Annotated in this window: 110 protein-coding genes, 1 tRNA gene and 1 pseudogene (1 of these 112 only partly in view); 32 read left to right on the top strand and 80 right to left on the bottom strand. The window is 59.8% G+C overall.

All coding sequences use genetic code 11. From position 1 onward, the window contains the following. The 3 genes in view from yidC to rpmH are tightly spaced (at most 32 nt apart) and all read right to left on the bottom strand, a layout consistent with a single transcriptional unit that may run on beyond the window. A protein-coding gene (gene yidC, locus FS819_RS00560) for a membrane protein insertase YidC (RefSeq protein WP_156549284.1) crosses the window boundary here: on the bottom strand, window positions 1-1,017 show its 5' portion. It extends 843 nt beyond the left edge of the window; only the first 1,017 of its 1,860 coding nucleotides appear in the window; its start codon is at window positions 1,015-1,017; its stop codon lies off the left edge, out of view. Continuing rightward, complete coding sequence (gene rnpA, locus FS819_RS00555) at window positions 1,017-1,406, bottom strand: ribonuclease P protein component (RefSeq protein WP_156531337.1); 390 nt, start codon at window positions 1,404-1,406, stop codon at window positions 1,017-1,019. Before rnpA ends, yidC begins: the two co-directional genes overlap by 1 nt. Window positions 1,407-1,438: 32 nt before the next feature. Continuing rightward, window positions 1,439-1,573, bottom strand: coding sequence for a 50S ribosomal protein L34 (gene rpmH / locus FS819_RS00550; protein ID WP_080516945.1), 135 nt, complete (start codon window positions 1,571-1,573; stop codon window positions 1,439-1,441). Between the two features lie 438 nt (window positions 1,574-2,011). Between rpmH and FS819_RS00545 the strand changes: the two genes are divergently transcribed. Both FS819_RS00545 and FS819_RS00540 read left to right on the top strand, forming a co-directional pair. Next, window positions 2,012-3,484, top strand: a complete 1,473-nt coding sequence (locus FS819_RS00545; RefSeq protein ID WP_409050032.1) for an ATP-binding protein — start codon at window positions 2,012-2,014, stop codon at window positions 3,482-3,484. A 157-nt stretch (window positions 3,485-3,641) separates the two neighbouring features. Further along, window positions 3,642-3,718: transfer RNA gene (locus FS819_RS00540), tRNA-Arg, on the top strand. Here the strand turns inward: FS819_RS00540 and FS819_RS00535 are convergent. From FS819_RS00535 to FS819_RS00520, 4 genes are read right to left on the bottom strand one after another with little or no spacing between them, the layout of a single operon-like run. Next, window positions 3,689-5,347: a recombinase family protein gene (locus tag FS819_RS00535; protein WP_498724180.1), complete on the bottom strand. Its 1,659-nt coding sequence runs from the start codon at window positions 5,345-5,347 to the stop codon at window positions 3,689-3,691. The genes FS819_RS00540 and FS819_RS00535 overlap by 30 nt on opposite strands. Then, a complete protein-coding gene (locus tag FS819_RS00530) occupies window positions 5,344-5,733 on the bottom strand; it encodes an HVO_A0114 family putative DNA-binding protein (protein WP_234625072.1) in 390 nt (129 codons plus the stop codon). The genes FS819_RS00535 and FS819_RS00530 overlap by 4 nt, the downstream gene beginning before the upstream one ends. After that, window positions 5,730-6,083 (bottom strand): toxin-antitoxin system TumE family protein, encoded by a 354-nt coding sequence (locus FS819_RS00525; protein WP_234625073.1) that lies wholly within the window; start codon window positions 6,081-6,083, stop codon window positions 5,730-5,732. Before FS819_RS00525 ends, FS819_RS00530 begins: the two co-directional genes overlap by 4 nt. Beyond that, window positions 6,080-6,406 (bottom strand): hypothetical protein, encoded by a 327-nt coding sequence (locus tag FS819_RS00520; protein WP_234625074.1) that lies wholly within the window; start codon window positions 6,404-6,406, stop codon window positions 6,080-6,082. Before FS819_RS00520 ends, FS819_RS00525 begins: the two co-directional genes overlap by 4 nt. Window positions 6,407-6,578: 172 nt before the next feature. Between FS819_RS00520 and FS819_RS00515 the strand changes: the two genes are divergently transcribed. Further along, entirely contained in the window at window positions 6,579-6,728 is a 150-nt protein-coding gene (locus FS819_RS00515; protein ID WP_234625075.1) for a hypothetical protein, read from the top strand. A gap of 13 nt (window positions 6,729-6,741) precedes the next feature. Here FS819_RS00515 and FS819_RS00510 read toward each other — a convergent pair whose 3' ends face one another. Beyond that, window positions 6,742-7,578 carry an AraC family transcriptional regulator gene (locus FS819_RS00510; protein ID WP_234625076.1) on the bottom strand — a complete coding sequence of 279 codons (837 nt, stop codon included), beginning with the start codon at window positions 7,576-7,578 and terminating at the stop codon, window positions 6,742-6,744. Window positions 7,579-8,045: 467 nt separating this feature from the next. Between FS819_RS00510 and fhuE the strand changes: the two genes are divergently transcribed. Genes fhuE through FS819_RS00485 form a run of 5 tightly spaced genes read left to right on the top strand, consistent with a single transcriptional unit; the run spans window position 8,046 to window position 13,943 of the window. After that, window positions 8,046-10,298 carry a ferric-rhodotorulic acid/ferric-coprogen receptor FhuE gene (gene fhuE / locus FS819_RS00505; RefSeq protein WP_234625077.1) on the top strand — a complete coding sequence of 751 codons (2,253 nt, stop codon included), beginning with the start codon at window positions 8,046-8,048 and terminating at the stop codon, window positions 10,296-10,298. 3 nt (window positions 10,299-10,301) lie between these two features. After that, the gene (locus FS819_RS00500; protein ID WP_234625078.1) at window positions 10,302-11,255 is read left to right on the top strand and encodes an ABC transporter permease; all 954 of its coding nucleotides are present in this window, start codon (window positions 10,302-10,304) and stop codon (window positions 11,253-11,255) included. After that, window positions 11,252-12,205, top strand: a complete 954-nt coding sequence (locus FS819_RS00495) for an iron chelate uptake ABC transporter family permease subunit (RefSeq protein WP_272492754.1) — start codon at window positions 11,252-11,254, stop codon at window positions 12,203-12,205. Before FS819_RS00500 ends, FS819_RS00495 begins: the two co-directional genes overlap by 4 nt. Then, window positions 12,202-12,978, top strand: coding sequence for an iron ABC transporter ATP-binding protein (locus tag FS819_RS00490; RefSeq protein WP_234625079.1), 777 nt, complete (start codon window positions 12,202-12,204; stop codon window positions 12,976-12,978). Before FS819_RS00495 ends, FS819_RS00490 begins: the two co-directional genes overlap by 4 nt. A 41-nt stretch (window positions 12,979-13,019) precedes the next feature. Then, window positions 13,020-13,943 carry a siderophore ABC transporter substrate-binding protein gene (locus tag FS819_RS00485; protein ID WP_498723957.1) on the top strand — a complete coding sequence of 308 codons (924 nt, stop codon included), beginning with the start codon at window positions 13,020-13,022 and terminating at the stop codon, window positions 13,941-13,943. A gap of 49 nt (window positions 13,944-13,992) precedes the next feature. On the opposite strand, the gene FS819_RS00480 is transcribed toward FS819_RS00485, so the two are convergent. The 26 genes and pseudogenes from FS819_RS00480 to FS819_RS00355 all read right to left on the bottom strand — a co-directional run bounded on the left by FS819_RS00480 (window position 13,993) and on the right by FS819_RS00355 (window position 39,806). Beyond that, entirely contained in the window at window positions 13,993-14,229 is a 237-nt protein-coding gene (locus FS819_RS00480; RefSeq protein ID WP_234625081.1) for a DUF2274 domain-containing protein, read from the bottom strand. A 2-nt stretch (window positions 14,230-14,231) separates the two neighbouring features. Further along, window positions 14,232-15,374 carry a TraB/TrbI/VirB10 family type IV secretion system protein gene (locus FS819_RS00475; RefSeq protein WP_234625082.1) on the bottom strand — a complete coding sequence of 381 codons (1,143 nt, stop codon included), beginning with the start codon at window positions 15,372-15,374 and terminating at the stop codon, window positions 14,232-14,234. After that, entirely contained in the window at window positions 15,371-16,330 is a 960-nt protein-coding gene (trbG, locus tag FS819_RS00470; RefSeq protein WP_234625083.1) for a P-type conjugative transfer protein TrbG, read from the bottom strand. The genes FS819_RS00475 and trbG overlap by 4 nt, the downstream gene beginning before the upstream one ends. After that, a complete protein-coding gene (gene trbF / locus FS819_RS00465; RefSeq protein ID WP_234625084.1) occupies window positions 16,327-17,016 on the bottom strand; it encodes a conjugal transfer protein TrbF in 690 nt (229 codons plus the stop codon). The genes trbG and trbF overlap by 4 nt, the downstream gene beginning before the upstream one ends. Next, window positions 17,013-18,359, bottom strand: coding sequence for a P-type conjugative transfer protein TrbL (gene trbL / locus FS819_RS00460; protein ID WP_234625085.1), 1,347 nt, complete (start codon window positions 18,357-18,359; stop codon window positions 17,013-17,015). Before trbL ends, trbF begins: the two co-directional genes overlap by 4 nt. A 3-nt stretch (window positions 18,360-18,362) precedes the next feature. Further along, the gene (trbK-alt, locus tag FS819_RS00455; RefSeq protein WP_234625086.1) at window positions 18,363-18,641 is read right to left on the bottom strand and encodes a putative entry exclusion protein TrbK-alt; all 279 of its coding nucleotides are present in this window, start codon (window positions 18,639-18,641) and stop codon (window positions 18,363-18,365) included. Between the two features lie 21 nt (window positions 18,642-18,662). Then, window positions 18,663-19,427 carry a P-type conjugative transfer protein TrbJ gene (gene trbJ, locus FS819_RS00450; RefSeq protein WP_234625087.1) on the bottom strand — a complete coding sequence of 255 codons (765 nt, stop codon included), beginning with the start codon at window positions 19,425-19,427 and terminating at the stop codon, window positions 18,663-18,665. Beyond that, window positions 19,424-21,880 (bottom strand): conjugal transfer protein TrbE, encoded by a 2,457-nt coding sequence (gene trbE, locus FS819_RS00445; RefSeq protein WP_234625088.1) that lies wholly within the window; start codon window positions 21,878-21,880, stop codon window positions 19,424-19,426. Before trbE ends, trbJ begins: the two co-directional genes overlap by 4 nt. An 11-nt stretch (window positions 21,881-21,891) precedes the next feature. Beyond that, a complete protein-coding gene (locus FS819_RS00440) occupies window positions 21,892-22,170 on the bottom strand; it encodes a VirB3 family type IV secretion system protein (protein ID WP_234625089.1) in 279 nt (92 codons plus the stop codon). Then, window positions 22,170-22,502, bottom strand: a complete 333-nt coding sequence (locus tag FS819_RS00435; protein WP_234625090.1) for a TrbC/VirB2 family type IV secretion system protein — start codon at window positions 22,500-22,502, stop codon at window positions 22,170-22,172. The genes FS819_RS00440 and FS819_RS00435 overlap by 1 nt, the downstream gene beginning before the upstream one ends. Further along, window positions 22,499-23,479, bottom strand: a complete 981-nt coding sequence (gene trbB / locus FS819_RS00430) for a P-type conjugative transfer ATPase TrbB (RefSeq protein WP_234625091.1) — start codon at window positions 23,477-23,479, stop codon at window positions 22,499-22,501. Before trbB ends, FS819_RS00435 begins: the two co-directional genes overlap by 4 nt. A gap of 144 nt (window positions 23,480-23,623) precedes the next feature. Next, a complete protein-coding gene (locus tag FS819_RS00425) occupies window positions 23,624-24,085 on the bottom strand; it encodes a ribbon-helix-helix domain-containing protein (protein ID WP_234625092.1) in 462 nt (153 codons plus the stop codon). A gap of 10 nt (window positions 24,086-24,095) precedes the next feature. Further along, window positions 24,096-26,087, bottom strand: a complete 1,992-nt coding sequence (locus FS819_RS00420; RefSeq protein WP_234625093.1) for a conjugal transfer protein TraG — start codon at window positions 26,085-26,087, stop codon at window positions 24,096-24,098. 256 nt (window positions 26,088-26,343) lie between these two features. Continuing rightward, window positions 26,344-27,279, bottom strand: coding sequence for a LysR family transcriptional regulator (locus FS819_RS00415; protein ID WP_234625094.1), 936 nt, complete (start codon window positions 27,277-27,279; stop codon window positions 26,344-26,346). Window positions 27,280-27,587: 308 nt separating this feature from the next. Beyond that, window positions 27,588-28,565: pseudogene (locus tag FS819_RS00410) on the bottom strand (MFS transporter); the annotation flags it as partial. An 82-nt stretch (window positions 28,566-28,647) separates the two neighbouring features. Next, window positions 28,648-30,393, bottom strand: a complete 1,746-nt coding sequence (locus FS819_RS00405; protein ID WP_234625096.1) for an ABC transporter ATP-binding protein — start codon at window positions 30,391-30,393, stop codon at window positions 28,648-28,650. Beyond that, the gene (locus tag FS819_RS00400) at window positions 30,387-32,195 is read right to left on the bottom strand and encodes an ABC transporter ATP-binding protein (RefSeq protein ID WP_234625097.1); all 1,809 of its coding nucleotides are present in this window, start codon (window positions 32,193-32,195) and stop codon (window positions 30,387-30,389) included. Before FS819_RS00400 ends, FS819_RS00405 begins: the two co-directional genes overlap by 7 nt. Beyond that, window positions 32,182-33,024: an AraC family transcriptional regulator gene (locus FS819_RS00395; RefSeq protein ID WP_234625098.1), complete on the bottom strand. Its 843-nt coding sequence runs from the start codon at window positions 33,022-33,024 to the stop codon at window positions 32,182-32,184. The genes FS819_RS00400 and FS819_RS00395 overlap by 14 nt, the downstream gene beginning before the upstream one ends. 23 nt (window positions 33,025-33,047) lie before the next feature. Then, entirely contained in the window at window positions 33,048-33,428 is a 381-nt protein-coding gene (locus tag FS819_RS00390) for a hypothetical protein (RefSeq protein WP_234625099.1), read from the bottom strand. Window positions 33,429-33,664: 236 nt separating this feature from the next. Further along, complete coding sequence (locus FS819_RS00385) at window positions 33,665-34,786, bottom strand: DUF3363 domain-containing protein (RefSeq protein WP_234625125.1); 1,122 nt, start codon at window positions 34,784-34,786, stop codon at window positions 33,665-33,667. A gap of 1,255 nt (window positions 34,787-36,041) precedes the next feature. Continuing rightward, window positions 36,042-36,965, bottom strand: coding sequence for a lytic transglycosylase domain-containing protein (locus FS819_RS00380; protein ID WP_234625100.1), 924 nt, complete (start codon window positions 36,963-36,965; stop codon window positions 36,042-36,044). Between the two features lie 4 nt (window positions 36,966-36,969). Next, window positions 36,970-37,305: a DUF736 domain-containing protein gene (locus FS819_RS00375; RefSeq protein WP_234625101.1), complete on the bottom strand. Its 336-nt coding sequence runs from the start codon at window positions 37,303-37,305 to the stop codon at window positions 36,970-36,972. A gap of 37 nt (window positions 37,306-37,342) precedes the next feature. Continuing rightward, window positions 37,343-37,888, bottom strand: coding sequence for a S26 family signal peptidase (locus tag FS819_RS00370; protein ID WP_234625102.1), 546 nt, complete (start codon window positions 37,886-37,888; stop codon window positions 37,343-37,345). Beyond that, entirely contained in the window at window positions 37,885-38,403 is a 519-nt protein-coding gene (locus FS819_RS00365) for a DUF2840 domain-containing protein (protein WP_234625103.1), read from the bottom strand. Before FS819_RS00365 ends, FS819_RS00370 begins: the two co-directional genes overlap by 4 nt. Beyond that, window positions 38,400-39,533: a replication initiator protein A gene (locus FS819_RS00360; RefSeq protein WP_234625104.1), complete on the bottom strand. Its 1,134-nt coding sequence runs from the start codon at window positions 39,531-39,533 to the stop codon at window positions 38,400-38,402. Before FS819_RS00360 ends, FS819_RS00365 begins: the two co-directional genes overlap by 4 nt. Further along, entirely contained in the window at window positions 39,534-39,806 is a 273-nt protein-coding gene (locus FS819_RS00355; RefSeq protein ID WP_234625105.1) for a helix-turn-helix transcriptional regulator, read from the bottom strand. 467 nt (window positions 39,807-40,273) lie between these two features. Between FS819_RS00355 and FS819_RS00350 the strand changes: the two genes are divergently transcribed. Continuing rightward, a complete protein-coding gene (locus FS819_RS00350; protein WP_234625106.1) occupies window positions 40,274-40,579 on the top strand; it encodes a DNA -binding domain-containing protein in 306 nt (101 codons plus the stop codon). A 22-nt stretch (window positions 40,580-40,601) separates the two neighbouring features. On the opposite strand, the gene FS819_RS00345 is transcribed toward FS819_RS00350, so the two are convergent. From FS819_RS00345 to FS819_RS00335, 3 genes are all read right to left on the bottom strand, one after another. Continuing rightward, entirely contained in the window at window positions 40,602-41,123 is a 522-nt protein-coding gene (locus tag FS819_RS00345) for a DUF2285 domain-containing protein (protein ID WP_234625126.1), read from the bottom strand. Between the two features lie 58 nt (window positions 41,124-41,181). Next, on the bottom strand, window positions 41,182-41,385 hold the full coding sequence (locus FS819_RS00340; protein ID WP_234625107.1) for a transcriptional regulator domain-containing protein: 204 nt from the start codon (window positions 41,383-41,385) through the stop codon (window positions 41,182-41,184). Window positions 41,386-41,700: 315 nt separating this feature from the next. Then, window positions 41,701-42,543, bottom strand: coding sequence for a DUF932 domain-containing protein (locus FS819_RS00335; protein ID WP_234625108.1), 843 nt, complete (start codon window positions 42,541-42,543; stop codon window positions 41,701-41,703). 271 nt (window positions 42,544-42,814) lie between these two features. Here FS819_RS00335 and FS819_RS00330 point away from each other — a divergent pair, with 271 nt between their 5' ends. Further along, a complete protein-coding gene (locus tag FS819_RS00330; RefSeq protein WP_234625109.1) occupies window positions 42,815-43,468 on the top strand; it encodes an abortive infection system antitoxin AbiGi family protein in 654 nt (217 codons plus the stop codon). A gap of 69 nt (window positions 43,469-43,537) precedes the next feature. Here FS819_RS00330 and FS819_RS00325 read toward each other — a convergent pair whose 3' ends face one another. After that, window positions 43,538-43,855, bottom strand: coding sequence for a DUF736 domain-containing protein (locus tag FS819_RS00325; protein ID WP_020011524.1), 318 nt, complete (start codon window positions 43,853-43,855; stop codon window positions 43,538-43,540). 699 nt (window positions 43,856-44,554) lie between these two features. On the opposite strand from FS819_RS00325, the gene FS819_RS00320 reads away from it, so the two are divergent. Beyond that, window positions 44,555-45,235 carry a hypothetical protein gene (locus tag FS819_RS00320; RefSeq protein ID WP_234625110.1) on the top strand — a complete coding sequence of 227 codons (681 nt, stop codon included), beginning with the start codon at window positions 44,555-44,557 and terminating at the stop codon, window positions 45,233-45,235. 13 nt (window positions 45,236-45,248) lie between these two features. On the opposite strand, the gene FS819_RS00315 is transcribed toward FS819_RS00320, so the two are convergent. Continuing rightward, window positions 45,249-45,677, bottom strand: a complete 429-nt coding sequence (locus FS819_RS00315; protein ID WP_234625111.1) for a hypothetical protein — start codon at window positions 45,675-45,677, stop codon at window positions 45,249-45,251. 210 nt (window positions 45,678-45,887) lie between these two features. Beyond that, complete coding sequence (locus FS819_RS00310) at window positions 45,888-47,954, bottom strand: ParB/RepB/Spo0J family partition protein (RefSeq protein WP_234625112.1); 2,067 nt, start codon at window positions 47,952-47,954, stop codon at window positions 45,888-45,890. A 370-nt stretch (window positions 47,955-48,324) separates the two neighbouring features. On the opposite strand from FS819_RS00310, the gene FS819_RS00305 reads away from it, so the two are divergent. After that, window positions 48,325-48,552, top strand: coding sequence for a hypothetical protein (locus FS819_RS00305; RefSeq protein ID WP_234625113.1), 228 nt, complete (start codon window positions 48,325-48,327; stop codon window positions 48,550-48,552). Then, window positions 48,552-51,050 (top strand): ATP-binding protein, encoded by a 2,499-nt coding sequence (locus FS819_RS00300; protein WP_234625114.1) that lies wholly within the window; start codon window positions 48,552-48,554, stop codon window positions 51,048-51,050. Before FS819_RS00305 ends, FS819_RS00300 begins: the two co-directional genes overlap by 1 nt. 85 nt (window positions 51,051-51,135) lie before the next feature. Here FS819_RS00300 and FS819_RS00295 read toward each other — a convergent pair whose 3' ends face one another. The 6 genes from FS819_RS00295 to FS819_RS00270 are packed head-to-tail and all read right to left on the bottom strand — an operon-like array spanning window position 51,136 to window position 58,831. Next, window positions 51,136-51,702, bottom strand: coding sequence for a gamma-glutamylcyclotransferase (locus tag FS819_RS00295; RefSeq protein WP_234625127.1), 567 nt, complete (start codon window positions 51,700-51,702; stop codon window positions 51,136-51,138). Window positions 51,703-51,754: 52 nt separating this feature from the next. Further along, entirely contained in the window at window positions 51,755-52,963 is a 1,209-nt protein-coding gene (locus FS819_RS00290) for a GIY-YIG nuclease family protein (protein ID WP_234625115.1), read from the bottom strand. Beyond that, window positions 52,956-55,037, bottom strand: coding sequence for a pseudomurein-binding repeat-containing protein (locus tag FS819_RS00285; RefSeq protein WP_234625116.1), 2,082 nt, complete (start codon window positions 55,035-55,037; stop codon window positions 52,956-52,958). The genes FS819_RS00290 and FS819_RS00285 overlap by 8 nt, the downstream gene beginning before the upstream one ends. Next, window positions 55,034-55,816 (bottom strand): hypothetical protein, encoded by a 783-nt coding sequence (locus FS819_RS00280; RefSeq protein WP_234625117.1) that lies wholly within the window; start codon window positions 55,814-55,816, stop codon window positions 55,034-55,036. Before FS819_RS00280 ends, FS819_RS00285 begins: the two co-directional genes overlap by 4 nt. Continuing rightward, on the bottom strand, window positions 55,813-58,590 hold the full coding sequence (locus tag FS819_RS00275; protein ID WP_234625118.1) for a class I SAM-dependent DNA methyltransferase: 2,778 nt from the start codon (window positions 58,588-58,590) through the stop codon (window positions 55,813-55,815). The genes FS819_RS00280 and FS819_RS00275 overlap by 4 nt, the downstream gene beginning before the upstream one ends. Beyond that, entirely contained in the window at window positions 58,571-58,831 is a 261-nt protein-coding gene (locus FS819_RS00270) for a HigA family addiction module antitoxin (RefSeq protein WP_234625119.1), read from the bottom strand. Before FS819_RS00270 ends, FS819_RS00275 begins: the two co-directional genes overlap by 20 nt. Before the next feature lie 375 nt (window positions 58,832-59,206). Here FS819_RS00270 and FS819_RS00265 point away from each other — a divergent pair, with 375 nt between their 5' ends. The 5 genes from FS819_RS00265 (at window position 59,207) to FS819_RS00245 (ending at window position 65,393) form a co-directional block, all read left to right on the top strand. After that, a complete protein-coding gene (locus FS819_RS00265) occupies window positions 59,207-59,782 on the top strand; it encodes a hypothetical protein (protein WP_234625120.1) in 576 nt (191 codons plus the stop codon). Next, window positions 59,779-61,164: a 7-cyano-7-deazaguanine synthase gene (locus FS819_RS00260; protein WP_234625121.1), complete on the top strand. Its 1,386-nt coding sequence runs from the start codon at window positions 59,779-59,781 to the stop codon at window positions 61,162-61,164. Before FS819_RS00265 ends, FS819_RS00260 begins: the two co-directional genes overlap by 4 nt. After that, window positions 61,148-62,338: an XRE family transcriptional regulator gene (locus tag FS819_RS00255; RefSeq protein ID WP_234625122.1), complete on the top strand. Its 1,191-nt coding sequence runs from the start codon at window positions 61,148-61,150 to the stop codon at window positions 62,336-62,338. Before FS819_RS00260 ends, FS819_RS00255 begins: the two co-directional genes overlap by 17 nt. Beyond that, window positions 62,313-62,963, top strand: coding sequence for a PIN domain-containing protein (locus FS819_RS00250; protein WP_234625123.1), 651 nt, complete (start codon window positions 62,313-62,315; stop codon window positions 62,961-62,963). The genes FS819_RS00255 and FS819_RS00250 overlap by 26 nt, the downstream gene beginning before the upstream one ends. Before the next feature lie 561 nt (window positions 62,964-63,524). Further along, a complete protein-coding gene (locus tag FS819_RS00245; protein WP_234624713.1) occupies window positions 63,525-65,393 on the top strand; it encodes a HAMP domain-containing methyl-accepting chemotaxis protein in 1,869 nt (622 codons plus the stop codon). A gap of 161 nt (window positions 65,394-65,554) precedes the next feature. On the opposite strand, the gene FS819_RS00240 is transcribed toward FS819_RS00245, so the two are convergent. The 3 genes from FS819_RS00240 to FS819_RS00230 form a co-directional block, all read right to left on the bottom strand. Then, window positions 65,555-66,358, bottom strand: a complete 804-nt coding sequence (locus FS819_RS00240) for an EF-hand domain-containing protein (protein ID WP_156549280.1) — start codon at window positions 66,356-66,358, stop codon at window positions 65,555-65,557. A 247-nt stretch (window positions 66,359-66,605) separates the two neighbouring features. Continuing rightward, window positions 66,606-67,328 (bottom strand): pyrimidine 5'-nucleotidase, encoded by a 723-nt coding sequence (locus FS819_RS00235; RefSeq protein WP_156549278.1) that lies wholly within the window; start codon window positions 67,326-67,328, stop codon window positions 66,606-66,608. An 82-nt stretch (window positions 67,329-67,410) separates the two neighbouring features. Next, entirely contained in the window at window positions 67,411-68,355 is a 945-nt protein-coding gene (locus FS819_RS00230; RefSeq protein ID WP_156549276.1) for a nucleoside hydrolase, read from the bottom strand. A 210-nt stretch (window positions 68,356-68,565) separates the two neighbouring features. On the opposite strand from FS819_RS00230, the gene FS819_RS00225 reads away from it, so the two are divergent. Together FS819_RS00225 and FS819_RS00220 are read left to right on the top strand one after the other, a co-directional pair. Continuing rightward, window positions 68,566-68,994 (top strand): Hsp20 family protein, encoded by a 429-nt coding sequence (locus tag FS819_RS00225; RefSeq protein ID WP_156549274.1) that lies wholly within the window; start codon window positions 68,566-68,568, stop codon window positions 68,992-68,994. 142 nt (window positions 68,995-69,136) lie between these two features. Continuing rightward, entirely contained in the window at window positions 69,137-69,394 is a 258-nt protein-coding gene (locus FS819_RS00220) for a BQ00720 family protein (RefSeq protein WP_156549272.1), read from the top strand. Between the two features lie 127 nt (window positions 69,395-69,521). On the opposite strand, the gene trmB is transcribed toward FS819_RS00220, so the two are convergent. From trmB to FS819_RS00120, 20 genes are all read right to left on the bottom strand, one after another. Further along, window positions 69,522-70,220, bottom strand: a complete 699-nt coding sequence (gene trmB, locus FS819_RS00215; protein ID WP_156549270.1) for a tRNA (guanine(46)-N(7))-methyltransferase TrmB — start codon at window positions 70,218-70,220, stop codon at window positions 69,522-69,524. Between the two features lie 5 nt (window positions 70,221-70,225). Then, on the bottom strand, window positions 70,226-71,464 hold the full coding sequence (gene metK / locus FS819_RS00210) for a methionine adenosyltransferase (protein ID WP_156549268.1): 1,239 nt from the start codon (window positions 71,462-71,464) through the stop codon (window positions 70,226-70,228). Between the two features lie 174 nt (window positions 71,465-71,638). Next, window positions 71,639-72,061 carry a helix-turn-helix domain-containing protein gene (locus tag FS819_RS00205; protein WP_012654839.1) on the bottom strand — a complete coding sequence of 141 codons (423 nt, stop codon included), beginning with the start codon at window positions 72,059-72,061 and terminating at the stop codon, window positions 71,639-71,641. A 146-nt stretch (window positions 72,062-72,207) separates the two neighbouring features. Beyond that, window positions 72,208-73,794 carry an apolipoprotein N-acyltransferase gene (lnt, locus tag FS819_RS00200; RefSeq protein ID WP_156549428.1) on the bottom strand — a complete coding sequence of 529 codons (1,587 nt, stop codon included), beginning with the start codon at window positions 73,792-73,794 and terminating at the stop codon, window positions 72,208-72,210. A 241-nt stretch (window positions 73,795-74,035) separates the two neighbouring features. Further along, window positions 74,036-75,073, bottom strand: coding sequence for a hemolysin family protein (locus FS819_RS00195; protein WP_156549266.1), 1,038 nt, complete (start codon window positions 75,071-75,073; stop codon window positions 74,036-74,038). 12 nt (window positions 75,074-75,085) lie between these two features. After that, window positions 75,086-75,589 carry an rRNA maturation RNase YbeY gene (gene ybeY, locus FS819_RS00190; protein ID WP_156549257.1) on the bottom strand — a complete coding sequence of 168 codons (504 nt, stop codon included), beginning with the start codon at window positions 75,587-75,589 and terminating at the stop codon, window positions 75,086-75,088. Between the two features lie 36 nt (window positions 75,590-75,625). Next, complete coding sequence (locus tag FS819_RS00185; RefSeq protein WP_156549249.1) at window positions 75,626-76,699, bottom strand: PhoH family protein; 1,074 nt, start codon at window positions 76,697-76,699, stop codon at window positions 75,626-75,628. Between the two features lie 41 nt (window positions 76,700-76,740). Continuing rightward, window positions 76,741-78,174 (bottom strand): tRNA (N6-isopentenyl adenosine(37)-C2)-methylthiotransferase MiaB, encoded by a 1,434-nt coding sequence (gene miaB, locus FS819_RS00180; protein ID WP_156549247.1) that lies wholly within the window; start codon window positions 78,172-78,174, stop codon window positions 76,741-76,743. Between the two features lie 104 nt (window positions 78,175-78,278). Continuing rightward, complete coding sequence (olsA, locus tag FS819_RS00175) at window positions 78,279-79,076, bottom strand: lyso-ornithine lipid O-acyltransferase (protein WP_156549426.1); 798 nt, start codon at window positions 79,074-79,076, stop codon at window positions 78,279-78,281. 31 nt (window positions 79,077-79,107) lie between these two features. After that, a complete protein-coding gene (locus FS819_RS00170; RefSeq protein WP_156549245.1) occupies window positions 79,108-79,536 on the bottom strand; it encodes a Fur family transcriptional regulator in 429 nt (142 codons plus the stop codon). A 37-nt stretch (window positions 79,537-79,573) separates the two neighbouring features. Then, the gene (locus FS819_RS00165; protein WP_070163728.1) at window positions 79,574-80,071 is read right to left on the bottom strand and encodes a GNAT family N-acetyltransferase; all 498 of its coding nucleotides are present in this window, start codon (window positions 80,069-80,071) and stop codon (window positions 79,574-79,576) included. A gap of 172 nt (window positions 80,072-80,243) precedes the next feature. Continuing rightward, window positions 80,244-80,933 (bottom strand): tRNA (adenosine(37)-N6)-threonylcarbamoyltransferase complex dimerization subunit type 1 TsaB, encoded by a 690-nt coding sequence (gene tsaB / locus FS819_RS00160; RefSeq protein ID WP_156549243.1) that lies wholly within the window; start codon window positions 80,931-80,933, stop codon window positions 80,244-80,246. A 79-nt stretch (window positions 80,934-81,012) separates the two neighbouring features. Continuing rightward, window positions 81,013-81,573: a NifU family protein gene (locus FS819_RS00155; RefSeq protein ID WP_071202564.1), complete on the bottom strand. Its 561-nt coding sequence runs from the start codon at window positions 81,571-81,573 to the stop codon at window positions 81,013-81,015. Between the two features lie 163 nt (window positions 81,574-81,736). After that, window positions 81,737-82,228: a universal stress protein gene (locus tag FS819_RS00150; protein WP_070151452.1), complete on the bottom strand. Its 492-nt coding sequence runs from the start codon at window positions 82,226-82,228 to the stop codon at window positions 81,737-81,739. An 89-nt stretch (window positions 82,229-82,317) separates the two neighbouring features. Next, window positions 82,318-83,382 carry a tryptophan--tRNA ligase gene (gene trpS, locus FS819_RS00145; protein ID WP_156549241.1) on the bottom strand — a complete coding sequence of 355 codons (1,065 nt, stop codon included), beginning with the start codon at window positions 83,380-83,382 and terminating at the stop codon, window positions 82,318-82,320. 105 nt (window positions 83,383-83,487) lie between these two features. After that, complete coding sequence (locus FS819_RS00140) at window positions 83,488-83,892, bottom strand: VOC family protein (protein ID WP_156549240.1); 405 nt, start codon at window positions 83,890-83,892, stop codon at window positions 83,488-83,490. Next, on the bottom strand, window positions 83,879-85,477 hold the full coding sequence (gene murJ, locus FS819_RS00135) for a murein biosynthesis integral membrane protein MurJ (protein ID WP_156549238.1): 1,599 nt from the start codon (window positions 85,475-85,477) through the stop codon (window positions 83,879-83,881). Before murJ ends, FS819_RS00140 begins: the two co-directional genes overlap by 14 nt. A gap of 1 nt (window position 85,478) precedes the next feature. Further along, complete coding sequence (locus tag FS819_RS00130) at window positions 85,479-88,304, bottom strand: [protein-PII] uridylyltransferase (RefSeq protein ID WP_156549236.1); 2,826 nt, start codon at window positions 88,302-88,304, stop codon at window positions 85,479-85,481. 182 nt (window positions 88,305-88,486) lie between these two features. Continuing rightward, window positions 88,487-91,138, bottom strand: a complete 2,652-nt coding sequence (gene mutS, locus FS819_RS00125) for a DNA mismatch repair protein MutS (protein WP_234624748.1) — start codon at window positions 91,136-91,138, stop codon at window positions 88,487-88,489. 222 nt (window positions 91,139-91,360) lie between these two features. Next, window positions 91,361-92,320: a LysR substrate-binding domain-containing protein gene (locus FS819_RS00120; protein ID WP_156549234.1), complete on the bottom strand. Its 960-nt coding sequence runs from the start codon at window positions 92,318-92,320 to the stop codon at window positions 91,361-91,363. A 142-nt stretch (window positions 92,321-92,462) separates the two neighbouring features. Here FS819_RS00120 and FS819_RS00115 point away from each other — a divergent pair, with 142 nt between their 5' ends. Continuing rightward, the gene (locus FS819_RS00115; protein WP_156549232.1) at window positions 92,463-92,741 is read left to right on the top strand and encodes a hypothetical protein; all 279 of its coding nucleotides are present in this window, start codon (window positions 92,463-92,465) and stop codon (window positions 92,739-92,741) included. On the opposite strand, the gene olsB is transcribed toward FS819_RS00115, so the two are convergent. From olsB to FS819_RS00080, 7 genes are all read right to left on the bottom strand, one after another. After that, window positions 92,738-93,613, bottom strand: a complete 876-nt coding sequence (gene olsB / locus FS819_RS00110) for a l-ornithine N(alpha)-acyltransferase (protein ID WP_156549230.1) — start codon at window positions 93,611-93,613, stop codon at window positions 92,738-92,740. The genes FS819_RS00115 and olsB overlap by 4 nt on opposite strands. Before the next feature lie 153 nt (window positions 93,614-93,766). Then, window positions 93,767-95,401 (bottom strand): hybrid sensor histidine kinase/response regulator, encoded by a 1,635-nt coding sequence (locus FS819_RS00105; protein WP_156549228.1) that lies wholly within the window; start codon window positions 95,399-95,401, stop codon window positions 93,767-93,769. Window positions 95,402-95,826: 425 nt separating this feature from the next. Then, window positions 95,827-96,318: a signal peptidase II gene (gene lspA, locus FS819_RS00100; RefSeq protein WP_070163752.1), complete on the bottom strand. Its 492-nt coding sequence runs from the start codon at window positions 96,316-96,318 to the stop codon at window positions 95,827-95,829. Then, entirely contained in the window at window positions 96,315-97,211 is an 897-nt protein-coding gene (locus tag FS819_RS00095; RefSeq protein ID WP_156531322.1) for a TrmH family RNA methyltransferase, read from the bottom strand. The genes lspA and FS819_RS00095 overlap by 4 nt, the downstream gene beginning before the upstream one ends. Continuing rightward, window positions 97,208-98,266: a class I SAM-dependent methyltransferase gene (locus FS819_RS00090; protein ID WP_409050037.1), complete on the bottom strand. Its 1,059-nt coding sequence runs from the start codon at window positions 98,264-98,266 to the stop codon at window positions 97,208-97,210. The genes FS819_RS00095 and FS819_RS00090 overlap by 4 nt, the downstream gene beginning before the upstream one ends. A 463-nt stretch (window positions 98,267-98,729) precedes the next feature. Continuing rightward, window positions 98,730-99,077, bottom strand: coding sequence for a LapA family protein (locus tag FS819_RS00085; RefSeq protein WP_041697404.1), 348 nt, complete (start codon window positions 99,075-99,077; stop codon window positions 98,730-98,732). A 237-nt stretch (window positions 99,078-99,314) separates the two neighbouring features. Next, the gene (locus FS819_RS00080) at window positions 99,315-99,626 is read right to left on the bottom strand and encodes an integration host factor subunit beta (protein WP_012654814.1); all 312 of its coding nucleotides are present in this window, start codon (window positions 99,624-99,626) and stop codon (window positions 99,315-99,317) included. Between the two features lie 468 nt (window positions 99,627-100,094). Here FS819_RS00080 and lptC point away from each other — a divergent pair, with 468 nt between their 5' ends. The 6 genes from lptC (at window position 100,095) to ptsN (ending at window position 105,390) form a co-directional block, all read left to right on the top strand. Beyond that, the gene (gene lptC / locus FS819_RS00075; RefSeq protein WP_156531321.1) at window positions 100,095-100,760 is read left to right on the top strand and encodes an LPS export ABC transporter periplasmic protein LptC; all 666 of its coding nucleotides are present in this window, start codon (window positions 100,095-100,097) and stop codon (window positions 100,758-100,760) included. A gap of 9 nt (window positions 100,761-100,769) precedes the next feature. Further along, window positions 100,770-101,333 (top strand): LptA/OstA family protein, encoded by a 564-nt coding sequence (locus FS819_RS00070; protein WP_012654812.1) that lies wholly within the window; start codon window positions 100,770-100,772, stop codon window positions 101,331-101,333. Between the two features lie 29 nt (window positions 101,334-101,362). After that, window positions 101,363-102,154 carry an LPS export ABC transporter ATP-binding protein gene (gene lptB / locus FS819_RS00065; RefSeq protein WP_087727208.1) on the top strand — a complete coding sequence of 264 codons (792 nt, stop codon included), beginning with the start codon at window positions 101,363-101,365 and terminating at the stop codon, window positions 102,152-102,154. A gap of 208 nt (window positions 102,155-102,362) precedes the next feature. Then, window positions 102,363-103,952: an RNA polymerase factor sigma-54 gene (rpoN, locus tag FS819_RS00060; protein ID WP_156549226.1), complete on the top strand. Its 1,590-nt coding sequence runs from the start codon at window positions 102,363-102,365 to the stop codon at window positions 103,950-103,952. A 334-nt stretch (window positions 103,953-104,286) separates the two neighbouring features. Next, window positions 104,287-104,853 (top strand): ribosome hibernation-promoting factor, HPF/YfiA family, encoded by a 567-nt coding sequence (gene hpf / locus FS819_RS00055; protein ID WP_012654809.1) that lies wholly within the window; start codon window positions 104,287-104,289, stop codon window positions 104,851-104,853. Window positions 104,854-104,925: 72 nt separating this feature from the next. After that, a complete protein-coding gene (ptsN, locus tag FS819_RS00050) occupies window positions 104,926-105,390 on the top strand; it encodes a PTS IIA-like nitrogen regulatory protein PtsN (RefSeq protein ID WP_012654808.1) in 465 nt (154 codons plus the stop codon). Between the two features lie 305 nt (window positions 105,391-105,695). Here the strand turns inward: ptsN and grpE are convergent, their stop codons facing one another. Then, window positions 105,696-106,310, bottom strand: a complete 615-nt coding sequence (gene grpE, locus FS819_RS00045) for a nucleotide exchange factor GrpE (RefSeq protein ID WP_087727102.1) — start codon at window positions 106,308-106,310, stop codon at window positions 105,696-105,698. A gap of 99 nt (window positions 106,311-106,409) precedes the next feature. Then, window positions 106,410-107,492, bottom strand: a complete 1,083-nt coding sequence (gene hrcA / locus FS819_RS00040; RefSeq protein ID WP_012654806.1) for a heat-inducible transcriptional repressor HrcA — start codon at window positions 107,490-107,492, stop codon at window positions 106,410-106,412. A 287-nt stretch (window positions 107,493-107,779) separates the two neighbouring features. On the opposite strand from hrcA, the gene rph reads away from it, so the two are divergent. Genes rph through FS819_RS00015 form a run of 5 tightly spaced genes read left to right on the top strand, consistent with a single transcriptional unit; the run spans window position 107,780 to window position 111,552 of the window. Beyond that, window positions 107,780-108,499 carry a ribonuclease PH gene (gene rph / locus FS819_RS00035; protein ID WP_060719646.1) on the top strand — a complete coding sequence of 240 codons (720 nt, stop codon included), beginning with the start codon at window positions 107,780-107,782 and terminating at the stop codon, window positions 108,497-108,499. Window positions 108,500-108,512: 13 nt separating this feature from the next. After that, window positions 108,513-108,929, top strand: a complete 417-nt coding sequence (locus tag FS819_RS00030) for a VOC family protein (protein ID WP_156549224.1) — start codon at window positions 108,513-108,515, stop codon at window positions 108,927-108,929. A 9-nt stretch (window positions 108,930-108,938) separates the two neighbouring features. After that, a complete protein-coding gene (gene rdgB, locus FS819_RS00025) occupies window positions 108,939-109,583 on the top strand; it encodes an RdgB/HAM1 family non-canonical purine NTP pyrophosphatase (RefSeq protein ID WP_156549223.1) in 645 nt (214 codons plus the stop codon). Window positions 109,584-109,589: 6 nt separating this feature from the next. After that, window positions 109,590-110,771 (top strand): radical SAM family heme chaperone HemW, encoded by a 1,182-nt coding sequence (gene hemW / locus FS819_RS00020; RefSeq protein WP_156549221.1) that lies wholly within the window; start codon window positions 109,590-109,592, stop codon window positions 110,769-110,771. Window positions 110,772-110,811: 40 nt separating this feature from the next. After that, window positions 110,812-111,552 carry a class I SAM-dependent methyltransferase gene (locus FS819_RS00015; RefSeq protein ID WP_156549219.1) on the top strand — a complete coding sequence of 247 codons (741 nt, stop codon included), beginning with the start codon at window positions 110,812-110,814 and terminating at the stop codon, window positions 111,550-111,552. 10 nt (window positions 111,553-111,562) lie between these two features. Here FS819_RS00015 and FS819_RS00010 read toward each other — a convergent pair whose 3' ends face one another. Beyond that, window positions 111,563-112,480, bottom strand: coding sequence for a DMT family transporter (locus FS819_RS00010; protein WP_234624714.1), 918 nt, complete (start codon window positions 112,478-112,480; stop codon window positions 111,563-111,565). 194 nt (window positions 112,481-112,674) lie between these two features. Next, window positions 112,675-114,249 (bottom strand): chromosomal replication initiator protein DnaA, encoded by a 1,575-nt coding sequence (gene dnaA / locus FS819_RS00005; protein WP_156549217.1) that lies wholly within the window; start codon window positions 114,247-114,249, stop codon window positions 112,675-112,677.

The following is a 114,249-nucleotide window of genomic DNA, read 5'->3' as shown; positions in this document are numbered from 1 at the left end:
CGCATAGCCATCAACAACAGGAACTTCCTTGGCGCCGGCAAACAGCAGCGTCTTCAGCGTGGTCGATTGGCCCGGTGCAATCGTCACCGGATCGTTCTTGTAATCCGCCTGGAAGCGAGCCTGGCCATCGGTAAAATGCGAGAAGCGGGAATCATAGGCCAGCGCCTGCGGTGGCACGAGGGTCGCGGCCCAATATTTATCGGTAATCCCGAGCCAGCCACCGGTTGCCTTGGCATTGGTCTCGTTTTCTTTTTCGATAGCCGCATATTTTGCTTCAACCGAGGCAAACTTCCCGTCGCCCGAGCCCATCACGCCGATGAAGCCTTCATGCAGCACATAGGTGGAGGCAACGGCGGGCTTGTTGTAGCGGGTAACACGGCCATAGGGGGCAAGGCTGACGTCAGCGCCCCCGGCATTGGCAACCGTGTCTTCGATCGTGAACATGTAATGCTTGTCGACCGAAATCTTCCGGCTGAAGGTGAGGCCGGCTTCATTGGTATAGGTCAGCGTTACCGGGGTGGTTTCGGTCAGTGTCTGGCCATCCTTGACCGTCCAGACCGTTGATGGCCCTGGAACGCTGCCGGATTTCTCGCCGCCGATAAAGCCGATTTCGGCGAAATAGCCGTCCTTGGTATCGGCCGGATTGAGCAGGGTAATGATCGGGCTCGTCTTGTCGACGGTCTCGTGATAGCCCTTCAGGCGAAGATCATCGAGCCGTGCACCCGTGAGATTGATGGAGCCGGACAGCGCTTCGGTATTGATTTCAACCCGAGCCGACTTGGCGACAGCGTCTTCGCGGCTTGTCGTGGCGCTGGCCTGGGTCTGACCTGGCAGGGCACCATTGACGGCCGCCCCCGGCGTTGCCTGAGTGGCCGGGGTCTTTGCCTGTTGTGCCTGTTGGGCCTGCTCAGCCTGTCTTTGCGCCTCGATCCGCGGGTTCATGTAGAAGAACTGCCAGCCCAGGACGACCATCACCGACAGTGCAATCGCGATGAGATAATTGCGGTTGTTTTCCATCATACTTTCCTGGAACGGGCCGTATCTTGACGCCGAACATTGGATTTTTCTTGAATACGGCGCTGCAACACGTCCCGAAGCTCGCTAAAAGGAGCCGCAAGCACGTCGCGTCGCGCAACGATCACATAGTCATGTCCGGGCTGCATTGCAAAGCCCACGCCAGTCCGCACAGCTTCTTTTAACCGGCGTCGCATACGATTGCGCTCGACAGCATTGCCATGCTTTTTCGTGACGGTGAAACCGACGCGAGGCGGCGTATCGGGCTCGGCCCGATCCAGCACTTCTAGGAGAATGTAGCGCCCCTTGCGTTTTTCGCCGGCGCGAACAGCAAGAAACTGCGGGCGGCTTTTCAGCCGCCCGACAGTTATGGATGTCTTAAGTGACGTCATAAGCCCGGCGCTTTCATCGGGCCAACCCAGCCTTAAGCCGAAAGACGTGCGCGGCCACGAGCGCGACGAGCACACAGAACCTTGCGGCCACCCTTGGTTGCCATGCGAGCGCGAAAGCCGTGACGACGTGCGCGAACGAGCTTGGACGGTTGATAGGTACGCTTCATTTTTTTAAATACCGCGGTGTGCGGCCCTTCTTGGGTTTGCAACGAATTGCAAGAGCGTTAGGATTACGGCAAGCATTACGGGGCCGCAGAACGGGAAACCTATGCAAGCCGCGCGGCTTATACGGAGGATAGAGGCGAGAGTCAATCTTGCCGGGGCTTTCCGGGGGGCAGAACTCTGGCAAAATCCGCCGGAACCGGGCGTTTTTTGCTTGTCGCCATTCAAGCGAACGACTGCCAGACCCACCATCATGCCTTACTTAAAATGCCAGAGCGAACCTGAATACACCATGTTTGATGGATCGCGCTGGAACCGAAATCTTTGCTGCACCGCATTTTACCGGATGCATGAGGCATGGTATGCTGTGATCTAAATGATGCGGCACAGCTGGCAAACGGTACAGAAAACCAAAGTACCACCCGGCAAAATGAGGCTAGTCGATGGGCAGGCGAAAGGCACAGGACGCAAAGCAGGCGCAGGCAGCGTCGATGCCCAGCCGGTTGCGCGGCCTTTCCGGCAAGCTGCTGGTGTTGACTGTGGTTTTCGTCCTTGCGGCGCAGGTGCTGATTTTTGCGCCGTCGATTGCCACGATGCGCCTCAATTGGCTGAAAAACCATATCAACAAGGCCGCGGCCGCCGCAGTGGTGATCGATGGGCTACAGCCACCTGAACTTCCCAAGGACGTCCAGGCCGACACCCTGCTTGCCACCGGAACCAAGGCGATTGCGCTCACCAAGGATGGTACGACGCGGCTGCTGGCCATGGCGGACATGCCACAGGAAGTGGATGGTCAATATGACATTTCCGATGTGGGGACATTGACGGCCATCAAGGACGCAGTCGACACCCTGCTATTCGGCGGCAATAGGCTGATCAGCGTTTCCGGCCCGATCGGCGATACGTCGATGCGGGTGGAAGTGGTGATGTCCGATGCGCCTCTGCATCGCGGATTATTGGCCTATGCAACGCGCATTGCCGTCGTGTCGTTGATCATTTCGGTGATCACCGGCCTCCTGCTGTTCGTGACGCTGAACCGGATGCTCATCAATCCGATTCGTCGGCTGAGCCGCAATATACAGGGATTTGCCAGCGATCCGGAAAATCCTGACAGGGTCATGGAAGTGGTCAGTGGTCGCGACGAGTTGGCCTTTGTCGCCCGCCATCTGGCCACGATGCAGGAGGACCTGCAAAAGACCCTGAGGCAGCAGAAAAGCCTGGCCGATCTCGGGCTTGCCGTTTCCAAGATCAATCATGACATGCGCAATATCCTTGCCTCTGCCCAGTTGATGTCCGACCGGTTGGTGGATGTCGATGATCCGATGGTGAAGAGCTTTGCGCCTAAACTGGTCCGCACGATCGACCGGGCCGTGGGTTATACGAGTGAAGTTCTGGCCTATGGACAGGCTTCGGAGGCCGAGCCCCGCCGGCGTCGGTTTGTGCTCTCCACGCTCAGTCAGGAAGTGCAGGATATTCTCGCCCTGGATAAGGGCATCGACTTTGTCGATCAGATTGCACCTGACATCGAAATCGATGCCGACAGCGAACAATTGTTTCGTGTCATCCATAATCTCTGCCGCAATGCTGCCCAGGCGCTTTCGTCCGCCATGATCGAAATGACCACCGCAACACCCCGCATCATGCTATCAGCCCACCGCATCGGCAGCGTTGTTGCAATCACCGTTGACGACAACGGACCTGGCCTGCCACGCAAGGCCCGCGAAAACCTGTTCACACCGTTTCGCGGCTCAGCCAGATCGGGCGGCACGGGCCTCGGCCTCGCCATCGCCCGCGAAATCGTGCTGGCGCACGGCGGAACGATCGCGCTGATGGAAAAACCCTCCTCTGGCACACAGTTCCGGATCGAAATTCCCGACAGGCCAGTGGCGCTCGACACCTTCCGGCTTCGAGCATAATGAAGCCGGATTCAAGGATGACGGAGAAAAGCCGAATTTCTTCAGACTATTAGAGACAAACTGGAAATCAAACCGGATTTTTTTATCGATTCCGCTTGCAATCAAACACGTCTCGCTTTAGAGGATCGGCACGCCAACGGAAACGACGGCGTCAGACGCACCCGTAGCTCAGCTGGATAGAGCACCAGACTACGAATCTGGGGGTCAGGAGTTCGAATCTCTTCGGGTGCGCCATTTCAGTACAGAACTATGAACGCCGAATGCCGCCGATTTTACGCTTGAAGCGGCCACGAGCGTTCGAAGCAGTTCCGATTTCGATCCCATGATCCGAATTTCAGTATCAGCGACCTCGACGCGCTGCGCCAGCGCGCGCAGGTGATCCCGCCGATAGCCGCCACCTTCAAGCCGCAATCCGTTGCGGGCCTCAGCGGCCAAGGCGTCGATCATGTCCACCGTGATCGCCTGATTTCCGGCGCTGTCGAGCGTGGCCTGGGTACGGTCGGCGTCGGCTAGCGCCTGATCTCGTATCGCCTTGAGACCCGCCATGCGCTCTTTCAGCACCGAATCGCTCAGATCGGCGAGACCAGCTTCGATCGCGTCGTAGAGTCTGTTGAGCCGCTGGTCGGTCTCCGTGATTCGCCGGTTGAGTTCGGCGAGATGCTCACGACGGCGTTCGGCACGTTCCTCGCGGCGGCCGAGCAGGCTGATGAGGATGGTTACCAGCCGCTTGGGCTGGAGCAAGCGTTCTTCCAGATGGCTCGCGACCAGATCGTCGAGCTTGTCCATCGGGAAGGAGCGACCTTCACAGCCGGTTTTGCCCTGCCGCGCCTTGGTCGAGCAGGTATAGTAGCGATATGTGCCGCCCGCGCTCCCCCTCCCGGTGCGGAGCGTCATCGCCCCTCCGCACTTGGAGCAAAAGCAGATGCCAGTCAGAAGGGTCGGCCCGCTGGTGACGCGAGCCGGCACCAGCATGGGATTGCGGGATTTCAGCTTCGCTTGCACCGATTCGAAGGTTTCGCGGTCAAGCAGCGGTGGGACCGCCATGATCGCGACTTCGCTTTCAGGCTTCTTCTCGCGGTTCTTGTGCAAGCGCGTATTGAACCTGTGCTCGCCGATATAGGTCGTGCGGGTCAGGATCGCATGGATTTGCGCGAGGCCCCAGCGCCCGCCATCACGGGTGAAGATACGACGTTCGTTAAGATAGCAGGTGATCGCCTTGACGCCGAGCGGGCCGGTCTTGCCATCGCCTTCGAGGAACAGCCGGTAGATCAGCCGGACTGTTTCGGCGTGCAGCGGATCGATCTCCAGCTTCTTCTTGGTCTTCGAGCCGCGCTGCTCGGCCGCGACGATGCGATAGCCGATCGGCGGTAGCGCGCCGTTCCAGAAGCCCTGTCGGGCATTCTCGTTCATGGCGCGCAGGACGTGCTTGGCGTTCTCCTTGGACTGATACTCGTCGAACAGCGCCATAATCTGCCGCATCATGACGTGCATGGGATCGTCGCCCATCTCCTGCGTGATGGAGACGAGCTTGACGCCGTTCTTTGCCAGCTTGCGGACGTAGAACTCCAACTCGAAGTGATCGCGGAAGAAGCGCGAGAAGCTGTGAACCACGACGACATCGAACGGCGCGGGCTTTGACGTGCCCGCTTCGATCATGCGCTGGAACTCGGGGCGACGGTCATTGGTGGCTGAAGCACCAGCTTCCACGAAGGTTTCGACGAGCTGATAGCCGCGCGAAGTGCAATAGGTTTCGCCCTGCTTACGCTGGTCGGGGATCGATACGTCATGCTCGGCCTGTCGCGTCGTCGAGACGCGCAGATAGAGCGCCGCGCGCTGCACGACATGCGGACTTTGAATGTTCATGGGCGGCCTCCCTTCGCTTCGCGCCGTTCGAGCAAGGGCAGTTCCAAGGCTACCCGGTCATGCAGCACCTTCGGCACGACCTTTTGACCTTCGCCGGGGTCCATACGGACAAGGCCGTAGCTCGCCATTTTCTTCAGGGTTCGGGACAGGTTAGACTTGGCCCGTCCGGTGATCTGCGACAGCTCCTCCAGCGAACCGGGCGCTTGCTCGTCGATGACACGCAGTAGCTCGCGATTTCCGCTGGAGAGGATTTGCGCGAAAGATTCGGTGGAGGTGAACCACACCTTTGGATCATCCGCCACCGGCTTTTCCTCGCCGCGCGCGATCCGCATGGTGCGGGCCTTCATTTCATCGTAGTCGGCAATCCCGACTTTCAGGGTGGTCATAGCACGCCTCGCTCCTTTAACACCGCGTCCACCACCTGCCAGAAGTCGGCCAGCAACGTGGCCGCATCCTCGTAGGCGTAAGGCTTCGCGGTCTGGAGGCGGTGACGATGGTCCATCGGCTCGCCGCGTTTGCCCCGGCCGACAGGATGGGCGTTGTCAAAGCCGACCAACCGTTCGCCCGAAGGCCCGTGAAGCGTGAGCGAGTAATCGAGGCCATGCGGCTTTTCCGATGACACCGGAATACGAGTGATGACGAACTTCACCCAATGACCGCCCTCGGGGTCGACAACGAGCACCTGACCGTCGAGGTCGAGAAGCGTGTCGAGGCTCGGGTCACGATCCTCGCTCATGGCTTACTGTTATCATCAGAAGATAATTGATGCAAGTCCCCGGAATCAGGAGGAACATCAAGGGGGCCGAACAATCGGTCGAGAACATCGCCGAAATAACGCTCGAAAATATCCACCTCGGCTTCGGTAACAGGAACGCGCTCCGGCCAGTCGTCGATGACCGGCAGCTTCTCGACATCGAAGGTGTCAGGCGACAGATTGCGGCGTCGCGGAGCCGGCGGCGGTGTCGTATCGTCGCCGTAGTCGTAGAGATCATCAGGAAGCGCTTGCGGGACTGGCCGCCGTGGTCGTCCCCTTCGGGCGCGGGAGTGTTGCGCGCACATGGAATCCTCCGTGGTTCGCTGGTGGAGTCCGGGTGTCGGGAAACCCCGGAATTAGGCGAAGCATGGAGGGGGATGGGCGGCGCGTAGCGTGCCGCATTCGCCCTCGCGCGTTGGCGGCACCCCAGAAGGCCGTGATCCGAACGTGACGATGTCGTGGATTGGGAGTAGCTCGATGAAGCTCAGTCCGATGGCCAAGACTGAGGCCATAGCGCTGCAAAAGCCGTTGCGTGGTGAGGATACCGCCTCTCCCATTGCAAGGGCGACGGTCGTGGCCAAAGTCGCGTTTGCAATGCGTAATCTAAAACGCGCGGACATCTGCTAGCAGATGGCAGCCGTCACCCCGTTACAATCCTACGCAAACATGAACGATGGTAAGCGCAGAGCTGTCCTTCCGACAAGTATCGGGCGGGCGGCTTGCCGACAACCTTACGGAACATCGTGATAAAGCCGCTCGCGTTTTCATAGCCGAGATCGAGTGCCACATTCTGCACCAGTTCGCCAGAAATCAGACGCCTCAAGGCGTGAATGACGTGAAGTTGTCGGCGCCAGTGGCTGAAATTCATGCCGGTTTCAGCAAGGAGCAGACGGCTAAGATTCCGTTCGCTCATGCCAATTCGCAACGCCCATTCGCTCAATGTCGTCTTGTCGGAAGGATGCTCGAGCAGCCTTCTCGCCATCCTTTTGATCCGAGCGTCTTGTGGCAGGGGAAGGCAAAAATCTTCGACTGGCGCTACCGAGAGTTGGTCGAGAAGGGTTGCGATCAGCCGTCCTTCACTGCCCTCTTCATCATAGGCTTCCGGCAGCTTGGCTGCTTCGATGATGAGTTCCCTGAGAAGGAGAGTAACCGAGAGCGTGTGGCACTGGGACAGGCCCATGGGGTCTCGACTCGGATCGATAAACAGTGAGTAGCACTCAGCCGCTCCCCAGCCGCGCAGCGAGTGCTCCGCGCCACCCGGAATCCAGATCGCGCAATTGGGTGGTATGACCCACACCGCATTGTCGACTTCGCAGTTCACGATGCCTCGCATCACATAAACAAGCTGCGAGCGCTTGTGGCGATGACGGCGATATTCCCAGTATCTCGCCTCGACGGGAACGCCCATTGCCGTGACTTTTCGGATGCCGGCGTCGACATCGAGATCGATGGGAATGTTGTCGTCTAAAGCAAGCATGAACGCATAGGACCGATATTTCGAAATTGGCAGCTACACGAAACTTATGATCGAAGTTTCTCCTATCGGCAATGCCACACAATTCGAAAAGTGTCCCAGCGTGGAGCAAACGGTCTGATAGCTCGCAATGCTGCCTCTGAACAACAGAACGAACTGATGCCGAAGCGGCGGCCTGGAGGCAGTCAGCAGAGGGCCGACGAATTGGAAGCGTTCTGATCAGGCTAATGAATGGGTCGTGCACGCTGGCGACGCAGACCATCACAGCCTGTCTTACGCCGAAGGGGAGCTTCGCCGTTTCAGACGCGAATCATTGGTCCGAGCGACGATGTGCGCTGCATGTCCGATTCAAACAACATCTTGGCCAAGCTTCGCTATCGGCCAGCACTGATGATCCGATACGCGGTGAGACCGTGTGACTTCTTCTTGGAAGTTCACTCAGCACCGAGTCGGATTTTCAGGGGGCAAGTTTGAATACTCAAATCATTCTAAAGAACGCATCGTCTACAAAGTCAACTGCCGTTGCTTCTCAGAGTACGGGCTCTTGCTCCAGAACGAACGCCCCTTCCAAAAGCGGCCGCCGTACCCGTCATGCATGGCGCTTCGCTCGCCTCCTGGGTCTGGGCACTGCGCTGTCAGGATCGCTGCATGCGTTCGCTGCATTTGCGCAGGAGCCACAGCTCTCCGACTCCAACGTGACAGTGCTTGACCCCATCGTAGTAACTGGCAACGGAGATAGTTCTGACTACACGGTGCAATCGTCATCCACGGCCACCAAGCTCAATCTCGAGCTGAAGGAAACGCCTCAGTCCGTCACGGTCATCACCCAGGAACGCATAAAGGATCAGAATCTCCAGACGATCGGAGACGTCCTGAACAACAGCACTGGGATTTCGCAGAGCACCTACGACAGCGAGCGCACCACGTACTGGTCGCGCGGTTTCCGCGTCGGCAATTTCATGTTCGATGGGATTCCGACGACGATCGACGCCACCGGAACCTACATCGATACAAACCTTGATTCCTCGATATATGAACGGGTGGAAGTCATTCGCGGGGCCAACGGGCTGCTGACCGGCGCTGGCGATCCGTCGGCAGCAGTGAATTTTGTTCGAAAGCACGCGACTAGCGATGTCTTCACCGCAACGATCACCGGCGGCGGCGGAACGTGGAACAATTGGCGAGGCACGGCCGATATCAGTACGCCGCTGACGAAGGACGGCTCTGTCAGGGGGCGGATCGTGACCACCCTACAGGACACGGAGTCGCAGCTAGACAGGTATAGCAACGAGAAAAAGCTGTTTTACGGTGTAATCGATGCGGACCTTGGTCCAAACACACTGTTGAGCTTTGGCTACGATTATCAGGAAGCGCGTCCCAACGGCGTAACCTGGGGTGGCTTCCCTCTCTGGAATTCCGCCGGCCAGCGGCTCGATTGGTCACGCTCCTTCAATCCTGCTCCGGCCTGGTCCTATTGGGACACGACGAACCATCGCGCATTCGCCAGCCTTGAGCACAAGTTCGATAGCGGTTGGACAGCACGAGTGGTCGGCGCTCACGCCGAAACAGAATCGAATGCGAAGCTCGGCGGCATTCAAGGCTGGCCAAACCCGGCCACCGGGGCAGGCACTTTTGGCCTTGCCAACTGGTACATCATGAATCGCAAGGTCGATTCCGTTGACGCCTACGTTAGCGGACCATTCGAGCTATTTGGCCGCCAGCACGAGCTTGTCTTCGGCGCGAGCGCAAGTCGCCAGCAAGAGCACACGAAGGGCACGAATTTCGCAATGTTCGCGATCGATAATGCCTTCACCTTCAACGGTTCCGTGCCAGAGCCGAACTGGGGGCCTTTAAATGACCAGGGTACGAATACGGTCTATCAGAAGGGCCTCTACGCCACCGCCAAGCTGAACATAACGGATCAGTTCAAGGTACTACTCGGCGGCCGTTTCGCAGATTGGCGGACGACGGGCGCGAACAGCGCGGAAGAGCACAAGTTCATCCCCTATCTCGGCGCCGTCTATGACCTGACAGACACTTACTCCATCTACGCCAGCTACACCGGCGTGTTTAATCCACAGACCTACAAGGACAGTAGCGGCGCTTACCTCGCGCCACTGGAAGGGGTAAACTACGAGGCGGGCATCAAAGCTTCCTACCTTGACGGTCGGCTGAACGCCTCTCTGGCGGTGTTCCGGACAGAGCAGGATAATGTTGCTGTGGTGGACGGCTCAAACATGGTGCCCGGAACCACTCAGCAGGCCTATCTCGCCGCTTCGGGGACGGTGAGCACTGGTTTCGAAGTCGAGGTGAACGGCGCCGTCACCGACCGCTGGAACGTCGGCGCAGGATTCGCGCACTATTCTCTGGAAGGCCCAGATGGGACGTCGATCAACACTGATGTTCCACGCTCCACGCTAAAGCTGTTCACCGCCTACACCCCGCCAATCCTCGACGACAAATTGGTAGTCGGTGGCGGCGTGAGATGGCAGAGCAAGACCTATCAGGACGCCACGGGGCCGTTGGGCGTGGAGCGTGTTGGCCAGGATGCTTATGCGCTGGTCGACTTGTTCGCTCGCTACAACATCACGTCCAATCTGCAAGCCCAGGTGAATGTCAGCAATCTCTTCGACGAGAAATACTACAGCCAGATCGGCTTCTACAATCAGGGCTCTTATGGGGCGGGCAGATCCGTATTTGCGTCTCTGAGTTACAAATACTGATCGATGGGAACGAGGTTCGGTGCACACCTTCTAACCCTGTTCGTCTTGCTGAGCGTGGCGTCGCTGTTCATCGGTGCCAAGCAATTGTCCTGGGAACAAATTGCGGGGCGATCAGACGATGCCTTGCTGATGCTCACGGCAAGCCGTCTTCCGCGCTTTGCTGCCCTCGTGACGACAGGGGTCGGCCTGTCGATCTGCGGCGTGATTTTGCAGCATATCGTTCAGAACAAATTCGTCGAACCCGCGACATCCGGCGGGTTGGATGCGGCCAGGCTCGGAATCCTGACTGCGCTGATATTTGCGCCCGGCGCGGGGCCGACAGGCAAGATGCTTTTTGCCCTGGCGTTTTGCTGTGCGGCAAACCTCATCTTTGTCGCGATCATTCGGCGGATCGGCATGAACAATACCGTTCTCGTCCCTGTCGTTGGCCTGATGTACGGCAGCGTGCTGAGCGGCATCGCGGAACTCTATGCCTACAGCAAGAACCTCGTTCAAAGCATGCAGGGGTGGCTGATCGGAGATTTCTCTAAGGTCATCGAGGGAAACTACGAGATTCTCTATCTCATCGTCCCGGTCGTTGCCGTCGCATATCTGCTTGCGCATCGGTTCACGGTTCTGGGGATGGGGGATAGCATCGCCACCAGTCTCGGCCTCGGCTATGCCGCGACGGCAGCCATCGGCCTGATACTGGTCGCCGTCACCGTCTCCGCATCTGTTATTGCTGTGGGCGCCATACCCTTCGTGGGTCTGGTCATCCCCAATCTGGTAGCGCTGCGCTGTGGCGAGAACCTGCGGAACACGCTGCCGCTGATAGCGCTGTCCGGGGCCTGTCTGCTGCTCGCCTGCGATATTGTGGGGCGCCTCCTGATCTACCCGTTTGAGATCCCGATCGGAGTAACAGCCGGTGGCTTTGGCGGCATGCTGTTCCTCGCGCTGATCATCTGGAAGAACCGATGATTATGCGCGCCAGATCTCGGCTTTGGCTGCCGCTCCTTCTCATCGTTTTGGTGGCTGCCTTCCTGCTCTTCAGGTCGGAACTCGATTTCGAATACATCATTCCCAAACGGCTCGACCGTTTGGCGGCGATGATGATCGGCGGCGTCTGCGTGGCCTTCTCCGCGGTGGTATTCCAGATCATCGCGGGCAACCGTATTCTGACGCCAGCGATCATGGGCTACGAGGCAGTTTACCTGCTGTTTCAATCGCTGTTGACGTTGCTGTTGGGCGGGCATCGCTTTGTCGCGCTCAACAGCACGGGATACTTCTTCCTCTCCGTGCTGTTGATGCTGGCCTATTCCTGGGTGCTCCATCAGTGGCTGTTCCGGGATGGCAAGCGCAACGTCTACTTCCTGCTGCTGACGGGTTTGATTCTGACGATGCTGTTCGGGACCTTCGCGCAGTTCATCGCGATCAAATTGAGTCCCAGCGATTTTGCCGTTCTCCAGGGCGCGAGCATCGTTTCGTTCAACAGGGCGCAATCCGTACAGATCGCCTATTCCGTCGTCCTGGTCGTGGCCAGTGTGGCGGTCGTACTCAGGACGCTCTCCTATCTCGACGTGCTATCGCTCGGCCGCGATCAGGCGATTTCTCTCGGGATCAATCACCGACAATACGTGCGCCTCTATCTCGCGCTGATCGCCGCCCTGGTGGCCGTTTCAACCAGCCTGATCGGGCCAACGGCCTTCATGGGTGTCTTCGTGGCTAACATTACCTACTCCATCACGCGTGCGACCCGCCCACACATAACCTTGTCGGCCGCCTGCGCTACGGCGATCTGCGTGTTCATCGTCGCGCAATTCCTCGTCGAGCATGTCTTCAACTACAAGACGACCGTGAGCATCCTCGTCAATCTGGTCTGCGGCATCTACTTCCTGATGCTCATGATCCGGACGCGAGGTGCTGCATGATCAGCGTCCGCAATCTCGACAAAGCCTATAGCTCGAGCCTGGTGCTCTCCGACATAAGCGCGACCTTTCCGTCACGGCGTCTGACATCACTTATCGGACCGAACGGCGCGGGCAAGAGCACGTTGCTGATGCTCATCGCCAGACTGCACCTGCCAACGCGCGGCGAGATCCTGATTGAAGACAAGCCGATTACAGACTTTCGCCTGAGCGATTACGCGCAGAAGATCGCGACGCTGCGACAGTCGCCGATCTTCAATCTTCGACTGACTGTTGAGGAACTCGTCGCTTTCGGGCGCTTCCCCTACAGCAAGGGTGCGCTTAACGACAAGGATCGCGCTCAGATCGAGCAGGCGCTGGAATTCCTCTCGCTCGACCGGCTGCGCAAGTCCTACATCGATGAACTCAGCGGCGGCCAGCGACAGTTGGCGTTCCTCGCCATGACCATCGCGCAGGAAACCGACTACCTGCTTCTCGACGAGCCTCTCAACAATCTCGATATGAAGCACGCCGTCCAGATCATGAGGGCCTTGCGTCGTTTGTGCGATGAACAGGGGCGAACCGCGATCATGGTGGTCCACGACATCAATTTTGCCGCCAACTACTCCGACCACATCGTAGCCATGAAGCACGGTTCGGTGCGGTTCTCTGGGCCGCCGTCAGAGGTTATCACCGAGAAAAATCTACGTGATCTCTACGATCTCGAATTCGAGATCCTGAAAGGCGAGCAGTCCATGCTTTGCAATTATTTCAAGCCATCAGGAGCGATATCATGAGATGGAAGAACAAAATCGGTTTGTGCATGACCGCAGCAGTCTTGACGCTGGCGGCGACATTGTACGGTGTGACGGCTGGCGAACAGGACTCACCGGCAACGGCAATAGCGGAGCCGGTCATCGTACAGCATGAGCTGGGAACCGCCACGCTGGCAAGCCGCCCGAAGCGCGTGGTGTCGTTCGATATGAGCGTGGTCGACTCGCTCGACCAAATGGGGATTTCGGTCATCGGAATGCCGAAGGACTATGTTCCCCGGTTCCTGTCGCAATATGCGGACAACCCGGATATCGCGGATCTTGGCTCGACCATTCAGCCCAATCTGGAGCGTGTTCATCGAGCCAAACCCGATCTGATACTGATTTCGCCGCTGACCGCGCGAAGCTATCAGGAACTGTCGCAGATCGCTCCGACGATCTATTTCGACTTCGATTTCATGAACAAGAGTGGTAACTATATCGAGGTCGTGAAAAAGCAGCTTGGGACATTGGGACGTGTCTTCGGCGTTGAAGCGCGGGCAGAGCAACTGTCAGCGGAAATCGACAGGAAGGTCGAAGAGGCCCGGCAGGTCACAAACGGTCGTCCTGAGAAGGCTCTCGTTATCATGCACAGCAACGGCTCGTTCACGACTTTCGGTGTGAAGTCGCGCTATGGCTTCATCTTCGACACGTTGGGGGTTAAGCCGGCAAGCCTGCATGTCGATCCAGGCCCCTATGGGCAGCCGATCTCCAACGAATTTATCCATGATGCGGACCCCGACATTATCTACGTGGTAGACCGCATGGCTGCGATCGAGCATCGGTCCGCTGATCCTGCTGTCCTGGAGAACCCTTTGCTGCGTGAAACCAAAGCATGGAAAAACGGACGCGTGCTCTTCGTTGATCCGGACTCTTGGTTTCTCACCAGCGCCGGGGCTCAATCGCTGCAGAATTTGATCGGCGACGTGATCAAAAGCTACGAGAAGTGAGCTGCGGAGCCGAGGCGTTTCATGTAGTTAGGGCCAATCGTCGAGCGGCCTAACCCCTTTCGGCTCCGTTAGTTGTGCGACGAGCTTTCGCAAAAGCGCGATCCGTGGCGATAAACCGCTCCAGCATGGGCACGATGAGTTTGACGGGATCGGCGGCGGGCTGACTGCTCTCGCGAGCCAGCACCTCTGCATAGGCGACCAGATTGCGGTGGAGCGGCCCCGGCAGTTCCACCGTTACTTTGACGGGCTTGTCCTCGACGATAGGACCGAGTTTCAGCTTTGCCATGGTCAGTTCCTGTAGGGTTCGAGTACGAGATCGCGCGTGACGATGACCCTGACCGGGAAACCTGGCCGGATGGTCAGCGTCGGCGCGACTTGCAACTGGCGCTGGACTATCTGCTGACCGGCCTGATTGACGGTGTCCTGGGCGCCGTCGCGAACGGCGCGGATCAGACGGTCATTGTCGTCGGTGGCGAGTTCTGCACCAACGCCGAGCAGGGTCGAGAGAGCTGCGGCCTTGGCGAGATCCCACCAGTGGTAATCGACGCCATCCTCCAGACCGGCATAGCCCTGCGTGTCCGCGCCCGGCTGGCGCTCCAGCACCATGGAGCGGCCGTTGGGCAGAATGAGACGGTTCCAGACGAGCAGCACGCGACGCTGTCCGAACTGGACGCTGTTGTCATACTGGCCGACGAGCCGCGTGCCCTGCGGCACCAGCAGAATGCGGCCTGTAGGGCTGTCATAGATATTCTCTGTAACCTGCGCGGTGATCTGGCCGGGCAGATCGGAACGGATGCCGGTGATGAGCGCGGCCGGGATGACTGCTCCGGCTTGCAGCACGAAAGGCGATGGCGGCGGCGTGACGCGATCGGGCGTCACGGTACGCCGGTCTGCCGCTGCATTGAGGAACGCAAGCTGCCGATCCTGCGCGGTCGGCTGACCAGTCTGACCGCCGAGATCGAAACTGGGGAAACCGGGTGTCGTTCCCGTCCCGGTCGTGTTTGCCGATCCCTGCCGCGACTGAAAGAAGACGGTGCTGACGCGGGCGGCTTCTTCCTCGGCGCGGCGGCGTTGCTCGGCCTCGTCGACGCCGGGTGTCGGAACGACGGGCGGGACGACGGGTTGCGCGTTGTTCTGCGCGGAAAGGATCGGCCGTCCGAGATCGCCGGGCAGCGCCGGACCGAGGATCGGGCCGGTATAGTCGCGTGGCAGTCCGGCGAGACCGTCAGCGGTCTGCCGATTGGCGGTGGAGTAGAGTTCTTCCCCGCCATCGCCAGGCGCGCGGGTCTGAAGGGCATAGATCAGCGCCCCGCCGATCCCGACCAGGGCGACGGCCGCGACGCCGGCAAGCATCTTGCGCGACAGGCGGGTGACACGGGGAGCTTCGGCGCGCAGGCGCATCGGGGCGGTGTTGGTTTCGGTCTCGCTCATGATTGCGGCCTCCCGTCGGTGCGAACAATCCTGACGATCTGCTGGCGGTCGCCGCTGCCAAGGCGCAGCTCCGCTGCACCGAACAGGCGATCGACGATCAGGATGTGTTGATAGATGCGGCTGTTGACGATCTGCGCTTCGCCCTCGGGGCCGATGACGAAGATCGGCGGCATCTCGCCCTGCACGATTCCGCGCGGGAACTCGACATAGACGCGGCGGCCGTCGTCATAGACGGTGGTCGGCTTCCAAGGCGGATTGCTGCTGCTGGTCAGGCTGTAACGGTAATTGCGCGCTGTGACGGCCGGAATGATCGGCGTCGCCGGGACGGCCTGCCGCCCGCCGCCTGCCGGTTGCGGATAGGCCCACGCGACAGCGGGCATATAGGGCTTCTCGCCCGCGCGTAGCTCGATCATATAGGTGCGGCGGTCGGTGGTGATGACGAGATTGGTCGTGATGTCGGCGCGCGTCGGCTTCACCAGCACATGCACGCGGCGGGTCGCGCCGGAACCGGATTCCGTGTCGCCGATAATCCAGCGGGCGGTATCGCCGGCGGCTATCGGGCCGGCGCCAGTCAGGCTCTCGCCGGGTTCGAGCGCGATGTTGGTGATCTGGCCGGGGGCGGCATAGACTTGATAGAGCGCGCCTTCCGACCATGGATAGACTTGGATGGCGTTGAAATATCCCTCGCGGTGCGGCTGCACACGCGCAGCCGCATTGGCGTTCTCGACACGGCCCGTCGCCGTGCTGGCCGTCTGGCCACCGCGCGCGACCGTCCAGGCCGGAGGGACATGCAGCGGCCTCGGCCGGTCGTCCGTCACCGATGCGGGAATGGCCGGTAAAGGCGGCACGCTGGCGTCGTAGCTGATCTGCGGCGGCTTGGTGGAGGCGCAGCCGGCGAGCATGGTCGCCGAAAGCAACACGGCGGCGATTGCGGATTTGCGGGGTGCCGGCGTCATTGGCTCATCTCCCGCGACCAGTTGATGGCGTTGACGTAGATTCCGAGCGGATTGGCTTTGAGCCGTTCGGCGTCGTGCGGCGGCTGGACGGCGATGGTCAGGATCGCGGTCCACCGCTGCGTGCCGGAGAGCTGACCGTTCTCGAAATGCCGTTCCGTCCAGGCGACACGGAAGCTGTCGGGCGACGCTCGGATGACACTCGAAACGTCCACGGCGATCTGCTGCTTGCCTACCTTGGCGAATGGGTCGTTGGTGCGGGCATAGTCGTTGAGCGCGCCCGCGCCGCGGTCGGTGGTCCATTCATAGGCGCGAAGCCAGTTCTGCCGGACGATGATCGCGTCCGCCGGGATCGAGCGGACCTGCTCGATGAAACGGGCTAGATGCCATGCGATCTGCGGATCGGTAGGGCGATAATTGGCCGTGGCGGGCGCAACGGTCTGTGCCTGACCGAGATTGTCGACCTGCACCACCCAAGGGACGACGGTGCCGCTCGCAGACTGCCAGACGAGAGCGGTGGCGAAGCCGGCTGAGAGAAAGAGCGAGCCAAACGCCATAAAGCGCCAGTTCCTCGCCTGCACGCGGGCCGAGCCAATGCGCTCGTCCCAGACCTGTGCAGCCTTCTGGTACGGGGTTTCAGGTTGAGGTGTTCTGCCGTAATGCGCAGCGGGTCGCTTGAAGAGGTTCATGAGCGGTCACTTTCAGAGAGGTTGACGGAAGAACCGGAGCTATGGCTGTCACCGGACCGAACGGCATGAGCGGTTGTCTGGACGGCGTGGCCCATGTGGCCGGATCGGCGCATTCGCTGTGCCCAGCCGGGCGTCGCACCGGCGGGCCGAGCCGATGCAGGCGGGGTTTCCGCCGCGCCGCCGACCGTCCCCATGGTCGAGGAGCCGCCGGTCGCGCCGAGGCCGGATTTGACGCCATCGGAGAAGCTGGATTTGACGCTGGCGGCGGCGCGGCGAAGCGGCGACATAGCCGCGCTGCCCGCCGCACGCCCGACGCCGCCCATGCCGGACGCGACACCCGTTGCACCGAATTGGCCGAGTGAACCGAGGCTGTAGGCGGCCGACGCCGCGCCCACTGCGGTCGCGCCGCCACGCACGGCGGCCGCACCCGTCGAGAGCGTGGCTGCGCCGCCTTTGGCGGCGAGGCCGGCAGCGCCAGCGCCGGCCAGCACCATGCCGCCCGCCGCAAGGCCGGTGCCGACGGCTGCGCCGGCGCCGAGCTGGGGACCGCCCGAGACGAGTCCGTTAGCGATGCCGGGGCCGAAGATGCCGAGGCCGAGCAGAGACAAAGCGGCGAGCACGACGGCCATCGCGTCATCGATGCTTGGTGTCTGACCGCCGAAACCTTGCGTGAATTGCGAGAAGAGCGTCGAGCCGATGCCGATGATGACGGCGAGCACCAGAACCTTGATGCCGGATGAGATGACGTTGCCGAGCACACGTTCGGCCATGAAGGCGGTTTTGCCGAACAGGCCGAAGGGGATCAAAACGAAGCCAGCCAACGTCGCCAACTTGAACTCGATCAACGTGACGAAGAGCTGGATCGCCAGAATGAAGAAAGCGAGGATGACCAGCGCCCAGGCGAAAAGCAGGCACGCGATCTGGATGAAGTTCTCGAAGAAGGCCACCCAGCCCATCAGGTCGGAAATGGATTCGAGCAGCGGCCGGGCGGCGTCGAGGCCGGTCTGTGCGACCTTGCCGGGACGCATTAAGTCCGCCGTCGAAAAGCCGGTGCCGCTTGCTTTGAGTCCAAGGCCCGCGAAGCTGTCGAAGACGATCTTCGCGAGGTTGTTCCAGTTGCCGATGAGATAGGCGAAGACACCGACGAAGAGCGTCTTCTTGACGAGCCGCGCCATGATGTCGTCGTCCGCGCCCCAGGACCAGAACAGGGCGGCGAGCGTCACGTCGATGACGATGAGCGTGGTGGCGATGAAACCGACCTCACCGGACAAAAGCCCGAAACCGGAGTCGATGTAGCGGGTGAAGACCCCGAGGAAATTGTCGATGACGCCTGCGCCGCCCACGGTTCACCGTCCTTCCGGCGCAGGCGACGCGGGCGTGCGGCCCAGGAAGCGGTCGCGAGTCTCGGCCCAGACGCGCAGGCAGTCCGTGTCGTTCGCGGCCTGCTGACCGAGATGCTGGCACCGGCGTTGACCTTCGCGCAGCGGGTCGCGGTCGGGTTGGTGAAGGCGCACCGGCGAAGATGCCGGCGCGTCCTCCTTGCGGTTCAGTTCGATCACCGTTGCTGTGATGGCTACGGCGACGAACACGATTGCGCCGAGGCGTGCCAGCATCTTGCTGTCCATGACGTACCCACCCTCTCGCGATCACTTGCCGCTGTTGAACATCTGCGCGTTGCCGGGCGTGTAGCCGCTGCCCGGCGTCAGGAACCGGCGGCGTTGTTCGCGACCCTGTTCAGCGGCAGCGGCGCGCTCGGCCTCGGTGAGTGCGCTCGCCCGGCCATTGGCGGCGAGCAACGCGACCAGATCGGAAAGCTGCTGCGACTGAAGCGCAAGAATCTGGTTGCCGGCTTGAGTCGCCTGAAGCGCGCCGGTCGCGCCCTGGCTCTGGCTGACAAGCGCCGACATCTGTGTGCGGTTGGTGTCGATATTGCCGACGACGCCAGCCTGCACCCGCATCGCGTCCTGCAAGCCCCCCACAGTGTTCTGCCAGCGCGAGCGGGCATTGGCGACGAGCTGCTGATCGGTGGTCGACATCGAGACGTTCCCATATTTTTGCTGGAACATCTGGTCGATCTGCTGGACGTTGAAGGCGATGCCCTGCGCCTGGCTCAAAAGCTGCTGGGTCTTCTGAACGTTCTGCTGAAGCTGCTGGAGTGCGGAGTAAGGCAGGCTCGCCAGATTGCGCGCCTGATTGATGAGCATCTGCGCTTCATTCTGAAGCGACGTAATCTGATGCGTGATCTGCTCCAGCGTGCGCGCCGCCGTGAGGACATTCTGCGCATAGTTCGACGGGTCGAAGACGATGATCGCGTGCGCGGGCGTCGCGACCATTGGCGAGAGCATGATCGGCGCGGCCAGAATGGTCGCGGCCAGAATGGCGGCACGCGAGCGGATTTTACCGGTCTTCATGATTCAGTCTCCTTTTCGGCTTGGGGGATGAGGGACGAGAAAGTCGGGATGAGTTCGGCGGCCCAGCCGACGTCGCGGGCCTGGAGCCACGCCGCGAGAAAGCCTTCGCGGCCGTGTTCGGCGACAAGGCTGGTGATCAGCGACTGGTCGGATTTGGAGGACGCAGCGCAGAGCACGAGGCCGACTTCGGACAGGCCCAGCTCGAACAGGCGATTACCGCGCCGGGACTGGCAGTAGTAGTCGCGCTTGGGCGTCGCCCGCGCGAGGATTTCGATCTGGCGGTCATTGAGCCCGAAGCGGCGATAGATGGCCGTGATCTGCGGCTCGATCGCGCGTTCGTTCGGGAGAAGCAGCCGCGTCAGGCAGCTCTCTATGATGGCCGGGGCGATATTGCTGCCGTCGATGTCGCTGAGCGACTGCGTGGCGAAGATGACGGAAGCGTTTTTCTTGCGCAGCGTCTTCAGCCATTCGCGGAGTTGGCCGGCGAAGCCTTCATCGTCCAGCGCCAACCAGCCTTCGTCGATGATGAGCAGCGTCGGGCGTCCGTCGAGCCGGTCGCCGATGCGATGGAACAGGTAGGACAGGACGGCCGGAGCCGCCCCGGTCCCGACAAGCCCTTCGATCTCGAATGCCTGCACGGCCGCGCGGCCAAGCTGTTCGGCCTCGGCATCGAGCAGCCGGCCATAGGCCCCGCCGACGCAATAAGGCCGGAGCGCCTGCTTCAGATCGTTCGATTGCAGCAGGACGCTGAGGCCGGTGATGGTGCGTTCCTCGGCCGGCGCGGAAGCGAGCGAGGTCAGCGCTGTCCAGATATATTCCTTGGCCTCGGGCGTGATCGTGATGCCCTCGCGCATCAGGATCGCCACGATCCAGTCAGCGGCCCAGGCACGTTCATAGGTGTCGTGGATGCCGGCGAGCGGCTGAAGTGAAACGGAGGTGTCTGAACCTTCGGTGAGGCCGCCGCCGAGATCGTGCCAGTCGCCGCCCATGGCGAGCGCGGCGGCGCGGATTGAACCGCCGAAGTCGAAGGCGAACACTTGGCTTCGTTCATAGCGCCGGAACTGCAAGGCCATGAGCGCGAGCAGCACGGACTTGCCCGCGCCGGTCGGACCGACGACGAGCGTGTGCCCGACGTCGCCGACATGCAGGGATAACCGGAACGGGGTCGAGCCTTCGGTCTTGCCATAGAGCAAGGGGGGCGCACCGAAATGCTCGTCCCGTTCCGGCCCCGCCCACACGGCGCTCAGGGGGATCATGTGGGCGAGATTGAGCGTCGAGACCGGCGGCTGGCGGACGTTGGCGTAGGCATGTCCGGGGAGCGAACCGAGCCAGGCATCGACAGCGTTGACGGTTTCCACCATGGCCGTGAAATCGCGGCCCTGAATGACCTTCTCGACGAGCCGCAACTTCTCGTCAGCGAGACGCGGATCGGCGTCCCAGACCGTGATCGTGGCGGTGACATAGGCCATGCCCGCAATGTCGGCCCCGAGTTCCTGCAAGGCCATGTCGGCGTCGAGCGCCTTGTTCGCGGCGTCGGTGTCCACGAGGGCGGATGCCTCGTTGGTCATCACTTCCTTGAGGATCGCCGCGATGCCCTTGCGCTTGGCGAACCACTGGCGGCGTATCTTCGTCAGCAGTCTCGTCGCGTCGGTCTTGTCGAGCAGGATCGCGCGCGTGCTCCAGCGATACGGGAAGGCCATCCGGTTGAGGTCGTCGAGTAGGCCGGGCGTGGTCGCGGTCGGGAAGCCGATGACGGTGAGGATGCGCAGATGTTCGCCGCCAAGACGCGGTTCCAGCCCGCCGGTCAGCGACTGATCGGCGAGCAGCGCATCGAGATAGAGCGGCGTTTCCGGCACGCGGACGCGATGGCGTTTCGTCGAGACGGTGGAATGTAGATAGGTCAGCGTCTCGCCGTCGTCGAGCCAGGCACATTCGGGCATGAAGCCGTCGAGCAGCGCCAGCACGCGGTCGGTGCGATCGGTGAAGCCGCGCAGGATCTCATGAGGATCAACGCCGGAGCGTTCACGCCCCTCGTAAAGCCATGTCTCGGCGCGTGCGGCTTCCTCGGCCGGGGGCAGATAGAGGAAGGTGAGGAAGTAGCCGGAAACGAAATGCGTGCCCGCTTCCTCGAAGTCGGCCTTGCGTTCGGCATCGACCAACCCGGAAGCCGGATCGGGGAATATGCTGTCGGGATAGGTCGCGGCTTCGGAACGCTGCGCCTCGACGAAGATGCTCCAGCCGGAGCCGAGACGGCGGAAGGCGTTGTTGATGCGGCCGGCGACAGCGACCAGCTCGGCCGCGACGGCGGAATCCAGATCGGGACCGCGAAACCGCGCCGTGCGCTGGAAGCTGCCGTCTTTGTTCAGCACGACACCTTCGGCGACGAGCGCGACCCACGGTAGATAATCAGCTAGTCGGCTGGCGGTGCGGCGATATTCGGCAAGGTTCATCATGACAGTGCCCCTCAGACCGACAGATGACCGGGGATGCGCAGGTGCCTGCGCCCGACCTCGACGAAGAGCGGATCGCGCTTGGCGGCCCATACTGCCGCGAAGTGGCCGACAGCCCAGATGAGGAGGCCGACCAGCCAGAGGCGTAGGCCGAGGCCCACGGCCCCGGCGAGCGTCCCGTTTAGGATCGCGATGGAACGCGGTGCGCCGCCGAGCAGAATATGCTCGGTTAGCGCCCGGTGGACCGGCACAGTGAAGCCCGGCACGTCGAGTTGCTCGAAGGCCATCGCCATCAGACGAGCGCCCCGCCGCCGAAGCTGAAGAAGCTCAGGAAGAACGAGCTGGCCGCGAAGGCAATCGACAGGCCGAAGACGATCTGGATCAGCTTGCGGAAGCCGCCCGACGTGTCGCCGAAGGCCAGTGCCAGACCCGTCGCGATGATGATGATGACGGCGACTATCTTGGCGACCGGCCCCTCGATCGACTGGAGGATTTTCTGAAGCGGCGCTTCCCACGGCATGGACGAGCCGGAGGCATGGGCGGCCGGGACGAGGACGAGATTGACGTAGGTGAAGGTGGCGGCCGTCGCGATCATGCGACGCACGCGGATAGCGGTGCGGATCATGTGGGTTCTCCTGTGGTGGGGGTGGCTTGGGTGATGCGGTAGTCGCAGTCGGAGCCGAGCCCTTCGACGCGGGCGAGTTCGGCGAGCCGGCGCGCGGAGCCGCGGCCGGACAGGACGGCAACGAGGTCGATTGTCTCGGCGATCAGCGCGCGCGGGACGGTGACGACAGCCTCTTGGATGAGCTGTTCGAGGCGGCGCAGTGCGCCGATGCCGGTTCCGGCGTGGATGGTGCCGATGCCGCCGGGGTGTCCGGTGCCCCAGGCTTTGAGAAGATCGAGGGCTTCGGAGCCGCGCACCTCGCCGATGGGAATACGGTCGGGCCGTAAGCGCAGCGACGAACGGACGAGATCGGAGAGCGTGGCGACGCCATCCTTGGTCCGCATGGCGACAAGGTTCGGGGCGGCGCATTGCAGCTCGCGCGTGTCTTCGATAATGACGACGCGATCCTGTGTCTTCGCTACCTCGGCCAGCAGCGCATTGGTCAGCGTGGTCTTGCCGGACGAGGTGCCGCCGGCGACAAGGATGTTGGCGCGGGCTGCCACGGCGGCGCGCAGCGTCGCGGCCTGACCGGCGGTCATGATGCCGGCGGCTACATAGTCGTCGAGCGTGAAGACAGCGACGGCGGGCTTGCGGATGGCGAAGGCTGGCGCGGCGACGACAGGCGGCAACAGCCCCTCGAACCGTTCGCCGCTCTCAGGCAGTTCGGCCGAGACGCGGGGCGCACGGACATGAACTTCCGCGCCGACATGATGGGCGACCAAGCGTACGATACGTTCGCCATCGGCGGCGGACAGCATCTCGCCCGTATCGGCCAGACCTTCCGACAGCCGATCCACCCAGATACGGCCATCCGGGTTCAACATGACTTCGACGACGGCGGGGTCTTCCAGAAACCGGGCGATGGCGGGGCCGAGCGCCGTGCGCAGCATCCGCGCGCCGCGTGCGATGGCTTCCGGTTTGTTATGGCTGGCAGTCATATCGCCCCCGTTTCTTCACGAGGCGCAACAGACAGTCCCCGGATCGGGGTCGATTAAAAGAGCCTGAAATCAGGCCGGTTCAACAAGTATCGGAAGGCGTGCGGGGATCGGCGGCTATCGGCGGCGAATAGGACGGTCGACTATTCAGGCGGGATCGCTGTTCGTCTCGAATTGATCTGCCGCGGGATCGTCGGGGACCGACTCGACATCGCGCGACAGCTCTTTGAGGAACCTGTCTCCCGTCGCCAATCGACGGCCGAGCGTCTGCATGAAACCCTTGAACCGCTCCGCACCTTTTGCCTTGGCGGATGCATGCGCGCCGTCTGGTAGCGGCGGTGTGACCATGAGCCAGAATTGGACAAACAGCGAGACGGCTTCGCCGAGCACGGCGAGATCTTCATCGAGCGTGTCGATCTGGCGGCCGAGCTTATCGAGACGGCGCGACATGGCCGCTTCCAGTTTTTCGCTCGCATCGCCCGACAGGAAGGATGCGACGGCGGCTTCGACGATGGCGGATTTCGACACCTTCCGGCGGTGCGCCAGCGCGTCGATCTGTTTGAGTAGCGCCGGGTCGAAATAGACATTCATGCGGGTGCGAGTCGTCATGGCGCGTTCCTCAAAGCTCGATCCCGTCACCGGGGTCCAATGACGCCTGCCGCGCGACCACGCGCATCTGGGCACGCATCGCGTTGGCCTTGGCCGCGTCCACGTCGGGCTCGTCGTCCAGCAACTCGAACTCCTGTGCCGGCGACGGTGGCGGCGCGACGATTTCCTCATGCTCGGGCAATTCCGGCTCGCGGCGGATGCCGGCATTGGCTGTGTCGCCATCGGCGTGGACCGTAGTGGTCGCGGATGCTCCATCCGCCGCCGAGACAACGCGGGCGGACCAGTCGTCCGATGTGGCCGGATTTGCAGCAGGCACTAGGGCCGCAAGGTCTGGAGGAGTCAGAATGCGCTCCTGCAACCGCGCGTCCTCGAAATAGCGAGCCTTGGTGGCGCGGATCGGCGGCGTTCCTGCCACCATGACGATCTCGTCGGTGGGTGGGAGCTGCATGATCTCGCCGGGCGTCAGCAACGGCCGCGCTGTCTCCTGCCGCGACACCATGAGATGGCCGAGCCAGGGTGAGAGCCGATGGCCCGCATAGTTGGTGGAATCGCGCAGCTCGGTCGCCGTGCCCAAGGCGTCTGAAACGCGCTTGGCGGTGCGTTCGTCATTGGTCGCGAAACTCACCCGCACATGGCAATTGTCGAGGATCGAATTGTTCTGGCCGTAGGCGCGCTCGATCTGATTGAGGCTCTGCGCAATCAGGAAGCCCTTGATGCCGTAGCCGGCCATGAAGGCGAGCGCCGACTCAAAGAAGTCGAGACGACCGAGCGCGGGAAACTCGTCCAGCATCAGCAGCAGACGATGGCGCTTACTGGAGGTCGTTAGTTCTTCGGTGAGCCGCCTGCCGATCTGGTTGAGGATCAGGCGGATCAGCGGCTTGGTGCGATTGATGTCGGACGGCGGCACGACAAGGTAGAGGCTAACGGATTTCCGGCTTCCGACAAGATCGGCAATACGCCAGTCGCAGCGTGCCGTCACCCGCGCCACGACCGGATCGCGGTAGAGGCCGAGGAAGGACATGGCGGTCGAAAGCACGCCCGACCGTTCATTGTCGCTCTTGTTGAGCAGTTCCCGCGCGGACGATGCGATGACGGGATGAACGCCGGCCCTGCCCAAATGTTGCGTGTCCATCATCGCGCGCAAGGTGGCTTCCACCGGGCGGCGAGGATCAGACAGGAAGTTCGCGACGCCGGCCAGCGTCTTGTCGGGCTCCGCGTAGAGAACATGCAGAATCGCACCGACAAGCAGGCTGTGGCTGGTCTTTTCCCAATGGTTGCGCTTGTCGAGGCTGCCTTCGGGATCGACCAGAATGTCCGCAATGTTCTGGACGTCGCGGACTTCCCATTCGCCCTGCCGCACCTCCAAGAGCGGATTGTAGGCTGAGGATTGCACGTTGGTCGGATCGAACAACAGGACGCGGCCATGCTTGGCGCGGAAGCCGGCTGTCAGGCTCCAGTTCTCGCCTTTGATGTCATGGACGATGCAGCTTCCCGGCCAAGTCAGCAGCGTCGGCACGACAAGGCCGACACCTTTGCCGCTTCGCGTCGGGGCAAAGCACAACACATGCTCCGGGCCGTCATGGCGCAGATAGTCGCGATCATAGCGGCCGAGCACGACACCATCGGGGCCGAGCAGGCCTGCGGATCGGATTTCCTTGTCCCCCGCCCATCGGGCGGAGCCATAGGTGGCTACGTTCCGCGCTTCTCGCGCTCGGATGATCGACATGAGGATGGCAGCAGCGATGGCGAGAATGCCGCCAGATACAGCGATGATCCCGCCTTCGGTGAAGATCGCGGGTGCGTAGGCGTCGAAAGAAAACCACCACCAGAAGAAGGCTGGTGGATAGTAGACTGGCCATCCGGCCAGCTCGAACCACGGATGGCCAAGCTGGGGCTGGAATCCGAGCCGCCATGCGGTCCATTGCGTCGCCGTCCAGGTCATGACGAAAACGATGGTCAGGACGACGGCGATCTGACCCCAGAGTATTCGGCCTCCACGCATACAGGCTCCAATCGGCAAAAATGTTGGAGCCGATCAGAGAATAGGCGTTTCCGAGAGTGGCAACAGGAATGGTGATGCGGGAGGGCTGCCGGATATTGTGGCGTACAAATAGGATGGTTTGGTCAAGCGATCGCCTGTGTATCCGGTAGCGATCTCTCACGGATCGAGCCGTCGTGCGGGCGGCGGCGCTAGACTTAGCAAGCTGCCAAGCGCGAAGGCCAGCCCATCCAGAGCGGCCTTGCTCAACCGAGCCGTATTATGATCGATCGTTTTTCGTGGACCCAGCCGGTAAAGACGGAGAATTGAGCAGGACTGACGATTGACGCAATTTAAGTGCAACACTGAGCAGGTTTGAGAGCACGGGGCTGCGATTGTTCGGAGACCATACCGCCGAAAAACGAACGCTCTCAGGCTCATCGGCAATGGGCAGGAAAACCACGCCTGGCACTGGCGTCAGGGCGCTTTCCTCCAAAAACAACGAGATACCGTGCTCAGCCGCTATCATCGAAAGGAGAGCACTATTACCAATATCCAAGCGGATGATGTTTGGAATTGGCCATCGTCCAACCGAGCGAAGTACGATCAGTTCTTGCACCTGCGGGCCTGATCCGCCTTGCCTAACAAGAAAGGGTTCATCGGCGAGTTGTTGCCAATCTATACTCGACCTGCTTGCCAGACGATGTGTTGTTGATACGGCCACCATCACGCGATCGTGCCAAACTACACGAGAATGAAGGTCCGGGATTTCTTTAATGTCAGCCATGAAGGCGATATCGAGTTTTCCTTCCCTGACCTTAATCTGCGCATCGCGGGCGCTGGTTTCAGAAATGTGCAGTTGGATAAGAGGATGCTCAGAGCGAAATCGCCGGAGCAGATGATCCAATGCACCTCCAGTTGTTAAAGAGTGTATTCCAACACGTAGATGTCCCTCTACACCATGCGCCCGCATGCCGGCTGTCTTGATGGCATCGTCGAGAATGACCATTGCTTCATCCACCTGTTCGACGAAACGCCGTCCAGCTTCAGTGAGGCTGACGCCGCGGGTATTGCGATGAAAGAGAAGAATTCCGAGCTCTTCTTCAAGTGATTTTACCCTCGCACTGACACTCGACTGACTGATGCCGAGCGCCTTCGCTGCCTTATGGAAGCTGAGGTACTCGGCGACAGCAAGAGTTTGAACCAGGGAAGCCATGGAGATGCGGCCGCCGAATAGGCGCAATGTATTTCGCGAATTTTTGTCGTTGAGATGCCGGCGCCGCATGTTGGTGACGGCATTTAGTTGCGATTGTACGGAAATGGAGACGGCAACGCCGCAATCATGCGCGCTCGCCCCGCCAGCGTTCCAAGGGCTGCCATCCTAACAGAAAGAACGCCGCCAACAGCTATCGGGAGGGACCAATTTCCCACCACATGATGGAGTTGCCCGGCGAGCGGAGGGCCACAAGCGGCCAGCAGGTTGCCAATGCACTGAACCATCCCGGAGAGGGTAGCAGCCTGAGAAGCGTTCCCGGTACGCAATCCGATGAAGATGAGGGCGAGCAGCATGCCAGCGCCTGTCCCTAATCCAAAACACGGAACCCAAAGAGCTGCCAAGCTGGGAGCAATGTACAGTCCCACGAACGCAATGCCGGTAAGGATGCCCATCAGCGCAGTTAGCCATCGCTGGTCCTTCAGGCCGGCAACGATCGGTCCGAGGACGAGACCCGGTACTGCCCAGGCGAACTGCATCACGCCATGAAGTGTGCCGGCTTGCGAAGCGGAGAAACCGCTTGAGGTCAAGATGGCTGGCAGCCAGCCGACCAGCGCATAGTAAAGCAGCGAAGTGACGCCCATGAGCAGTGTAACCTGCCAGGCAATGACAGATCGCCAGACCGGTCCTCCATGCGGTGGGCTGGGGGTGTCGGGTGTTGGCCTGGAGGGATGTCGCAGTTGAGGAAGCCATGCTGCCAATGCAACGGCTGGAAACACCAGGACGGACCCGAGCGCAATCTGCCATCCACAGACATTGGACAGAGGAACCGCAGTTGCGGATGCGAACGCGGCACCGATGCTGATTGCGCCTATACCGGTGATGGTGGGAACATGAGCGGGAAAATCCCGCTTGAATATGCCGGGGAGCAGCACGGTGCTGACGGCAATCCCAGCCCCAAAAACGACAGTTCCTAGGTACAGACACCACACTGGTCCGGCCGAGCGCACCGCTATGCCCGCGATTGTTATGAGAAGAGATCCGAACAGGGCTCGTTCGAGGCCATATTCCCGGGCGAAGATCGCTGCGAATGGCGAGAGGACACCAAAGGCGATCAAAGGCAGCGTCGTCAGGAAGCCGGCTAGAGCCGATGAAAGATCAAACGTCGATTGCAGTTCGCCCAGAATTGGTGCGACGGCGGTAACAGGCCCGCGAAGGCTTGTTGCGACAAAGATAAGCCCGACGATCAGCAGGGCTTTGTGAGCGTTGAATTTGCGACGTATGACCATCTTCAGGCTTAATTGCTGCTGGCGTCCCAGGAGATGCCCAAGACGCCAGTGTTGAGACGATACGGGGAAGCGCAGCGGGCCGTCAGGCAGCTATGCGCCACCCCTTGGCGGTCTGGCGTTGCGCCAGGAAGTGCGAATAGAGGCCGCCTTTCGTCTTCAACTCGTCGTGCGAGCCCTGTTCAGCAATCTTGCCGTCATCGAGCACGACGATCTGATCGGCCATGGCCACCGTAGACAACTGATGGGCTATGACGATCAGGGTGCGCTTGCCGCGCAGTCTGGCCAGCGTTTCCGCGATGGCCGCCTGATTTTCGGCATCGAGAGCGGCCGTTGCTTCATCGACCAGGAGAACCGGAGCGGCCTTGATCAGGGCGCGCGCGATTGAGATGCGCTGCCGTTCGCCTCCGGAAAGACGAGCACCACCTTCACCGACCGGCGTTTCCAGCCCTTGCGGCAGCCGTGCGATGATTTCGGCAACGCCGGCGAGCCGTGCGGCCTCCAACACCTCCGTATCGCTGGCACCCGGTTTGCCAAGGCGGATGTTGTCGCCAATGCTGCCCTGGAACAGATAGGTGTTCTGGAAGATCTGGCTGATCTGGCCCGAAAGCTGATCGTCCGACATGTCCCGCACGTCGATGCCGCCGATCGCAACACTGCCTCCGGTCACATCGAAGAAGCGCGCGATGAGGCGGACAAGCGTGGTCTTGCCCGAACCGGATGCCCCGACCAGAGCCGTCATCGAACCGGGGGCGATACGCAGGCTTACACCCTTCAGCACGTCTGGCTGCGCCGTCTCATAGCGGAAAGACACGTCGCGCATTTCGACCGACCCGTCGCGTGGTGCTTGCGGCGAACGCGCCTGCGGCAGCGGCGCTATGGCGAAGATGTCGCGGATGGCGTTGAGCTGGCCGCGCGCGCTGCGCATCGCCTCGCCATAACCCGCAACGTCGAGCAAGGGGTCGATGAAACGATTGGCCAGCATCAATGCGACGATGACCGCGATCATTGTCTCGGCTTCCAGACCGGCGCCCAGAGAGCTGTTCAGCCACAGCGCGCCGACTATCAGCAGGGCCGCGAAGATGACCTGCACCACCCACGCATTGAGGACCACGGAAACCGCCGACATATAGATGAGCTTCAAGCCCGATTTGCGCTGGTCTTCGATCGCCTGTTCGAGAAAGCGCGTGCCGCCACCTTCGCCGTTGAAGGCGCGCAGGACCGATTGTGCCTGAGCGAACTCGACGATGCGCTGGCTGGTCGCGGCCGCCTTGTGATGGAATCCTTCATCTGCCGCCATCCCCAGACGCGAGGCGATGACAAAGATGCCCGCGAGGATCGGCAATGCAACCAGTGCAATGAGACCCATCTGCCAGTTCAGGGCAAGCAGGGCCAGCACGATGACGATCGGTGTCACGGCGCTGCTGATCAGCGGAGTGAACAGGTGCGCGGGAAGCTGTGCGACCTCCATCATGCCGTGCGACACGACATGGCTGAGGCGTGCGGTATTCTCGGGCGAGAACCATCCGACCGGAAGGCTGGCGATGTGATCACCGATCCGGTGGCGCGCGCTCTGGACGATGGCCGTGCCCACCCCCATGCCGGCCTCCTCGACGTACCGGCGCAGCGCCCAGCAGGCGAGCACGCCGACGAAGAAGAAAAGGAGCCAGGACGCGGCAGTTTGTGTCTGGTTGAGCAGGAGGTTGCTGATGACGGGCACGAGCGCTGTGATCGTCAGACCGCTCAGCAGCCCATAAATGGCGGCCATGCGGACATAGCGGCGGAAGACAGGGGCGTCAGCACCCAGCAGTTGGGTCAGTGTGTTCAGCATGTCGGAGCGGCCTCTTTCTGGTTGGCGTCGTGACCACTCAAAGCCCAGAGCTGGGCATAGCGGCCACTTCGGGCTAGCAACTCAGCGTGGTCGCCCTGTTCGCGGATTGCGCCGTTTTCGATAACAATGATGCGGTCCGCGTGCATGACGGTGTCGAGACGGTGAGCGATGACCAGCAATGTGCGTCCTTTGGCGAAGCTCGAAAGCGTCTCCTGGATCGCGACCTCGTTCTCCGCATCGGCCGCGGCTGTCGCCTCATCGAGCACAAGGATCGGCGGATTGAGCAGGACCGCTCGCGCGATGCTGATGCGCTGCTGTTCACCGCCGGAAAGCTGCGCATCCTCGCCGATGACGGAAGCGTATCCGCGCGGCAGGCTGACGATGCGCTCGTGGACGTTGGCAGCGCGGGCCGCTTCCTCGATCTCCTGCTGGGTGGCCGAGGACCGACCGAGAGCGATGTTGTCGCGCACGCTGGCGTGGATCAGGCGGACTTCCTGTAGGACGAAGCCAATCTTGCGATAAAGCTCCGGCGTGGGGATGTGCCTCAAATCGGCGCCGCCGAGCGTGATGCGGCCTTCGGTCGGGTCGAAGAAGCGAAGCAGCAGGCGGGCGAGCGTCGACTTACCTGCGCCTGACGAGCCGACGATGGCCGTTACCGTGCCAGGCTTCAGTATGAAGCTGACATCGGACAGAACGGGATTCTGCTCGTCATAGGCATAAGAGACGTTTTCGACGCGGATCTCGGTCTGTTCGGGGGCTTTCAGGGAGCCTGCCGCCGGCTGATCGAGCACCGGCGTATCCAGAAGAGCCTGCACCCGCACCGCAGCACCCGTTGCGTTGCGCAGTCCATGGGTGATGTAGCCGATCATCACCAGCGAGGCCGATATCCCCGGCGCCACAAGGGCAAACGGCAGAATGTCGACGGGCGCGATCCAACCCAGCGCCACGAACGCGGTACCCGCCGCCAGCACGACGCCCAGCACCGTCGTCGGCGCGATGACGGCATTGGCCATTGCGACCGAGCGAAGCAACGGGCGCGTCATGCCAAGGAATGCTTCGGTGAAGGCATCGACCGCCTGCCGATAGCCGGCATGCGCCTTGCCGCTCGTCCCGAACGCCTTGACCACGGGAATGCCGTTGATGAACTCGACGACGGCGTTGTTGATGCGGGCCTGGCCGGTGACGAACTGATTCATGCGGTCTTCACCGCTCTTCATGGAGGCGCCGAAGATCACGAAAAACAGCGGGAACGGCAGGATGGAGATGATGGCCATCCGCCAGTCCATGAAGAACATATAGATGACCGACGCCACCATGGCGCCGATTGCGCGGCCCATCGTGGTGTAGAAATGGGCCGTCAGGTCATGCAGCGTGCCGACATCGTCCTGCATGGCCTGTTTGACCTCGCCCGAGGCGCGGCCGGTAAACCACCCGAGCGGCACCTGTGACAGTCGCCGTGTGGCCGCGACCCGCAAATGGTGGGTGACATGATTGTCGGCGAGGTGCGCGAGCAGTTCCGCGCACGAAACCAGAGCGAGCCCGGCAAACAGGCTGAGCAGACTGAACAGGACGGTCTGCCAGACTTCTGCCTGCGCTTGTCCAAGCGCTGCGATGGCTGACAGATCAGTATCGCTGAGGGCGATCTTGGCGATATGCGCGATGCCGGCCAGGGGGGCCAGAGTCATTGCGGTTCCGAGCCCCGCCATGACGGCCGCCACGGTCAACCGGCCGCGGATCGGTTGCAGAACCTGCCCGATGGGACTTTGCTTTTTTCCAGGCGGTGCCGCCTCACTGATACTCATAGAAACCTCCGGAAGGAATGTTCAAGGGTGCGCGGATATTGGCCGTGCGCTCGGCCAGGAAACGGCGTGGCGGCGCACCCACTTCCTTGCGGAACATGGTGACGAAGGCTCCGGGACTGTCATATCCGAGTTCGTCCGCAACCGACTGGATCGTCTGGCCCTGAGCCAGCAGCGGCAAGGCGGTGATGATGTGCATGTGGCGCCGCCATTTGCTGACGGAGAGGCCTGTCTCCGATACGAACAGCCGCGCCATGTTGCGTTCGCTCATGCCGACCCGGCCGGCCCATTGATCGAGAGTGGTATGGTCGGAAGGAGTTGCGAGCATCGCATCGGCGAGCTTCCTCAAACGCGGGTCGCTCGGCATCGGCAGGTGGAGCCATTCCGGCGGTGCGGCCGCCAGTTCGTCGAGCAGCACCCCCATCAACCGCGCCTGCGGGCCAAAAGAATCGTACTCCGAAGGCAAAGCCGCAGTTCGCTCGAGCAGCGCCCGCAGGAATGGCGATACAGCCATCGTGCTGCAGGTGTCCGGCAATGCGCCGGCGATCCGTGGTTCGATAAAGACGGCAAACCCCTTGGGGTCACCGGAATTACGGGCGCGGTGCACCATCCCACCGGGAATCCAGACCGCGCTCTGGGGCGGCACGACCCAGACGCATTCTTCGGTTTCGACCGTGATGAGGCCGGTATCGGCGAAGATGAGCTGGGCTTTGCGATGGCTGTGGATTGGATGCTCCCAGCTATCGGTCGCCATGCCCAATCCGATCACGATGATCGGGCTGTCGATCCTGTCCACATAGGCTGCGTCGAATACTTCTCCGCCGACGAGCATCAAGAGGTCTCCTGCGTTGATGCTCAGGATGCCAAAAGCGCCGCAGCCTTCTCCTGGGCCTCTTCCGGCGTGGCGACGATGAACATGGGATAGCCCCAGAATTTCTCGGATATGAGCGCAAATGCCTTGGCGGCTACGCGCTTCACGGTGTCCGGCTGAACATGGATATGCCCTTTGACGAGTCGGCGGATCTCGCCCTTGTTGGCTTTCATCCAGAGCGACACCTTCTTGCGGTCTTCGACGTTGTCGCCGCTGGTGTCGAATGCGCCTTCGCTCATGAAAAGGAAGGCTTCGTTCCGCGCCAGAAGATCTGAGAACTGCCGCAGTAGTTCTTCCACTGGCGCAACGCTCGGAGCGTCGTTGTTCATGCGAACGAAAGGAAAGTCAGACGAATCTACGTTCATAGCGCAGCTCCTGAGCTGCGCAGCGGCAGGCTCAAATTTTGAAGTTGAGTTGTGCTATCATATTAACTTGGGCCGTTTCCGCATTGCAGAGTTCAGACAAAAAACTTCGCAATTCAGCCAAATCAGCAGACGCGAGCGAGGCCGTGGCGCAAGAATTCCTGGCGAGATACCGGATGTAATCGCAGTGTCGGTGGACCTCGCAACTGCAAAGGAAAGCGGTTCGCTTGTGAACCTTCTCACAGGCCGATTCCTCTTTGCCGGCCGAACTGCCACGAAACCGATCCGCCCTGCACGACACCCGCAACGTCTCGGCCAAGATGACGGTCAATGACGGGCCGCCATGGAACAAGGGTGAACTCGTGGCTTTGCTCGACGATGGCGAACTTGCCGCTCGATAACTGCACGGTCCCGGTGAACTTGCCGGCGACGGTCTCGCCGTCCGTGGCGGCGCGGAACGGCAGTGCCTTGGTCGCGGCGATCTCGCTGCCGACACGAGCCACCTCGCGCTCGCGCAGTGTGGCGAGGAGATTGCGCCTATAGGCGATGCGGCCGTTCTGCTGAAGCGCGGCGTCACCCAGACCGATATGATGCTCGCGGCGACGATCCATCGCCTCGCGGACCTGCTGCCCGAAGCCGGACGGAGCGAGATCCGATGCCTCGGCCGAGATAAGCCGCCGGTCGAGCCAGGTGGCGCCGTCCGAGCCGATCTGCTGTTCCAACCGGGCGGCGGAGAGGATACGGATATTGGCCTGCCGGTTGCGGCCGGCGTCATAGGCGGCGGTACGGCTCTCGAAGTCTTCGGGGATGCGCCACTGGTCGGCCTCGATCCGCTCTACGATCCCGGCGCGGCGCAGCGCCTCCAGCCGGCGGACATGCGCATCGACATAGCCTTCGTAATCGCCGCCCGGAACGCGGCCCTCGAACTTCGCCTGTTCGAGATGGCGGCTCGGGCGATAGACGCCGCCCTCGGCGATGGCCGCGATGGTTCGGTCGGATGGACGGCTCGCGGTCTCGGCGGGGCCAACCTCGATGATGCTGCCGATCCGGGCGTCCGCGACGCGGGCGGCGTCGATGCCGGCGACATGGTGCGTCCGGCCGTCGATCCCATCCACCACGACGGTCAGGTTTTCGCCCAGCTCGTCGGTGAGAAATTTGTCGATGACGCGGCCGACGATGGGCGTCTCGGGTGCAGCGCCGTGAATATGGAAGGTCATGGGGTCGCGCTCCATGCCGTCCGCCTTCAGCGCCTTGTGCATATTGCGGATGATGTCGCCACGTTCGCCCAGATCGCGCAGAGCCGGTTCCATGCGCTCGCTCAATTCCCAGACGCCCGGAGCATGTTCGGTGGCGAGGCCCATCTTCTCCAGCTTGGCGAGACGGCGCAGGCGCAGCGTGCGATTGAACTGGCGTTTCGGATCGGCCGGCTCATGGCGCAGGTCGAGGAAGCGTTCATCGGCTTCCTCGGTCATGGCCCGGTCGATGCGGGTGAAACGGTCCTGGTCAATCTCGGCCGACAGCTTGCGGCTCTGCTCGATCTCGGTGACGGGACCAAGTTCGAGCGTGGTCAATTCGCCGGCGCGCTCCCTGATCCCGTTGGCGAGATAGTCGCCATTGATGACAAGGTTCTCGCCCAGTTCGTCCTTGCCCCGGACGATGACATGCACATGAGGATGTCCGGTGTTGTAGTGGTTGACCGCGACCCAATCGAGCTTCGTGCCGAGATCGGTTTCGACCTGGCTCATGAGGTCGCGGGTGTAAGCCGTCAGGTCGGACAGGTCCGCGCCATCCTCGGGCGAGACGATGAAGCGGAACTGATGGCGATCGTCCGCGCCGCGCTCGACGAAGGCCGAACCATTGGCGCGATCCTCGGTGGCGGAATAGAGCTGGCCGCTCTCACCGTCGCGTGAGGTGCCGTCGCGCTGGATGTAGCGCAGATGCGCGGCCGACTTCCCGTTCATGCCCGCGCCCTGGACATAGCGGGTTTTGACGATGATGCGGCGCATTCCGGGCGCGCTGTGCTTCCAGCCACCAGAGAGTGTGCGGGCGCGCACGAAGGCCGCGCCGCGCCCGCGCTTGAGGCCCGGACCTTTGGCCGCGCCGGAAGCTCTGCCGCTCTTCGCGCCGGGGGATGAGTTAGCGCGCTGCGCCGGCCGCGCCGACGATCTGGCCGGAGCGTTGCTATGCTGGCGCGCGATCTTCTTCGCCTGCGTGAGAAAGCTCTTGGCCTTACCCGCCTTCGGCGTATCGGCGCGGATGCGGCCGGGTCTCGGCCGGAAGCGGAATTCGTCGTCGGCGCTCATGGATGCGCCTCCGGCCCAACCAGCCGAAAAACGCCTGAATTCGGGCTAGAGTGCCGGTCGAAACTCTGCAAAGCCAAGGCTTTGCGCGGACACGCGGCACGTGGGGTCCAAAACCATGGTGCCGCTCGCGGCTCCCCCAAACAGTGTGCAGACAAGGGCTTGCCCTGAAACCAGACCGACATGGTGCCGGTTTCCTTTATCTTGCCCTCCGCCTTTTCTGCCCTTTCCGCCCTTCCTACCGAGAACGCAGCCAGGCGCGACCCTGCCTGACTGCACACCGGAATGAACACGAGCGAGCGCGGGAATGCCGTCATCATGGTGCTCCTCCGTCGCCTGCGCGCGCTACGAACATGCTGCCGTCTCGCGGCTCCGTATTGCGGCGCTCACGCACCGGAACGGCGGCGCGACCGTCGCCTGATGTGCCGATAGTCTGCACGGGATCGGCGACCCGCCTGTCGCTCGGGCGCATGACGAAGAGCGGTGCATCGCGCCAATCTGGTGGCGGTGCGGCCTGCTGCTCCGGCGTCTCGGATGCGACCGCGCCGCCAAGCGTCGGTGTAAGCGCAGCGACATAGGCGCGGGTTTCGGCGGGCAGCACGCGGCCCGTCAAACGATACTCGTCGTAGCGGCCGGGACCGGCATTGTAGGCGGCGAGCATCGCCGCGATAGTGCCGTAGCGGTCCCACATTTCACGCAGATAGGCCGTGCCGGCATGGATGTTGTCGCGCGGATCGTAGGGGTTGCGGCCGAGCCGATAGCGGACGCGCAGGCCCGCCCAGGTATCGGGCATAACCTGCATCAACCCCATCGCGCCCGCCGACGAGATCGCGCGCACGTCGCCCGCGCTCTCGGCGCGCAGGACGGCGCGAATCCAGCGCTCGGGGATGCCGAAACGCTGCGACGCCTCCGCGATATGCCCTGCGTGAGCATCGACGGCGACCGTCTGCATGATAGGTGCGGATTGCGCGAGCGTCACGGCCGGTCCCGTGCCGAGCGCAAGCACGCCAGCGAGCAGGAAAACGGCATAACGCCATGCCGACCTTTCTCCGCCACGACGCCAACCTGCCAGCGTGCTCGCTACGGTTAAGGGTACGCGCGAGGCGCCGGCCGATGGCCGCCCTTGACCTTCGCTGCGCGCGCCGGCCGTCCTGTGGTCGAGCGGGACGAAGGGATGAGACGGCCTTTCCGCGAACAATGGGATGAAGACTTTGAGCGCGATGATGACACGGGACCGCATGGCCTTAATCCCGCTCTTCGCGCGGTTTCGGGCGGCTCCAGTGCAGCGACCACGACGCTCCCGCATCGTCGTCGCGGAACAGGTTGGCGCGGATCGGCTGCGGCAGGGCCGGATCGTCGAGCAGCACGGAAAGATATTCGCCGGCCTTCTCGCCGGTGCGCTTCCACGCCGCGCCAATCTCCGGGCCGTCGTCGGCTCCGTGGTGGACGCGATAGTCCGGCGCGTTCTCCGCATCCGAATGTTCGGTGGGAGCGATGGTGATCTCGCGGTAAAGCGTGAGCGTGTGAACGCGCCCGGTGAAGCCGGATTCCTCGCGCGTGAATTGACCGATCTGTGGCATGGGTAATCTCCTTCGCTGGTGGTTGTGGTGGGGATGGTCAGTGCGTCGGTGCGCGCCAGACGAAGCGGCTGTCGCCTTCCTCGTCGGTCCAGAGCGGCAGCGCCCGGCCGATGACGGAGCTTGCGGGGATGGGGCCGAAGTAACGGCCGTCGAGGCTATCGCGGACGTCCCAATTCATGAGGAAAAGCTGACCGTCGGCGATGACGCGGCAGCCTTGCCAGACGGGCAGATCGCGGCCGATCCGGTCGCGGTCGAGCGCGTCGCCCATCTCCACGCCGTCGACGGTGACGGTGCGGCCGCTGCGGCAAACCCGCTGGCCCGGCAAGCCGATGACGCGCTTCAGCAGCGGCACGCCGCGACCGACATAGCCGCGCGCAACCATGAAGCCGGCGAGCGGTTCGGGTGGCATAACGGCGACGAGTTCCGGCACTTCGATCCGGTCGGCCGGCTCGATGGTGTAGAAGCCGACCGGCGCGCTCGCCGTGGCGTTCCAGATGAGTTTCGTCGGTGTCTCGACGGCGCTGGTGGCGGCAATGCCGACGATGGCGAGCAACGTCACCGCGAGAATGCGGCGGCGGCTCATGGGTCGATCCTTCGGCGACCGATCCATGCCGCATGACGCTCGGGCGTGTAGGGGCTCGGCTCCAGACCGGCAGTCAGCCGGTTATGGACGTGCCGCCAGTGATCGGGCGAAGCGTCGGCCGGATCGAGGCCAAGCGCCTCCACCGCGTCGATCGCACCAAGGGCGCGCTGGACCTTCGACCAACCGTCGAGGCGGAGCAGAATTTCGCCGCCAGGACGGACGAAGGGCAGCGTCTGGAACGGCTCGCCGCGACCGATGGCGCGCACGATGTCGATGCGCGAAATGATCGTGCCATGCTCGCCTGCGGCCCAGCGGACAAAGGCGAAGATATTTTCCGGCGCAAAGCCGACGATGCTGCGGCGACGGTCGAGAATCTGTTCGTAGCTCTTGCGACCGAAGCGTATCCAATGCTCGATCTTCTGTTTCTGGAAGGTCAGCTCGACCAGGGTGGTGAACGGCGCTGGTCCGTCCGGCAGTGGACGGCCATGCGCGCGGCGGGAGGCTTTGCCGCTCATGGTCGATCTCCCTGATTGTCAGAGAGGTCGCGGGCGAGCATGTCGCGCAGCACGTCGGCGACGGATCGGGCGGCACCGGCACCACGCCTCGCGTGCGCGCGCATCAAAGAAGAAGAGTTAGTTTCTCTGTTAGATTCTAAGTTAGCGGTCGGATTCCGCGTCGTAGACCAAAGGCTTAACTGCGGTTCGTGCGCCTGATGTGCCGATAGAGCTGCGCCCGATGTGCCGATACCCCGTGCGCCTGATGTGCCGATGGTATTCACAGGCGTTTCCACAGGCACTGTGGACAGGTTTTCGGGGCGGATGCGCACCAACTCGCGGCCGTCTTTTCGCTCGATCTGGAGGTGATAGCCGGGGAGCGGTTGGCGGGCCGCGATGCGGCGCAGGTCGAGCGCGAAGTCGGAAACGCGAGCGAGGCTGCCGGACTTCACATGGAGATGGGCGACCTCGAACAGCCAGCCGGTGTGCTGGTGGCCGGCGTGCTTTCGGGCGACACGGTATAGCCAGCGTTCTATGCCGCCCGTCAGCCGGAAATAGGCCGGGTCAATGGTGAGAACCAGCGAGCGGTCAACAACGCTGTTGTAGAACCATTCGGGCAGGACGAATTCCATGCCTTCGACGCGGCCGGCGCGCGTCGTCATCTCTTCCCATTCGTTGATCCATGAGAACTGCCGACGCCGCCAATGCGGGCCGTTGCGAATCGTCGTGGCGATGACGGTGGATTGCAGACGGGCGAGCGCGGCTTTCAACAACACATATTGGCGGTTGCCCGTCGGTCGTCCGATGGCGCGCAGCAAATGATAGGGTGTGAAGCGGAAGAAGCGCGACGTGTTGAGGCCGTTGTTCTCGGCGGCCACGATTTGCGAGGCCGCCCATATCAGCACGTCCGCGTCCCATATGGTCGCCATGCCGTGCTCGGGCATGGCGAGCACCTGCACTTCGACATCGGCTGCTTTGTAGAGAATCGGCTTGGTGCGCGGCGTCTTCGCCAGCGAGAAGAAAGGCCGCTCCATCAAATCGCGCTGGTCGCGCGGCGCGGCGTCTCCGGTTGCGACCACGAAGGGGTCGAGGCGGCTGCGCTCGCTGGCGTCGCCGAGCTGCGCGGGTCTGTGATCGTCGTCGCGCAGCATTCAGCACTTACCCCGCTCTTCAGGGGTCAGCGGACGCGCGGGAAAGACCGTGCCGGCGTTGGGATCGTGGGTGGATTTGCGGGTGCCGATCTCGGACCAGGTTTCCAGATCGCGGATGGTGTAGAGGACGCGGCCGCCGATCTTGCGATAGGTCGGGCCGGTGCCGTAGGTCCGGTGCTTCTCAAGGGTGCGGATGGAAATGCCGAGGAAGCGGGCTGCTTCCTGTGTGCGCAACAGGCGCGGCGGCATCTCCGCGTTGGGGCGGATGGCCATGGGATCACCTCCGGGTTGGTCAGGGTTGCCGCTGTCGGTGGTGACAGCGGGCTATGGCGAACCATGGCGAGGGATCGGCGGCGGATAGCGTGCCGCATTTGCGCTCATGCGCAGGCGGCACCCCGGAGAAGCTACAGTGAAGCAAATAAGTTGAGGTAATTCAGCGGTCATTGCCAGCCGCGAGGATTCGGCGAAGACATTCCCACGCGGTTCGGCTATGGCTGAAATCGGAGCAGACGCGCTGCTCCGGGGCGTCGAAACCCCTGATTAGCGGTTGTTGCCGGCCGATACGGCAACACACTTCTTGACCTATGGTCGGGGAGCCTGTGGCGTATACAACAGGCTTTCCGAGCTAAAGGCCATGGGGCCGTCTAGTCACGGTTTCGAACTCCCCGATCACCAAGAGTCAGAGAGGATGTTTGCGGGGGCGCACCGCAGACGAAACCCTCTCGGGAATGGGAGTGCCAATGCGGGTTGCAGTCGAACTCAATCCTGATGTGGCCGACGAAGCACCGAGCGGAAACATCATCACGCCCTATGATGAACAGCACTACGTCACCTATCTGCGCCTGCTGGACGCGAGCCGGGACGGCGCGGACTGGAAAGAGGTTGCCCGCATCGTCCTACACCGCGATCCTGTCGCAGAAGAAGCGTGTAGCCGCCGCTGCTGGGAAAGCCATCTCGCCCGCGCGCAATGGCTTTCCCATTCAGGCTACCGGCGCATTCTGGAGCAGGCTGCCGCTAGCGTTATGCTGGGTAGCGGACACGAGTGATCTCCGTTTGGATCGGTGGGCCTCATCTGGGCGGCGACTTGATCGGATAGTGCAGCAGCAGCCGATAGCCGCCGCGCATCATCTTGATGCCGTGAGCGACAAGACGGCGGGCCTTGTTCTTGCGTGGATCGACCTCGAAATCCTCCTTTGTGCCGTGAAAGCCGAGTAGGACTTCGGCGATGGCACGGTAGCTCTCACCGCGAAGGCGAGCGTCGAGAGCGCGCAGGGATAGGGTGTGCCATTGCCGGAGCTGGGCGGGCAATGCGCGAAAATCGGGACCCGGCGGACGGCCGTTGAGTGCGCGCCAGAATCGACGAGCGGCATGGGCGCGCAGTTCGAGAAAGGAATCCATCGGCAAGGATGCTGCGTAGAAAGCCGCCGCATCGGGAACGGCTTGCGGCAACCAGAATTGATGGGCGGTGCCATCGACCTGCCAGATGCCATGCCAGCCGTCTGTAGCGCGGCGCAGGTCGAGGCCGTCGAGATGCGCCAGCGTGATGATTGGTTCCGTCTCGCCGTCGCGATGCCACACTGGAGAGAGCAATATCGCCTGTGGCTGAAGGCTCGGATTCCAGAACAGTGATTGCCGATCAGACGGTGTTTCAGGATCGGTCGGAAAATCGTAGCCCCCAGCGTTGCACGAAGGCTTCAAGCAATTCGGGATCTTGCTCGCTCGTGGCGGTCATTGCCTGAAACTCGCGGCGATAATCGTCGTCGCGGCGAAGATATTCCCAAGCGAAACCGGCAGCGGGGATGCTCTTGGCAAATTTGTATGCCGCCGGTGAACGCCAGTCGATGCTCAGCATGGCGTTACCTCTCTATCCGGGCTCATGCAAAGCAATGCCCGGATAGAGAGCTTCAAATATGGCTGAAAGTAACTGTAGTCGTGCTGTTAAGATAACTGAAGCACCTAACGCGATCACCGTCTTGGTTATTTTATTCTTAAGAGTGCTTGTGTGATTCTGCGAGCCGGGCGCAACCCGGCGAGCGCGGCCATGTTTTCGAGCGTGACCGCGCGCCGCCGATCCGCACGGCCGGATCGGCGCGGTTTTTTTGGGGGGTGCTGAAAGTCTGTGGTGAAGGACAGGGCCGCGAAGTCGGCGGCCCTGTCGCCCTCGCGATCAATATCCTTTCAATCGCTGCATTCCTTCTGCCAGCGTCCAGAGCGCCCGATTCAGCGTCACGTTCTGGTCGATACCGTTGATGGCGCGGGTCTGGCTGCGGCGTATGCGACCTTCGGCGTTGCGCTTCTGGCCGCGCAGCCCGCCCTTGGTCAAATGCTCCTGAATCACGTTGAACGTGCTCCAAAGGCTCCCGCCCATATCCTCGCGGCGGCGCGGCTCGATGATCTGTTCGGGGCGCAGCGGACTTCCATCCTCGCCATAGCGGGCGACAAGGCTTGCCTCAGCCAGAACACGGCGCTCATCCTCGGAAATGCGGATTTCCTTCATGGTTTCGCTGGCGTCGATCAAGCGCGGGAAGTCTTCCGCGACCGTATAAACTCCCTCGATAATGTCATGCTGGATATTGCCCTTGTGCGGCACGCGGATTTCCTCGAACCGCTCGCCCGCAATCATGCTGTTAGTGCACACGAAACGCAGCATCCCGGCGAACATCTGATAGGCGCTGGTCCCGTCATGGCTGTTCACGATGATGACTTCGGCGGCCTGCGGCTTGCCGATGCCGTCATCCCGGCGCAGACGCAGCATATGCTTGGCGTGGCCGTGGCGGCTGTCGTCACGCGGAACGGATTGCACGGCGAAGAATGGAAACCACCCCTCCCGGCGTAACCCCTCCACGATATCGATGGTCGGGACATAGACGTAACGCTCGGAACGGCTGTCATGGGCCTCGCGGGCGAAGATAGAAGGGACGTGACGGTAAAGGGCTTCATTGTCGAGGGCTTCACGCCCGCTGATCTGATGCGAGTTGCGACCGAACCGGGTGGCGAGCTGGTGATACATGGTCTTGATCCTCATGGGCTTGGGTTGGAGCGCAGCGCTGCGCTGCAACCCTGGCCGTCGCCGAGACCGGGGTAGAAAGGTGCAAGGGCGGCCGGGCCGGAGGGGGATCACCCGGCCTGCACGGAACGGAGGAACGATGTGGAGGAAGGCTGGGGAGACCGGCCCGGTCGAGCGTCAGCGGTCCCTTGCGCCGCGCGAGGGCAGCGCCCTTAGTGTTTCAATAGATTAATCGTGCCGCTTGCGGCGCTCACTGAGTCGTTCGGAGAAAATTGTGGTGCAGAAGCTGATTGGACCGACCCATCCAAACTGGGAAGATATGTCCCCGTTTGTTGTTCATTTTACAAAGAAGTCGGCGGCGAGCAGCGAATACGATAATTCGATCTCCATTCTTGCGAGTCGCCGTCTCGAAGCGCGTAACCGCTTCGGCATCGGCAAGAATCACACAGAATCATCACCATGTGTTTGTTTCAGCGAAGTGCCGCTGCATCAGCTCAAACGTCTGGCCGACAAGCGCGGCTCATACGGAATCGTCTTCCGAAAAGAGTTCATCGTCGCGCGCAACGGAGGTCCGATCCTTTATGCCTATCAGGATACGCCGCACGCCTTGGCCTTACGCTCACTTATCGATGGCGCAGCGGGGAACCCAGACGATCCGATCTGGCGTGTGGCACCTTTCGTCGACCTACCCGGACAGTATGGAAGTTCGTCATACTTCTTCGAATGGGAGCGTGAATGGCGTCACACCGGCGATCTCCATTTCAAGGAAACCGATCCGGCCTTTTTGATTATCCCCGAAGATCTACACGAGGCCGCCAAAGATTTTTTCGATGACGCCGAACGCGAGCAACTCGGACCAAATTACAAATGTCCTTTTATCGACCCCTATTGGAGTCTGGATAAGATCAAAAGTCTTTTGAAGCCGTAGGCTCACGCGGTGGCGGCCATGAGCATAGAGAAGCCCCGCTCGCGGCGGGACTTCTTGGGAGGCTGGCTTTCAGTCGCCGTTGCGGCGGGACCAGATGAGGTTGTGGCCGCTGCCGTCTTCTGCTTCGACCAGGCTGGCGTAGATCGGGGCCGGGAAGCTCGGATCGTCCAGCTTGACGGAGAGGTATTCGCGCTGCGTCTCGCGGGCGGTCTTCTTCCAGGCCGCGCCGAACTCGGTCGCACCGGCGAAGATGCGGAAGTCGGGGCCGCGCTCGCTTTCGCCCTCGGAGGGGACGAACTTGGCCTTGACGTTGAGGGTCAGGGTCTTGACCGCGCCGGTGAAGCCCGCGCCGTTTTCGTTCTTGGTGAAGGTGCCGATGGTCGCCATTGCCGTATTCCTTTCCTGTCGGGCCGCACCATTGCGACCTCGATGGGGGGGCGTTTGACCGGGGGCTCTCGGCCCTGCACCCGTGAGGGCTGGAACGAAGTGGAAGGCGGCCGGAGACGGCTTTTTTGCTTCGCGATGCAAAGCCGAAGGCGGCGGAAAAAAGTTGGCGATGGACGTTGCGGAGACGAGCGAGGCGAAGCCGTCCTCCGGCTAGACCCATGCCAATCGAGATCGCGGATGGAGCGCCCGTTTCAGGAAATCGGGGAAATACGGCAATGGCGGCTATCCCTGCGCCTCGCCGCTCGAGAACGGAAACGGCGTGGGCCTCGCAGGCCGACGCACTACCGCCCTGATCCTCGCCGTCATGGCTCGGCAACTGTCCCCGGTGAGCGTGACGAACGTTCGGTCCTACTTTCCCATCGTTGCGTTGACCTCGAACGATGCTGCCGAACGTCCGCGCGCATGATGCCACGCCAATAGCTCCGGCCTGTCGGATGATCCGCGTTTCCCGGCCTTGCTATGTCGCCTGACAGGCCACGGGCGGCGCGGCCACAACCTCATCTGGTCCCGCCGCAACGGCGACTGAAAGCCAGCCTTCTGGAAGCCTCGCCATATTGGGGCGTCGGCGAAAGGACCGCTGCCGCCCCAAGCGTAGAATCGATCCAAATTCCGAGGATTTACGGCGAGTATGGAGCTATCTTGAAGCAAAATGCTGAAAGCAAGGATGGTGACGTGGAAGAGGATGACGAGAAAGAATACGTCGCATTCCCCGAGGAGGCGATCAAATACCTGCCTGCCGAGTGGCAGGAGCACATCTACGCCCTCAAAGAAGATGGCCAAACTGTTCTCGCGAGCGTAGATGAGAGCTTAAATAACTTGAACCGCTTAGTTCATGCGTTTCCCACGATGGCAAGTCTCCGCTACATTCAGCACCGATTGGCTTCCACTAACTTTGAAGCGACGATGGAGTGGACGCTAGAGAACGATATGCTGACCTTGGCATTCGTCACGACATACTGCCGCCTCGTCGACGGCGGCTTGGGGAGCGGTGTTTCTCGAAAAGCGTTACCAGCAAAGCTTCGCCCGGTGCATGACAACATAGTTGAACTTCGCAATAAGCGATATGCGCACAATGTTGGTCACGATACGATCAGCGGAAATTTGGTCATTGGCTTCGAAGGAGGCAAGTTCGATCTAAGTGTCAGCTTCAACATGGGGTTTCATGTCGGAGGTGCGCTTGAGTGGGAACCGCTGGTTATCTTTCTCGATGAGCTGATGATAAGCCGACTACAAAAACAACTGGAAAAGCTGAAGGAAAAAACCGGTCGCGAATGGTCCTTTCCGAGCGGCCCGGCACCTAAGTGGGTATCATCTGATTAGCGGGGGGACTGCGCTATCGTGTTCTGGTCAGGTGGAGCGTGGCGGCTGGAATCGCTAGCCGCATCACGGCCGACACGCCAACGAAACCGCCACTAATGATGCAGAAGATTTGCCGCCAGATTTCGGACGGTACGGATTCTTTGGTGACGCCGTGGACGAGTGCATATCCCGCAACGGCGGCGGGCGTGGCGAAGACCAGCGCCACAATCAGGCGCAAGGTAGGTGAGCGCAGCGTGTCGAACAGCAGCGCCAGGACGCCGAAGGCCGCACCGCCTGCCACCAGCCCCACGAGGCCCGCGCCGATGAAGCCGGAGCCGGTCTGATAGGCGAAGTGCGCGGCGGTCAGGCCGAGCATGAAAGGCAGCGCATAGACTGCGAGCGTATAGGCCAGGACGCAAAGCATTGCGATCAGAGCAACGCTCATGAACATTACGGCGACCATGATTCTTCTCCTTCACGCCTGGCGCGGGTTGCCGATCAATCGCTCCTTCCTTCGAGGATGGTGCAGTATTGGCGATCCGTGCCTGTCCTGTCGACCATGAACAGGATGTGTCATTGCGATGGTCGAGGTGAGCCGGCCGCGCGGGCAACCGCGCGGCCGCGATTTTTTCAGTGAGAAGCCGGGACCGCTTGCGCGGTCCCGGCTCGGCGATCATTCCGCTGCGACGACGAAATGGTCATCGCTCTGTGCTTCCGGTGCCATCACATCGGCGTCGGTGGCGAACGCCTCGGGCCGCTCGGTGCGCAGCACAGGCGGGAGCCAGCCGGTCCCGGCCAGAAGCTGCTCGGCGGTTTCTGCCATCGCCGGCTTCTTCATGTCCGCGATCCGCTCCGCCGCCTCGTCGCCAAGGGCCTCGCGCACGGCGGCGAGGATATGCGCCTTGGTGACGCGACCGAGATAAGCCCGCACGGTCGGTGTCCAGTGCGCCGTCATGTCGAGCGTCACCGCCGTCGCCAGCTTGTCCGCCGTCTCATGAGCGCGGCGCTTGCTGGTTTCCCACGGCAGCTTCACCGCATTGACGGTGAGCGAGGCGCAATGCGCGAGCAAGGCCATCAGACTCGCATAGTCCAGACCGGCGACAAACCCCCAGAGGTCGGCCACATCGCACGGCATGTCCGCCGCCCATCCGGCATGGCGATCCGCCAGCATCTTCGCCGCCGCCGTGTCCTCGATGCCGTCCGCGTGGGCCGCGAGGTAGTTGCTGGTCGGACGGATTTCGAGGCAATGGGCCTCGCCTCCGCCCTTATAGAAGGTCTGCGCGGCTAGCGTGTGGATGACCGCGATCAGCGCCATATCCGGCTGCTCGCCAAGGGCGAGACGCAAGCCAAGGGTGCGATGTGCGGTCAGGTCGCGGATAAGCGAATCCGGCAGCGGCTTGCCGTCATCCCCGGCATCTTCTTCTTCCGGCTCACTTGCGGGAACGTGGTCGCCTTCGCCGTCCTGCTCGTCGCCGTCGATGATCTCACCATCACCATTGACGCGCACCCCGTCGATGACAGTTTCGCCATCCTCGACGGCTTCCGGCTCCGGTGCCTCGTCCTCGGCCCGGATGAAGCCGCGCTCGATACGAGCTTGCCCGTCATGGGCCACGACGACGAACACACCGCCGCGCGCGATCTCGTCGGGATCGTAGGCGTGGCGCAGCGCGTTGATACGCTCGATCTCGGCTTCAAGCTCCGCGAACCGGGCGTCCACTTCGGACGGGAGGTCAATATCGGCGTCCTCCCATTCCGCCGTCAGGCGCTCAAGCTCGTCCTGCGCGGCGTCGTAGGAAGCGGCGTCCGCTTCCGAAAGCTCCACCGAATGCGGGTAGACGCGGTGCATCCCATGGGCATGGGGGAAGTCGAGATAGGCGGCAGTCCACTTCCACCCCTCGGCCTCCTGCACCTCAGCGGCGACCCACTCCAGCTTCTCGATGGCGAGCCGGTCCAGCAAGGCGGGGTCTTCAAAGAAGCCGCCGCGATCCTCGGTGAACAGGTCGCGGATGATGTTGCCGCCCGCCTCGGCATAGGCTTGCGCGCCGACGAAAACCGCGCGCCGATCCGTCGCCGCCACGTTCATCTTGGTCAGGTCACGCCGGATGATGGACGGATCGCGGTTATAGGACAGGTTTTGATAGACATGTTCCTGCCGCGCGTGATCGTCGGTGATGGCGAAGGCCATCAACTGATCCAAGGTTAGTTCGCCGTCGCGGTAAGCCTGCAACAGCTTGGGGCTGACAGCGCCAAGACGCATCCGCTGCTTCACCACATGTGGGGACACGCCGAAGCGGGCCGCGATTTCTTCCGCGCCCCATCCGTGGTTTTCCGAAAGCTCGCGGAAGCGCTCGTATTCATCAGCGGGGTGTAGGTTCTCGCGGGTGACATTCTCGTCAAGGCTGATCTCCGCCGCGTCGTTCGCCGTGTCGATGACGCAGCGGATGGGTTCGGTCTTCTTGATCTCCTTGCGCTTCACTCGGAGCATCTGCGCCAGCCTGCGGCCTTCGCCGATGGTGACGAGATAGCCGCCGGTCGGTTCGCCCGCCGCATCAAGCTCCGGCTCCACCACCAAATTTTGCAAGATGCCCTTGGCGGCGATGCTCGCTGCCTTCGCCTCGATAGACGCCTCGCTGTGCGGGGTCTTGCGGGCATTCTTCGGGTGCTTCTTGAGCTTGTTAAGCGGGATGAAAACCGTCGCGCCATTTTCGACGGTCGGGATGCTGTTTGCGGTCGTGGTCATGGTCGTTCTCCTATGGGCTTGGGTTGGAGCGCAGCGCTGCGCTGCAACCCTGCCCGTCGGCGAGACCGGGGTAGCAGAGGGCAAGAGCGGCCGGGCGGAGGGGGATCACCCGACCTGCACAAGCGGATTTCCGTAGTTCTGGGATTACTGAAAGCCGTATCCGCGCGGAAGGTCGGGGATACCGCCCGGCCGCTCTTGCCCGCCGCGAGGGCGGAGCCCTTAGCCCTGAGAGGCGGTGCGAGCCCTTGGGATCACTGAGAAAAGTCGCAACACCGTCGAGATATGGAGCCTCGCCGCTCTTCTACTTCAATTGAGCAAATTGCAGCGGTTGTATATTGTGGCTGTGGGAGATCGCTTGGGGGGAATCAGTATGTCGGGCAGTTTTGACTTTTCACTCGATGAGGACTGGTCGACGAACATCGGTAGGCTGAAGGCTCACCTTGAGACAATTGATGCCGAGTGCGCCAAAATCCTCTTCGATAACCTCGCCATCCTGGAAACCGGCGACAACAACGCGCGGCGAGATTTCAATCAGAAGGTCCTTGAAGCCTTGGAGGCCGCCGCGCAGGCGGAGATAGCCTCTCAAGGAGGCGAGTGATGCCCCGTTACTACCTGACCAAGCTCGGCGTCGAAGGGTTTCGAGGCATCAAGAACGAGGGAGATCCGCTCACCCTTCGCTTCAAGCCAGACGCGGTCAATTCCATCTATGCCCAGAACGGCATCGGCAAGACCTCGCTGTTCGAGGCCATCAGCTACGCCATCTTTGACAAGCTGCCCAAACTCGACGGGCTCCAGCGGAGTGAGCGGCCAGAGACATACTATGTGAACCGCTTCCATACGGGCGGAGTCGGCTCCATCTCCTTGGAGTTCACACCTGACGACGGCACCGCACCAATCGAAATCGTCGTCCAGCGCACGGCCGCAGGCCAGCGCACCGTGACAAGCCCGACAGGACATACCGACCCCGAAGCGTTCCTCGCCGCGTTGGCCGAAGATTTCACGGTCGTCGACTACGCTAAGTTCGCCCGCTTTATCGACGATTCGCCCCTTGATCGGGGGCGCACCTTCTCCTCCTTGATCGGACTGACCCGCTTCGCGCACCTCCGCCAGCGGTTCGACCAGGCGAGCAACACTCGGGCTTTCAACACCGATTTCCAGATGGCCGCGTTGAAGGCGAAGCTTGAGGCCGCCGAGAAGCTCGTGCGGGACCATCGGGCCGCGGCGTTGTCGGCTTATGAGGCTGTGACGGGAACGGCAATCCAGGACCTGTCGGCGGAAGCGCAGCGGGTCGTGGAAGTCACGGCCGCACTGGCCGCCATTCCGACGCTCGCGCCTGTCTTCGCCGGAAAAGACATCCTGACGGTGGATATGGAAGCCGCTCGCGCCGCCATCGTCGCGGCGGAGGGTGGCCCGGCGAAGGCCGAATATCAGAAGGTGCTGCGCAATATCGAGGAGCTTTCCAAGAGCGCGTCCACGCCGGAAGCGGCGGCCGATATCGGGGCGCTGCTCGACCTGGCACGCCGCCATGACGCGGCGGTAGCACTCGCCGGCAGCAAGAGCCGGCAGGACCTTTTCGGGGCCGCCAAGGGCGTGGTCGAGGAAGCGGACTATAGCGATCCTCACCAATGCCCCGTCTGCGACACGCATATCGAAGAGCCCATTGCCACGCGGATGGAGCGCCTGCTTGAGCGCTACCGTGAAGCAGACCAACTCGGCGAAGAATTCAAGCAGGCCGTGACTGCCAGCATCTGGCTGGATTGGCTCAACAAGCTGGAAAGCTGTGCCGCCCTCACCGTCCCGGACAACAAGAAGCACCGGGCGAGCATCCGACAGTTGGCGATCGAAAGCCGCCTGACCGAGGGTCGCCTACGGGAAGCGGTCGATAACGCGCAGCAGCTTGAAGAAGAGCGAAAGTCCGTCCTGGAGGCAGTGCAAAAGCGGGAACAGGAGCTTCAGGCCGAATTGCCGCCGTCGCTAGTTGCGCTGACCCAGCAACTCGAAGCCGGAAGCCGCTTTCGTGAAGCCATCCTCGGGCATCAAACAGCGGCAAAGGAAGCAAGCGCCTGGCGGACGCACAAGAAATGGCGAGAGCGGTGGCAAACCTTCATCGGCACCGCCGCCAGGACCGTGGGCGAGGCGGAGAGCCGGTTGGCGACCCAGCGCATCAACGCGATCGAGGCGAGCTATCAGAACCTGTTTCGGGGTCTAGTGCGGGGCGGCGTGGATATGCGGCCCAAACTGGAGCGGTCGGCGGACAGCGAAGACGTGGATCTGAAGCTGGAGAACTTCTACGGCGAGGCCGGCATCTCGGCACGGGCCGTCCTGTCGGAGAGCTACCGGAACGCCATCGCCGGCTCGATCTTCTTCGCGGCGGCGGTCAAGCAGAGCGGTCCCGCCCGCTTCATGGTGCTCGACGACATCACCTCTAGCTTCGACGGCGGCCACCAGTTCGCCTTGATGGAGGCCTTGCGCACCAAGCTGCAGGCTTCAGCGGCAGCCGACGGCCTGCAATTCATCGTGCTCAGCCATGACACGCTGCTGGAGAAGTATTTCGACAAGACGGCGAGCGAGCAGGTGGGTTGGCACCACCAGCGCCTGCAAGGCGCAGCCCCAACGGGGAACGTGTACGCCAGCCAGCTCGATGCGAACCGGCTCAAGAATCTCGCGACGACACATCTTCAGGCCGGGCAGGTGGACATCGGCCAGCCGTTCGTACGGCAGTACCTGGAGTTCAAGCTGTCGCAGATCATCTCTAAGCTGAAAATTCCGGTGCCGCCCGACTATGCGATCCGGAGCGACAACAAGACTGTCGGGAATGCCCTCGACGCCATCTCATCGGCCATCGACCTTTTCGACGGCGCCGGCAGAATCGTACTGAGCGCGCAACAGAAGACAGATTTCCGCAACCAGCATGTCCCTGCGATTATCGCGAACTACGTCAGTCACTATGAGACAGGCGGCGGCACACCGATCAATGCCCACGTACTGCTTGGTGTCCTCCAATCGGTAGACGATCTCGCCGAATGCTTCCGTTACGATGACATCTCCAAGACGCCGCCCGAGCGGAAATGGTATCGGAATCTAGGACAACAGTAGCCAGAATGCCGGTCCTTTCGGGCTGAAAATAGTTCGGCCGCCGCACCCGACGAGGACAATATCAATCGCGTATGAACGAACGACTTCAGGATTTCTGCATCTGCAATACTGCCGCCCACAAGGTTTCAACAGCCTCGTCGCGGAAACCCATGCGATCGACGGCATCCTTCGTGTTACGAAGATAGTCCAAAGCGCTTCCGTCCCTGCCGCGTGCCCGTAGTACCATGGCAGCTACTTCCTCGACGTTCGTGGCTTGAATGAGATTCTTTCCCTCGTAGAAAAAGCAGCACCCCTGAACTGCTTGGCCTGCATCCAATGTGAGCTTTACCTGCCGTCGCCAAAAGCTTTGCCCCTCTCGCTTCGAGAGATAGGCAATGACGGCATCTTCCCTTGATGTCTCAAACTCAAATGCGATGCCGCGGCATACAGCACCTTCACGCGGAACGACGCGCAAGGTGGGAGCAGGATCGTCCTTAGAACCCCAGTTGAGCGTCGACGCCTTGCTGAAGGAGCGTTCATAACCAGTAAGCGCGGCTCTTTCGCGACGGAGGCATGCGAATTCCTTTTCCCATCCGTCCTCCATCAGTGAGCCATATCCGAAAATCCACATAGATTTGCTTTCTAAGGCGAAGATTCCTGTGCCAACCGTCATCACCACGGTTGACCTCTCCACCCGTCACCAGCCGTCGATGGCTAGGCGCCTCCTATCCGACAGTTCGCGTGAGCGAGGCGGTCTTCGGGTCGTAGGCATAGCCGGTGATGGTTCCGTCCCTGATCTTCTCGATTGCTTCATCGACCACGAAAAGCGGCACAAGGAACCATTCTCGCGGGATGATCGGCATGCCGAAGCGATCCTTGATCTCGATGTCAAGGCGGGCCTTGCCGAAGATCCGATGGATCAGGTTCTCAAGCCGGGTGCGATTGATGTTGAATAGCTCGTAGGTCGCGACGACCTCGACATCGGCCATAAGGAAGGTCGGGTCGAGCTTCGCGTTGGCGAGGCGACGCGCGACGTCACCGCCGGTCACGCCGATCTTGTGCAGCACGTCACGATGCGCGGCAACGGCTGGATGATCGGATTTGCTACGCAGCACATAGACGATGCCGCTCGCCTCGTCTCCTTCCTCGCTCTGGTCGGCGAACAAGGGACCTGCTACCGGATCACTAATTCGCCTGCCGGCCTCGTCCTTATAAAGCGCCCGCTGAAGCGATCGCAAAAGCAGATCGCTTTCGGTTCCGTTGGAATAGATGACTCTGAGTCGCGCATCCGTTTCCCCATTCGGAGCCTTGAACGGCTCTCCGACCTCGGCGACGTAGGCGGTTTGTCCGCCAAGGACAAAAAACTGTCCCGCCTTGATTTCCGCTTTCAGGAAACCCGCGTCCTTCACAAACCGCCGTGTCATGCGAACGCCGTTTTGAAGATCGCGCTGCACCTGCTCGAACAACGGCTTGAACTGGTCGAAATCCTCGCATTGCTGGCGGTTGGCGATTTCCTCGGCCGCCCGCTTCTCTGCAGCCGACCGAACATGCCGGAGTTCCGTGATGTCGCTCGGCTCGTCGACCACCCCAAGCTGCGCGAGAAGCTCGTCATCGTCGAGGTCATCGGGCGCGCTGACAGGGGCAGGCTCCGTAGCACCTAGAAGCCCTTGATGATCGAGGCGTTCGATCACGGCGCGGCAATCGGCCCGCTCGCGCAGCCGATCGAGGCGCACCGCATATAGGCGCTCGAAGATGTCGCGGTGCTCACCGTGCTGCGGAGGCCGGCCGTGCTGCTCGACGAAACGCTGAATCTCCTCGAAGCCGGCGATAACGCGCTCTTCGCGCGGTGTCCGGCTGGATTCCTTCTTCGCCTCGACTTCTACGCCAAGCTCTTCGAGAAGCGCGTCATCCTCGTCGGTGAAGCCCTTAGCCACGCGCCGCCTCCGTCTTCATGCGTTGAAGGAACGCCACGCCTTCGGCCATGCGCTTTTCCCAGGCGTCGGGCGAGGTGATCGAGGGGAGTCGGCCACGCTCCTGCTTGAACTTCAAAGCCCGCTTGGCAAGCTCGCGCGCCTCCTCGATCGTCAGCGTGGCACGCTTGGCCCCGATCACGGCCGCGACCTGCTTTAGGCTCTCCTCGCTCATGGTCTTCGCGAGGATGGCATAGGCTTCGCCGAAGGGGTTGATACGGTCGATCAGGTCGATGTCCAGCTCGCGCACGTCCATTGCAAACTTGCGGACACCCTCGACGAAGGCCGTGTTCGGGCTCTTGTCGCCGTCGCCATCGGCTCCGCCCAAAGCGACTTCCTTGGCCTTCTGCGCAAGGTTCAGAGCGGCGACGGCGTGCTGGCGCACGGCCTCCTGATCCTCTTCGTCCAGCTCGGGAAACTTGTCCTTGATGATCTTGCCCATGCGTAGCTGGGTCAGCTCTTCTGCCAAGGTCTCGCCACCAGCGTGCTCGCCATCAAACAGGCCGCGCGTGATCGTCGTCTTGTCCTGCACGAAGGCGGCGATGACCTCGTTCAAGTCCTGCTGGCAGATGCGCTGCGCTTCCTCGCTCTTCGGCGCGACAAGACCTTTGATCTCGATCTGGAACTGCCCCGTCTCCTCGTTGAAGCCGACGTTGGTCTTATTGGGATCATAGCCGCCTTCGCCATAGTCGAAGCCGGGCGTCGGTCCGCTCTGCGGGTTCTTGGGCTTGAACTCGAAGCGCGGCGCAAGCACTTGCTCCATGAGCAGGCTTGCCGCGATGGCCTTCAGCGTGTCGTTGACCGCCTCGGTGACGGCTTCCTCGGAGGCGTCCGGCTCGGCAATCAGGTTGGTGAAGCGGGAGCGGGTCTTGCCCGGCGCGTCGCGGGTGGCGCGGCCGATAATCTGCACGATCTCGGTGAGGCTCGACCGATAGCCGACTGTCAGCGCGTGCTCGCACCAAATCCAGTCGAAGCCTTCCTTCGCCATGCCGAGCGCGATGATGATGTCCACATGGTCGCGGTTGTTCTTCTGTGCCGGGTCCTTCAGCGCGGCGGAAACCCGGTCCCGCTTGGCGGCGTCATCATCAACCAGGTCGGCAATCCGAAGGACGCGGCCTTCGGGCGTCTTAACCAGTTGGAAGCCGGTGGCGAGGTCTGCCCCCTGCCATTCGCCCAACTCCTCGATGATGTGCTCGACCTCCCTGATCTTGTCCTTCGTGCTCTCGCGCGAATTGACGGAGGGGATGTGGACTATCGTTTTTTCGGCGGGGTCGAGCACCTTCAGGATGTCGTCGGCATAGGAACCCGAATAGAAGAAATAGCCGATGTCGAGCTGCTTCAGATATTCGTAGCCATTGAGCTGCTCATAATAGGTGTAGGTGACGGTATCGAACTTCGACTCGTCCTGCGGGGCGAGCACGGCTTCGGCATCGCCCCGGAAATAGGAACCCGTCATCGCAACGATATGCACGCGGTCGCGGGCGATGAACTGGCCGAGATGCAGGCCGAGCTTGTTGTCGGGGTTGGCGGAAACGTGGTGGAATTCGTCAACGGCGATCAGCCGATCGTCGAAGGCTTCTACCCCGAACCTGTCCACGGCGAAGCGGAAGGTGGCATGGGTGCAGACCAGCACCTTGTCGTCGCTTTGCAGGAACGCCTCGACCGAATTGACCTTGCCGCCATTGTCCGATCCGGGCGCGTTGCAAAGGTTCCATTTCGGCGCGACGGTCCAGTCGGCCCAGAAGCCGAATTTCGTCAGCGGTTCGTCGTTGAAGCTGGCGCCGATGGATTTTTCCGGCACGACGATGATCGCCTGCTTGAGCCCCTGATTGTGAAGCTTGTCGAGGGCGATGAACATAAGCGCGCGGCTCTTGCCCGAAGCGGGCGGCGACTTGATGAGAAGATACTGCTCGCCCCGCTTCTCATAGGCGCGTTCCTGCATCGGGCGCATGCCAAGGGCATTGGCCTTGGTCGAGCTGCCGTTGCGGCCGTAAGAGACTGAAACAGACGGGACGGATTTATCGGCTCTATTGGTCATTTCTTACTCGCCTGTTGTGGATCGGCGCGGTCCTTCATGATGGCCTTGCCAAACCAATCCGGCACGTCAGTCATTTGGGAATCGATGACATTCTCTGGAACGTCCCGCCAGAACGCCAAGATCGCGTCCGAGAACGCCTGAAATTGATCGTCGCTCACCTTGAGGTGCGTGTGGTCACGATATTTTGTGTCTGAGAAAGCGCCGCCGGAGCCGTTGAACAGGTCATCAAGATATTCAGGAAAACTACTTTTCAACTCATCGAGAGATTTGCCCTCGCCGTGTTTGTAGACGTTGACCACAAGGCGGCACGCATCAAGCGTGCGGAAGTAGTCTGCATTGCGGACATTCCAGCCGAAGCTTTCTAGCAAGTCGGCGATCTGGCCGAAGTCAGCCGACCAGACCTTCAAGGTGGCGTTGTCGCCACGATGCCAATGCTGAATCTCACGTGCCAGCCAATCGCGTAGCTGCTTGTCCCACTCGTGGAACATCCCAGCGACGGCGCTCAAGCGGGTTTGCTCTCGCATGCCGCTCAAGAGCCCATAGAACTCGATGCCCACGTCGTTGGCTGCTTCATAGAAGTCGCCGGGGTCATGTCGGTCCGGGTCAAAGTGCTGACCACTTTGCTCCAGCCACTCCTCGGCTGCCTGGTCGGCATCAACCTCAATTTCGTCGAACTGCGAAAGCAAACGCTTCCGCGCCTGCTCGACATAGAACAAATGCCCCTTGATCAACGATTGCCGAAACGGTCCCCACATTTGGAACAACACATAGCTGCTCATGCCGACGCCGCCTTCCTGGCCTTGAGGGCCTTGCCTGGGGTGGCGGTTATCTTGGTGTAGAGGTCGAACAGCTTTTCCAGCCGCTCGGTATCGTTGCGGAACCGGCGGCCGATATAGATGCGCTCAAGCACCTCGTCGTTGCGCTCGTGGGCCTCCCGCAAGTCGGCGGGCATATTGTCGGGATTGTAGAGATCGGCGACCGTCGCCGGGAAATGCGCTTCACGCGCCAACAGGATGTCCTCGGCGCAACGCGTCAGGTCGGCTATGTTCTTCTCGGTGAGCGCGGGGACCGGGAAAGTGTTCCAGCCGAGGGTGTTGGAATATGCAAAATCGGTTCGCGTGCGCCCGCATACCGTCGCGATCCACATTACGTGAAGACGTGATGCTATGATCGATAGCAGCCAAATTGGTTCATCATATAGAGCAAAGCTTTGACTGCTGACCACGCCGCTAGCGTCGATAATCCCAACAGGCAGAAATTCTCGATTCTCTGACGTAATTCTCGGAAGAACGATAGTATGGTTTCGGGCTCGCCTCATCTCACGAAACTGATGAGCGCGATCGGCCATCTGGTTGGCGCTCTTATCTGGGCTCGCGAGCCTAAGAGCTTTCACCGCCTCTATCCGTTCAGCGACTGTTGGGTAGCTCATGGCTTCAGATAGATTTTTATCATCAATCCATAGGCAGTACACACTCTCTCCACGAATAAAATCTGCCGAACCGTAAATCCGTCGAATGATATTTCGTTTGCTCTCTTCTGGAAGGCCAAGTCCACCTATTTCATCACGGCTCATCCGCAGATGTCCGCCGTCCACCACCTTATTCCCGAAGATCATCTTTGGAATGGTAGAAATAGGGGAGCTTTCTTTGCTCACGATGATGTTGCGACCAGCCGCTAGGTACGCATTGATGTTGTCCGTCTGTTTCTCAATCGTTGTGCCGTTCTCGCCGATCGAAAATAGCCGCCGCAAATTGCCTGCGTGATTTGAGATGCCAATGATGGCAACCGTTACACCTGCATTATGGCTCGCCAGATTAGCCCACTTGAATGAGGTGTGTGCGAACGCGATCTCATGGCCGGTCTGCAAGATCAACGGCCAGAGGATTGGCACTTGCTGACCTTGGCAAATTGAATTGGTGGCCACAAAAGCAGAAATGGTATTAGTCTGCGTGCCGTAATCAGCAGCTTTCATGAACCAACCAGCGACATAATCGAGCGATTTCCAGCTCTTTGTGCGTCCATCGAAAATTTGCTGAAGGTCGTATTTCTGCTCGGCCGATTGCCATGTCGAGCCGAGATATGGCGGATTTCCGCAGATATACGTCTCTCCTCCTTCATTCTCGAAGTCGATCTGAGCCTGATCGAGCGGAGTGTGGAACAGATCATCAGCCTGGTGCTTCACGCCGGTCCCCGTGGACGGGCAGATACTCAGCCAATCCAGCCGCAGGGCGTTGCCGCACGTAATCCAGTTCTCGGCGTCCAGAGGCAGGAAGTCTCGCAGGGCCTCCTTTTGGCCGCGATAGAGCACGTCGCACTGATACTCGGCGATAATGAGTGCAAGGCGTGCGATCTCGGCCGGGAAGTCGCGCAGCTCGATCCCTCGAAAGTTTGTGAGCGGGATGTCGCTGCGCCGGTCGGCCTCGCCGCGGCGCTTGTCGATCTCAGCTTCGATCGCCCGCATCTGCTTGTAGGCGATGACAAGGAAGTTGCCGGAGCCGCAAGCCGGATCGAAGATCCTGATCCGCGACATGCGCTTGCGTAGGTTCAGCAACATGCGCGGATTGTCCCCGGCCTCGGCCAGCCGCGTGCGCAGGTCGTCGAGGAACAGCGGATTGAGCACCTTCAGGATGTTCGGAACGCTGGTATAGTGCATCCCGAGCGCGCCACGTTCCTCGTCCTCCGCGACGGCCTGAATCATCGAGCCGAAGATGTCGGGATTGATCTTCGTCCAGTCGAGATTGCCGATGTGGAGAAGGTAGGAGCGCGCGATGCGGCTGAAGCGCGGCACGTCCATGCTGCCGGAGAAGAGCCCGCCGTTCACATAGGGGAACTGGTCGGCCCAGCGGGGAATCCCTGCCGCAACGCGATCCGCGCTCTTCATATTCATGGCGCGGAACAACGTGCCGATCACCTCATGGGTGTTGGACGAGTCCTTGGCGCTCATTTGCTCGACGGTGGTGGTGAAGCGCCGCGTGCCGCCGAAGATGTCGGTGTCCTCCGCGAAGAAGCAGAAGATCAGCCGCGCCATGAAATGATTCATGTCAGGCCGGCGTTCGGCCGTTCCCCATTCGGGATTGTCCCTCAGAAGCTCGACATAGAGGCGGTTCAGGCGGCTGGTCGCCCGGATATCGAAGGAACTGTCGCGTACCTGCTTCACGGTGGTGATGCCGGCGAGCGGCAGGAAAAAGCCGAAATGGTCGGGGAAGTCGGCAAAGGCGCAGACGACCGTCTCGCCCGATGCCAAGTCCTCGGCCTCGAACGTGTCGCCATCGGTCGCCTGCACGAATCTCGCCTTCGCCCGCGTCGTTGCCGGGCTGGCCTTCAGCGCAGCAAGGGTGTTCGTCACCTCGCCGGGTGCGGCGACGGCGATATGGATGTTGTTGGTCTGAAGGACGCCGCCAAGGTCGGACTTGTTCGACTCGCCCTTGCGCAGCCGCTTGAGAGTCGTTTCCTTGTTCCCGAAGGCTTGCAGGAAGAGATAAGGAAACTCCCCCGCGTCGAACGGCTGCTCTGCGAGCGCCGATATGGCCTCTTCAATCTCGACGGCGTTCATGCATCCCCCCGCTTTCCGTAGCCGAGGCGCGGAAAGGCTCGACCTTGATCTTGTTGGCCCGGTGCATGACCTCGGCCAACTCATAGTCGAGCTGCCGGATCAGCCATTCGCGGGCTGGCGTGCCGAACGCCTTTTCCAGCCGGATGGCCATCTCGGGCGAGATTCCCGACCGGGCATTCAGCAAATTGCTGAGGGTTTGCCGATCGACGCCGAGGATTCGGGCGGCGTCGGTTACGCTCAACCCGTTCTTTTCAACGCAATCTTGCCGGACGGCCGTTCCTGGGTGCATCGCCTGTCGATTCGTATCGCCCTTCGTTCATGCAGGACTACAGTGATAATCGACACTGGGCAAGTTCCTCCAGGCCCGGCCTGCTATCAGGCCATTGGATTCACAGACTTATTTTCTTTGGCCAACGGTGTCCGGTACCGCAACGTGATCGGGCTTCCTAGAAGTCCGATACGCTTTATGGCTGGCTCATTCGTGACCAAAGCCGTCGGTGGATCGCGATGTTGGTCTGCGACGATGGCATTCCACTGGTCCAAAATGTCAGGACATATCCATTAAATATTGACTTTGTCAGATTACGTGCCTATGTTGCCGACATGGGAGGCGATCATGACTGATGGACCATTCAGAAATGCGGAACTGCCCAGCCGCTGGAAGCGCTACGGCCAGGAACTGGTCAGTGATGCCGCGAGCCCGGAAGAGCGCACGATGCATGCGTGCCACAGCATGATTGGTGACGTGGACATGAAGGCATTCAGTCCTCTTTTCGATGAACTCAAAGCTCACGCCGGGCGTGCCCAAATGGACCTGGACCCTGTCACGACGGTCGAAACGATTTTCGACAATCATGCGCCGTTGCCTTTGACGGACGCCCTACAACGGCATTTGATAGCCAACCTCCAAGATCAAATGTCTCCCGACAAGGCCCTCGGTGAGGCGCTCGAAAGCACGGCAAAAGAGTGGATCGGCATTACCAAGAACCGCCTCGACGAAGAATGCATCCGTGCCCGCGAACTCGGCGATATGAGCCGAGAAGAGTACCGGAAGGGAATCGAGCGGAACCGCGAGACGTTCGCTGCGATCAAGTCCAGTGAACTCAGCGACGCCTTAGCAACGGGCAACAAGCGCGCTTTCAGTCAGGCAGTTCAGAAGAAAGCCGGCGTAGACGCGGGGCCCGAGGAGTGAGCACCCATCCGAACAAGTCATCGATGCCAAACAAGCGCCTGTTCGTTATCGAGAAGGGGCAGAAGCCGGGCCGCACCGTCCCGAAGGACGCGGCGACCGCAGAGGTCGGCCGGCACATTCGTTTCGACGCAGCGGTTCTGGATACCTTCGACGTGAAGGGGTGCGAACCGCTGCATTACGACTTGCTGGTCCTCTGTGCCGCCGTCGAGTTCGCTGACCGTCGTTGGAAGCGTCCGCTGGGCTGGCGCCGCACCTTGGATGTGACCCTTCCAGTTATCGACTTCAAGAGTTGGCAGAAGCCGGATGTCCTGAAGAGCCTTCATAGCGTCTTGAACCATCTGACCGGCGACTCGTGGCGATTTACCTTCGTTCAGGCGAAGAACCTGTCGCCTATCGGCTCGCGGCAGATGCCGCTGGACTTCGGCAAGACCAAAACCTTCGCTGTCGCCTATAGCGATGGTTTGGATTCCCGTGCCGTCTCAGCTCTCAGCGGGGACAAGGAACAGGCGCTCTGTATTCGCGTCGCCGGCAATCGCCAGCGCCGGAAAAATGGTGACAGCTATTTCACGCGAATTCCGTTCAAGGTTAAGGGGTACCGCGGCAACGAAAGCAGCTTCCGCTCGCGCGGATTCCAGTTTGCGGCGGTGACGGCGATTGCCGCGCAGCTCTCAAGCGTGCCGCGTATCGTAGTTCCGGAGAGCGGCCAGGGCGCGCTTGGTCCCGTGCTGCTTCCGCTGCACAACATCTACGCCGACTATCGTAACCATCCGACGTTCTTCCGGAAGATGGAGCGGTTCATCAAGGCATTGCAGGGCTACCGGGTCCAGTTTGAGCAGCCGCGTCTGTGGTCTACGAAAGGCCAGACGCTACGCGCATTTTTGGGCATAGCCGGAAAGTCCGAAGGGCATCTGACGAGTACCCATTCCTGTTGGCAGACCCGCCGGATCGTCAATGTAGGTGGCAAGAAGCAGTGTGGCCTGTGCGCTGCCTGCATGCTGAGACGCCTCAGCATGCATGCCGCTGGCGTCAACGAGGCACCTCGAACGTATGTCGTGTCCGACCTTGCCGCGTCTGACGCTGGCGATGCTCTGTCGGTCATACCCCAGAAGGCTGATCGGGACATCATGGTCGAGTACGGAAGCGTCGGTGTGCGCCACCTGCAGCATCTCGCGGACATGAGCGGCTTGCCTGACGACGACCTTCGCGTTCACGCCTGGCAAATCGCGGCCGCAATAGGGGAAAGCTACGAGGAAGCTCTGAAGAAACTGAGGACGATGTTGGTAACGCATGCCGAGGAATGGCGGGCATTTCTGTCCGCACAAGGAGAACAAAGCTTCTTGAAGAGCTGGATGGATGGAGGGCGCTATGGGCGATCTGAATGAGCTGAGCGCACAGGAAATTGGACGTCGGCTACGGATAGCACGGGAGAATGCAGAAATCCGCCAGGATGACGCGGCTCAAGTCATCGGCATGTCCCGCCCAACGCTGGTATCAATCGAGAAGGGTGTGCGCCGGGTGCGCATTCAGGAAATCCAGATGCTCGCCCGCCACTACGGCGTATCGGTGAACGCACTCCTCCGCCGAGAAGCTGTGCATACCGATCTGATGCCCCGCTTCCGCAAATTGCGGGAAACCGAGGACGCACACACCAACGAAGCCGTTCAGTTGTTCAACGACCTAATCAAAGCCGACGTTGAACTGGAGAACATCCTCGGCATCCAGCGGCGGCGAAATTATCCCCCGGAGCGCGGCATCAACGAGGGCGACGTTGTGGCCCTGGCCGAAAAGCATGCGAAGGATTTGCGCGACTGGCTGGGTCTTGGTCCGGGACCGATTGCTGACATCTTCTCGGTCATCGACCTGGGTCTCGGCATCCGGTTGTATCAGCGCCGGCTTTCTTCCGGTTCGAAGGTTGCCGGTCTTTTCACCTACGATGAAAGCGTCGGCGCGTGCATTCTTCTCAATGCCAACCATCCATTGCCGCGGCGCATCCAGTCCGCGGCGCATGAACTCGGCCACTTCTATGGCACCCGCCAGACTCCGGAGGTGCTTGAAGACGATGAGAAATTCCTGTCACGCGATGAGCGTTATGCTAACGCTTTTGGCCGTGCATTCGTGACGCCAGCCGAGAGTTTCTCGGAAAGCTTCCGCCAACTGAAGGAGATCACCGGCAAAACGACCCGGCGTCTGATCATTCTCCTCGCCCAACAGTATAATATCTCGCGCCAAGCGTGCGCTCTCCGACTCGAGGAATTAGGCCTTGCCAAGAAGGGCACCTGGGCCTGGTTCGAAAACAACGGCGGCATCACCGATGAGCATGTCCAGGAGGTTCTCGGCGAAATGACCGATCGCCGCGATCCAGCGAAGAGCGACGCGGACCGGCCCATTTCCCACCGCATGAGCCTGATGGCGCATGCCGCCTGGAAGCGTGAACTGATGTCTGAAGGACAGTTGGCGGAACTATTAAAGGTGGGCCGAGTGGAGCTTCGCGGCATTATTGACCAGATCGAGCTTGAGGAAAGAGAGACGGATGAGTTGCTCAAGCTCCCTGATTGATATCGCGGATCCGCTTGTTCTCGACACGAGTGTTCTGATCAATCTTCACGCTTGCAAGCATGGCGAGCGCATCCTCACGGCCATCCCTAACGATATCGTCGTGCCGGAGATTGTGGCTGGAGAACTGGAGCACGAGACGAGCCGCCGTAACGGCGAGCACAGCTTTCTGCACGGCCTCGTGACGGGTGGAATCGTGACTCTCGCCAATATAACCGACGTGGAATACGAGATATTCCACGAACTCACGTCGACCTCGCCTTCGCTGGACGACGGCGAGGCCGCGACGATCGCGGTCGCCGCCTCTCGATGTCTCCTGCCGGTTATTGATGAACGAAAGGGGCGTACCCGCGCCGGCATCCTAATGAAAGCGCGACCGCCTGGCTGGTCGTTAGACCTCTTTTGTCATCCGACGGCCATCGCCGACCTCGGCGATCAACCTGCCGTCGAAGCGCTGTATCTCGCCCTTCGCGACGGTCGTATGCGAATCCCATCGGAAAGGGCGGACGACGTCATCGCGCTCATCGGCCTGGAGCGTTCACGCAGTTGCACGTGCCTTCCTGGGTATCGAGAACGATTTAGTCTGGGACGGGATGTTCTGGACGCTCTCGAAACGCCGCCAGCTTAGAGCTATGCGAACTTGCGAAACATTGCGACGGCCGCTTTTTCACCCCGCAGCTTTTGCAGCCTTGGATCTGAAGTGCGCTAAAGTGGGTATTGTCGCTCAATCGACTCAAAGGAGAGCTGTGGAGGGCATTAGAGGGCGATAGCGTAGACATAGTTCTCATCATCGCCTGAGACGGCGCGCCATTTTCTCCTTTAAAACGATTAGTCACCTGAACGCTCATGCGTTTATGAGCTCAGCACGTGCGTTTCTAAATGGTCGCTCATCCAGACGACTGGTGACCGGGCTTTCCGAAGCTGTTACTCAGTCTGGTGATGGGATCGATGAGGCTTTAAAATCAGCCCATCGCATTTTTGCTTTCAGTGACAATATGTCTCTCGCTGCGACACAATCATAGGGCGTAAATTTCGCCTTCACATTCCTTATATTACCGATACCTTCATTTTTAATTTATCAATTTGGGTCAATCCTCAGGCAGCCAAATATTGGGATGCCAGCCTGGGGGGCATAGTGATGAGTTTAAGGATTTCAACGCGATTAATGGTCATGGCAGGGGCGGCACTCATGCTTGTCATCCTTCTCGGCCTGTTCAGCTACAAGCAAACGTCCGTGGTGTTTTCGGCAGCCTCCGATACACGGCAGGTGTGGATGCCACGGATGGCGAAACTGGATGGCATTCAGTTTACCATGTTGCGCTATCACACGACGACGATCCGCAAGACCATTGCCGTCGATCCCGCCGAGATCAAAGGGCTGGATGACGAGTTCGCGGAAATGGATGCATCCATTCCGAAATCCTATGCGGACTTCCGCGCAACCCTGCGCAACGATGCTGAGAAGAAATTGTGGGGCGATTTCGAAGCCAAGTGGACCCGCTATCTCGAATTTCAAAAGAAGATCATCAGCGCCGTCGCCGCCAAGGATCAGGTTGCAGCAACCGCCGCAATCGCCCCAGCCCGTCAGCCGCTGGTCGACAGCTTCATTGCGCTTGGCGAAATCATCAAGCTCAACGATAGCGGTGCGGCAGCCTCAAGCACAGCTGCCGAGGCAGCCTATACGCAGTCCTCCTATGTTACCATTGGTGTCATTCTGTTCGGCGTGCTGTTGATGAGCATCTTGACCGGCTGGATCATCCTGGGCGTGTCACGCCCTGTGACCCGGATGGCAAAGGTGATGCTGCATATTGCCGATGGTAAGCTGGATGTCACTGTACCCGACGCCGACCGCAAGGACGAAATCGGGGAAATGGCTGGCGCCGTCGAAGTCATGCGGCAATCGGCCCTGGCGAAAGTTCAGCTGGAAGCGCAGACCGAACAGAACCGGCTCAATGCCGAACAGGAACGCAAGGATGTGCAGCGCCGCGCCGAGGAAGATGCGGAACGCCGCCTGAACGAAGCCACGGGCGCGCTGGCCGCCGGCCTGAAGCGGTTGGCCTCCTGCGACCTTCTTTGCGAAATCGATCAGCAGTTCGCCGCCCAGTTCGAACCGCTGCGCCATGACTTCAATGCATCGGTCAACCAGTTGCGCTCCGCGCTCGTGGCCGTTGGTCAAGTCGGCAAGGGTGTAACCAATGGCAGCGGTGAAATTTCGCAAGCCTCCGACACGCTGGCCAAGCGCACTGAACAGCAGGCCGCCTCGCTAGAGGAGACTGCCGCCGCGCTGGAGCAGATCACTTCCAACGTACAGGCGACGTCCAAGCGGACCGGCGAAGCCCGCAATCTGGTGCGCAATGCCCGCCAGCATGCCGAACATTCGGCGACTGTGGTCAACAATGCCGTCTCCGCCATGGAACGGATCGAAGATGCCTCGCGCAAGATCACCCAGATCATCAGCGTGATCGACGAGATCGCCTTCCAGACCAACCTCCTGGCCTTGAATGCGGGGGTCGAGGCCGCCCGCGCTGGTGAAGCAGGCAAGGGCTTTGCCGTCGTTGCCCAGGAAGTGCGCGAACTGGCGCAACGTTCCGCCAATGCCGCCAAGGAAATCAAGTCGCTGATCGGCAATTCGGAAGCAGCTGTCAGCGAAGGCGTTAAGCTGGTCAACGATACTGGCGAAGGCTTGACGACCATTTCCAAGGTGGTCGAGGACATGAACCAGCATATGGATGCCATTGCGACGGCCGCCCAGGAACAGGCCAGCGGTTTGGCGGAGGTCAATACCGCCGTCAATCATATGGACCAGGCGACCCAGCAAAATGCCGCCATGGTGGAAGAAATGAATGCCGCCGGGGCTGGTCTCAATCAGGAAAGCCGTCGCCTTTCGGATCTGCTCGCGCAATTTAGAACCGGAAACGATGTTGCCCAGCCAGTACGCTCAGCCCAGGCCTCGCCTGCGCCTGCTCCCAGAGCACAGGCCCCGCGCAGGGCCCAGCAGTCTGTTCCGGTCAGCCATGGTAATGCCGCCGTCAGCCGCGACAATTGGGAGGAGTTCTGATTTTCGCCATTGATGCCAGGCTCTCTTCTGCCTGATCGATAAACTCAAAAAAGCGCCGTACGTCTCTGACGCGCGGCGCTTTTCATTTAAGACCGTCTTGCATATCCGCACTTGGCTATTGAAGCGCAAGCAATCAGGCCCGGGCAATCATGGACAAACAATCACGGCAGAATCGATGGTCCCTTCGGGAAATCATCGGCCGAAATGAAGCCATCCTTATTGGTATCCAGACGGGTGAACAGCTTATCGAGCGCCGCATCGGCTTCGGCCTTGCTGATCTGGCCGTTTTCATCGGTGTCGACCTTCTCCAGCAGGCGCATCGCACCCATTGGACCACCCATTGGCCCCATCGCCATCATCGGGCGATGGCCATGCGGACCCCTGGGTCCACCCATTCGCTCGCCCTCCGGACCGCGTTCCTTTGCCCAGCGCTCCGGCCCTGGACGATGCGGACCACAACCGGCCATGCCGTCATCAGGCGGTCCCATGGCGTCGTCTTCTGCACCCGGGCCACCTGGCGGCGGCGGTGGTGGCTGATCCGTCGCCTCGTCAGGCTTTGGCCCGTTAGGATCGACTGGCGCAGCACCCTCAGGCGCCGGAGGCTTCGGCATCTCGGCACGCATGGCCTCCATGCGTGCTTCATGGAACTTGCGCAATTCACCCGGCGTCAGAACGCCGTCCTTGTCAGTATCGATGGCCGTAAACAGCTTGTCTTCAGCGTCCTTGGCCTCTTCCTTGGAAATCTTGCCGTCCTTGTTGGTGTCGAATTGCTGGAGGGCAAAGATGAACATCGCTGCCGGTCCATGCATCATCATCGGACGGGGACCGCAGGCGTCGCGCATCTCATCAGGCCGTGGTGGAGGTGGCGGTGGAGCCTTAACGTCTTTTGCAAATACGGCACCGGATGACGCGCTGACCAGCAGGGTAGCCGCCAGGGCAGCAATGGTCGTTTTCTTCGCACTCATGGAGTTTCCTTTCCTCGGTGCCACATCGTTTCAAGACCGGAAATCGGTTCTGTGATCGAACGATGCAGCCGTATAACCGTTGCAGAACACCGTAGGCCTGAGACAGGCTGTGATCTGCAATATCGAGAGGATAGGCACTCACCCCTGCGGCGGCCACTTAAGGTTCTGTAATGCTGGTTACTTTTTTGTAATGTCGTAGTTAATAACTATCTAGAGCAATAGTCCGATGCTCTAAGGCCTGTCTCGCTCACTTTGAACCTGCCAAAAGAGAGCAAAGGAAGCCCGCCAGATCGTCGGTGGCGTAATCGACATGCGCATGGCCTTCGTCACTATCCATCCGCTCCCAGCTTTCCAGCATCACGGCTTCCAGATTGCGCGGCACGAGCAGCACGGTTTTCATGCCCAGCGCCTTCGGCACGACAAGATTGCGCGGCAGATCTTCGAACATCGCTGCCTGTCCGGTATCAATCTGCTTCAGCCGGGTGAATGTGTCATAGGTCTGGCTGGCCGGTTTCGGCAGATAGGCCGCAGCAACGATATCGAAAATGTCGTCGAAATGATCGAGAATGCCGAGCGCCCTCGCCGCCGCCTCGGCATGTTCCACCGTGCCATTGGTGAAAATAAACTTCCGTCCCGGCAGGGCCTTGATCGCCTCGCCCAGAGCCGTATCTGGCAACAGGGCGGAATAATCGATGGCATGGGCCTTTTCCAGGAAATCATTTGGGTCGACGCCGTGATGGGCCATCAGGCCTGCCAATGTCGTACCATGCTCATGATAGTAGCGCTTTTGCAGGATGCGCGCGTCATCCGGCTCCATCTGCAACAGATCCGCGACATAGGCGGTCATGTTGCGATCGATCTGGGCGAACAGATTGATGTGATGCGGATAAAGCGTGTTGTCGAGGTCGAAGACCCAATCACGGATATGGGTAAAATCGGCAGGCTCTGGTGACGTTTTCGGTGTGCTCATCTCTCAGATGTGCCACAGGCCCGGCCAAAAGAAAATGGCCGGACCAAGACACCAAGAAGGATAAGGAGAATTTGCACCAGGTTTAAAGCCGCGCCAACCGTTCCGTCAGCAAGGCAAAGAACCCGTCAGCATCGACATCGCGCATTACCTTGGCATTGGGCGTGCGACCGGTCACGCGCCACCAGTCAACCACCGTCATGCCGACCGTCAGGTCTGATGCGGTTTCGATCTCCACATTGCAATCACGCCCGGAAAACAGCTCCGGCTGGAGAAGATAGGCAATCACGCTGGGATCATGCAGCGGTCCACCATCCGAACCGTATTTCTCGATATCGAAACGCTCGAAAAACTCCAGCCAGTCAACCATGACCTTGGCCACCCGTGTACCAATGGCGCCAATGCGGGCAACCCGGGCCTTGGTGGTCAAAAGCTGGTGGGTGACGTCCAGCGGCATCATCACGATCGGGACGCCCGAATCAAACACTATCTTGGATGCCTGCGGATCGACATAGACATTGAACTCCGCCGCAGGGGTAATATTGCCACCCTCGAAAAAGCCACCACCCATCATCACCAGTTCACGAATACGCGGTGCAATATCCGGGGCCTTTTGCAGGGCCAGGGCAATATTGGTCTGCGGTCCGAGCGTGCAGAGGGTAATGGTGCCCGCTGGCTCGCGGCGTATGGTGTCGATGATAAAATCGACCGCATGCTGGTCTTGAACCGGCATGACCGGCTCATCGACCTCGGCCCCGTCCAGCCCGGTCTTGCCATGCACATGTTCCGCCGTCACCTGGGGCCGCTCCAGAGGCTTTAACGCACCTTCATAGACCGGCAGGTCTGATCGGCCCGACAGTTCGCAGACGATACGGGCATTGCGGCTGGTCATCGACAGGGGAACATTTCCTGCAACCACCGTCAGGCCGAGGACGTCCAACTGATCGGGACTGGCAAGCGCCAGCATGATGGCTGCGGCATCGTCCTGACCGGGATCGGTATCGATGATGATTTTTCTGGGCTTTTCCATGCGGGCCTATCCTTGGATTGATAGGGTTTGATGGACGGGCAGCCGGGCTATTGTCAAGATCTATCGTGCCGGTCAAACGCTTGTTTACCGCCCTCGAGACTCCCATATCTTAACCAAAGTATAGACATGCCAACCACCGGAAACACAATCCCGCAACGACTGGCCCGCAAGGACCGACGTGTCGTCCGGCGGGGGCCAGACGAGGACAGAATGCGACGGACAAAATCCATCACCACACCCCTGCTGCTGGGTTTCGACATTACCGATGCCGTGTTGAGCCAGTTGGCCCGGACCAATGACGGCTATCCGCCCTATAATATCGAGCTTGTTCGCCGCACGAGCGACCATGAAGGTGACAGGCTTAGGATTACCCTTGCCGTGGCAGGCTTTTCCGAGAGCGAGCTGGAGGTTCTGGTCGAGGGAAACCAGCTGATCATCCGAGGCAGCCAGACCGAGCGGCCGGATGCCGATTATTTATTTCGCGGCATAGCGGCACGGAACTTTCAGCGCAGTTTCCTGTTAACGGACGGAATGGACGTTTCGCGCGCACGGATGCGAAACGGCCTACTGGTGGTCGAACTAATTCGTCCTGATACGCAGCAAATGGTAAGGAAAATTAATATTTCCGCCTCAGACTAGGATCATGGCGCTTTTGCACAAGCCCCTTGGACCAGGTCGGTTTCAGGAAAAATTATGCAAAAGATATAAGGTGTTACAGCAGATTTCGCGCGTCCTGGTGAAGGCTGTTGTGCCGCCGCTCCCTCAATGACGGAGAACCGGAATGTTGATTAAAGAAGCCACCCCCAACCTCTCGAAAAACGAGCTTGCGCATCTTGGCTCCGGTGAAGTGGGCTATATCCGTAAGATCCGTTATGATGAAGTGTCCCGCTGTTTTCCAGATGCCCCGGAAATCGATCCGCGCACAGATCTCTGGGCGCTGTTTGCCGCTGACGGCACACCAATCCTGCTGACCGACAATCGTTCCTCCACCTTCTTCAAGGCCGCAGAAGACGAGTTGAAAACCGTCAGCCTGCACTGAGCTTTCATCGATAATCATTGACTGAAAACACCCTGCGCCATGCATTGCGCAGGGTGTTTTGATTCGTGTTTTGGCTAAAAATGAGAGCGACCTTCGGGGAAGCCTAGAGTCTCTTCAAGGCCTTGTATTATGTCCTGCGGAAGGTCAAATAGGCCGATGAGCGGCCTTCGCGCCGGGCTTTGGCCTCATAGCGCGTGCCGGGCCAGCCCTCGTAGGGCTTCAGCCAATCGGCGGAGCTTTCGGCCAGCCAATCGAAACCGCCATGGTTGCGGCAATGCAACAGCGTCCAATTGACATAGGTATCGATATCGGAGGCGAAGCAGAAATTTGCTCCTGGTTTCAACACCCGGTGAAACCGCTCCAGGTTGACCTGCGAGACGAAACGGCGCTTCCAATGTTTGCGCTTCGGCCAGGGATCGGCGTAGAGAAGATCGATCTGGTCGATCGATGCCGCGGGAAGCCAGTCCAGCAATTGCGTGGCATCGTCGTCATAGACGCGGATATTGGGCAGGCCCTCATCCTCAATCACGGCAAGCAGCTTGGCCATGGAATTGACGAAGGGCTCGACGCCAATGAAGCCGGTCGTGGCATCCTGTCTGGCACGATGGGCCAGATGTTCACCCCCACCGAAGCCGATTTCCAGGCGGATGCGCTGCACCGGCACAGGAAAGAGTGTCTTCAAGTCACCAGGCGCCACCGACCCCAGGTCCAACTTGCGTTCGGGCAGGAGATGGGTCATCCGCTCGACCTGCTGGTCGCGGAGCGGCTTTCCCTTGCGGCGACCGAAAAAGGCTTCGGTCGCCCGGCTGCGGCGGTCTGCGGTCATTATACTCAGCCCTTCAAGGCATCCTTGAGCGGCTTGACCAGATCAAGCTTCTCCCATGCGAAGGAGCCATCACGGCCAGCTTTGCGGCCAAAATGCCCATAGGCAGAGGTCTTGGCGTAAATTGGCTTGTTCAGATCAAGATGACGGCGAATACCGGTCGGCGACAGATCCATCACGCTGCGAATTGCCGCCTCGATCTGGTCCTCGGTGTGTTTGCCGGTACCATGTAGATCGACATAGATCGACAGAGGCTGAGCAATGCCGATCGCATAGGCGATCTGGATGGTGCAGCGATCGGCTAAGCCCGCGGCAACGACGTTCTTGGCCAAATAGCGGGCTGCATAGGCGGCGGAACGGTCAACCTTGGTGGTATCCTTGCCGGAGAAAGCGCCACCGCCATGGGGAGCCGCGCCACCATAGGTATCGACAATGATCTTGCGACCGGTCAGGCCAGCATCGCCATCGGGACCGCCGATCACAAACTTGCCGGTTGGGTTGATATACCACTTGCAGTCATCGGCAACCTTCAGCTCGCCAAACGCTTCAAGAATATAGGGTTCAACGACCGAGCGAACCTTGGCAGAATCCCAGCTTTCGTCGAGATGCTGCGTGGAAAGCACGATGGATGCAACATCCGAAGGCTTGCCATCGACATAGCGGACAGTGACCTGGCTTTTGGCATCGGGGCCAAGCTTGCCCACGTCGCCCTCGCCCTTTTTACGGGCTGCCGAGAGAAGCTGGAGGATCTTGTGGGAGTAATAGATCGGAGCTGGCATCAGGTCCGGCGTTTCGCCACAGGCATAGCCGAACATAATGCCCTGGTCGCCTGCGCCTTCGCCGCCTTCGTGGTCGGCAGCCTTGTCGACGCCTTGAGCGATATGGGCCGACTGGGAATGCAGGAGAACGTCAATCTTGGCGGTCTTCCAGTGGAAGCCGTCCTGTTCATAGCCGATGTCGCGGATCGCCTTGCGCGCCGCAGCCTTGAACTTGGCAGGGTTGATCACCTCATTGCCGTTCTTGTCGGTCTTCATCAGGCTTGGCGGTAGGCGAACCTCACCAGCGATGACAACACGATTGGTGGTCGCCAGCGTCTCGCAGGCGATGCGGACTGTCCAGGGATCAACCCCGGTCCGTGCCGCTTCTCGATAGACCAGATCGACGATTTCGTCTGAAATTCGGTCGCAGACCTTGTCCGGATGACCTTCCGAAACGGACTCACTCGTAAACAGATAGTTTGAGCGCATGCGGGATTCCCCTCAATGAACCAGATACCCCTGTGATAAAGGCTCGACGCCTTAAAAACAAGGACACAACGACATAAATATATCTTTATGTCAGCAAGCCTTTCGTAAAGGTGACCAAGACATAAAAAAAGCGGCCTAATCGCCGCTTTTTTTTCGAGCCCTGAAGGGTCCCGGTTATTCCGCGTCTGCGTCGGCGGCAAGCGCCTTGACCAGATCGACGACTTTACGGCGCACTTTCGGATCGTTGATCTTCACGAAGGCGCGGTTCAGCTGCAAGCCCTCGGAAGACGAGAGAAAGTCCACGACATAGTTGGAGCTGGCCGCCTCGGAAAAGCCATTTGCACCTGCTACAACCTGTTCACCTGGCGCATCCTCGAAAAAGAACGAGACGGGGACGTTCAGAATGCTTGAAATATTCTGCAAGCGGCTGGCGCCGACACGATTTGTGCCTTTTTCGTACTTCTGAATTTGTTGAAATGTAATGCCGAGGCTCTCGCCCAGCTTTTCCTGGCTCATTCCAAGCATGGTGCGACGAAGGCGAATCCGGCTACCGACATGAATGTCGATTGGGTTTGGCTTCTTTTTGTTTTCGAGCATGTGACGATCCTGAAGAAAGTTAAAATTGATCTGAACCCGTAGCGCTTGCAACTTCATATAACGTTACGTTGTACACGCCAGCGCTTCAAGCGCTGGATTACAAGCACCACCAAGTTACAGCACTATGCATTTTTAGGGGTTTTTCGTCAATTCACTCTCGAAATTAAACCTAAACGAGAAATTACAGCCGTAGATAATAACAAAGCAGTTACCGCCCAAAAGTTGTATTTACTATGATTTACATTGGATTCAGGCGCGAATGATAGCGTAAAGGTTGCATTTTCTACGCCTTCAGCGTTCAATCGCAAACCCGAAAACACCCGCCCTCGCCCGTCAATTAAGGCAGAAATGCCATTATTGGCGGCACGAATAACGGGCAGTCCGGTCTCGACGGCGCGTAATCTTGCCTGTTGAAAATGCTGGAACGGACCTGGCGTATCGCCAAACCAGGCATCGTTGGTGACATTGATAATGGCATTGGCCCCGGACAATCCCTTAACCATTTCGTCTGGAAAAATGACCTCGTAACAGATCAGCGGATAGAGCTTCACCCCTCCCGGAAGGGTGAGCAGAGAGCGAGATGCACCTGGAGAAAAGCCTCCCGGCAGGTCGATAATGTTGGTAATGCCGAGCTTCGACAAGATGTCCTGCCATGGGACATATTCCCCAAATGGCACAAGATGGACCTTGTCGGCGGCCGCAAGGATCTGCCCCTGACTATCGATTGCATAGATCGAATTATAGTAGCGCGGGGCAATTCCGGCGCCCTGGTCTTCAGAGCGCACTGTGCCGGTGATCAGCACTTGGCCCTCCTGCAACGTCCCGGCAATTTGGCGCAAGGCATCAGGATTTTCGGTGAGGATGAAGGGAATGGTGGTTTCAGGCCAGACGATCACATCCGGGCGCGGCTGATCGGGTGGCGTTGGCACCGCTGTCAGGCGAAGATGTTTCTCGAAAATCGCAACGCGGTCGGTATCATCCATCTTCGCTGCCTGGTCTATATTCGGCTGCACCAGACGGATTGTCAGCTTGCGCCCTTCCGGCTCCGGCAGTGACAGCCTGTAGGCGCCATAGCCGAGATGGCCGCAGATCAATAATCCCGCCAGCGCCAAGCCGAGTTTTGCTCCACGGCGCGTGCCTAGAAGAGCGGGGGCGGCGAAAACGAAAACGGCAAGGGCAGAAACCCCGAAAAGACCCAGCACCGCAGCCGATTGCATCATCAGGGGGATGGGCATGGCGCCATAGCCGATGGCATTCCAGGGAAAGCCCGTCGCAATGAAGCTGCGCAGCCATTCGGTTATACCGAACATCGCTGCCAGCGCGGCAATCCGGCCAAGGCCTTCGGACCAAAGCAGGCGGGCGGCAAGGCAAGCCAGGCCATAAAACACCGCTAACACCGCTGGCAGACCAAGCACGGCCAGCGGCAGCGCCCAGGCAAATTCATCAGCCTCCACCATCAATGCATTGCCCAGCCACCAGAGCCCGGCAACAAAATAGCCGAAGCCGAACAGCCAGCCGATCCAGAAGGCGGACCGCAGTCCCCGCGACCAGCTTCGATCGGGATTGCCACTCACACCATCAAGCAGCCAGACGAGCAAGGTGAAGGACAAAAACAGCGCCGCAAAGAAGCCAACCGGCGGCAGCGCCAAGGCCCCGACCGCACCTGAGGCGATGGCAAGAAGGGCACGCCGCCATCCCGCCAGAAGCATGATTCTAGCCGCCAACCGTTCCATCTTCGCCCCCAAGACCTCTGCTGCATCATGCACGGCCCTACCACAGCCCTGCCTGCGTGAATCGAAAGGGCGGCAGTTCTTGTTGAAAACTACCGCCCTGCCTCAAACCATATGTGATCGGCTGCTGCATAATTTTCTCCTTAAATCGGACTCGATTTCAGGAGGAAATTATGCAGCAGATATAAAGCGCTACAGCGAACCTTTGTGCGCCATATTTGGCGCACGGCGCTGTAGTGGTCCGCTACTTGTCGTGACCCGATCCGACCGTCTGTAAATCGGCGCCTTCCTGCAAGCGCTTGGCAATCGGCGCCATGCGGGTGATGCGGACCTTTTTGACCCGTCGCGGATCGGCATCAAGGATATGCAGCTCGAAGCCCGCCACCGCCTGCACCACTTCACCGCGCTGCGGCACCCGGCCAATCGCGGTGGAGAGCAATCCGCCCAGGGTATCGACTTCGTCGATTTCCGCACTGATATCGAAATCAGGACCGATCACCTCGGCGATTTCCTCCAATTCGATGCGGGCATCGGCCAGATAGACATCCTGGGAGACGCGGGTGACCAGCGCCTCTTCCTTGTCATGCTCGTCTTCGATATCGCCAACCACCATTTCGACGATATCTTCATGCGACACCAGGCCATCGGTGCCGCCATATTCGTCGATCACCAGCGCCATCTGGGTGCGGGCAGCCTGCATGCGAGCCAGAAGGTCAGAGGCTTGCATGGACGGTGGCACGAACAGGATGGAGCGGATGATACCGGCGTCTTCCAGCGTCACGCCGAGATCGACGCAGGCGAGATCGAGGCCGTTGCCGTTCAGTGCCTTCAGGGTGATATAGGAGAGAAGATCGCGGATATGCACCATGCCGCGCGGATCGTCCAGCGTGTCGCAATAGACCGGCATGCGCGAATGGCCGGTTTGCTGGAACAGGGTCATCAATTCGCCGATGCTGGTCTCGACATCGACAGCATGGATATCGGAGCGCGGCACCATGACATCTTCGACGCGCACTTCGCGGAAGCGCAGGATATTATGCAGCATCGCCCGCTCTTCAGCGGAAAAGGCCTCTTCAGCGGCCCTGTCGGACATCAGCGCGTCGGCGATATCCTCACGCAGGCTGGCGCTGGTGGGTTTCAGTATCCGGGCGGCACGCGCCCAGAAAGATGATTGCGGCTTGTGGGCCGCGGAACTTCGCTGCGGACTAGACCCCTCTTCAGAGGAGGAGCTGTCCTGCTCCTTCGTGGCCTCACTGGCCGATCGTGTCGAAAAATCGCTCATTTTACCGTTCTATCAAACCGGGACTTGACCCGCATAAGGATCAGATAAGCCAAGACCGGCCAAAATGCGAGTCTCCAGTCCCTCCATCTCCTCCGCCTCATCCTCGGTCATGTGATCATAACCGAAAAGGTGGAGGAATCCATGGACCATCAAATGCGTCAGATGGTCCGTCATCGTTTTCTCCAGCTCCGCCGCTTCCCGCTCCACGGTCTGGCGGGCAATGACGATATCGCCCAGCATCGGTCCCGGCTTATCGCCGGGCTCTATCGGATAGGCCGGAAAAGACAGGACATTGGTCGGCTTGTCCTGTCCACGCCATTCGCTGTTGATCGCCTGGATCTCGGCGTCGCCGGTAAAGACCAGAGAGACCTCCGCCGGCATCGGTGCAAAAGGCTGGCCTTCAGCAGCAATGAAATCCGCCGCATGGTCCAAAATTCGTGTGCTCAACGCCTCAAGTTCCGCCTCATCCGGCCAGCCATCGGTCTCGATAGCAATCTGAACGTCAAGTTTCTTCATCAATGACACGCACTCAACCAAGGATACAGCAACAGGTTATTCCGGCTTCTCGCCTTCGACAGGCTGCGTATACTGAGGCTCAGGCTGCGCATATTGGGCATCATAGGCCCTGACGATCCGCCCGACAAGCGGGTGACGCACGACATCGATATCCTTGAAGCGCACGAAGGAGACACCTTCCACGCCCGCCAGAATATCCAAGGCTTCAACCAAGCCGGATTTGACGCCGCGCGGCAGGTCCACCTGGCTTGGGTCGCCGGTAATGATCATCCGCGAATTTTCGCCAAGCCGCGTCAAAAACATCTTCATCTGCATGGATGTAGTGTTCTGCGCTTCGTCAAGGATGATGGCCGCATTGGCCAGCGTGCGTCCGCGCATGAAGGCGAGCGGGGCAATTTCGATTACGCCCGCGGTAATCGCCCGCTCCACCTTGTCGCCCAGCATCATGTCATAGAGCGCGTCGTAGAGCGGCCGCAGGTAAGGATCGACCTTTTCTTTCATATCGCCGGGCAGAAAGCCCAGCCGCTCGCCCGCCTCGACCGCCGGGCGCGACAGGATGATCTTGTCAACGGCACCGCGTTCCAGCAATTGCGCAGCCTGCGCCACGGCCAGATAGGTCTTGCCGGTGCCAGCCGGACCGGTGCCGAACACCAGCTCGGACCGTTCCAGCGCCCGCATATAGGCATCCTGGGTCGGCGTGCGGGCAACAATGGTCTTCTTGCGGGTGGAAATCTGCGCCATGCTGAGTTTGGCCTTGCGCTCCATCGTCGGCAAGGTCAGCTGGTCATCGGCAGCCACCGCCATGCGGATCGCGCCTTCCACGTCGGAGGCCTCGACGCTGCCGCCGCTTTGCAGCCTGGCATAGAGGAAGTCCAGCGCCCGGCGCGCCTGATTGGTGGCCATGATATCGCCGGAGATGGAGACGGAATTGCCGCGCGCGCTGGCTTTGATATTCAGCCGCTGCTCCAGCAACTTCAGGTTTTGTTCGAACTGGCCGAAAAGCTCGCTGGCATGCCGGTTGTTCTCGAACGTCAAGATGAAGTGATTGGCGTCGGTCGCGGCGGTTTTGGTGTTGCGCGAGGGTGAGGTTACCACTTCTGGTGCGTTCAAGCGATCAGGCTCCCTATCGGAATTCAGTCCCGGCCCCCACTCTAACTCTCTGCCACCTCGGCAAACAAGCTGTTTGGGCCGATATCCGTGATTCGTACCTGAATAATGTCGCCTATTTGCGAAGGTTTTGCATCAACATTCACAGACTGCAACCACGGGGACCGGCCGATAATCTGCCCCGGCATCCGGCCCGGCTTTTCCAAAAGCAGGTCCATGGTCTGGCCCACCAGCGAGCGGGCAAAGTCATGCTGTTGTTTTAACAACAGTTCCTGCAACCGGGCGAGCCGTTCGGTCTTCACGTCCTCGGCCACATGGTCGGGCATGTCGGCGCCGGGCGTGCCTGGACGTGGCGAATATTTGAACGAAAAGGCCTGTGCATAGCCGATCCGCTCGACCAATTTCAGTGTGTCTTCGAAATCAGCATCCGTTTCGCCGGGGAAACCGACGATGAAATCGCCTGATATGGCGATGTCGGGACGCGCCTCCCGGATACGATCGACGAGGGCAATGTAATCGGCAGCTTTATGCCGACGGTTCATCGCTTTCAGTATCCGGTCGGAACCCGACTGTACCGGCAGATGCAGATAGGGCATCAACATCCGCAGATCGCGATGCGCCTCGATCAACCGCTCGTCCATATCACGCGGATGGCTGGTCGTGTAGCGCAACCGGGCAAGACCCGGAATTTCGGCAAGCTTGTAAAGAAGATCGCCAAGGCCCATCTCGCGCCCATCCGGTCCCTTGCCATGCCAGGCATTGACGTTCTGGCCAAGCAGAGTGATTTCGCGCACACCGCTTTCCACCAGCCTCTGGGCTTCACCCAGCAATTGAGCAAGCGGGCGGGAAACCTCGGACCCACGGGTATAAGGTACCACGCAGAAGGTGCAGAACTTGTCGCAGCCTTCCTGCACGGTCAAAAAAGCCGTGATCATCCGGCGCTTGCCGACGATCTTGGTCGGGTCAGGCAGATGCTCGAACTTGTCTTCCACGGCATAGTCGGTATCAACCACCCGCTCCCCACCCCGCGCCCGCCTCAAGGCCTGCGGCAGGCGGTGATAGGTCTGCGGACCGACAACCACATCGACGCCCGGTTCGCGGCGGACGATTTCCTCGCCCTCGGCCTGGGCGACGCAACCGGCCACGCCGATCATGAATTCCTCGCCTCTAGCGGCGCGGATCTTTTTCATTTCACGCAACCGCCCAAGCGCCGAATAAACCTTGTCGGCGGCCTTTTCGCGGATATGACAGGTATTGAGCAGCACGAGGTTGGCTTCTTCCATATCCTCGGTCGATTGATAGCCTTCAGCCACCAGCGCATCGGCCATGCGGCTACTGTCATAGACATTCATCTGACAGCCATAGGTCTTGATAAACACCTTCTTCTGCGGCGCAGGATTTTGCTGGGCAGACGTGTGTTCAACCATGGCGGACACCGGCTCTACCGATGCTGAAAGGCTTGAAATTTCCTGGGTCATGGCGCGCTTTTATACCAATGATCGGCATTAGCAAAGAGTGCCGCATCATCCCAATGAAAAGCGGCGAAACGAAAAGGGATAGACAGTCTGTTTTCTGTCGTCTGCTATTCGATCGTCCGACCCAGCAGCTTTGACAGCAGCATGCGGCGGATCTCCGCTTCCACCATAGCGCTCACCCGTTTGCGATTGCTGTCCTTGGTATAGGCAACCGGCACACCGAAACAGACATCGACATCCACCGCCGCCACCTTGAGCAGACCGGCCAGATGCGGTCCAAGCGTGACATCGCCTGGCCAACTCACCAATGGCCGATGGAAGCGGCCCATCGGCATGCCATGGATTCCCGTATAGGCAATGGCAACCGGCTGCACATAGACCACGCCCTCAGGAGCAAGCGGCACTGCCATGGAAGCAGCGCCAAACAGCGAGGATTTGACCGGCAGCAGCCGATTGCCGTCCGACGTCGTGCCTTCGGGAAACAGCACAACGATTTCACCATCCGCCATGCGGGCAGCAATATCGTTGACCTGTTCGCCTGAAGAACGCTTTTCCTCGCGGCGAATGAAAATGCTTTTTTGCAGCTTGGCCAGCGTCCCGAAAATCGGCCATTCCGCCACTTCCATCTTGGCGATGAACACCACATCGGCAATGGAACTCAGCACCAGAATATCCGTCCAGGAACAGTGATTGACGGCCAGCATCAACGGCCTTTGCCGTTCCGGCAGGCCATGCACCCGCACGCGGATACCGAGAACCAGACAGGCAATCCTATGCCAGTAGCGCGGCAACAGCCGTCGTATTTTCAGATCGAACGCCAGGCCAAGCAATTGCAGCGGCAGCATAATCAGCGTGACGGCGACAAGCAGCGCCAGCATGAAGACAGTTCGGATGGTGATGATCATGGCTGCCACGAACAGCCAAAGCTTGCCCTGCTCACGGCTCGTCCTTCGCCAATGGCACGCCATAGAGTTCCAGCCGGTGATCCACCAGCCGAAAGCCATGTTCTCGCGCGATTCGCTCCTGGAGCGCCTCGATCTCAGGTGAGCGGAACTCGATGACCACGCCCGTCTTCAAATCGATCAGATGATCGTGGTGTTCTTCCGGCATCGTTTCGTAACGGGAGCGCCCATCGCGAAAATCGTGGCGGGCGATGATCCCGGCATCCTCAAACAGCTTGACGGTGCGATAGACGGTCGAGATCGAAATTTTGGCGTCTATCACTGAAGAGCGGCGGTACAGCTCCTCGACATCGGGATGGTCGTCGCAGCCTTCAAGAATGCGCGCGATGATCCGCCGCTGTTCGGTCATGCGCATGCCACGCTCCGCGCAGAGCTCTTCCAGCGTTTTCGGCGTCTCCGTCATGATGGTCCGGTTGCTCGTGAATTTCGATAGTCACGAGTTAGCGAAGATCGCGCCGCATGACAAGCGCCGCACTGCGACGACCGTTGGCATCGGCGTAATAAGCTGGCCTTTCGCCAGCTTTTTCAAAGCCAAGCTTGCGGTACAGATTGATGGCGGGGTGATTGCCGTCATCCACTTCGAGGAACATGATTTCGCCGCCACGCACTCTTGCTTCGCGCATTGCGCCCTGCATCAGCCGCCAGCCAAGGCCGTTTCGTGCGCCCTTTTCATGCACGGCAATCGTCAGAATTTCCGCCTCACCCGCCGCTTCGCGGGCCAGCACGAAGCCGCTCAACTGCGGCTTGAACATCAGCGTATTGGTCTGGCGAATCACGAAACCGAAGACATTGGGCTGCAACAGCAGGCTTTCGAATGCGCCATCATTCCATGGCTGCGAAAACCGCTGGCCATGCAATTCCGACACGTCATGGCAATCGTCCAGCTCCATGGCGACGATTTCAAACTCGGCTTTACGGGCAAAAATTGTTTCAAGCATAAGACCCTCCCCAGAGTCAGGATAAAATATGTTTATTCCGACATGCTCACGGCACAGATTACCCGATAATTCCTAAAATCACCTGGGATTTATGGTGAAAATACGCAGCAGATTTAACTTTATTGCGTTTATCGTCTACAAAGCCATCAGCCCATAATGGCCTAAAACAGGATCAGGCCCGCGCCACGGCAAAACCTGCCTGCGGCTTGACATCCGGGCCCCGCAAGTAAAGCGGCTTAGGCTTGCCCGAGGCCTGCGCAACCGCTCCAAGCCTGACAATATCCTGCATCGGAAAGTGATCGGCTTCTACTGTTGCGGCCTCTTCACCCTCCCCTGCCGCGTCTTTCTCCAGCAGTCGGCATGCCGAACCAGTGACGCGTCCTGCGCGATGCCTGGCAAACTCAGCCGCCATCGCCCGAAATTCCTCCACCGACAGCAATCGAGCATCATCCAGCGCCAGTGCATCAGGGCTGAAACCCTGGACATAGACCTCATCGCGCTTGGCATCCATGGCAGCAAGTACCGCAACCGCGCCACCCCGCCTGCGTTCTGCCGCCGCCAGAACGGCAAGGGTTGTTATGCCGACGATATCGACACCCAGCGCCAGGGCAAGGCCACGCGCCGCCGAAAGGCCGACACGTATGCCGGTAAAGGAACCGGGACCAATGGTAACCGCAACCCGCTCGACACTGGTGAGCGCTGTTGATGCCTCGTCCAGAACCGCATCGATCATGCCCATCAGCTTTTCGGCATGGCCACGGCCAATCGTCTCGCTTCTGGCCGCCAGCATCCGGTCGAGATCGCTGTCATACAGGCCAACGGCGCAATCAACGCCGGCGGTGTCGATTGCCAAAAGGATCATGCCTGCTCGCTTTTCATTGCGTGACGTTTCACATTTATCGAAAGCGCGGCAACCTGAGGGACGCCGCACCCAAACCGCATCAAACGGCTTCGACTTCCTGCACTTCGGGAATGAAATGGCGCAGCAGGTTCTGGACGCCATGCTTCAGCGTCGCGGTGGAGGATGGGCAACCTGCACAGGAACCCTTCATGTTGAGGAATACCTTGCCATCGCGGAAACCACGGAAAGTGATATCGCCGCCATCCTGGGCGACGGCCGGACGCACCCGGGTTTCCAGCAGTTCCTTGATGGTGGCAACGATGGTCTCGTCACCCTCGTTGAAGAACTCTTCGTCCGACGCCTCGTCTCCAGCAACGGCGCTACCCATGATCGGCGCGCCGCTCATGAAATGCTCCATGATCGACCCAAGGATGGCGGGCTTCAGATGCGGCCATTCGGCGGTATCCTTGGTGACAGTCACGAAGTCATAGCCAAAGAACACGGAGGTGACGCCGGGTATGGCAAACAGCTTTTCAGCCAGTGGCGAGGCCATGGCCGCTTCCCGGTCGCGGAATTCAGCCGTGCCGCTTTCCATCACCACCTTGCCCGGCAGGAATTTCAAAGTCGCCGGATTGGGGGTGGATTCCGTCTGAATGAACATCACAAACTCCTTGCGAACCGGTCAAGCCGGGTCCGATTTAGAATGCTTCAAAAATAAACCTTCGCAGGTCCTGCTTCAAGCACTGGCTGCAAATAAACATCTTATACCACGGCTCGAAGATGCCGAGGCAGTCTTACCTTGAAGGCATGTCCAGCCTCACTTTTCAGCAAAGCGCGTCGATTTCTTCATTGCTCAGCGTATCCGGCAGCACGGTCACGGGAATGGGAAAGGCCTGTGCCCGCCCGGCGATCATCGAGACCAGCGGGCCAGGCCCGTCCTTGGCCGAGCCTGCGGCCAGAACGAGGATGGCGATATCGCGATCTTCTTCAATCACCGCCTGGATCTGCTCGGCGGCGCTGCCTTCGCGGATGACGATTTCCGGTTCAAGCCCAATGGTTTCACGCACCGTCTGGGCGGATTTTGCCATCACCGCTTCGGCGGCTTCCCGCGCCTCGGCCCGCATGATTTCCTCGACACCCAGCCATTGCTGGAAATCGCCCTCTGGAATCACATAGAGCAGAACCAGCCCGCCATTGGAATTCTTGGCGCGCCTGCCTGCATAATGGACGGCGCGGGAGCATTCCGGCGTATCGTCGATGACCGTCAGAAATTTCCGTCGGTGCCCGTCAAGACGCGATAGACGTTTCGATACCATGGCCTGCCCTGTTCGTCGGGCCGGATCGACCGGCCCCGATAACCGTTACCTGATGACGCGTGACACCTGCCACGCATCATCATCAAAGCTTAGCGCACGAAACCGATAATGTCGCGGATTTCCGTCATGGTTTTTTCGGCACGGACCCGCGCCCGCTCACCACCATCGCGCAACACGGCGTCAATATGAGCAGGGTCACCCATCAAACGGCGCATTTCACCAGTGATCGGCGACAGAACCTCGACAGCAAGTTCGATAAGAGCAGGCTTGAATACTGAGAACTGCTGCCCGCCGAATTCCGCCAGCACCTCGGCTTTGGTCTTGTCGGCAAGGGCTGCATAAATACCAACCAGATTATCGGCCTCCGGCCGTCCGGCCAGTCCATCCGTTTCGCTTGGCAGGGCATCCGGATCGGTCTTGGCCTTGCGGATCTTCTTGGCAATCGCCTCGGCATCGTCCATCAGGTTGATGCGCGACAGATCCGAAGGATCGGATTTCGACATTTTCTTGGTGCCGTCCTTCAGGCTCATCACCCTGGGGGCCGGACCGTCGATCAACGGTTCGACCATCGGGAAATAGGCATGCACCGGCTCATTGCCGACGGTGATATCGATGCCAAGTCCGGTCGGGCGGATCTGCTGGGCAAAATCCAGATTGAACTTCATGGCGATATCGCGGGTCAGTTCCAGATGCTGCTTCTGGTCATCGCCCACAGGCACATGGGTGGCGCGGTAGACAAGGATGTCAGCAGCCATCAGGCTCGGATAGGCAAACAGCCCAAGCGAGGCCTGCTCACGGTCCTTGCCCGCCTTGTCCTTGAACTGGGTCATCCGGTTCATCCAGCCGATGCGGGCGACACAGTTGAAGATCCACGCCAGTTCGGCATGCTGCGGCACCTGGCTCTGGTTGAAAACGATATGCTTGACGGGGTCGATACCCGCCGCGAGAAAAGCCGCCGTGATCGACCGGATCTGGCCGCGCATGTCCTCATGCACCAGTTGCGCCGTCAGCGCATGCAGATCGACGACGCAATACATGCAGTCGTTATTCTCCTGGAGCGCGACGAATTTGCGGATCGCGCCGAGGTAATTGCCAAGATGGAGATTGCCCGTGGGCTGAACACCGGAAAAAACCAGCGGCTTGAATTCGCTCATGATTGACCTCAGCAGGCTTGTGGAGGGCCTGATACCTCGTGTGGATTTACAGCGCTTATGCACAGGCAGGCGTTCCCGATCAAGCGGGGAACGGCTGAGGCGCGATTATAATTTTGGCTCGATCAGGTCCCAGAGATTGCCGTAGAGATCTTCGAACACGGCAACCGTGCCGTAAGGCTCGTAACGCGGCTCTTCCTGAAAGGCGACGCCATCAGCGATAAACGCCGCATGATCGCGGGCAAAGTCATCTGTTTCCAGAAAGAAGGCAACCCGGCCGCCAGTTTGGTTGCCGATTGCCGCCAGCTGTTTTTCTCCATCCGCCTGCGCCAGAAGCAGCCCGGCACCGCCTTCAGCGGAAGAAACCACCACCCAACGCTTGCCATCGCCCAGGTCGATATCTGCTTTGCAGGCAAAGCCCAGCTTGCCGCAATAAAAAGCCAGCGCCCGGTCATAGTCATCCACAACAAGCGTTACGGTGGCGATGCGTTTTACCGGCCTATTCTGCGTCATCGGCGGCCTCGCTTGGCGTCGCCCGCCTCTTGCGCTTCAGATTGCGCCTGAGCATGCCGAGATCCGCGCCCCCAATCAGGAAGGCCAGCGAGAAATAGATCAGCATCGCCAGACCGATCTGGATGAACAGCACCAGCACCTTGTGCAGGAAGGGCGAACCAGTGCCTATATAGGGTGCGAAAAAGCCCGACAGCGCCATCAGCGCCGCGCCCATGGCAAGCGCCGCCAGCAAAAGCCGCAGCGCCCGGGACACCAGCGCCCATTCCACCTGCAAATGTCCGCGCCGGACCAGCATGGTGAACAACAGAACCGTGTTGATGGCGCCCGCCGTCGCTTCCGCAATGGCGATGCCCCGCTCCTGCAACAGCGGAAACAGCGAAATGGCCAGCGCCGAATTGACCACGACCGAAATGCCGGTGAAGCGCATCGGGGTTTTCGTATCCTCGCGGGCGTAAAAACCGGGCTGCAATGCCTTGATCATCACGAAACCGGGCAAGCCCAAGCCGTAATAGGCAAGAATTGCCCCGACGATGGCGGTATTATGCGCGTTAAACGCGCCGCGCTCATAGAGAACCCGGATGATATCATCAGACAGGACCCAAAGCCCGACTGCCGCAGGCAGAGTGAGAAACAGCACGAATTCGATCGACCTGTTCTGGATGGTCGAGGCTTCGCGCTGATGATCAGATTTCAGCGCCCGCGCCAGCTCCGGTAAGAGCACCACGCCAACGGCAACGCCCACCACGCCCAAGGGCAATTGATAGATACGGTCGGCATATTGCAGGGCGGCAATCGCCCCATCCTTGGAGGAGGCAATCGCCTGGCCGATCAGCTGATTGATCTGGGTAATACCCCCGGTCACCGCCGCAGGGACGGCCAGCACCAGCAACCGTTTCACATTCGGAGTGATTTTCGGCCATTTGAAGCCGAGCCTGATCCCCGCATGGCGCACGCCGATATAGACCACCAGCAATTGTAAAATCCCGGCCACCAGCACCGACCAGGAGAGATACCAGGCCGTTACGACAGGCTCGACACCATGGTAGAGTGCATAAAACAGCGCACTGATCATCACCAGATTGAGAAAAATCGGCGCGACGGCGGCGGCGAAAAAGTGATGCAGCGAATTGAGCATGCCGCTCAGCATCGCCGTCAGCGACATGCACATCAGATAGGGAAACATCACCACGGCGAGACGCACGGTCAGCGAAAATTTTTCCGCGTCATCGGCAAAACCCGGAGCGATGACAAACCGCACCAGGAGCGGCATGGAGAGCTCCATGGCGATGGTGATCAGCAACAGCACGGTAAAGAGAACGCCGAAGACCTCCTCGGAAAACCGCTTGGCGCCATCCAGTCCGTTAGCCTCGATCTCCTTGGAAAACAGCGGCACGAAAGCGGCGTTGAAGGCGCCTTCGGCAAACAACCGGCGAAACAGGTTGGGAAAGCGGAAAGCGGCATAGAAGACATCGGCCATCGGCCCGGTGCCCAGCGCCGCCGCCATCAGGGTTTCGCGGGCAAAACCGAACAATCGGCTGCCAAGCGTGGCGCCGCCAACGGTCATGAACTTCTTGACGAGGGACATATCAGACGCGGGCTTTCTTTTCAGCAGCCGGGGATTTTGTCGCGGCGGGCGCGATCATGCCCGATGGCATCTGCTCGCGCAATTCGTCGGGCTGCTCGCTCATCACCGCTTTCAGCCGGACCGAAATGGACCCCTGCCGATTTTCATTGGTGATCTTCTGGCCAACCAGATCGATAACGTAAAACGTATCGATGACCTTTTCGCCAAAGGTGGTGATACGGGCTGAGTGAATATCGAGCGACAGATCGGCCAGGACCGCCGTGACCTCGGCCAGCAGACCGATACGGTCGAGACATTCGATCTCAATCACCGTAAACTTATTGGAGAGGCTGTTGGAAATCGTCACATGCGGCTTGACGGTGAAGGTTTTGTTGCGTTTACGGCCCTTGGTGCGGGTGGCAATCACTTCCGGCAGGCGCTTCTTGCCCGCCAACACGTCTTCAATCATCTTGCTGATCGTATTGGCCCGCCGCATCTCGTCCTCGTCAATGGGAAACTCCCTGTTGATGAGAATGGTATCGAGCGCCCGGCCATCCGAGGTGGTGAAAATCTGCGCATCGGCAATATTGGCCCCCGCCGCCGCACAGGCACCGGCGATGATCGACAACAGGCGCGGATGGTCGGGGGCAAGCACCGTAATCTCGGTGATCGCGTGGAAGGAATGGGTGCGGACCATGGTGGCCAACGCCTGATCGGCCTTGTCGGCCTGGCGGATGAAATGGGCATGACGCACCTGATCTTCCAACGGCACCGTCAGCAGATAGGGCTGATAATGCAGCTTGCTATAGGTTTTCTGGTCCTTCTGGCTCCAGTCCGACAGGGCCTCTGCCAATTGCTCGGCGGCCTGTTTGGCGCGCTCCTTGCGCGGGCTTTCGGAAAACCCGCCTGATAGCAGTAATTCGGTTTCATAATAAAGCGTGCGCAGCAATTGGCCTTTCCAACCGTTCCACACGCCCGGGCCGACGGCGCGGATATCGCAGACCGTCAGCACCAGCAGCATGCGCAGCCTGTCAAGCGACTGCACCTTCTCGGCGAAATCGGTAATGGTCTTGCGGTCGTGCAGATCGCGGGTCTGGGCAACCATCGACATCAGCAGATGCTGATCGATCAGCCAGACGACCAGCTTGGTCTGCTTCTCATTCAGGCCAAGACGGGGGCAAAGACGCCGGGCAACCTTGGCACCGGCAATCGAGTGGTCCTCCTGACGGCCCTTGGCGATGTCATGCAGCAGCACCGCGACGAACAGCACAGTGCGTTCCTCTATATTCGGCATCAGCTTGACCACCAATGGATGGATCTCGGCATGCTGTCCCTGATCGACCTCGGCCAGGACGCCGACCGATCGGATCAAATGCTCGTCAACGGTATAATGATGATACATGTTGAACTGCATCATCGAAACAATTCGCCCGAAATCCGGGATAAACTTGCCCAGCACACCCGCTTCGTTCATCCGGGTCAGCATCAGCGCCGGGTCGCGTTTGGAGGTCAAGATGGAGAGGAACAGCCGGTTGGCCTCCTCGTTTTCGCGGAAATCATGATCGATCAGCGGCAGGCAGCGGGTAATCGCCTTGAGCGCATCAGGATGGAATTCCAGCCCATGCAGGTCGGCGACATGGAAAAAGCGCATGACGTTGATCGGATCACGCTTGAAAATATCCGGACCGGATAGAGCAATCCGGCCCCTGTCCTCGATGAATTCAGGCGTGCCGGGAATGCGCCGGGGCCGATGGGCAAAACGCCCGATGGCTGCGGTCAGACCTGGAGCAGCCTTCGCCTGCTTGTCCTCCAGGCTGGCACAGACGATCCGGGTCAGGTCGCCGACATTTTTGGCAACATGGAAATAATGCTTCATGAAACGTTCGACCTCCGAAAGGCCTGGACGGGCATTATAGCCGAGATTGCGGGCGATTTCCGGCTGGAGATCGAAGGACAGCCGCTCTTCCGGCTTGCCGGTGGCAAAATGCATATGGCAGCGCACCGCCCAGAGGAAATCGTCGGATTTCTGAAACATCCGCCATTCCTGGCGCGACAGAACACCCAGTTTGACCAGATCGGCGGGGTCGGAAATCCGGTAATAATATTTGGCGATCCAGAACAGCGTGTGCAGATCACGCAATCCGCCCTTGCCTTCCTTCACATTCGGCTCGACCAGATACCGGGTATCGCCCGCCTTACGATGGCGTTCGTCGCGTTCGGCCAGCTTGGCGGCAATGAATTCAGGCGCGGTCTTTTCAACCACCTCCGCATCGAACCGTTTCTGCAATTCGCCAACCAGCAACGCTTCCCCGCAGATGAAACGAGTTTCAAGAATGGCGGTCCTGATGGTCATGTCGGTGCGCGACAGCCGGATGCATTCCTCGACCAGACGGGTGGCATGGCCGACCTTGAAACCCAGATCCCAGAGAATATAGAGCAGGAATTCCACCGCCTTGCGGGCATCCGCCCCGGCCTTCACCGACAGCAGGAACAGGAGATCAATGTCGGACCCCGGAGCCAGGGTGCTGCGGCCATACCCGCCGACCGCAGCCACCGCAAATTCATGCTGGGTGGTCGGATAAACCGACTGGGTGACCATGCGATGCACCAGCGCGATCAGATTGTCCTGGAGATTGGAAATCATCCCGGCACATTCCAACCCGCTGCCATTGGCGGTCAGATGGCGCAGGGCCGCCTCCCGGCCATCAATGCTTGCCTTTTTCAGCAAGGGGAGAATGGCGGCCCGCGTTTCCGGCACCTTGCCATTCTGGAGCACGATGGCCATGCATTCCGCCTCCAATGCCTTGAAATCGGGGAGCGTTGCGTCTGATGGATCGTGCTTTGCCATAATCGTCCAGTTATCTGTTCCCTGCCGCTCGGAATATGGCGGCTTTTGTCTGTAACGGGTTTAGCGTTTTTAAGGCGCTGCGGGCAACAGGATAGCCGATAATTCCTAAAATCCCTTGACGGAGCCAGAATCGAAAGCCCAGAACCAAAAAGCAATACGAGCCTGGATCAGGATTTGGCCGATCAGGATTTTGCCAGAGCGGTTTTCAGGTCGTAAAGCGCATCCAGCGCCTGCCTTGGCGTCAAATCATCCAAATTGAGGCCACGCAATGCCTCTTCCACCGCCGAAACCTGCATCCCTGCCCCTGTCCGGCTTTCCCGCCTCTGACTGACCTGGAACAGCGGCAGGTCGTCAATCAACTGGCTGGCCGGATTTTTTCGGTCAGCATCTTCGAGCTGCGACAGCACGGCGCGGGCGCGCTCCACCACCATGCCCGGCAGCCCGGCCAATCGCGCCACCTGGATGCCGTAGGAACGGTCGGCGGCACCGGCCCCAACCTCATGCAGGAAAATCACGTCGCCATGCCATTCCTTGACTTTCATGGTGACGTTCGACAGCCGCACAAGCTTTTCAGACAGTGCCGTCAGCTCGTGAAAATGCGTGGCAAACAGCGATCGGCAGCGATTGACCTCATGCAGATGTTCGACGGTCGCCCAGGCAATCGACAGGCCGTCGAATGTCGCCGTACCACGCCCGATCTCATCGAGAATGACCAGAGACCGCTCGCCCGCCTGATTGAGAATGGCTGCCGTTTCCACCATCTCGACCATGAATGTCGAGCGGCCCCGCGCCAGATCGTCGGAGGCGCCAACGCGGGAAAACAGCCGGTCGACAATGCCGATATGCGCCGACCCGGCGGGCACGAACGATCCCATCTGGGCGAGAATGGCGATCAGCGCATTCTGGCGCAGAAAGGTGGATTTACCGCCCATGTTCGGACCGGTCAGCATCCAGATCGCGCCGTGCTTCTGATCGCCTACCGGTGAAAGATCGCAATTATTGGCAATGAAAGGGCTGGCCGCCTGCTTGCGCAAGGCCTGTTCGACCACCGGATGACGCCCGGCAACAATGGAAAACATCCTGCTGTCATCGACCAGGGGGCGGCAATAGCCCTGCTCTTCAGCGAGGACAGCAAGACCGGCGGCCACATCGATCACCGCCAGCGCCCGCGCTGCTTTTTTGATGGCCTCTGCCTCCACCACCACCGCCTGACGCATTCGCTCAAACGCCGCAAGCTCTATTTCCAGCGCCTGTCCTGCCGCATTGGCAATCCGGCTTTCGAGATCAGCCAGTTCGGTCGTGGTAAAGCGCATGGCATTGGCCATCGACTGGCGATGGATAAAGCGGGCCTTGGCCTCGCCCTCGATCAGCGGCCCGGCATTGCCGGCGGTGACTTCGATGAAATAGCCCAGCACATTGTTATGCTTGATCTTCAGAGATTTGACGCCGGTTTCCTCGGCATATTGCAATTGCAGCCCGGCGATCACCCGGCGCGACTGGTCGCGCAGCGCCCGCACCTCGTCCAGCCCCTCATCGGCGCCCTCTCTCAAAAAACCGCCATCGCGTTTCAACAATGGCAGATCTTCCGCCAGTTGCGAGGCCAGCAGGTTTTCGAGCGACGGCGATAGCATTTCGAGATCGGTGAGCGCCGAGGCAAGCTCATCCGGCAGCACCGCTCCTCGCAGCAACCCGGCCACATCGCCTGATGTGGACAAGCCATAGCGGATCGCCGCCAGATCTCTTGGCCCGCCCCGATCCAGCGCCAGCCGCGACAAGGCACGCGGCATATCGGGGGCGCGTTTCAAAAGGTCGCGCAGCCGCTCACACAGGAAACCATCCGTTAACAGATAGGCGACCGCATCCTGCCGCTGCGCAATCGCCACCACCTCTGTCAAAGGCGACATCAGCCGCTCAGCCATCAGCCGAGCGCCGCCGCCGGTTACGGTTCGGTCGATGGTATTGAGCAGGGAGCCCTGTTTCTGGCCGGAAAGGGTCTTCACCAATTCCAGATTGGCGCGGGTGGCCGCGTCAATAAACAGCGTCGAGGACGAGGATTGCCGCTCAGGCAACCCAAGCGGCGGACGCTCGGACATCTGGGTTTTTTCCACATAGGCAATCGCCGCCGAAGCCGCAGCCATTTCTGGCCGTGAAAACCCGCCGAAACCGTCGAGCGTCTTGACGTTGAAATAGCGCGTGATGCGCCCCTCCGCCGAAGCGCTATCGAACAGCACCGATGGCTGCGGCACGACCACGCGGCCAAGCACATCAAAGGCCGGCTTCAGGTCCGGGTCCTGCATCAACGTTTCGGCGACGATCACTTCACGCGGATCGATGCGGAAAATATCGGCCAGCAGACGGGTGGGATTGGTTTCAGCCAGACGGAAGACGCCAGTGGAAATATCGATCCAGGCCAGCGCCAGTTCATCGCCGCTGCCGCGCACCCGTGCCAGCGCCATCAGATAATTGGTCTCCGACGGCGACAGCAGCTTTTCCTCCGTCAGCGTGCCGGGCGTGACCAGACGCACCACGTCACGCTTGACCACGGATTTGGAGCCGCGCTTCTTTGCCTCAGCCGGGTCTTCCACCTGTTCGCAAACGGCGACACGGAACCCGAGCGTGATCAGCTTTTGCAGATAATCGTCAGAGGCATGTACAGGGACACCGCACATCGGAATGTCTTGACCCAGATGCTGCCCGCGCTTGGTCAGGGTGATGCCGAGCGCCCGGGACGCCTCGACGGCGTCCTCGAAAAACAGCTCATAGAAATCACCCATCCGGTAAAACAGCAGTGAACCGGGATTGTTCGCCTTGATTTCAATATACTGTTCCATCATCGGGGTTGCCGTTGCGCGGCTTTCTTGCGACGTCAGGGCGGCGGTGTTGAGCACATCCGGTTCGGCAGCTTTGTCGATGATCACAGGTTCACGCTTTGCAAAATTGAGGGTATCGGGACACGACCGCGTCCAGACGACATCTAACGATGTTCAAGCCACAATGACAACCGATGCAGCGGCAAGCCACCCGCCTGCCCACAAAAAGCTGCGGTCGCACAAAGATCAACCGCACTCGCCTTTCAGACATGGGCCTTTCAGAAAAGGGCCGCCTAGAAAAGGAATTGCCTTGGCGAGACGGGTCATATCCTCGTGAAGCTCACCGCGCAGCCACCGCTTGAAGGCATCGACCTTGTCATTGCGGCGCGCGCCTTCTGGGCTGACAAAATAATGGGCAAGCCCTGTCGGCACTGCCGGCCCGAAGGGCGCCACCAACTGCCCCTGCTGTAATTGCTGCGAAGCAATCGTCTGCCAGGCCAGCAAGATGCCTTGCCCAGCCAGTGCAGCGTCCAAGCATAGAGAGGCTTCGCTAAAGACGTGCCGTGTGCGGACAGTTCGTCCGGGAAGTCCGGCAGCGGCCAGCCATACATCCCAACTGAACATCGCCCGGCCATCTTCCACAATCGGCAAGTCCAGGAGATCGGCTGGTGATTGCAGGCGCTTTGCCATGGCAGGTGTGCAGACCGGAAAAACCTTCTGTTCCAGCAGTAACTCGGCCCGTACACCGGGCCAGTCACCACGCCCGACCCGAATACACAGATCGACATCGGAGCTTGATGGATCGATTAACCGGTCGCTTGCCTCCATTCTAAGACGGATCGTCGGAAACCGCTCTGAAAACGCACCAATGCGATGCACCAACCAGCGTGCAGCAAAGACCGGCGCCACCGAAATCGTTAAAACCGTATCATCGCTCTTCAGCGCAAGCGCCACTGCCCCCGACAAATGCCGAAAGCCCGCACTCAAACGGTCAAGCACCGGCTCAGCCACATCTGTCGGCACCATGCCGCGGCTGGTTCGCTCGAATAATTGCAATTGCAACTGCTGCTCAGCCTTGATGACCTGCTGGCTGATGGCACCGATCGAAACGCCAAGTTCGCTGGCAGCCGCTTGCAGAGAGCCTAGCCGACCAACAGCCTCCACGGCCCGCAATCCATTGAGATGCACCAAATTGAGTTTGCTCATCCAGGAAATCTATAGGCACCGCCCAAAAATCTCAATTGCCGATAGCAGAGAACTCTCTAGCCTTTGAAGGCCTGATACAGCACGGTAAAGGATGTAACCATGAAGATTATCTGGAGGTTTTTCTCAAGGTCAGGATCTTCGGATGCCTGCAATTACGCCGCGAGCAAAGATCCACTTCTGCATCCAGATTTGGTGGGTCTATCGCAACGGCAATTGGCCGACCTCGTCATCCCGCCCGAGCAACCAATGGAAATGCCAAACGATCAACGGCTGGCAAAATCTACAGCGTCCTGCGTTTCAGCAAACAGACACCTTCGACAGAAATCGCCATGTTCAACCTGAACCGGACAGTTCCCAGCTTTCTTTACTGAAAGCGATCTTTTCGAGAAAGCAGGGCTTCGGCTTTCCTGATATAACCTAGCTCGCAAACCGCCCGGCATCGGCACCGTAATAATTCACGTAGCGATCGGAAATGCTGGTGATCGGCAGAACGATCAGCACATCGGTGGTGTTGAAGGCATGGTCGACCACGGCACCGGTACCGATCATCGCGCCGAGACGCAGATAACCCTTGACTAGCGGCGGCATGGCGGACAGCGCCTTGCGGGCATTGACGATTTCGGATGGCATCAAGTCCATGGGGCAAAACAGTTCCGGGCGGGCACGAACCGCCCATTCGCCGCGGGCTTCGGCATTCTGCGCCAGAAAGGACAGAGCCAGCGCATGCTGTTCCGGCTGCACGCCTGGAAAAGAGGCGCAGCCGATCATGGCGCTCATATTGTGGCGCAGCGCGTAGGCCCAGTTTCCCTGCCAGAGCAATTCTACCGTCCGCTTGGTGCGATAATTCGGCAGGACACAGGAACGGCCAAGCTCCATGAAGCGCTTGTCGGGATGGCGGGCGATGAGATCGTCCAGCGCAAATTCCGAGGCGGAATAGAAGCCGAAATTGGCCAGCGCCACTTCATGACGCAGCAGCCGATAGGTGCCGACGATCTGATCTTCCGGATCACCTTCAATGGCGTGGTCTAGAACCAGAAGATGATCGCAGATTTCATCGAACACATCGATATCGCGCTTCTGCCGCATGGCATCGGGCGGCAACATAGCATTCATCTCTTCGACGAACACCCGGTAGCGCACCGCCTGGGCCGCATCGATCTCGCGTGCGTTGCGGGCAAGCCTGGTTTCCAGCGTACCGATCCGGCCCAGTACATCGCCAGCAGGGCCGGAAACCGTACCGGAGGAACGCTCCGTTTCAGGTGTGACTGCACGATCAAGGAGTTCGACTGTCATGGCGGTTCATCCGGCTTTGTTCAAACAAGACCTGTTAAACACGGATATGCGACAAGATGTTGACACAGGATACGCTGATTGCAGTTTTTATGGCGATTTTTCCCATAAAATCAATGGATACTCCAAGATAATAATAGGAAACTTTCCCGGAATCTAGCCGTACAGTCTTGTACGATGTGTTTTCATCAACGAGGCAATTTCATTCAGCAGGCGCTCGGGATTGACAGGCTTCTGCAAGACCAGATCCGCGCCACTGGTCAGCGCCTCGGCTCGGGCGGCATCCCTGAGATCACCGGTCAAGACTAGGATGGGGCAGCGCGGGCGGCGTTTCAATTGCTCGATCATCCGCACATAGCGCAGAACTGAGCTGCCATCACCGCCGGGCATGCCGAGATCGGTAATGATCAGGTCCAGTTTGACCGCCTCTTCCAAAGCCACTTCACGCCGCAGGGCATCGAAATCATTGACCACGCCGACCATATGGCCAGCTTTCTGCAAAACGGCCCGCAGCAGGGTTGCATTGACGAAATCGTCCTCTCCAACCAGAACATTCAGCACGTCCGGGACCTGTTTGCCCGGCTCCATGCCTTCTCCCGAAAGCAGGACACCTGCATGGGAGACATCGGTATCCTGTACATCGACATGGGCCGCATCCACGCCACTCATCAGCCCCCGCAGCACATCGCTCAAGGTTTGCTCACGCAGCGGACGGATCAGCCAGGCATCGAAACCGGTCAGCGGCCGCACAGGCCGCTCTTCCGGATTGACCAGATAGATGCGTCGAATTTTTCCCAGACCGGACAGCCGTCTGGCAAGATTGGCATCGTAATCGGAAATGCAGCGATGATCGACGATCAGATCCGTCAGCATCGCATCCTGCCTCTCGACCCGATCCAAAAGGTCAAGCGCCTCTTCGGTTTTCTTTGCCCAATGGCAAAACCCGCCAAGCGTGCGAATGGTCATGGACGCGCCTTCAGCCGCCGGGCCATCTGGGGCCAACAGCAGGACGCTGGACCCTGATAACAGCGACTGTCGCTGAGAAACGGTGCGATCCTGCGCAATCGCCTTGGTTGGCAAGCGGATCTCGAAGGACGTTCCCCGTCCGCGCACGGTTTCAATAATCGACAGAGAACCGCCAAGCGCCATCATCAACCGCTGGGAGATGAACAGGCCAAGGCCCGTGCCGCCACTGCGCTGCACTGGATCTCCGCCTTGCGAAAACTCCACGAACAGCCGGGTGCGTTCCTCCTCCGTCATGCCAGGACCGGTGTCGCGGACCCGCACCACCAATTCGTCGCCAATGCAGCTAGCCGAGACGAGCACACCGCCCTCGACGGTGAATTTCACCGCATTGCCGATCACATTGAACAGCACCTGGCGCAGCCGGGCGACATCGATATCGACTTCCTCGGGAACCCCGGACTGTGTCGTCGCGGCGATCTCGATGCCCTTGGCATGGGCGCGTGGCGACAACATCTCGACCACGCCTTCGATCAGACGTCTGGGGGAAACACGTTGATTGTGAAGTTCGAAATGGCCAGTTTCAAGCGTCGTGTAATCAAGAAGATCGGCAATCAATTGTTGCAGGGATTCGCCCGCTTGTACGATGCCGGAAAGATAATTGCGCTGCTCTGGCGACAGATCGGTCCGGCCCAGCAGATGGCTCATGCCGAGAATGCCGTTCAGCGGCGTGCGCATTTCATGGCTGACGGTGGCAAGCAGACGCGTGCGCACCAGTTCCGCACTCGCGATGGATGGGGGGACAGGGCTCTGCGTCTTCGATAGCATCTGCGCCTACTCCGGCAGCTGTCCGGCAAAGCCTTTCGGAAGAGGAGGCGAAACCCACCTGTTTCGGTGTTTTCCATCATCCGCCATCCGGTGCTCCCACCAAGATCACGACATTTATCTGGCCACACCACCAGCATCCTGCAAAAGACGTCAGGTACGCTATGGTGCTTCAAATCCGCTGCATAACTCTCTCATTAAACCAAGGCCGATTTGATGAATTATGCGGTAGCAAAGCCCCGTCAATGTTTTGTTACGGTCGGCAGACCACGTTCAATCTCGGTAAACCGACCCTCAATGCCGTGTGAAAAAAACCGCTTGGGGCGAGCGGCTCACAGCATGTGAGCAATCCTGTTTCAAGCCATGCTACACCTTTTAGGGAAAATTTCCATCACTAGTTCGGCGTGGCCGAGCGGGAAATTTCGCCTCTACCCTTTTGAGCGGCGCAAAACCAGCAGTTCTTCCAGCAGGATGAAGCCGGCCCCGATCGTAATCAAGCTATCGGCCAGGTTGAAGACCGCAAACGACCATGTCTCGGTATGAAACAGAATATAGTCCACCACATAGCCATAGGTGAAGCGGTCGATGATATTACCGAAAGCGCCGGCAATGATCAGGCAATAGCCCAGATGCGCAAACTGATGATCGCGGCTGGTCTGGCGCCAGAGCCAGGCGACAAAAGCGACGATGGCAAGCCGCATGACGACGATGACCCAGGCATCGAGATGTGAAAGCATGGAAAAGGCAACGCCGAGATTGTGGGTGCGAAACAGGCCAAGCATCGGCACAACAGGCACGAGTTCATGCATGGGCAAGCTGACCTCGACCGCATATTTGATCGCCTGGTCCAGGATCAGCAGCGCCAGGATGAACAGGATTGCCGGAACCGGGCGACAAAACAAGGCAGCGGAACGGGTCATTTGGCCTCGTCGAGGGTGAGAAGATGGCGACGGGCTTCAAACAGCATGACGCCAGTCGCCACAGCGAGATTGAGGGAATCGGCCAATCCGGCCTGGGGGATGCGCGCCAGCATATCGGCCCGGCTGGCCAATTCCTCCGGCAGGCCGGATTGCTCATTGCCCATCAGCACCACGACCGGGCGGCGCTTGTAATCCACGGTACGGTAATCCACCGCGCCAGCCAGATGGGTGGCGACGACGCTGACGCCAGCCTTGGTCTTCCAGCCGAGAAAATCAGCAACGGTGGTCTTGACCAGCGGCAGCGCGAAAATCGACCCCATCGTAGCACGCACCGTCTCCATGGCGAAGGGATCGGTGCTGTCACCAATCAGCATGACACCAGAGGCACCCGCTGCATCGGCAGTGCGGATAATCGTGCCGAGATTGCCGGGATCGCGCACCCGGTCGAGCGCCACCCAGGTTTCCCGCTCCGTCAGGCTGACATCCTTCAGCGCCTTCCAGCGCTGATCGAACACACCCGCCACCATTTGCGGATTGTCTTTGCGGGTAATGGAGGCCATGACCTTTTCGCTGACCTCCAGCACCATGCCGCCATGGGCAACGGTGCGCGCCGCGATCCGTTCCACCTGCGGCTTGCCCTTGGCAGCCTTGGAATAGATCAGGTAGCGCAGGCTCCAGCCGAGCTCCACCGCATCGATCACCAGCTTCAGGCCTTCGGCCAGAAACGTCCGCGTCTCGTCGCGGGTCTTTTTCTGGGAAAGCGCCTTGATATCCTTGACGATCGGATTGGCGAGGCTGGTGACTTCCTTCACCTGCCCAACCTTGCCCTGCACGCCTCTTTCCGCGGAGCTAGCCGCAAAACCGGAAGCGCCATCCTTGAACCCGTTACTCATTTTGGAACCCATCTGCTGAACAGCGACGTGGACAAGGCCCGCCCAGGTGTCTTGCCATCCAGACCTGCCTCACGCAGGACCAGTTCGCCGGATTCGACCAGACCGCCCTTGCCGCGCATGGTCTCGCGCATCAATTCATGGATAGCGTAGAAGCTGGCGCGGATTGAATAGGCCGTCAGCACCAGGCCTTCGGCCTTGGGCGACAGGATTTCCCGGCACAGCGACAGCATCAGCGGCAAATGCTCGAACAGATGCCAGACCTCGCCATTCGGACCTCGGCCAAATTTTGGCGGGTCGGTGAGGATGATGTCATACTGGCTGCCGCGCCGCTCTTCCCGCTGGATAAATTTCATTGCGTCATCGCAGATCCAGCGGATCGGAGCCCGGTCGAGACGGCTGAGCGCCTGGTTTTCCCGCGCCCAACCGATTGCCTTCTTCGATGCATCCACATGGGTGACTTCCGCACCAGCAGCCGCCGCAACCAGTGAGGCCACGCCGGTATAGCCGAAAAGATTGAGCACTCTCAATGGCCGCTCTGCGTTCGCGATCTTTGCTTTCTCAACCCGGTCTTTCATCCAGGTCCAATGGGCGATCTGTTCGGGAAAGACGCCGACATGGCGAAAGGACGTGAAGCGCCCGAGAAAATCGACGCCCAACAGCGAAAGCGGCCAGGTTTCGCCCAGCGCCTCGCGGGGAAAGCGCCAGCGGCCCATGCCATCCTCGTCGGTATCGCCGGAAAACACCGCATCGGCTTTTTCCCAGACATGCGGAGCAAGGCCCGGCGGCCAGAGAGCCTGTGCTTCGGGGCGCACGATCCGATAGGGGCCGTATTGTTCGAGTTTCAGACCATGACCACTGTCGATCAGGTGAAAATCGCCAGCCCCCATCGATTCCAGAATGAGCGGCAGCTTCTCGCGGGGCAGCGGGCCTGGGCGAAGCGCCAATGGCGCATTGGCGGGTGTTGCCGAATCCTGCACAGGATCTTTTTCCATGCGGGGCGATGGTGCGGAAACCCTTGCCGTTTCCCTAGCATCTGCGCCTGCCTGGCTGCGCACCGGTTTTTGCCCGGTACCACGATAAGGGCTTCCCCCATTGCGATCGGGCTGAGACTTGGCTGGGAGAGATGCGGCGGGGCGAGAGGAAGAACGCCCCTTGCCGGCGGACGCCGTGCCGGGAGCGCTCTTGCTGGGTGGTCGGCGGGATTTGTCTTTCACAATCGGCTCGGCTTTCCGATGACAGCGCCCTGAACCCACGACGAGCTTACAATTGCACGCCCGGTTCTATGGTAACGCTTCATAACGACGGCATGGTCTCCTGGCCGTCTCCGGTTCAGGCATGGTATTGGCTATAGTCATAATTCCTCACATCGGGTCCGATCCAAGGAATTATGCGGTAGGTTGCCCGCGCAAATTATGCTCAAAATCGAAAACATAAATCCTGCGTGGCCAAGGCAGCGGGCCTTTATCATTCAAACGCCGCGGAGAAAAGGGTAGCGAGCAGCTTAAGTTCCGGCAACCGTCAAGGCGATGGCAACTGGCTCACGTGACCGGATGCCGCGATCTGCTCGGCTCGCTTCTTCTGCTGATCGGCCTCGCCACGCCATTTTACCGCAGCACGTGCCTCATGCCGGGCGCGCTTGCGGTGCTTGCCCTGGGTCAGCCAAGTGGCAAAACTGCCTGCCAAGGCGCCAAGCAAAAAAGTGATCAGCAGGAAGACGAAGAAGGGCGCGCCTGCCGACAGCATCTGATCATCAGGGCGGAATGGATTGAGCGCCAGCGTTACCCATTGCCGATTGGCGACACACAGCACGATCAGCACCACCGCCAACGGCACCAGAATGACGATATTGAAAATCTTTTTGACCACCATCACGCATCTCCTGCCGGATCTTGCCGCAGCCGGGTTTTAACGTTGCCGATTACTGTCATCACGACAAAAAACCGACAACCCTGCAACTCACAGTCTAACGGCCTCTTCACCACGAATTGCGTCATCATATGGAAAGGGGCCGGGCTCATGCAAGGCCGACCCGGATAATTCGCCCGATATCATTTGCAGGGTCACGACACGCCGGAATGCAACGCCGAACGACTGAAGATCCGATCAGTCGGCGTCGCCGTCATCCTCGTCGTCCATGCCGGGATTGAGGCGCTCGCGCAATTCCTTGCCGGTCTTGAAAAACGGCACCCATTTTTCCTCGACGAAAACCGTATCCCCCGTGCGGGGATTGCGTCCGGTCCGCGACGGGCGGTTTTTCACCGAAAAAGCGCCGAAGCCCCGCAATTCGACACGATTGCCGGACGCGAGCGCATCGGTGATTTCATCCAGAACGGCGTTGACGATGTTTTCCACGTCGCGGTGATAAAGATGCGGATTGCGGGCCGCAACGATTTGCACCAGCTCGGATTTGATCACGTTAACCCCCTGTTCGGTCTAGACAGTTCACTGATAATCAGTTCGCGGGCCCCAGCCCGCCGTAAAAGCGGCAGAGCAATGACCGCCAGCTTGTTCGGGGTGTAAAACACCATAAAAAATTGGATTAATCAATCGCTTAAGCCCACATGTCGCTGACGATTTCATATCCACGGTCCAATGCGAGTCAATTCGGATTGTAAAATCGACAAATACAACCGAAAAATAACCTGTCATCATAGCATCCAGCATGCACGAGACAGATAGTGGCACGCAGTCTGCTGCGGGTCGAGCATTGACAAAAGACGAGGGATAGCACCGCTCCCCCACAAAAAGCCGCAGGCGGAAAGCTTGTAACAGACTTGAAAAAATCCATATTTCCAGCCAGTAACTGTCTTGAATGGTAGCTGGAAGCGGTTCACCCGGAAGACGGGTGACAAAATAACCGATCGGCTCTACGGATTATCGAGCATGCTCAAGCGTTTAGATAAAGGTGCCCTAGAGCCGCGCCCACCTGCCCCCGATACCTCCTATCGCAAGGCGGTCGGTCACTCGCATCGAGTCAGGCGGCTGCGCATCGCCTTGCCGGCTTTAGCGGTCGTGCTCTCGCTTGGCTTTGTTGCTGTCTCCGTCGTCAGGGCTTACCTGCCCGACAACATCAAGATCGAGGGCGCCAAGATCGAGGATGGCAAGGTCGTCATGGCCAAGCCAGCCATATCCGGACGCAATTCAAACGGCGCGCCCTATTCGATGAATGCCGTGCGGGCGCTGCAAGATATCAAGAACCCCAACCTCATCACGCTGGAAACGATTACAGCGACCATGCCGGTCAATGATGACACCTCCGCCGATATCAAGGCACAAAGGGGCACCTATGACCGCTCTTCCGACAAGATGGTGCTGGACAGACCCTTCACGATCCATCTCTCCAGCGGTGTGGACGCAGAGTTTCAATCCGCCGATCTTGACGTGAAAGCGGGAAAGCTTAAGACAAATCAACCGGTCTCCATCAAGACGAAAGAGTCATCAATCGTTGCACAGTCGATGGATATGACCGATAAGGGACAGACAATCACGCTGACGGGCGCGGTCCGATTGAATATCGCACCGACCGCCCTGCAGAAACCGGGCAACTGAGAACAGATCATGACGCACAGCCACCGTCGCCTTTCCTTCCGCGTTGCTTGCGCCACGCTGACCGCAGGCCTTGTCGCGACCGCAGCCGCAACCGGCGCGTTTGCCCAGTCCGCTACCAGCAACATGAACAGTCTGAAACTGTCCGGCGACAAGCCGATCCAGATCGAAAGCGATGCATTGGAAGTGCATCAGCAAGAGAACAAAGCCAATTTCAACGGCAATGTGAAGGTGGTTCAGGGCACCACCACGATGCGTTCCGGCACGATGGTGGTGAAATACAAGGGCCAGGGCGCGGCTGTGACCAGCGGCGACGCCAAGATCGACACGATCGATGTGGCCGATAACGTCATTCTCAATACCGAAACCCAGCAGGCCACGGCCGACAAGGGCCATTTCGACATGAACACCCAGATCTTTACGCTGGATGGCGACAAGGTCGTGCTGTCGGAAGGCGGCAATGTGTTCGTCGGCTGCAAGCTCACCGTCCATATGACGACGGGCGAAGCCAAGCTCGACAGTTGTGGCAAGCGCGTGCAAATCCAGCTGGATCCCAAGTCCAAGCAGAAACCCTGATTGCGAACGCAGACGTGAAAGTTCCCGGTTTGACATCCAAGCAACAGGACGCGAATGCCGCCGCGCCATCAGACGCAGCACGCGAGAAGAACAGGTACGAAGGTACGCTGATCGCCCATGGGCTGACGAAAACCTATAATACCCGCCGCGTGGTCAATGGCGCATCGCTCGTCGTGCGCAGGGGCGAGGCTGTCGGCCTTCTCGGGCCAAATGGCGCAGGCAAGACCACCTGTTTCTACATGATCACCGGCCTCGTGCCGGTGGATATGGGCACGATCGCCATTAACGGCAATGACGTGACCTCGATGCCGATGTACCGCCGCTCACGGCTGGGCGTCGGCTATCTGCCGCAGGAAGCCTCGATTTTCCGGGGCCTGTCGGTCGAGGACAATATCCGCGCCGTTCTGGAACTGCACGAGAGCGACAAGACCAAGCGCGAGCAGAAGCTGAACGAGCTGCTTGCCGAATTCAACATCGAGAAACTGCGCAAGGCGGCAGCCGTCTCCTTGTCGGGCGGCGAACGGCGGCGCCTGGAAATCGCCCGGGCACTGGCAACCGATCCGACCTTCATGCTTCTGGATGAGCCTTTCGCCGGTGTCGACCCGATTTCCGTGTCTGATATCCAGAACCTCGTGCGGCATCTGACGGCACGCGGGATCGGTGTGCTGATCACCGATCATAACGTTCGAGAAACGCTCGGACTGATCGACCGTGCCTATATCATCCACGCCGGTGAAGTGCTGACGCACGGGCGGGCCGACGACATCGTCAACAATCCCGATGTACGACGCCTCTATCTTGGCGAGAAATTCAGCCTCTAATACGCGCAATTCGATGGGATGCCGTATTGAAAACGGCATCTGTGCCGCAAAGAGCCTCGCGTTTTCAGGTTATTTGCGTCGGAAGCCGCTCTGCGGCTTGACCAAACCTTATAAAAAAGCAATTTTTGGGCCACTTGGAACTTCGGAAAATCCAAAACAGGAACAAAAGGGGTCCGAGAGGGAATAGTAGGGGAGTTTTTCGTCCGCCATGGCCCTATCAGCCAATCTTTTCCTTCGCCAAAACCAGTCGCTGGTGATGACGCCGCAGCTGATGCAATCGATTCAGCTGCTCCAAATGACCCATTTCGAGCTTGTGCAATTCATTGCGCAAGAGGTCGAGAAGAATCCACTGCTTGAATTTGCGCCAAATGACGAAGGAACAGGCAGCAGCGAACCAGGCACGGATAGCGAAGCCCCGCCAGCACCAGCCCCCTCCGATACATTGCAGAGTGACTGGTATGAACATGGTGGCGATGGCGATCTGAACGAGCGGCTGGACGCCAATTTCGGCACAGCCTTTTCCGATGATGGCGCCAACCCGAAGACCGATGCACCCGAAATGCTCGGCCAGTGGAAATCGATGCCCGGCGCCCAGGGAGATGGCGAGGGCTATGACCTGGATGATTTCGTCGCTGGCAAGGTCTCGCTGCGCGACCACCTCGGCCAGCAATTGCCTTTTGTGCTCTCGTCCGCATCGGATCGGATGATTGCGCTGGCCCTGATCGACCAGCTGGACGAGGCCGGATATCTGCGTGCCGACCTGGATGAGGTCGCCAAGCAGATGGGGGCGTCCCGAGACGATATGGAACGGATTCTGGCAGCCCTTCAGACCATGGAGCCCGCCGGCCTGTTTGCGCGCAATCTTGGCGAATGCCTGGCCATTCAACTGCGCCAGCGCGACCGGCTGGATCCGGCCATGGCCGCATTGATCGGCAATCTGGATTATCTGGCAAAGCGTGACTTTGCGAGCCTGAAGCGGTTATGCGGCGTGGATGAGGAAGACCTGCTCGATATGCTGGCCGAAATCCGCAAGCTTAATCCCAAGCCCGGCGCTGGTTTCGAAACCGATGCACTGGAAACAGTCGTGCCCGATATTCTGGTGGCGCCCTCGCTCGAAGGTGGCTGGCTGGTGGAGTTGAATGCGGAAACCCTGCCGCGCGTGCTGGTCAACAATGCCTATTTCACCGAGATCCGCCGCAGCAGCCTGCGAGAAGGCGCCATGAAGACTGCCAATGGCCAAAACGGCAATGGCAAGACCGGGCAGAGCAAGGCCGAGGGCGAGCAGGCCTTTTTGACGGATTGCCTGCAAACCGCCAATTGGCTGACCCGCAGCCTCGATCAGCGCGCCAAAACCATCATGAAGGTGGCGACCGAAATCATTCGCCAGCAGGACGCCTTCCTGCGCCATGGGGTCGATCATTTGCGTCCGCTGAACCTGAAGACGGTGGCCGACGCCATCAAAATGCACGAGTCCACCGTCAGCCGCGTCACATCCAACAAATATATGCTGACACCACGTGGGCTGTTCGAGCTGAAATATTTCTTCAGCGTCTCCATTGGCTCGGCAGAAGGCGGAGACAGCCATTCGGCTGAGGCCGTTCGTCATCGTATCCGCATGTTGATTGCTCAAGAAAGCCCTGAGAATATCCTCTCAGACGACGATATTGTCGAAAGCCTGAAAAACGGCGGCGTCGAGCTTGCCCGCCGCACGGTTGCCAAATATCGCGAAGCAATGAACATCGCCTCCTCCGTCCAGAGGCGCCGGGAAAAGCGCGCCCTGGCGCGGAACCCGGGCTGAGATCAGCTCTTTGCAATAATCCTTAACAAAACATTGACATTGGCGCCCGCGCCAATTAGAGGATACCGCCAAAACACGGGAACGATTTTGGGATAGTGACATGTACAAAATCAGAGACTTAGTCTTATCCTGCGCAATTTTTTCACCCCAGTCCGCCCTTGACATGCGGGTTGTTCCAGGCCTGAACGGACAGACGCTCCGCTTTGGCCCGGCCCGATAGGATAAATTGCCCCGGCATATGGCCGAGCTTTTATCTTGGACTATGGAAACGCTTGGATGCGCCCCGCGCTTGGCGTAAACTCCCCCTGCAAATCACGATAAGAAGGGAAACTCCATGAGTGTACGCGTAACCGGCAAACATATGGAAATCGGCGAATCTTTCCGGCAACGGATAGAAGTCCAGATCACTGACGCCGTAAGCAAATACTTTGACGGAGGGTATTCCAGTCAGGTCACGGTGACAAAATCAGCCTCGCGGTTTTCCGCAGACTGCGCCCTGCACCTCGATACCGGTATAAACCTGCATGCAACCGGCACTGCCGTCGATCCGCAAGTCGCCTTCGACACCGCCGCAGAGCGGATCGAAAAGCGCCTGCGGCGCTACAAGCGCAAGCTGAAGGATCACCATATCCCAACCAACAACTTCGAAATCAGCTACACGGTCATGGACCCGGTTTCTGAAGAAGATGAGGATGTGCCAGAGGATTTTGCCCCGACCATCGTGGCCGAAAGCACCAAGAAGGTCAAAACCATGTCTGTCGCCACCGCCGTCATGGCGCTGGATATGACGGATGAGCCCATTGTACTGTTCCGCAGCCCTGGCAAGGACGAGTTGAACATTGTCTATCGCCGCAATGACGGTAATATTGGCTGGATCGATTCCGCCGCAATCAAGGGCTGACACGCCCTCGGAAAGCGGTGGCCGACCACCGCTTTCCTTTTCATGTGTCGGCGGGTATAAGGATTTTTCGAAATGGCCTTGGCAGATTTGCTACAGCAAGATGCGATATTGCCCGTCCTCAGGGTCAATTCCAAAAAACAACTTCTCCAGGAACTGGCTGCCAAAGCCTCGAAACTGATCGGTATTCCCGAGCGGGAAATCTTCGACGTCATCCTGCAACGGGAAAAGCTCGGCTCCACCGGTGTCGGCAATGGCATTGCCATTCCCCATGGCAAGCTGACGAGCATTTCCACCATTCAAGGCGTTTTCGCCCGCCTGGAAACGCCAATCGATTTTGAAGCGCTGGACGAGCAGCCCGTCGATCTGGTCTTCCTGCTTCTGGCACCCGAAGGGGCCGGTGCCGATCATTTGAAAGCCTTGTCGCGCATCGCCCGCGTGCTTCGCGATCAGGACCTGGTTGCCAAGCTGCGCGCCAGCGACAGCGCCACCGCCATCTATACCTTCCTGAACCAGGACCAGGCCTCGAACGCCGCCTGACCGCTCTTCATTTAACGTATAGTTTCACACAAAAAGCGCCGCGCATCACTGCGCAGCGCTTTCTCTTTTTCCTGTAAAAGAAAAGGGGCAGGCCTTGCTCGAAAACCTGCCTACAGCGCTTCTCATCATATATGGCGCACAAAGGTCCGCTTTAGCGCTTTATATCTGCTGCATAATTTTCTCTTTAAACCGATCCCGGTTTAAAGAATTATGCAGTAGTTCAATTTGAACCAGACAGGCTCTCGATTCTGTTGTTTTCGTTTGCCTTTTCGGGAAAACCGGACACCACTTTTCCCTGACAAACTCTAGGCATCGGCAGACTGAGCGGCCTCTGCCTTGGGGCCACCCTTGGCAACGCCAACCATAGCCGGACGCAGCACCCGATCGCCAATGGTATAGCCGGGCTGAACAACCTGCACGACCGTATTGTTGGGCACTTGCGGATTGGGAATTTCGAACATCGCCTGATGGAAATTCGGATCGAATTTCTGGCCTTCCGGCTCGATCTTGCGGACACCGTGGCGCTCGAGCGTCGACAGCATCGCCCGCTCGGTCATCTCGACACCTTCGATCAATGCCGTCAGGCCGGCTTGCGCCTCCTCCTTGGCTTCATCAGGGACAGCGTCGATGGCGCGGCGCAGATTGTCGGACACGGCCAGCATGTCACGGGCAAAAGCGGTGACCGCATAGGACTTGGCATCCTTGACATCGCGCTCGGTGCGGCGGCGCAGATTGTCCATTTCAGCCGCCAGACGCAGGAAGCGATCACGCAACTCCGCATTTTCAGCCTGCAGGGCTGCTGTCGGGTCATTATCCTGCCCGGCATCCTCAGCGGTCGAATTGGTCTCTTCCTGTACCTGGGGTTCAATCTGCGCGTCTGCGGCAGCGTCAGGTCCGTTTTTAGCTGTTTCGTCGGTCATGACGTTCTCCGAAATACTGTTTCTCGTCCGGCCCCGATATCAGGGTTCGGCGGCAAAAAATCAAGGGTCGAGTGATGATCTCATGTGGTGTTGCTAAGGTCAGTGGCCGCTGCGGGTCATCTTGGCCATCACCTGGGCGGTATAATCCACCATCGGCACGATACGGGAATAGTTGAGGCGGGTCGGACCGATCACGCCGACGGCCCCGACAATCCTGTCGTCGCCGTCGCGGTAGGGCGCAACGATCAGCGACGACCCGGAAAGCGAAAACAGCTTGTTCTCCGAACCGATGAAAATTCTGACACCCGGCCCGCTTTCGGCCAGATTGAGGATCTCGATCAGGCTTTCCTTACGCTCCAGATCATCAAACAGCAGCCGCAGCCGATCAACATCCTCGACGCCCGCCAGACCTTCCAGCAGATTGGCGCGGCCACGCACGATCAACCGGGTCGGTTTGTCGCCCTCGCCGCCGGACCAGACCGCCAGCCCACGCTGCACGAGATCCTGGGAGAGAACATCCAGTTCGCTGGCCACCTGATCCTTCAACTGCACCAGCTGGCCGCGCACTTCATGCAGCGTCTGGCCGGACAGATGCGCATTGAGGAAATTGGCCGCCTCGGTCAGTTGCGAGGCGGTAATGCCCGCCGGGAGTTCGATGATCCGGTTTTCGACCTGGTTAAACTCACCGACCAGCACTGCCAGCGCCTTGGTCGGCTCCAGTCGGATGAATTCGACGTGTTTCAGCACCGGATCGGATTTCGCCGCCACCACCAGGCCCGCACCACGCGACAGGCCAGACAGCATACGGCTGGCCTCGTTATAGAGCGTTTCCATCGGCTGGTCTTCCGAGGAGCGCATCTGCCGTTCGATCGAGCCGCGATCTTGCTCCGACAAGCGACCGACCTGCATGAAAGCATCGACAAAAAAACGCAATCCCGTCTGGGTTGGCAAACGCCCAGCACTGATATGGGGGGAATAGATCAGGCCGAGCTCTTCCAGGTCGCTCATCACATTGCGCACCGAGGCGGGCGACAGCGACATCGGCAGAATGCGCGACAGATTGCGCGAGCCAAGCGGTTCACCGGATTCCAGATAGGTCTCGACAATGCGGCGAAAGATCTCCCTGGATCGCTCATCCAGTGCCATTGACACATCGCCTGCGGTAATTGGGTTTTTCCCCATTTCGCTCATGTTTGCTGCTGCACCTATCCTTAATATAGCTGCTGATTGACCAATCACAACGGCTTTTGGTGAGGAAGCGCCGGTTTGAGCGGACCATACCGGCTTTTCCTTTGCAAAACCGTCAAACCACTCGTAGAAGGCAGCCAGGACGCCAAGCAGGACTGGAAATGCCCCGGACAGATTTCCGGGCCAGATCTGCCCAGAACGGCCCAGACGGGCATTGAAACGAAAATAAGCGGACAGAGGTTGGTGTGCCAGCCAGTGACTGCTCGACCGAGGAGACGGAAATGCGACCTTCAGGCAGAAAAACCGACCAGATGCGCAAGATATCGTTCGAGCGCAATTTTTCCAAACATGCCGAAGGCTCCTGTCTCGTCAAGTTTGGCGATACCCATGTCCTGTGCACGGCAAGCCTCGAAGATCGCACTCCGCCCTGGCTGCGCAACACAGGCAAGGGCTGGGTGACAGCCGAATACGGCATGCTGCCGCGCGCCACCGGCGAGCGAATGAAGCGTGAAGCGTCCTCCGGCAAGCAGAGCGGTCGCACCCAGGAAATCCAACGGCTGATTGGTCGTTCACTGCGCGCCGTGGTCGATCTGGAAGCCCTAGGCGAACGGCAGATCTCGCTCGATTGCGATGTGATCCAGGCCGATGGCGGCACCCGCACAGCCTCGATTACCGGCGCATGGATTGCCTTGCACGATTGCCTGAAATGGATGGAATCGCGCAACATCATCAAGGTGGACCGGGTGCTGAAGGACCATGTCGCGGCGATTTCCTGCGGTATTTTCGCCGCCCAGCCGGTGATTGACCTGGATTACCTGGAGGACTCTGCCGCCGAAACCGATGCCAATTTCGTCATGACCGGCACAGGCGGCATTGTCGAGATCCAGGGCACCGCCGAAGGCAAGCCGTTCAGCCAGGAAGAATTCCTGACCCTTCTCGGCCTTGCCCAGACAGGCATTGCCGAATTGGTGGACCTGCAAAAACAGGCGATTGCCGGATAAAGAGAGCATCATAATGGCCACAAGCATTGAAGGCATTCTGGAAACCTCACTGTATGTCGATGATCTCGACGCGGCAGAGCGTTTCTATGCCGGCCTGCTCGGCCTTGAGGTGATCATCAGCCAGCCGGGGCGTCATGTGTTCCTGCGCTGTGGGCCGGGCGTTCTGCTGCTGTTTAATGCAGCCGAAACCATCAAGCCCGCAGAGCCCGACGCTCTGCCGGTGCCAGCCCATGGTGCCGTCGGGCCAGGTCATGCCTGCTTTCGGATGGACGGTGCGGCAATGGATGGTATGGCGTCACGGTTGTTGAGCCATGGCATCGCCATAGAGGCGGATTTTCTCTGGCCGAATGGTGCGCGTTCAATATATTTCCGCGACCCAGCGGGCAATAGTCTGGAATGCGCCGAAGCCCGGCTTTGGCAGATTGAATAGGATCGGATGATGCGCAAACTCGATACCAGAACCATTGTCGTTGCCAGCCACAATGCCGGCAAGATCGCAGAGATTGCCGACCTGATCGGCCCGTTTGGTTTTACGGCCAAATCGGCCAAGGAGCTTGGCTTCATCGAGCCGGACGAAACCGGCACGACATTCGAGGAAAACGCTGCGATCAAGGCACTGGCTTCGGCCAAAGCCTCTGGCCTGCCAGCGCTGTCGGACGATTCCGGTCTGGTCATCGATGCGTTGGATGGTGCGCCGGGTGTCTATACCGCCAATTGGGCCGAGCGCGAGGATGGCAGCCGCGATTTTGCCATGGCGATGGAAAAGGTCGAGCAGGCCCTTCAAGAAAAGGGTGCCGCCACGCCTGAGCGCCGGACGGCGCGTTTCGTCAGCGTGCTGTGTCTGGGCTGGCCCGATGGCCATACCGAGTTTTTCCGGGGTGAAGTGGAAGGTGTGGTCGCCTGGCCGCCCCGCGGCACATCCGGCTTCGGCTATGACCCGATCTTCCAACCAGACGGATTTTCAACCACGTTCGGCGAAATGACCTCGGAAGAAAAACACGGATGGAAGCCGGGCGATGCGCAAGCGCTGTCGCACCGGGCGCGCGCTTTTAAGCTTTTCGTCGAAACCTGCCTGAACGCCTGAGGATTTATGGCCGAGCCAACGTCGCTTCTCCTTCCAGACACCGGCGAACCGGGCTTTGGCATCTATATTCACTGGCCGTTCTGCGCGGCCAAATGCCCCTATTGTGACTTCAACAGCCATGTCCGCCACCAGAAGGTCGACCAGCCGGGCTTCACGGCAGCTTTCCTGAAGGAAATGGAGACGATGCGGGCCATGAGCGGCCCCAAGACCGTTACCAGCATCTTCCTCGGCGGCGGTACGCCTTCGCTGATGGACCCGGCCACGGTGGGTGCCATCCTGGACGGAATCGCCCGCTACTGGACCGTGCCGCGTGGCATCGAGATCACCATGGAAGCCAATCCGACCAGCGTCGAAGCCGAACGGTTTCGGGGCTATCGGTCAGCTGGCGTCAACCGGGTGTCGCTCGGCGTGCAAGCGCTCAATGATGCCGATCTGAAATTTCTGGGCCGGATGCATTCGGTGGAGGATGCACTGAAAGCCGTCCGGCTGGCACGCGAGATTTTCCCGCGCATGTCCTTCGACCTGATCTATGCCCGTCCCAATCAGACGATTGCCGATTGGGATGCCGAGTTGAAGCTGGCGATTTCCTATGCGGTGGACCATCTGTCGCTCTATCAGCTGACCATCGAGGAAGGCACGCCATTCTTCGGCCTGCACAAGGCTGGCAAGATCATTACACCCGATGAGGAACATGCGGCCCAGCTCTATGAGGCGACGCAGGAGATCACCGAGCGCGAAGGCCTGCCCGCCTATGAGGTTTCCAACCATGCGCGGCCCGGCGCCGAGAGCCGTCACAACCTGACCTATTGGCGCTATGGTGATTATGCCGGTATTGGCCCTGGCGCCCATGGACGGCTGACGCAGGGCCATGAAAAACTGGCGACTGCGACTGAAAAACACCCGGAAACCTGGCTTTCAGCGGTCGAACAGAACGGCCACGGCATGGTCATCCAGGACGCGCTGGGTTCCGAAGAACAGTCCGACGAATTGCTGCTGATGGGCCTCAGGCTGCGCGAAGGCGTCGATCTCGCCCGTTGGCAGCAATTGTCCGGTCGCGATCCGGACCCGGTCCGCGAACAATTTTTACTGGAACACGGATTTATCGAACGTCTCGGCAATTCCCGGCTGCGCTGCACGCCAAAAGGCATGCTGGTTCTGGATGCCGTCGTGGCAGATCTCGCCTGCTGAGCAATCATAAACAGACGCAAGGATAGAGGGAGAAGCGTCAATGCCCGTAGATGATGCCTTTGCGCTGTACGACATGGCCGTTTTCTATGACAGCTTCAACATTCATGGCGAAGACGGGGATTTCTACGAGGCCTATCCAAAAACGCCCTGCCGAATTCTCGATATCGGCTGCGGCACAGGCTCGGTGACGCTCCGGCTGGCAAGACGCGGCCATCAGGTGACAGGGATCGATCCCGCGCCGGGCATGTTGGCTCTGGCAAAAGCCAAAGATAAGGAAGGGTTGGTGCGCTGGATTGCCGCCAATGCCTTCGATCTCAATCTCGATAGAGAGCAATTCGATCTGATCATCATGACCGGCCATGTCTTTCAGGTCTTTCTCGATGATGAAGAAACCCTTCTGGCGCTCACCAATGCCCGCCGCCATCTCTCGCCGGGTGGACAGATGATCATCGAGAGCCGCAACCCGCTGCTGCGCGCCTGGGAAGGATGGACCGAAGCCACAACCCGCAACACAGCGCAGGTGCCTGGTATCGGCCCGGTCGAGGTTTTCTATCAGGTCGACAGGATCGAAGGGGAGCATGTCACCTTTGACGCGACATTCACGCTGCTGGAGACAGGTGAACAGCGGATCAGTCGCAGTTGCCTGCGTTTCCCCGGTCGCGGCAAGGTCGAACAGCTGTTCAAGGCAGCCGGGTTCAAGAGCATCGACATGCTCGGCTGGTGGGATGGCCGCAGCTTTGAGCCGACCAGCCCGGAAATCATTGCCATCGCCAGCGTCTGAGGCCAGATTGTCAGGCGACTGCCCGCTGGCGAAGCCGACGCCATAGCCTGCCATCGATGGCGGCAAGTCCGAGCGCAATCAAGACCATGCCGACCAGATGGCGTGGGGCGACCTGATCTCCCAGCACCAAGGCACCCAGCAGAATGGCGCTGGGGGGAATGAGGATGGTGACCAGCATCAGGTTGGTGGCACCAGCCGTCGACAATATCCGGAAAAACAGCACATAGCCGACAGCGGTGGATAGCAATGCCAGTCCCAGCAGAGCCGCAATGCTATCAAGACCGGGAACGGGCAAGGTCCAGGGGGCATCGACCATCAGCGTAATCGGCAGAAGGACAACCGTAGCCGCCGTCACCTGCCCCGCGGCGGGCAAGAGAGGGGCTAATCCCATCGCCTTGAAGCGCCGCCCGAAAAGACCAGCAAAGGCATAGGAAACTGCCGCCAGCATCACGGCCAACTCGCCCCAGAGATCCGCGCCGAGATGTCCGAGCACGGCGGGACCGATCATAACCGCGACCCCTGCAACCCCGATCAACACGCCAGCCAACCGGTTGGCGGTCAGCTTCTCATCGGTGGTCAGAAAATGCGCGATGATCACTCCAAACAGTGGCGTCGTCGCGTTGAAAATCGCCGCCAGCCCGACGGGAATATGGGTCTGGCCCCAGACAATAAGCGTGAAGGGAATAACATTGTTGAGAAGGCCCATGCCAAGGAAGGCAAGCCAGACCTCGGCCCTGCGCGGAACCGGCTGGCCCGACAGGCGGACGATGATCCACAGCGCCATCGCGGCAAGCGCAACACGGGCGGTAACGATGGTCAGCGGCGGCCAGACCTTCACCAGAATGCCGATGAACAGAAAGGAGCCGCCCCATAGCACCGAAAGCACCAGCAGCATCGCCCACTCCTGAGCACCCATCTGTTTTTGCATAACCAGCCTCTCACCATGTCTCTTTATCGAAGATGGTTATTGCGCTTTTGAAGCGGGGTCGCCACCCGTTTCTTGCAGATTGACCACCAAGTCCTCTCTGTCAATCATAAGAAAACAGCGCCATTCGTCAGTGATGACAAATGGCGCTGTGATCTCCAAAAAGCATAGGGGGGCCAAGCGAGGCGACGATCCGATTACTCGTTGATCAGGCGGCGCAGCAGCTCGATTTCCTGCGACAATTTCTGGTCGCCGGAGATCAATTCCTCAATCTTGCGCACGGCATGCAGCACCGTGGTGTGATCGCGGCCACCGAAACGACGGCCGATTTCCGGGAAGGAGCGGGGCGTCAGGGTCTTGGACAGATACATGGCGATCTGGCGCGGCTTGACGATGACCCGGGTGCGGCGGTTGGAAACCAGTTCCTGGCGCGACACATTGTAATGGCGGGCAACAACGCGCTGGATGTCTTCAATGCGCACCCGCTTCTGTTCGGCAGCACCGACCAAGTGGGCCAGCAGTTCATCGACGCGCTCAATGGTCATATTGGCTTCGAATGAACGGCGGAACAGCAGCTGGTTGAACGCACCTTCCAGATCGCGGCCAGAACTGGCGACATTGCGGGCCACATGGGCAATGATCTCGGCTGGAATTTCCAGGCTCGGATCTTCTTTCTTGGCGAGCGCCAACCTTGTCTTCAGCATGTCGAGGCGCATGTCGTAATCAGGCGCTTCCATCTCGATGGCAACGCCACCTTGCAAACGCGAGCGAACGCGCTGATCAAGCGATTCCAGCTCCCACGGCGCCCGGTCGGCAGCCACGACAACCTGCTTGGCGCTGTCGAGCAGCATGTTCAGCAAGTGACAGAACTCATGCTGAATGGTTTTACCTTGCAGAAACTGCATGTCGTCGATGATCAGCAGGTCGATGTTGCGCAGCGAGTCCTTCAAAGTCAGAGCATCGTTGTCGCGGATGGCGGTGGCAAAGCGCCACATGAAATATTCCGCCGTCAGATAGACAACGCGCGGAGCCCGAGGGCTATGGATGGCTGCATTGGCGATCGCCTGGAGCAAATGCGTCTTGCCCAGACCGACCGACGAATGAATGAACAACGGATTGAAGCGTACGGCGCCTGCACCGGCTTCAGCAATGGTCTTGGCGGCGGCAACCGCCACCCGGTTAGACGCGCCTTCGACGAAACCATCGAACGTATAGCGGCTGTCGAGCGGCGAACCGAACAACGGTCCCTGTACGGGAGCGCGCTGCGGTGCTGCGGCATTGGCGATGGCAGGTGCCATCTGGCCAATGCTTTGCGGCACCTGACGCTTCTGGGCAGACGACAGGGAGGGCTCGACGGCCCGGTCTTCGACAACCGGCGCCCGGCTATTGCGGCTGGCGCTGCGCACCAGGATTTCGATCTTCAGAATGCTGGCATCTTCCGCCTGAAAAATCGAGGTAATCAGGTCGAGATAACGATTGTTGATCCAGGACTTCAGGAAGGTCGTCGGCACGCTAAGCCGGATAACGCTCTTCGAAGAGGAATGCAGTTTCAACCGACCAAACCAGCTGGCAAACACATCCGGGCCGACCTGGGCTCGCAGCCGGGCACTGAACCGCTCAAAAAGCGCATCGTATCGAACTTCATCGCCTGCCACCGTATCGTCTACCACCGCATTCGGGCCGCCTGTCGCGTCAGGGCTAACGGCCTGATCGATCGTGCGCGCCTCGTCCCCACTGGCTGCCGCACTTGCCGTTACCATCTTCATCTGCAT

It is taken from the genome of Allorhizobium sp. Av2, assembly GCF_021462805.2.
Classification (GTDB): Bacteria; Pseudomonadota; Alphaproteobacteria; order Rhizobiales; family Rhizobiaceae; genus Allorhizobium; species Allorhizobium vitis_G.
This window is presented reverse-complemented; position numbering and strand designations above follow the sequence as displayed.

Excerpts from the sequence above, each read along its gene's own strand:
- FS819_RS00420 (WP_234625093.1), bottom strand. The coding sequence starts at position 26,087 with ATGCGTGGAGGCCGAATACTCTGGGGTCAGATCGCCGTCGTCCTGACC.
- FS819_RS00155 (WP_071202564.1), bottom strand. The coding sequence starts at position 81,573 with ATGTTCATTCAGACGGAATCCACCCCCAATCCGGCGACTTTGAAATTC.
- FS819_RS00235 (WP_156549278.1), bottom strand. The coding sequence starts at position 67,328 with ATGAGCACACCGAAAACGTCACCAGAGCCTGCCGATTTTACCCATATC.
- FS819_RS00500 (WP_234625078.1), top strand. The coding sequence starts at position 10,302 with ATGGGAACGAGGTTCGGTGCACACCTTCTAACCCTGTTCGTCTTGCTG.
- FS819_RS00415 (WP_234625094.1), bottom strand. The coding sequence starts at position 27,279 with ATGGCTTCCCTGGTTCAAACTCTTGCTGTCGCCGAGTACCTCAGCTTC.
- lptC (WP_156531321.1), top strand. The coding sequence starts at position 100,095 with ATGCTCAAGCGTTTAGATAAAGGTGCCCTAGAGCCGCGCCCACCTGCC.
- lnt (WP_156549428.1), bottom strand. The coding sequence starts at position 73,794 with ATGGAACGGTTGGCGGCTAGAATCATGCTTCTGGCGGGATGGCGGCGT.
- FS819_RS00360 (WP_234625104.1), bottom strand. The coding sequence starts at position 39,533 with ATGCTGCGCGACGACGATCACAGACCCGCGCAGCTCGGCGACGCCAGC.
- trbE (WP_234625088.1), bottom strand. The coding sequence starts at position 21,880 with ATGATGAACCTTGCCGAATATCGCCGCACCGCCAGCCGACTAGCTGAT.
- trbF (WP_234625084.1), bottom strand. The coding sequence starts at position 17,016 with ATGAACCTCTTCAAGCGACCCGCTGCGCATTACGGCAGAACACCTCAA.
- dnaA (WP_156549217.1), bottom strand. The coding sequence starts at position 114,249 with ATGCAGATGAAGATGGTAACGGCAAGTGCGGCAGCCAGTGGGGACGAG.
- hemW (WP_156549221.1), top strand. The coding sequence starts at position 109,590 with ATGGCCGAGCCAACGTCGCTTCTCCTTCCAGACACCGGCGAACCGGGC.
- rpoN (WP_156549226.1), top strand. The coding sequence starts at position 102,363 with ATGGCCCTATCAGCCAATCTTTTCCTTCGCCAAAACCAGTCGCTGGTG.
- FS819_RS00220 (WP_156549272.1), top strand. The coding sequence starts at position 69,137 with ATGTTGATTAAAGAAGCCACCCCCAACCTCTCGAAAAACGAGCTTGCG.
- olsB (WP_156549230.1), bottom strand. The coding sequence starts at position 93,613 with ATGACAGTCGAACTCCTTGATCGTGCAGTCACACCTGAAACGGAGCGT.
- FS819_RS00300 (WP_234625114.1), top strand. The coding sequence starts at position 48,552 with ATGCCCCGTTACTACCTGACCAAGCTCGGCGTCGAAGGGTTTCGAGGC.
- tsaB (WP_156549243.1), bottom strand. The coding sequence starts at position 80,933 with ATGATCCTTTTGGCAATCGACACCGCCGGCGTTGATTGCGCCGTTGGC.
- lspA (WP_070163752.1), bottom strand. The coding sequence starts at position 96,318 with ATGACCCGTTCCGCTGCCTTGTTTTGTCGCCCGGTTCCGGCAATCCTG.
- rph (WP_060719646.1), top strand. The coding sequence starts at position 107,780 with ATGCGACCTTCAGGCAGAAAAACCGACCAGATGCGCAAGATATCGTTC.
- FS819_RS00015 (WP_156549219.1), top strand. The coding sequence starts at position 110,812 with ATGCCCGTAGATGATGCCTTTGCGCTGTACGACATGGCCGTTTTCTAT.
- ptsN (WP_012654808.1), top strand. The coding sequence starts at position 104,926 with ATGGCCTTGGCAGATTTGCTACAGCAAGATGCGATATTGCCCGTCCTC.
- FS819_RS00440 (WP_234625089.1), bottom strand. The coding sequence starts at position 22,170 with ATGGCGATGGCCTTCGAGCAACTCGACGTGCCGGGCTTCACTGTGCCG.
- FS819_RS00205 (WP_012654839.1), bottom strand. The coding sequence starts at position 72,061 with ATGCTCGAAAACAAAAAGAAGCCAAACCCAATCGACATTCATGTCGGT.
- FS819_RS00255 (WP_234625122.1), top strand. The coding sequence starts at position 61,148 with ATGGGCGATCTGAATGAGCTGAGCGCACAGGAAATTGGACGTCGGCTA.
- FS819_RS00165 (WP_070163728.1), bottom strand. The coding sequence starts at position 80,071 with ATGCTTGAAACAATTTTTGCCCGTAAAGCCGAGTTTGAAATCGTCGCC.
- FS819_RS00350 (WP_234625106.1), top strand. The coding sequence starts at position 40,274 with ATGCGGGTTGCAGTCGAACTCAATCCTGATGTGGCCGACGAAGCACCG.
- FS819_RS00240 (WP_156549280.1), bottom strand. The coding sequence starts at position 66,358 with ATGAGTGCGAAGAAAACGACCATTGCTGCCCTGGCGGCTACCCTGCTG.
- FS819_RS00250 (WP_234625123.1), top strand. The coding sequence starts at position 62,313 with ATGAGTTGCTCAAGCTCCCTGATTGATATCGCGGATCCGCTTGTTCTC.
- mutS (WP_234624748.1), bottom strand. The coding sequence starts at position 91,138 with ATGATGGAACAGTATATTGAAATCAAGGCGAACAATCCCGGTTCACTG.
- FS819_RS00365 (WP_234625103.1), bottom strand. The coding sequence starts at position 38,403 with ATGAGCGGCAAAGCCTCCCGCCGCGCGCATGGCCGTCCACTGCCGGAC.
- miaB (WP_156549247.1), bottom strand. The coding sequence starts at position 78,174 with ATGACCCAGGAAATTTCAAGCCTTTCAGCATCGGTAGAGCCGGTGTCC.
- FS819_RS00105 (WP_156549228.1), bottom strand. The coding sequence starts at position 95,401 with ATGCTATCGAAGACGCAGAGCCCTGTCCCCCCATCCATCGCGAGTGCG.
- FS819_RS00495 (WP_272492754.1), top strand. The coding sequence starts at position 11,252 with ATGATTATGCGCGCCAGATCTCGGCTTTGGCTGCCGCTCCTTCTCATC.
- FS819_RS00480 (WP_234625081.1), bottom strand. The coding sequence starts at position 14,229 with ATGGCAAAGCTGAAACTCGGTCCTATCGTCGAGGACAAGCCCGTCAAA.
- FS819_RS00390 (WP_234625099.1), bottom strand. The coding sequence starts at position 33,428 with ATGAACGTAGATTCGTCTGACTTTCCTTTCGTTCGCATGAACAACGAC.
- FS819_RS00295 (WP_234625127.1), bottom strand. The coding sequence starts at position 51,702 with ATGACGGTTGGCACAGGAATCTTCGCCTTAGAAAGCAAATCTATGTGG.
- FS819_RS00115 (WP_156549232.1), top strand. The coding sequence starts at position 92,463 with ATGCCTGCAATTACGCCGCGAGCAAAGATCCACTTCTGCATCCAGATT.
- FS819_RS00405 (WP_234625096.1), bottom strand. The coding sequence starts at position 30,393 with ATGCTGAACACACTGACCCAACTGCTGGGTGCTGACGCCCCTGTCTTC.
- trbK-alt (WP_234625086.1), bottom strand. The coding sequence starts at position 18,641 with ATGGACAGCAAGATGCTGGCACGCCTCGGCGCAATCGTGTTCGTCGCC.
- FS819_RS00225 (WP_156549274.1), top strand. The coding sequence starts at position 68,566 with ATGCGACGGACAAAATCCATCACCACACCCCTGCTGCTGGGTTTCGAC.
- FS819_RS00305 (WP_234625113.1), top strand. The coding sequence starts at position 48,325 with ATGTCGGGCAGTTTTGACTTTTCACTCGATGAGGACTGGTCGACGAAC.
- FS819_RS00340 (WP_234625107.1), bottom strand. The coding sequence starts at position 41,385 with ATGCTGAGCATCGACTGGCGTTCACCGGCGGCATACAAATTTGCCAAG.
- olsA (WP_156549426.1), bottom strand. The coding sequence starts at position 79,076 with ATGATCATCACCATCCGAACTGTCTTCATGCTGGCGCTGCTTGTCGCC.
- metK (WP_156549268.1), bottom strand. The coding sequence starts at position 71,464 with ATGCGCTCAAACTATCTGTTTACGAGTGAGTCCGTTTCGGAAGGTCAT.
- FS819_RS00375 (WP_234625101.1), bottom strand. The coding sequence starts at position 37,305 with ATGCCACAGATCGGTCAATTCACGCGCGAGGAATCCGGCTTCACCGGG.
- FS819_RS00395 (WP_234625098.1), bottom strand. The coding sequence starts at position 33,024 with ATGCTCGTCGGCGGAGAAGTATTCGACGCAGCCTATGTGGACAGGATC.
- FS819_RS00195 (WP_156549266.1), bottom strand. The coding sequence starts at position 75,073 with ATGAGCGATTTTTCGACACGATCGGCCAGTGAGGCCACGAAGGAGCAG.
- FS819_RS00510 (WP_234625076.1), bottom strand. The coding sequence starts at position 7,578 with ATGCTTGCTTTAGACGACAACATTCCCATCGATCTCGATGTCGACGCC.
- trbB (WP_234625091.1), bottom strand. The coding sequence starts at position 23,479 with ATGACTGCCAGCCATAACAAACCGGAAGCCATCGCACGCGGCGCGCGG.
- trbJ (WP_234625087.1), bottom strand. The coding sequence starts at position 19,427 with ATGAAGACCGGTAAAATCCGCTCGCGTGCCGCCATTCTGGCCGCGACC.
- FS819_RS00245 (WP_234624713.1), top strand. The coding sequence starts at position 63,525 with ATGCTTGTCATCCTTCTCGGCCTGTTCAGCTACAAGCAAACGTCCGTG.
- FS819_RS00385 (WP_234625125.1), bottom strand. The coding sequence starts at position 34,786 with ATGGGCCTCGCCACCGAACATGCTCCGGGCGTCTGGGAATTGAGCGAG.
- FS819_RS00265 (WP_234625120.1), top strand. The coding sequence starts at position 59,207 with ATGACTGATGGACCATTCAGAAATGCGGAACTGCCCAGCCGCTGGAAG.
- FS819_RS00070 (WP_012654812.1), top strand. The coding sequence starts at position 100,770 with ATGACGCACAGCCACCGTCGCCTTTCCTTCCGCGTTGCTTGCGCCACG.
- grpE (WP_087727102.1), bottom strand. The coding sequence starts at position 106,310 with ATGACCGACGAAACAGCTAAAAACGGACCTGACGCTGCCGCAGACGCG.
- FS819_RS00490 (WP_234625079.1), top strand. The coding sequence starts at position 12,202 with ATGATCAGCGTCCGCAATCTCGACAAAGCCTATAGCTCGAGCCTGGTG.
- trmB (WP_156549270.1), bottom strand. The coding sequence starts at position 70,220 with ATGACCGCAGACCGCCGCAGCCGGGCGACCGAAGCCTTTTTCGGTCGC.
- FS819_RS00310 (WP_234625112.1), bottom strand. The coding sequence starts at position 47,954 with ATGACCACGACCGCAAACAGCATCCCGACCGTCGAAAATGGCGCGACG.
- FS819_RS00140 (WP_156549240.1), bottom strand. The coding sequence starts at position 83,892 with ATGACGCAGAATAGGCCGGTAAAACGCATCGCCACCGTAACGCTTGTT.
- FS819_RS00530 (WP_234625072.1), bottom strand. The coding sequence starts at position 5,733 with ATGACCACCCTGAAAGTCGGGATTGCCGACTACGATGAAATGAAGGCC.
- ybeY (WP_156549257.1), bottom strand. The coding sequence starts at position 75,589 with ATGAAGAAACTTGACGTTCAGATTGCTATCGAGACCGATGGCTGGCCG.
- FS819_RS00535 (WP_498724180.1), bottom strand. The coding sequence starts at position 5,347 with ATGAACATTCAAAGTCCGCATGTCGTGCAGCGCGCGGCGCTCTATCTG.
- FS819_RS00400 (WP_234625097.1), bottom strand. The coding sequence starts at position 32,195 with ATGAGTATCAGTGAGGCGGCACCGCCTGGAAAAAAGCAAAGTCCCATC.
- FS819_RS00520 (WP_234625074.1), bottom strand. The coding sequence starts at position 6,406 with ATGTGCGCGCAACACTCCCGCGCCCGAAGGGGACGACCACGGCGGCCA.
- FS819_RS00525 (WP_234625073.1), bottom strand. The coding sequence starts at position 6,083 with ATGAGCGAGGATCGTGACCCGAGCCTCGACACGCTTCTCGACCTCGAC.
- murJ (WP_156549238.1), bottom strand. The coding sequence starts at position 85,477 with ATGTCCCTCGTCAAGAAGTTCATGACCGTTGGCGGCGCCACGCTTGGC.
- trbG (WP_234625083.1), bottom strand. The coding sequence starts at position 16,330 with ATGACGCCGGCACCCCGCAAATCCGCAATCGCCGCCGTGTTGCTTTCG.
- rnpA (WP_156531337.1), bottom strand. The coding sequence starts at position 1,406 with ATGACGTCACTTAAGACATCCATAACTGTCGGGCGGCTGAAAAGCCGC.
- FS819_RS00355 (WP_234625105.1), bottom strand. The coding sequence starts at position 39,806 with ATGGCCATCCGCCCCAACGCGGAGATGCCGCCGCGCCTGTTGCGCACA.
- FS819_RS00150 (WP_070151452.1), bottom strand. The coding sequence starts at position 82,228 with ATGGTATCGAAACGTCTATCGCGTCTTGACGGGCACCGACGGAAATTT.
- FS819_RS00325 (WP_020011524.1), bottom strand. The coding sequence starts at position 43,855 with ATGGCGACCATCGGCACCTTCACCAAGAACGAAAACGGCGCGGGCTTC.
- trpS (WP_156549241.1), bottom strand. The coding sequence starts at position 83,382 with ATGAGCGAATTCAAGCCGCTGGTTTTTTCCGGTGTTCAGCCCACGGGC.
- hpf (WP_012654809.1), top strand. The coding sequence starts at position 104,287 with ATGAGTGTACGCGTAACCGGCAAACATATGGAAATCGGCGAATCTTTC.
- FS819_RS00275 (WP_234625118.1), bottom strand. The coding sequence starts at position 58,590 with ATGAACGCCGTCGAGATTGAAGAGGCCATATCGGCGCTCGCAGAGCAG.
- FS819_RS00285 (WP_234625116.1), bottom strand. The coding sequence starts at position 55,037 with ATGACCAATAGAGCCGATAAATCCGTCCCGTCTGTTTCAGTCTCTTAC.
- FS819_RS00475 (WP_234625082.1), bottom strand. The coding sequence starts at position 15,374 with ATGAGCGAGACCGAAACCAACACCGCCCCGATGCGCCTGCGCGCCGAA.
- FS819_RS00370 (WP_234625102.1), bottom strand. The coding sequence starts at position 37,888 with ATGAGCCGCCGCCGCATTCTCGCGGTGACGTTGCTCGCCATCGTCGGC.
- hrcA (WP_012654806.1), bottom strand. The coding sequence starts at position 107,492 with ATGGGGAAAAACCCAATTACCGCAGGCGATGTGTCAATGGCACTGGAT.
- FS819_RS00230 (WP_156549276.1), bottom strand. The coding sequence starts at position 68,355 with ATGGAAAAGCCCAGAAAAATCATCATCGATACCGATCCCGGTCAGGAC.
- rpmH (WP_080516945.1), bottom strand. The coding sequence starts at position 1,573 with ATGAAGCGTACCTATCAACCGTCCAAGCTCGTTCGCGCACGTCGTCAC.
- FS819_RS00335 (WP_234625108.1), bottom strand. The coding sequence starts at position 42,543 with ATGTATCACCAGCTCGCCACCCGGTTCGGTCGCAACTCGCATCAGATC.
- FS819_RS00120 (WP_156549234.1), bottom strand. The coding sequence starts at position 92,320 with ATGAGCAAACTCAATTTGGTGCATCTCAATGGATTGCGGGCCGTGGAG.
- FS819_RS00545 (WP_409050032.1), top strand. The coding sequence starts at position 2,012 with ATGGGCAGGCGAAAGGCACAGGACGCAAAGCAGGCGCAGGCAGCGTCG.
- FS819_RS00425 (WP_234625092.1), bottom strand. The coding sequence starts at position 24,085 with ATGACGACTCGCACCCGCATGAATGTCTATTTCGACCCGGCGCTACTC.
- FS819_RS00280 (WP_234625117.1), bottom strand. The coding sequence starts at position 55,816 with ATGAGCAGCTATGTGTTGTTCCAAATGTGGGGACCGTTTCGGCAATCG.
- rdgB (WP_156549223.1), top strand. The coding sequence starts at position 108,939 with ATGCGCAAACTCGATACCAGAACCATTGTCGTTGCCAGCCACAATGCC.
- FS819_RS00010 (WP_234624714.1), bottom strand. The coding sequence starts at position 112,480 with ATGCAAAAACAGATGGGTGCTCAGGAGTGGGCGATGCTGCTGGTGCTT.
- FS819_RS00315 (WP_234625111.1), bottom strand. The coding sequence starts at position 45,677 with ATGGTCGCCGTAATGTTCATGAGCGTTGCTCTGATCGCAATGCTTTGC.
- FS819_RS00095 (WP_156531322.1), bottom strand. The coding sequence starts at position 97,211 with ATGAGTAACGGGTTCAAGGATGGCGCTTCCGGTTTTGCGGCTAGCTCC.
- FS819_RS00170 (WP_156549245.1), bottom strand. The coding sequence starts at position 79,536 with ATGACGGAGACGCCGAAAACGCTGGAAGAGCTCTGCGCGGAGCGTGGC.
- FS819_RS00515 (WP_234625075.1), top strand. The coding sequence starts at position 6,579 with ATGAAGCTCAGTCCGATGGCCAAGACTGAGGCCATAGCGCTGCAAAAG.
- FS819_RS00435 (WP_234625090.1), bottom strand. The coding sequence starts at position 22,502 with ATGATCCGCACCGCTATCCGCGTGCGTCGCATGATCGCGACGGCCGCC.
- FS819_RS00380 (WP_234625100.1), bottom strand. The coding sequence starts at position 36,965 with ATGCGGTCCCGTGTCATCATCGCGCTCAAAGTCTTCATCCCATTGTTC.
- FS819_RS00030 (WP_156549224.1), top strand. The coding sequence starts at position 108,513 with ATGGCCACAAGCATTGAAGGCATTCTGGAAACCTCACTGTATGTCGAT.
- FS819_RS00130 (WP_156549236.1), bottom strand. The coding sequence starts at position 88,304 with ATGGCAAAGCACGATCCATCAGACGCAACGCTCCCCGATTTCAAGGCA.